93 protein-coding genes, 6 tRNA genes and 2 pseudogenes (2 of these 101 cut by a window edge) are annotated in these 114,184 nt (G+C 60.5%); 50 read left to right on the forward strand and 51 right to left on the reverse strand.

Annotated elements, in window-relative coordinates; all coding sequences use genetic code 11:
* The 4 genes from ACIQYU_RS04005 to rfbA form a co-directional block, all read left to right on the forward strand.
* On the forward strand, positions 1-722 hold the 3' portion of the coding sequence (locus ACIQYU_RS04005) for a nucleoside-diphosphate sugar epimerase/dehydratase (RefSeq protein WP_207829008.1). It extends 1,276 nt beyond the left edge of the window; only the last 722 of its 1,998 coding nucleotides appear in the window; its start codon lies beyond the left edge, outside the window; its stop codon occupies positions 720-722.
* Between the two features lie 99 nt (positions 723-821).
* Positions 822-1,892 carry a dTDP-glucose 4,6-dehydratase gene (gene rfbB, locus ACIQYU_RS04010; RefSeq protein WP_207829006.1) on the forward strand — a complete coding sequence of 357 codons (1,071 nt, stop codon included), beginning with the start codon at positions 822-824 and terminating at the stop codon, positions 1,890-1,892.
* Positions 1,889-2,785 carry a dTDP-4-dehydrorhamnose reductase gene (rfbD, locus tag ACIQYU_RS04015; protein ID WP_207828996.1) on the forward strand — a complete coding sequence of 299 codons (897 nt, stop codon included), beginning with the start codon at positions 1,889-1,891 and terminating at the stop codon, positions 2,783-2,785. The genes rfbB and rfbD overlap by 4 nt, the downstream gene beginning before the upstream one ends.
* 5 nt (positions 2,786-2,790) lie before the next feature.
* A complete protein-coding gene (gene rfbA / locus ACIQYU_RS04020; protein WP_207829540.1) occupies positions 2,791-3,672 on the forward strand; it encodes a glucose-1-phosphate thymidylyltransferase RfbA in 882 nt (293 codons plus the stop codon).
* Between the two features lie 297 nt (positions 3,673-3,969).
* Here rfbA and ACIQYU_RS04025 read toward each other — a convergent pair whose 3' ends face one another.
* On the reverse strand, positions 3,970-5,883 hold the full coding sequence (locus ACIQYU_RS04025) for an acyltransferase family protein (RefSeq protein WP_402798329.1): 1,914 nt from the start codon (positions 5,881-5,883) through the stop codon (positions 3,970-3,972).
* Positions 5,884-6,221: 338 nt separating this feature from the next.
* Between ACIQYU_RS04025 and tnpB the strand changes: the two genes are divergently transcribed.
* From tnpB to ACIQYU_RS04040, 3 genes are all read left to right on the forward strand, one after another.
* Positions 6,222-6,530, forward strand: coding sequence for an IS66 family insertion sequence element accessory protein TnpB (tnpB, locus tag ACIQYU_RS04030; protein ID WP_233687201.1), 309 nt, complete (start codon positions 6,222-6,224; stop codon positions 6,528-6,530).
* Between the two features lie 101 nt (positions 6,531-6,631).
* Positions 6,632-8,101 carry an IS66 family transposase gene (gene tnpC / locus ACIQYU_RS04035; protein ID WP_402798531.1) on the forward strand — a complete coding sequence of 490 codons (1,470 nt, stop codon included), beginning with the start codon at positions 6,632-6,634 and terminating at the stop codon, positions 8,099-8,101.
* Between the two features lie 58 nt (positions 8,102-8,159).
* Positions 8,160-8,420 carry a DUF6429 family protein gene (locus tag ACIQYU_RS04040; protein ID WP_233687200.1) on the forward strand — a complete coding sequence of 87 codons (261 nt, stop codon included), beginning with the start codon at positions 8,160-8,162 and terminating at the stop codon, positions 8,418-8,420.
* Between the two features lie 222 nt (positions 8,421-8,642).
* On the opposite strand, the gene ACIQYU_RS04045 is transcribed toward ACIQYU_RS04040, so the two are convergent.
* The 11 genes from ACIQYU_RS04045 to wecB form a co-directional block, all read right to left on the reverse strand.
* Complete coding sequence (locus ACIQYU_RS04045) at positions 8,643-9,713, reverse strand: DUF6270 domain-containing protein (protein WP_233687199.1); 1,071 nt, start codon at positions 9,711-9,713, stop codon at positions 8,643-8,645.
* 491 nt (positions 9,714-10,204) lie between these two features.
* On the reverse strand, positions 10,205-11,182 hold the full coding sequence (locus ACIQYU_RS04050; RefSeq protein WP_233687198.1) for a D-glucuronyl C5-epimerase family protein: 978 nt from the start codon (positions 11,180-11,182) through the stop codon (positions 10,205-10,207).
* A gap of 200 nt (positions 11,183-11,382) precedes the next feature.
* Positions 11,383-11,766, reverse strand: coding sequence for a hypothetical protein (locus ACIQYU_RS04055; RefSeq protein WP_402798333.1), 384 nt, complete (start codon positions 11,764-11,766; stop codon positions 11,383-11,385).
* 72 nt (positions 11,767-11,838) lie between these two features.
* Complete coding sequence (locus tag ACIQYU_RS04060) at positions 11,839-13,056, reverse strand: glycosyltransferase family 4 protein (RefSeq protein ID WP_402798335.1); 1,218 nt, start codon at positions 13,054-13,056, stop codon at positions 11,839-11,841.
* Between the two features lie 6 nt (positions 13,057-13,062).
* Positions 13,063-14,298, reverse strand: a complete 1,236-nt coding sequence (locus ACIQYU_RS04065) for a glycosyltransferase family 4 protein (RefSeq protein WP_233687195.1) — start codon at positions 14,296-14,298, stop codon at positions 13,063-13,065.
* Positions 14,295-16,034, reverse strand: coding sequence for a hypothetical protein (locus ACIQYU_RS04070; RefSeq protein WP_233687194.1), 1,740 nt, complete (start codon positions 16,032-16,034; stop codon positions 14,295-14,297). Before ACIQYU_RS04070 ends, ACIQYU_RS04065 begins: the two co-directional genes overlap by 4 nt.
* 42 nt (positions 16,035-16,076) lie before the next feature.
* Complete coding sequence (locus tag ACIQYU_RS04075; RefSeq protein WP_233687193.1) at positions 16,077-16,490, reverse strand: hypothetical protein; 414 nt, start codon at positions 16,488-16,490, stop codon at positions 16,077-16,079.
* A 12-nt stretch (positions 16,491-16,502) separates the two neighbouring features.
* Positions 16,503-18,305, reverse strand: coding sequence for a DUF6270 domain-containing protein (locus tag ACIQYU_RS04080; RefSeq protein WP_233687192.1), 1,803 nt, complete (start codon positions 18,303-18,305; stop codon positions 16,503-16,505).
* Positions 18,306-18,309: 4 nt separating this feature from the next.
* Entirely contained in the window at positions 18,310-24,234 is a 5,925-nt protein-coding gene (locus ACIQYU_RS04085) for a glycosyltransferase (RefSeq protein ID WP_233687191.1), read from the reverse strand.
* Positions 24,235-24,247: 13 nt separating this feature from the next.
* Entirely contained in the window at positions 24,248-25,510 is a 1,263-nt protein-coding gene (wecC, locus tag ACIQYU_RS04090) for a UDP-N-acetyl-D-mannosamine dehydrogenase (RefSeq protein ID WP_233687190.1), read from the reverse strand.
* On the reverse strand, positions 25,507-26,649 hold the full coding sequence (gene wecB / locus ACIQYU_RS04095; RefSeq protein WP_325176030.1) for a non-hydrolyzing UDP-N-acetylglucosamine 2-epimerase: 1,143 nt from the start codon (positions 26,647-26,649) through the stop codon (positions 25,507-25,509). The genes wecC and wecB overlap by 4 nt, the downstream gene beginning before the upstream one ends.
* A gap of 689 nt (positions 26,650-27,338) precedes the next feature.
* Here wecB and ACIQYU_RS04100 point away from each other — a divergent pair.
* Positions 27,339-27,674, forward strand: a complete 336-nt coding sequence (locus ACIQYU_RS04100; protein WP_085590160.1) for a ComEA family DNA-binding protein — start codon at positions 27,339-27,341, stop codon at positions 27,672-27,674.
* 188 nt (positions 27,675-27,862) lie between these two features.
* Here the strand turns inward: ACIQYU_RS04100 and ACIQYU_RS04105 are convergent, their stop codons facing one another.
* The gene (locus ACIQYU_RS04105; protein WP_010952850.1) at positions 27,863-28,030 is read right to left on the reverse strand and encodes a DUF2897 family protein; all 168 of its coding nucleotides are present in this window, start codon (positions 28,028-28,030) and stop codon (positions 27,863-27,865) included.
* A gap of 181 nt (positions 28,031-28,211) precedes the next feature.
* Between ACIQYU_RS04105 and pyrF the strand changes: the two genes are divergently transcribed.
* On the forward strand, positions 28,212-28,913 hold the full coding sequence (gene pyrF, locus ACIQYU_RS04110) for an orotidine-5'-phosphate decarboxylase (RefSeq protein ID WP_233687188.1): 702 nt from the start codon (positions 28,212-28,214) through the stop codon (positions 28,911-28,913).
* A 312-nt stretch (positions 28,914-29,225) separates the two neighbouring features.
* Here pyrF and ACIQYU_RS04115 read toward each other — a convergent pair whose 3' ends face one another.
* Together ACIQYU_RS04115 and ACIQYU_RS04120 are read right to left on the reverse strand one after the other, a co-directional pair.
* Entirely contained in the window at positions 29,226-30,251 is a 1,026-nt protein-coding gene (locus tag ACIQYU_RS04115; protein ID WP_233687187.1) for an acyltransferase, read from the reverse strand.
* 142 nt (positions 30,252-30,393) lie between these two features.
* Positions 30,394-31,395, reverse strand: coding sequence for an NADP-dependent oxidoreductase (locus tag ACIQYU_RS04120; protein WP_402798339.1), 1,002 nt, complete (start codon positions 31,393-31,395; stop codon positions 30,394-30,396).
* A 174-nt stretch (positions 31,396-31,569) separates the two neighbouring features.
* On the opposite strand from ACIQYU_RS04120, the gene ACIQYU_RS04125 reads away from it, so the two are divergent.
* The gene (locus ACIQYU_RS04125) at positions 31,570-32,331 is read left to right on the forward strand and encodes an SDR family oxidoreductase (RefSeq protein ID WP_207832329.1); all 762 of its coding nucleotides are present in this window, start codon (positions 31,570-31,572) and stop codon (positions 32,329-32,331) included.
* Between the two features lie 60 nt (positions 32,332-32,391).
* Here ACIQYU_RS04125 and ACIQYU_RS04130 read toward each other — a convergent pair whose 3' ends face one another.
* Positions 32,392-33,567 (reverse strand): MFS transporter, encoded by a 1,176-nt coding sequence (locus ACIQYU_RS04130; RefSeq protein ID WP_402798341.1) that lies wholly within the window; start codon positions 33,565-33,567, stop codon positions 32,392-32,394.
* 208 nt (positions 33,568-33,775) lie between these two features.
* Between ACIQYU_RS04130 and ACIQYU_RS04135 the strand changes: the two genes are divergently transcribed.
* From ACIQYU_RS04135 to ACIQYU_RS04145, 3 genes and pseudogenes are all read left to right on the forward strand, one after another.
* Positions 33,776-35,173 (forward strand): PLP-dependent aminotransferase family protein, encoded by a 1,398-nt coding sequence (locus ACIQYU_RS04135; RefSeq protein WP_402798343.1) that lies wholly within the window; start codon positions 33,776-33,778, stop codon positions 35,171-35,173.
* 668 nt (positions 35,174-35,841) lie between these two features.
* Positions 35,842-36,369: pseudogene (locus tag ACIQYU_RS04140) on the forward strand (HAMP domain-containing protein); the annotation flags it as partial.
* The gene (locus tag ACIQYU_RS04145) at positions 36,367-37,230 is read left to right on the forward strand and encodes a methyl-accepting chemotaxis protein (RefSeq protein ID WP_402798533.1); all 864 of its coding nucleotides are present in this window, start codon (positions 36,367-36,369) and stop codon (positions 37,228-37,230) included. The pseudogene ACIQYU_RS04140 and the gene ACIQYU_RS04145, both read left to right, overlap by 3 nt.
* A gap of 143 nt (positions 37,231-37,373) precedes the next feature.
* Here ACIQYU_RS04145 and ACIQYU_RS04150 read toward each other — a convergent pair whose 3' ends face one another.
* On the reverse strand, positions 37,374-38,564 hold the full coding sequence (locus ACIQYU_RS04150) for a benzoate/H(+) symporter BenE family transporter (RefSeq protein WP_207832321.1): 1,191 nt from the start codon (positions 38,562-38,564) through the stop codon (positions 37,374-37,376).
* Between the two features lie 145 nt (positions 38,565-38,709).
* Between ACIQYU_RS04150 and ACIQYU_RS04155 the strand changes: the two genes are divergently transcribed.
* On the forward strand, positions 38,710-39,312 hold the full coding sequence (locus ACIQYU_RS04155) for a glutathione S-transferase family protein (protein ID WP_207832319.1): 603 nt from the start codon (positions 38,710-38,712) through the stop codon (positions 39,310-39,312).
* Between the two features lie 130 nt (positions 39,313-39,442).
* Here the strand turns inward: ACIQYU_RS04155 and ACIQYU_RS04160 are convergent, their stop codons facing one another.
* From ACIQYU_RS04160 to ACIQYU_RS04180, 5 genes are all read right to left on the reverse strand, one after another.
* The gene (locus ACIQYU_RS04160) at positions 39,443-39,814 is read right to left on the reverse strand and encodes a glutaredoxin (RefSeq protein ID WP_063911660.1); all 372 of its coding nucleotides are present in this window, start codon (positions 39,812-39,814) and stop codon (positions 39,443-39,445) included.
* A gap of 59 nt (positions 39,815-39,873) precedes the next feature.
* Positions 39,874-40,419, reverse strand: coding sequence for a GTP cyclohydrolase I FolE (gene folE / locus ACIQYU_RS04165; protein WP_013971502.1), 546 nt, complete (start codon positions 40,417-40,419; stop codon positions 39,874-39,876).
* 70 nt (positions 40,420-40,489) lie between these two features.
* On the reverse strand, positions 40,490-41,050 hold the full coding sequence (locus ACIQYU_RS04170; RefSeq protein ID WP_063911661.1) for a Smr/MutS family protein: 561 nt from the start codon (positions 41,048-41,050) through the stop codon (positions 40,490-40,492).
* 109 nt (positions 41,051-41,159) lie between these two features.
* Positions 41,160-41,480, reverse strand: coding sequence for a hypothetical protein (locus tag ACIQYU_RS04175; protein ID WP_207832317.1), 321 nt, complete (start codon positions 41,478-41,480; stop codon positions 41,160-41,162).
* 86 nt (positions 41,481-41,566) lie between these two features.
* The gene (locus ACIQYU_RS04180) at positions 41,567-42,157 is read right to left on the reverse strand and encodes a cysteine hydrolase family protein (RefSeq protein WP_063911663.1); all 591 of its coding nucleotides are present in this window, start codon (positions 42,155-42,157) and stop codon (positions 41,567-41,569) included.
* 180 nt (positions 42,158-42,337) lie between these two features.
* On the opposite strand from ACIQYU_RS04180, the gene prmB reads away from it, so the two are divergent.
* A complete protein-coding gene (gene prmB, locus ACIQYU_RS04185; protein ID WP_015269350.1) occupies positions 42,338-43,246 on the forward strand; it encodes a 50S ribosomal protein L3 N(5)-glutamine methyltransferase in 909 nt (302 codons plus the stop codon).
* 109 nt (positions 43,247-43,355) lie between these two features.
* Here prmB and ACIQYU_RS04190 read toward each other — a convergent pair whose 3' ends face one another.
* Both ACIQYU_RS04190 and ACIQYU_RS04195 read right to left on the reverse strand, forming a co-directional pair.
* Positions 43,356-44,138, reverse strand: a complete 783-nt coding sequence (locus ACIQYU_RS04190) for a hypothetical protein (protein WP_207832313.1) — start codon at positions 44,136-44,138, stop codon at positions 43,356-43,358.
* A 65-nt stretch (positions 44,139-44,203) separates the two neighbouring features.
* Positions 44,204-45,166: an alpha/beta hydrolase gene (locus ACIQYU_RS04195; RefSeq protein ID WP_233694389.1), complete on the reverse strand. Its 963-nt coding sequence runs from the start codon at positions 45,164-45,166 to the stop codon at positions 44,204-44,206.
* Between the two features lie 130 nt (positions 45,167-45,296).
* On the opposite strand from ACIQYU_RS04195, the gene aroC reads away from it, so the two are divergent.
* From aroC to ACIQYU_RS04210, 3 genes are all read left to right on the forward strand, one after another.
* Complete coding sequence (gene aroC, locus ACIQYU_RS04200; protein ID WP_063911667.1) at positions 45,297-46,388, forward strand: chorismate synthase; 1,092 nt, start codon at positions 45,297-45,299, stop codon at positions 46,386-46,388.
* Between the two features lie 132 nt (positions 46,389-46,520).
* On the forward strand, positions 46,521-47,675 hold the full coding sequence (locus ACIQYU_RS04205; RefSeq protein ID WP_063911668.1) for an MFS transporter: 1,155 nt from the start codon (positions 46,521-46,523) through the stop codon (positions 47,673-47,675).
* The gene (locus ACIQYU_RS04210; RefSeq protein WP_233687181.1) at positions 47,675-48,211 is read left to right on the forward strand and encodes an oxidase; all 537 of its coding nucleotides are present in this window, start codon (positions 47,675-47,677) and stop codon (positions 48,209-48,211) included. The genes ACIQYU_RS04205 and ACIQYU_RS04210 overlap by 1 nt, the downstream gene beginning before the upstream one ends.
* Before the next feature lie 61 nt (positions 48,212-48,272).
* Here ACIQYU_RS04210 and ACIQYU_RS04215 read toward each other — a convergent pair whose 3' ends face one another.
* On the reverse strand, positions 48,273-48,545 hold the full coding sequence (locus ACIQYU_RS04215; protein WP_013971511.1) for a DUF3509 domain-containing protein: 273 nt from the start codon (positions 48,543-48,545) through the stop codon (positions 48,273-48,275).
* 265 nt (positions 48,546-48,810) lie between these two features.
* On the opposite strand from ACIQYU_RS04215, the gene ACIQYU_RS04220 reads away from it, so the two are divergent.
* Positions 48,811-49,335 carry an ankyrin repeat domain-containing protein gene (locus ACIQYU_RS04220; protein ID WP_402798352.1) on the forward strand — a complete coding sequence of 175 codons (525 nt, stop codon included), beginning with the start codon at positions 48,811-48,813 and terminating at the stop codon, positions 49,333-49,335.
* A 60-nt stretch (positions 49,336-49,395) separates the two neighbouring features.
* Positions 49,396-49,926, forward strand: coding sequence for a hypothetical protein (locus tag ACIQYU_RS04225; protein WP_207832303.1), 531 nt, complete (start codon positions 49,396-49,398; stop codon positions 49,924-49,926).
* Positions 49,927-50,050: 124 nt separating this feature from the next.
* Here the strand turns inward: ACIQYU_RS04225 and ACIQYU_RS04230 are convergent, their stop codons facing one another.
* Complete coding sequence (locus ACIQYU_RS04230; RefSeq protein ID WP_063911672.1) at positions 50,051-50,989, reverse strand: ZIP family metal transporter; 939 nt, start codon at positions 50,987-50,989, stop codon at positions 50,051-50,053.
* A 124-nt stretch (positions 50,990-51,113) separates the two neighbouring features.
* Here ACIQYU_RS04230 and ACIQYU_RS04235 point away from each other — a divergent pair, with 124 nt between their 5' ends.
* The 4 genes from ACIQYU_RS04235 (at position 51,114) to ACIQYU_RS04250 (ending at position 54,512) form a co-directional block, all read left to right on the forward strand.
* Positions 51,114-51,305, forward strand: coding sequence for a PLDc N-terminal domain-containing protein (locus ACIQYU_RS04235; protein WP_012271091.1), 192 nt, complete (start codon positions 51,114-51,116; stop codon positions 51,303-51,305).
* Positions 51,306-51,484: 179 nt separating this feature from the next.
* Positions 51,485-53,560: an LTA synthase family protein gene (locus ACIQYU_RS04240; RefSeq protein ID WP_207832301.1), complete on the forward strand. Its 2,076-nt coding sequence runs from the start codon at positions 51,485-51,487 to the stop codon at positions 53,558-53,560.
* 206 nt (positions 53,561-53,766) lie between these two features.
* The gene (locus ACIQYU_RS04245; protein ID WP_207832299.1) at positions 53,767-54,003 is read left to right on the forward strand and encodes a hypothetical protein; all 237 of its coding nucleotides are present in this window, start codon (positions 53,767-53,769) and stop codon (positions 54,001-54,003) included.
* A gap of 176 nt (positions 54,004-54,179) precedes the next feature.
* Positions 54,180-54,512 (forward strand): ribonuclease E inhibitor RraB, encoded by a 333-nt coding sequence (locus ACIQYU_RS04250; protein ID WP_063911675.1) that lies wholly within the window; start codon positions 54,180-54,182, stop codon positions 54,510-54,512.
* A gap of 54 nt (positions 54,513-54,566) precedes the next feature.
* On the opposite strand, the gene ACIQYU_RS04255 is transcribed toward ACIQYU_RS04250, so the two are convergent.
* Together ACIQYU_RS04255 and ACIQYU_RS04260 are read right to left on the reverse strand one after the other, a co-directional pair.
* Entirely contained in the window at positions 54,567-55,367 is an 801-nt protein-coding gene (locus ACIQYU_RS04255; protein ID WP_402798355.1) for a c-type cytochrome, read from the reverse strand.
* A 66-nt stretch (positions 55,368-55,433) separates the two neighbouring features.
* Complete coding sequence (locus ACIQYU_RS04260) at positions 55,434-55,676, reverse strand: hypothetical protein (protein WP_128637193.1); 243 nt, start codon at positions 55,674-55,676, stop codon at positions 55,434-55,436.
* Between the two features lie 219 nt (positions 55,677-55,895).
* Here ACIQYU_RS04260 and ACIQYU_RS04265 point away from each other — a divergent pair, with 219 nt between their 5' ends.
* Entirely contained in the window at positions 55,896-56,627 is a 732-nt protein-coding gene (locus ACIQYU_RS04265; protein WP_063911677.1) for an amidotransferase, read from the forward strand.
* A gap of 32 nt (positions 56,628-56,659) precedes the next feature.
* On the opposite strand, the gene ACIQYU_RS04270 is transcribed toward ACIQYU_RS04265, so the two are convergent.
* From ACIQYU_RS04270 to ACIQYU_RS04280, 3 genes are all read right to left on the reverse strand, one after another.
* On the reverse strand, positions 56,660-57,631 hold the full coding sequence (locus tag ACIQYU_RS04270; protein WP_207832295.1) for a magnesium and cobalt transport protein CorA: 972 nt from the start codon (positions 57,629-57,631) through the stop codon (positions 56,660-56,662).
* Between the two features lie 64 nt (positions 57,632-57,695).
* Positions 57,696-58,415 carry a 1-acyl-sn-glycerol-3-phosphate acyltransferase gene (locus ACIQYU_RS04275; protein WP_207832293.1) on the reverse strand — a complete coding sequence of 240 codons (720 nt, stop codon included), beginning with the start codon at positions 58,413-58,415 and terminating at the stop codon, positions 57,696-57,698.
* Positions 58,416-58,578: 163 nt separating this feature from the next.
* The gene (locus ACIQYU_RS04280; RefSeq protein WP_015269365.1) at positions 58,579-59,268 is read right to left on the reverse strand and encodes a crotonase/enoyl-CoA hydratase family protein; all 690 of its coding nucleotides are present in this window, start codon (positions 59,266-59,268) and stop codon (positions 58,579-58,581) included.
* Positions 59,269-59,466: 198 nt separating this feature from the next.
* Between ACIQYU_RS04280 and ACIQYU_RS04285 the strand changes: the two genes are divergently transcribed.
* Positions 59,467-59,556, forward strand: a tRNA-Ser gene (locus ACIQYU_RS04285).
* A gap of 204 nt (positions 59,557-59,760) precedes the next feature.
* Here ACIQYU_RS04285 and ACIQYU_RS04290 read toward each other — a convergent pair.
* From ACIQYU_RS04290 to ACIQYU_RS04305, 4 genes are all read right to left on the reverse strand, one after another.
* The gene (locus ACIQYU_RS04290) at positions 59,761-61,893 is read right to left on the reverse strand and encodes a TonB-dependent siderophore receptor (protein WP_402798358.1); all 2,133 of its coding nucleotides are present in this window, start codon (positions 61,891-61,893) and stop codon (positions 59,761-59,763) included.
* A gap of 197 nt (positions 61,894-62,090) precedes the next feature.
* A complete protein-coding gene (locus tag ACIQYU_RS04295) occupies positions 62,091-62,471 on the reverse strand; it encodes a hypothetical protein (protein WP_207832289.1) in 381 nt (126 codons plus the stop codon).
* A gap of 158 nt (positions 62,472-62,629) precedes the next feature.
* Positions 62,630-63,817 (reverse strand): MFS transporter, encoded by a 1,188-nt coding sequence (locus ACIQYU_RS04300; RefSeq protein WP_207832287.1) that lies wholly within the window; start codon positions 63,815-63,817, stop codon positions 62,630-62,632.
* Between the two features lie 139 nt (positions 63,818-63,956).
* Complete coding sequence (locus tag ACIQYU_RS04305; protein ID WP_233694394.1) at positions 63,957-64,706, reverse strand: 3-oxoacyl-ACP reductase family protein; 750 nt, start codon at positions 64,704-64,706, stop codon at positions 63,957-63,959.
* 118 nt (positions 64,707-64,824) lie between these two features.
* Here ACIQYU_RS04305 and ACIQYU_RS04310 point away from each other — a divergent pair, with 118 nt between their 5' ends.
* A complete protein-coding gene (locus ACIQYU_RS04310; protein WP_241106394.1) occupies positions 64,825-65,763 on the forward strand; it encodes a LysR family transcriptional regulator in 939 nt (312 codons plus the stop codon).
* A 27-nt stretch (positions 65,764-65,790) separates the two neighbouring features.
* On the opposite strand, the gene ACIQYU_RS04315 is transcribed toward ACIQYU_RS04310, so the two are convergent.
* Positions 65,791-66,261, reverse strand: coding sequence for a GreA/GreB family elongation factor (locus tag ACIQYU_RS04315; protein WP_207832284.1), 471 nt, complete (start codon positions 66,259-66,261; stop codon positions 65,791-65,793).
* 2 nt (positions 66,262-66,263) lie between these two features.
* Positions 66,264-66,662, reverse strand: coding sequence for a hypothetical protein (locus ACIQYU_RS04320; RefSeq protein ID WP_233687172.1), 399 nt, complete (start codon positions 66,660-66,662; stop codon positions 66,264-66,266).
* 130 nt (positions 66,663-66,792) lie between these two features.
* Here ACIQYU_RS04320 and earP point away from each other — a divergent pair, with 130 nt between their 5' ends.
* Together earP and efp are read left to right on the forward strand one after the other, a co-directional pair.
* Positions 66,793-67,920: an elongation factor P maturation arginine rhamnosyltransferase EarP gene (gene earP / locus ACIQYU_RS04325; protein ID WP_233687171.1), complete on the forward strand. Its 1,128-nt coding sequence runs from the start codon at positions 66,793-66,795 to the stop codon at positions 67,918-67,920.
* A gap of 48 nt (positions 67,921-67,968) precedes the next feature.
* Positions 67,969-68,538, forward strand: coding sequence for an elongation factor P (gene efp, locus ACIQYU_RS04330; RefSeq protein ID WP_013971530.1), 570 nt, complete (start codon positions 67,969-67,971; stop codon positions 68,536-68,538).
* A 151-nt stretch (positions 68,539-68,689) separates the two neighbouring features.
* Here efp and ACIQYU_RS04335 read toward each other — a convergent pair whose 3' ends face one another.
* The 3 genes from ACIQYU_RS04335 to ACIQYU_RS04345 all read right to left on the reverse strand — a co-directional run bounded on the left by ACIQYU_RS04335 (position 68,690) and on the right by ACIQYU_RS04345 (position 70,730).
* Positions 68,690-69,118: an organic hydroperoxide resistance protein gene (locus ACIQYU_RS04335; protein WP_063911688.1), complete on the reverse strand. Its 429-nt coding sequence runs from the start codon at positions 69,116-69,118 to the stop codon at positions 68,690-68,692.
* A 141-nt stretch (positions 69,119-69,259) separates the two neighbouring features.
* A complete protein-coding gene (locus ACIQYU_RS04340; protein WP_063911689.1) occupies positions 69,260-69,718 on the reverse strand; it encodes a MarR family winged helix-turn-helix transcriptional regulator in 459 nt (152 codons plus the stop codon).
* Between the two features lie 58 nt (positions 69,719-69,776).
* Entirely contained in the window at positions 69,777-70,730 is a 954-nt protein-coding gene (locus ACIQYU_RS04345; protein ID WP_207832277.1) for a LysR family transcriptional regulator, read from the reverse strand.
* A gap of 113 nt (positions 70,731-70,843) precedes the next feature.
* On the opposite strand from ACIQYU_RS04345, the gene ACIQYU_RS04350 reads away from it, so the two are divergent.
* Complete coding sequence (locus tag ACIQYU_RS04350) at positions 70,844-71,593, forward strand: sulfite exporter TauE/SafE family protein (protein WP_402798365.1); 750 nt, start codon at positions 70,844-70,846, stop codon at positions 71,591-71,593.
* A 43-nt stretch (positions 71,594-71,636) separates the two neighbouring features.
* Here the strand turns inward: ACIQYU_RS04350 and ACIQYU_RS04355 are convergent, their stop codons facing one another.
* Positions 71,637-72,488: a LysR substrate-binding domain-containing protein gene (locus tag ACIQYU_RS04355; RefSeq protein ID WP_233687170.1), complete on the reverse strand. Its 852-nt coding sequence runs from the start codon at positions 72,486-72,488 to the stop codon at positions 71,637-71,639.
* Positions 72,489-72,584: 96 nt separating this feature from the next.
* On the opposite strand from ACIQYU_RS04355, the gene ACIQYU_RS04360 reads away from it, so the two are divergent.
* Together ACIQYU_RS04360 and ACIQYU_RS04365 are read left to right on the forward strand one after the other, a co-directional pair.
* On the forward strand, positions 72,585-72,803 hold the full coding sequence (locus ACIQYU_RS04360) for a DUF1127 domain-containing protein (protein ID WP_063911691.1): 219 nt from the start codon (positions 72,585-72,587) through the stop codon (positions 72,801-72,803).
* A gap of 145 nt (positions 72,804-72,948) precedes the next feature.
* On the forward strand, positions 72,949-74,169 hold the full coding sequence (locus ACIQYU_RS04365; RefSeq protein WP_333957503.1) for a DNA glycosylase AlkZ-like family protein: 1,221 nt from the start codon (positions 72,949-72,951) through the stop codon (positions 74,167-74,169).
* Here ACIQYU_RS04365 and ACIQYU_RS04370 read toward each other — a convergent pair.
* Positions 74,150-75,496 (reverse strand): class II 3-deoxy-7-phosphoheptulonate synthase, encoded by a 1,347-nt coding sequence (locus ACIQYU_RS04370; RefSeq protein WP_207832273.1) that lies wholly within the window; start codon positions 75,494-75,496, stop codon positions 74,150-74,152. The two genes, ACIQYU_RS04365 and ACIQYU_RS04370, sit on opposite strands and share 20 nt — an antisense overlap.
* 116 nt (positions 75,497-75,612) lie before the next feature.
* On the opposite strand from ACIQYU_RS04370, the gene ACIQYU_RS04375 reads away from it, so the two are divergent.
* Both ACIQYU_RS04375 and ACIQYU_RS04380 read left to right on the forward strand, forming a co-directional pair.
* On the forward strand, positions 75,613-76,368 hold the full coding sequence (locus tag ACIQYU_RS04375; protein ID WP_233694396.1) for a spermidine synthase: 756 nt from the start codon (positions 75,613-75,615) through the stop codon (positions 76,366-76,368).
* Between the two features lie 389 nt (positions 76,369-76,757).
* Positions 76,758-78,471: pseudogene (locus ACIQYU_RS04380) on the forward strand (DEAD/DEAH box helicase).
* 152 nt (positions 78,472-78,623) lie between these two features.
* Here ACIQYU_RS04380 and ACIQYU_RS04385 read toward each other — a convergent pair.
* Positions 78,624-79,391: a class III extradiol ring-cleavage dioxygenase gene (locus tag ACIQYU_RS04385; RefSeq protein ID WP_233694397.1), complete on the reverse strand. Its 768-nt coding sequence runs from the start codon at positions 79,389-79,391 to the stop codon at positions 78,624-78,626.
* Between the two features lie 101 nt (positions 79,392-79,492).
* Here ACIQYU_RS04385 and ACIQYU_RS04390 point away from each other — a divergent pair, with 101 nt between their 5' ends.
* Positions 79,493-80,143: a thiopurine S-methyltransferase gene (locus ACIQYU_RS04390; protein WP_207832266.1), complete on the forward strand. Its 651-nt coding sequence runs from the start codon at positions 79,493-79,495 to the stop codon at positions 80,141-80,143.
* Between the two features lie 168 nt (positions 80,144-80,311).
* Here the strand turns inward: ACIQYU_RS04390 and htpX are convergent, their stop codons facing one another.
* Together htpX and ACIQYU_RS04400 are read right to left on the reverse strand one after the other, a co-directional pair.
* Positions 80,312-81,199 carry a protease HtpX gene (htpX, locus tag ACIQYU_RS04395; protein ID WP_003259721.1) on the reverse strand — a complete coding sequence of 296 codons (888 nt, stop codon included), beginning with the start codon at positions 81,197-81,199 and terminating at the stop codon, positions 80,312-80,314.
* Between the two features lie 291 nt (positions 81,200-81,490).
* Positions 81,491-82,702 carry a pyridoxal phosphate-dependent aminotransferase gene (locus ACIQYU_RS04400; RefSeq protein ID WP_207832264.1) on the reverse strand — a complete coding sequence of 404 codons (1,212 nt, stop codon included), beginning with the start codon at positions 82,700-82,702 and terminating at the stop codon, positions 81,491-81,493.
* A 167-nt stretch (positions 82,703-82,869) separates the two neighbouring features.
* On the opposite strand from ACIQYU_RS04400, the gene msrB reads away from it, so the two are divergent.
* Both msrB and ACIQYU_RS04410 read left to right on the forward strand, forming a co-directional pair.
* Positions 82,870-83,265, forward strand: a complete 396-nt coding sequence (msrB, locus tag ACIQYU_RS04405) for a peptide-methionine (R)-S-oxide reductase MsrB (protein WP_015269381.1) — start codon at positions 82,870-82,872, stop codon at positions 83,263-83,265.
* Between the two features lie 13 nt (positions 83,266-83,278).
* On the forward strand, positions 83,279-83,767 hold the full coding sequence (locus ACIQYU_RS04410; RefSeq protein ID WP_207832262.1) for a glutathione peroxidase: 489 nt from the start codon (positions 83,279-83,281) through the stop codon (positions 83,765-83,767).
* Here the strand turns inward: ACIQYU_RS04410 and ACIQYU_RS04415 are convergent.
* Positions 83,757-86,114: a response regulator gene (locus ACIQYU_RS04415; RefSeq protein ID WP_207832260.1), complete on the reverse strand. Its 2,358-nt coding sequence runs from the start codon at positions 86,112-86,114 to the stop codon at positions 83,757-83,759. The two genes, ACIQYU_RS04410 and ACIQYU_RS04415, sit on opposite strands and share 11 nt — an antisense overlap.
* Before the next feature lie 198 nt (positions 86,115-86,312).
* Between ACIQYU_RS04415 and ACIQYU_RS04420 the strand changes: the two genes are divergently transcribed.
* Together ACIQYU_RS04420 and ACIQYU_RS04425 are read left to right on the forward strand one after the other, a co-directional pair.
* The gene (locus ACIQYU_RS04420; RefSeq protein ID WP_207832258.1) at positions 86,313-87,203 is read left to right on the forward strand and encodes an ATP-binding protein; all 891 of its coding nucleotides are present in this window, start codon (positions 86,313-86,315) and stop codon (positions 87,201-87,203) included.
* On the forward strand, positions 87,200-87,682 hold the full coding sequence (locus tag ACIQYU_RS04425) for a GAF domain-containing protein (RefSeq protein WP_207832256.1): 483 nt from the start codon (positions 87,200-87,202) through the stop codon (positions 87,680-87,682). The genes ACIQYU_RS04420 and ACIQYU_RS04425 overlap by 4 nt, the downstream gene beginning before the upstream one ends.
* 128 nt (positions 87,683-87,810) lie before the next feature.
* On the opposite strand, the gene ACIQYU_RS04430 is transcribed toward ACIQYU_RS04425, so the two are convergent.
* Entirely contained in the window at positions 87,811-88,578 is a 768-nt protein-coding gene (locus ACIQYU_RS04430; RefSeq protein ID WP_207832254.1) for a hypothetical protein, read from the reverse strand.
* A 377-nt stretch (positions 88,579-88,955) separates the two neighbouring features.
* Here ACIQYU_RS04430 and ACIQYU_RS04435 point away from each other — a divergent pair.
* The 5 genes from ACIQYU_RS04435 (at position 88,956) to ACIQYU_RS04455 (ending at position 89,520) form a co-directional block, all read left to right on the forward strand.
* Positions 88,956-89,031, forward strand: a tRNA-Glu gene (locus ACIQYU_RS04435).
* A gap of 4 nt (positions 89,032-89,035) precedes the next feature.
* Positions 89,036-89,111 (forward strand) — tRNA-Gly (locus ACIQYU_RS04440).
* A gap of 92 nt (positions 89,112-89,203) precedes the next feature.
* A tRNA-Glu gene (locus ACIQYU_RS04445) sits at positions 89,204-89,279 on the forward strand.
* Between the two features lie 3 nt (positions 89,280-89,282).
* Positions 89,283-89,358 (forward strand) — tRNA-Gly (locus ACIQYU_RS04450).
* Positions 89,359-89,444: 86 nt separating this feature from the next.
* Positions 89,445-89,520 (forward strand) — tRNA-Gly (locus tag ACIQYU_RS04455).
* Positions 89,521-89,624: 104 nt separating this feature from the next.
* Here ACIQYU_RS04455 and ACIQYU_RS04460 read toward each other — a convergent pair.
* From ACIQYU_RS04460 to ACIQYU_RS04475, 4 genes are all read right to left on the reverse strand, one after another.
* Positions 89,625-90,710 carry a fimbrial protein gene (locus ACIQYU_RS04460; protein WP_207832252.1) on the reverse strand — a complete coding sequence of 362 codons (1,086 nt, stop codon included), beginning with the start codon at positions 90,708-90,710 and terminating at the stop codon, positions 89,625-89,627.
* A complete protein-coding gene (locus tag ACIQYU_RS04465; protein ID WP_207832251.1) occupies positions 90,707-93,232 on the reverse strand; it encodes a fimbria/pilus outer membrane usher protein in 2,526 nt (841 codons plus the stop codon). Before ACIQYU_RS04465 ends, ACIQYU_RS04460 begins: the two co-directional genes overlap by 4 nt.
* Positions 93,233-93,476: 244 nt before the next feature.
* Positions 93,477-98,585 (reverse strand): RHS repeat-associated core domain-containing protein, encoded by a 5,109-nt coding sequence (locus ACIQYU_RS04470; RefSeq protein WP_233687165.1) that lies wholly within the window; start codon positions 98,583-98,585, stop codon positions 93,477-93,479.
* Complete coding sequence (locus ACIQYU_RS04475) at positions 98,582-99,793, reverse strand: hypothetical protein (protein WP_207832247.1); 1,212 nt, start codon at positions 99,791-99,793, stop codon at positions 98,582-98,584. Before ACIQYU_RS04475 ends, ACIQYU_RS04470 begins: the two co-directional genes overlap by 4 nt.
* A 244-nt stretch (positions 99,794-100,037) precedes the next feature.
* On the opposite strand from ACIQYU_RS04475, the gene ACIQYU_RS04480 reads away from it, so the two are divergent.
* The 6 genes from ACIQYU_RS04480 to ACIQYU_RS04505 form a co-directional block, all read left to right on the forward strand.
* Positions 100,038-101,852, forward strand: coding sequence for a hypothetical protein (locus ACIQYU_RS04480; RefSeq protein WP_402798376.1), 1,815 nt, complete (start codon positions 100,038-100,040; stop codon positions 101,850-101,852).
* Between the two features lie 141 nt (positions 101,853-101,993).
* Positions 101,994-104,990 carry a hypothetical protein gene (locus ACIQYU_RS04485; RefSeq protein WP_207832243.1) on the forward strand — a complete coding sequence of 999 codons (2,997 nt, stop codon included), beginning with the start codon at positions 101,994-101,996 and terminating at the stop codon, positions 104,988-104,990.
* Positions 104,991-105,015: 25 nt separating this feature from the next.
* A complete protein-coding gene (locus ACIQYU_RS04490) occupies positions 105,016-108,945 on the forward strand; it encodes an RHS repeat domain-containing protein (RefSeq protein ID WP_207832241.1) in 3,930 nt (1,309 codons plus the stop codon).
* A 192-nt stretch (positions 108,946-109,137) separates the two neighbouring features.
* Positions 109,138-111,096, forward strand: a complete 1,959-nt coding sequence (locus tag ACIQYU_RS04495; protein ID WP_207832239.1) for a hypothetical protein — start codon at positions 109,138-109,140, stop codon at positions 111,094-111,096.
* A gap of 148 nt (positions 111,097-111,244) precedes the next feature.
* Positions 111,245-113,446 (forward strand): autotransporter outer membrane beta-barrel domain-containing protein, encoded by a 2,202-nt coding sequence (locus tag ACIQYU_RS04500; RefSeq protein ID WP_233687161.1) that lies wholly within the window; start codon positions 111,245-111,247, stop codon positions 113,444-113,446.
* Positions 113,447-113,497: 51 nt separating this feature from the next.
* Positions 113,498-114,184: the 5' portion of a hypothetical protein gene (locus ACIQYU_RS04505; RefSeq protein ID WP_207832235.1), read on the forward strand. It continues 780 nt past the right edge of the window; only the first 687 of its 1,467 coding nucleotides appear in the window; its start codon is at positions 113,498-113,500; the stop codon falls past the right edge of the window.

A 114,184-nucleotide genomic window follows, 5' to 3' on the forward strand; every position in this document is an offset into this window, starting at 1 on the left:
TTTCCACCGACAAGGCCGTGCGCCCGACCAACGTGATGGGCAGTACCAAGCGCCTGGCCGAAATGGTGCTGCAGGCCCTTAGCCGCGAGGTGGCGCCGGTACTGATGGGCGATACCGGCAATGTCTCGCAGGTGAACAAGACCCGCTTCACCATGGTGCGCTTCGGCAACGTGCTGGGCTCGTCGGGCTCGGTCATTCCGCTGTTCCACAAGCAGATCAAGGCCGGTGGGCCGCTGACCGTGACCCACCCGAAAATCACCCGCTACTTCATGACCATCCCCGAGGCCGCGCAGCTGGTGATCCAGGCCGGCTCCATGGGGCAGGGCGGTGATGTGTTCGTGCTGGACATGGGCGAGCCGGTGAAAATTGTGGAACTGGCGGAAAAGATGATTCACCTGTCCGGCTTCAGCATCCGCTCCGAGCGCAACCCGCTGGGTGACATCGCCATCAACTTCACCGGCCTGCGCCCGGGCGAGAAGTTGTACGAAGAACTGCTGATCGGCGACAACGTGATTGCCACCCGCCACCCCATGATCATGAGCGCTCACGAGGACTACCTGCCCTGGGATGTGCTTAAGCAGCGCCTTGACGCCCTGCGCGCGGCGACTGCGGAGGATGACTTTGCCACCGTGCGCCAGCTGCTGCGTGACACCGTAAGCGGTTATGTACCAGGTGGGGATATTGTGGATTGGCTGTACCAGCGCCGGCGCATGGAGCCCTGAGCGCTGCACCCATAACAACAGGCGTTGCCGGCGGTGCAACGCCCACATGAACTTCAAGCGTTGTGAAGTTTGAACGCGGGAATTGGGAAGAACTGAACGATGACTATTCTGGTAACTGGTGGTGCGGGCTTCATTGGCGCGAACTTCGTGCTGGATTGGCTGGCCGGCAATGACGAGCCCGTGGTCAACCTCGACAAACTCACCTACGCAGGCAACCTGCAAACCCTGAGCAGCCTGCAGGGCGACAAGCGCCATATCTTCGTACATGGCGATATTGGCGACTCCGAACTGGTTGCCCGCCTGCTCGCGGAGCACCAGCCGCGCGCGATCGTCAACTTTGCTGCCGAGTCCCACGTGGACCGCTCGATCCACGGCCCGGAAGACTTCATTGAAACCAACATCGTCGGCACCTTCCGCCTGCTGGAAGCCGTGCGCGCCTACTGGGGCGGCCTGGACGAACAGGCGCGCCAGGCGTTCCGCTTCCTGCATGTGTCCACCGACGAAGTGTATGGCTCGCTGGCCGCCGACGAACCGGCCTTCACCGAAACCCACCAGTACCAGCCCAACAGCCCGTACTCGGCCAGCAAGGCCGCCAGCGACCATCTGGTGCGCTCGTATCACCATACCTACGGCCTGCCGGTGCTGACCACCAACTGCTCGAACAACTACGGCCCGTACCACTTCCCGGAAAAGCTCATCCCGCTGATGATCGTCAACGCGCTGGCCGGCAAGCCGCTGCCGGTGTATGGCGACGGCCAGCAGATCCGTGACTGGCTGTACGTCAAGGACCACTGCAGCGCCATCCGCCGCGTGCTGGAAGCCGGTAAAACCGGCGAGGTGTACAACGTGGGCGGCTGGAACGAAAAGCCCAACCTGGAGATCGTCAACCGCGTGTGTGCCCTGCTGGACGAACTGCGCCCCCGCGCCGACGGCAAGCCCTACGCCGAACAGATCACCTACGTGACCGACCGCCCCGGCCATGACCGCCGCTACGCCATCGACGCCCGCAAGCTCGAGCGCGAACTGGGCTGGAAGCCTGCCGAAACCTTCGAAACCGGCATTCGCAAGACCGTGGCCTGGTACCTCGACAACCAGGAATGGGTGCAGAACGTACAGTCCGGCAGCTACCGCGACTGGGTCGAGAAAAACTACGCAGGGCGCTCGGCATGAAGATTCTGCTACTGGGCAAGGACGGCCAGGTAGGCTGGGAACTGCAACGCAGCCTGGCCCCGTTGGGCCAGGTGCTGGCGCTGAATTCCCGCAGCCAGGCACACTGCGGCGACCTGGCCAACCTGCCGGCCCTGGCTGAAACCGTGCGTGCCTACACCCCCGATGTAATCGTCAACGCCGCCGCCTACACCGCCGTGGACAAGGCGGAAAGCGACCGCGAGCAAGCCTTCAAGGTAAACGCCGACGCTGTCGGCGTGCTGGCCCGTGCTGCTGCCGATTGCGGGGCACTGCTGGTGCATTACTCCACCGACTACGTGTTCCCGGGGCAGGGCACCCAGGCCTGGCGCGAAGACGACGCCGTCGGCCCGCTGAATGCCTATGGCGAAAGCAAGCTGGCCGGCGAACAGGCCATCCAGGCTGCCGGTTGCCGGCACCTGATCTTCCGCACCTGCTGGGTGTATGCCGCACGCGGCAACAACTTCGCCAAGACCATGCTGCGCCTGGCTGCGGAGCGCGAAAGCCTGGGTGTGATCGACGACCAGCACGGCGCCCCGACCGGTGCCGAACTGATCGCCGACATCACCGCCCACGCCATCACCGCTACCCGCCGCGACCCGGCCTTGGCCGGGCTGTACCACCTGGCGGCGGCCGGCGAAACCACCTGGTGCGGCTACGCCCGTTACGTGCTGGAGCAGGCAGAGGCCCTGGGTATGCCCTTGAAAGCCCATGCCGAACAGGTCAACCCGTTGACCACCGATGCCTACCCGACCCCGGCCAAGCGGCCGGCCAATTCGCGTCTGGACACCCATAAACTGCAGAAAGCCTTTGCCCTGACCCTGCCAGACTGGCGCCTGGGTGTGGCTCGCATGCTTACGGAAATACACGAGAAATGACCACTATGAAGCGTAAAGGCATCATTCTGGCGGGCGGGTCGGGTACCCGTCTGCATCCGGCGACCCTGGCAATTTCCAAGCAACTGCTGCCGGTGTACGACAAACCGATGATCTATTACCCGCTGACTACCCTGATGCTGGCGGGTATCCAGGACATCCTGATCATTTCCACCCCGCAAGATACCCCCCGTTTCGAGCAACTGCTGGGCGACGGCCACCAGTGGGGCATCAACATCAGCTACGCCGTGCAGGCCTCGCCAGACGGTCTGGCACAGGCCTTCCTGATTGGTGAAGACTTCATCGGCAACGACCTGTCGGCGCTGGTTCTGGGCGACAACATCTATTATGGCCACGACTTCCAGCAACTGCTGCGCAACGCCATGGACCGCGGCGAAGGTGCCAGCGTGTTCGCCTACCACGTGCACGACCCCGAGCGTTACGGTGTGGTGGAGTTCGATGACCAGGGCAAGGCGATCAGCCTGGAAGAAAAACCGGCCAAGCCGAAGTCCAGCTATGCCGTGACCGGGCTGTACTTCTACGACAAGGACGTGGTCGAGATTGCCAAAGGCATCAAGCCGTCTGCGCGGGGCGAGTTGGAGATTACCGATCTGAACCGGGTGTACCTGGAGCAGAACCGCTTGTCGGTGGAGATCATGGGGCGCGGGTATGCCTGGCTGGATACCGGGACGCATGATTCGTTGCTGGAGGCTAGCGGGTATATTGCGACCATCGAACGCCGGCAGGGGTTGAAGGTGGCTTGCCCGGAAGAGGTGGCGTACAGGCAGGGGTGGATTGGGGCGGAGCAGTTGCTGAAGCTGGCTGAGCCGTTGGCCAAGAATGGGTATGGGCAGTATTTGAAGCGGTTGGTGCAGGATAGGGTTTATTGAGTCTTATGCAGACGCCTTGAGTAGAGAAGCACTCCGTTAATCTCTGCAAGTTAGTGATTGATGGAACGCTTAATATGTAACGGAGTGTGCACCCTTACCGTGCCAGGCCTTCGTAACCTTGCACTTGGAACGTCAATGGTAATTGCCTTTTGCATGGCCCAGCCATGCAAAAGGCTACGTATCGTTAATTCTGGCTGTCCAGGCTGGGTTTTAGAGTTGTGAACTGGAAGGCCTTGAACTATTGGGGCATTGCGTCAGTCAGGAATAAAGCCCCCTCTTGCGAGGGGGCACTTAGCTTTATGACTGGTGTGCACTAACTACAGTGCTCAAAATATTTGGCATTTTCTCGTACAACTTAAGCGATCCTGTTGTGCTCAGGTGCCCAGGGTCTCGATAGATCGGGACGCCATCGATGATCGTCTTGCACGAATTGGCATCGCAGAGCACGTCGGACAGGTAGATCACTTTGGCACCCAAAGTGGTCTCTGCGTACTTCATGAGGTTGAGCACGTTCTTATGGGATCGCTCGAACAGCTTTCTGTCGAGCAGACATTTGTTGGACTGATTGAGCGATGGGTTGGCCATCTCGCCCTGAATGCAGCTCACAATGGTGTTGTTGAGTGGCGGAGGCGGAGCAATGATTACCACCTGCTTACCCAGTGCTTTCAGCTTCTCAACGACCACTTGCATATCCTTCATGGCGCGCTCTGGGGTCGACTTCGCAATTTGCATTGCTCCATTGGTGTCGAAGGAAATCGACTCATAGGAGTCCTGCATGTACTGTCCATACGAGCCCGCCAGGATAACGGTGTTGATCGTCGGGGTTTCGCTGATGAATTTGAAGGCGCTGTCGTTAAAACCGACACATTGGCGTGCCTGCTCTTCGAAGTTGCTCCGTTTGGTGTTCGGCGCTGTGTTCAGGAAGGGTGCGCATGAACTGCGGGTGGCCTGGCGGATGTCGATTTTCTGTGATTGAGCCATCCCTGGGATGTTGTGCATCGCGTAGGAGTCCCCCCACACGATGATTTTTGGGTCTTGCGAGGTCCGGCACTTCTCAGTGTCTTTATAGATGTTAGTGCCACAGGAACGGTCAAGGCCGTAGTTCGGAGCGAATAACTTCTCGATCTTCTCAGCCGATTGGACCTTCAGGAACGCGTGCGAGAGGCCGAACAGTGCCAGGGTCAGGGCAGGGAACACGACCAACGAAGGCTTGAAGCCGTACTGCATCTTCCGGAACGGCTCTTCCACCAGGTGGTACAGCGCGAGGGCCGACACCAACGATGCGGCCAGTAGGGTCGCTTTCACCGTCATGCTTTCAGTACTGATTGTGGCGTTTGCGATCGCGATAATTGGCCAGTGGACCAGGTACAGCGAGTAGGAAATATCGCCGGCCTTCTTGATGGGAAGTGCCCACGTTTGGCCGTTGAGTTGTCGGTGGTTCGCCAGCAGGACGATGGCCGTTGCAAAGCACACCACCACGGCGTCTAGGCCAGGATGCGACAGGCCAGAGTTGACGAACGGTGAAACCAGTAGTACGGCGAAGGCAGGAATAGCCAGCGTTGATGTGACGCTCTTGACGACGGTGCTGTGCACGAGCATCGATGCGATGCTACCAATCAGAAGTTCCCAGGCCCGGGTGGGGAGAAGATAAAATGCAGCCGACTGATTGCTTGCTGACAGGTACAAGCAGCCAACGAAGCTGACAATGGCAAGCGCTATCAGAAGCTTGCGCCAGTGCTTGGCTGGGGTGAAGGCCAAGAGCGCAGGGACGAAGAAGTAGAACTGCTCTTCAACCGCGAGCGACCACATATGCAGTAATGGTTTGGTCGCCGACTCAAGGTCGAAGTAGCCGGCTTGGCTCATCAGTACAAAGTTAGTGGAAAAGGTAAGTGCGCCGATAATCTGCTGTTTTAGAGATTCTATCTGCATGGGTGGCAGTAAGAATTTTGCGGCGATGATGGTCGCAAAAATTGTTACGAAAGAAGCGGGCAGCAAACGCTTTACTCGCCGAAGATAGAACTGCTTGAAGGAAAAGCTGTCGCGTTCAAGTCCCTTTGAAACGATCGATGTAATCAAGAATCCAGAGATTACAAAGAATATGTCGACCCCTAGATATCCATATTGGAAGCCAGGAATAGCCAAGTGTTCAAGAACGACGAATAAGACAGCAAGCCCGCGTAAGACCTGAATATCAACCCTGATTGTAGACATCTCATTCCCGGTTTGGATTTTTGCGAAAGGTGCAAATTATATCCATAACCCATGCCATTACCAAGCCGGATGCGGGGCATTTTTAAAGTGCTAGCTAAGGCGGAGTCGCCGTAAATCTAAATAGTAGGCTGAATCTGCTTGCCCTCTTCGATGGTTTGGCTGTGCTTCTTGACCTATGCACCATAGCGCAGAGCACGGGCTATGCCCCCCAGCCATTACAACCGTAAGCGCTCCATGAACCCCACATTCAAAGCGCTTACCTGAGCCCCGATGCTGTGCTCCCGATTTCTTTCTGGAGCTCGCCGGCCATGATGTGACCCGACGGCAAAGTCGAAAAAGTGTACCTCTACCCCAAGTCCGTCGACTTTCGAAAATCCATCGATGGCCTGGCCGCACTGGCCGAACTCGATATCAAGGTGGCGGTGTTCGACCCGGTGCTTTTCGTCTTCCTCAACAAGCCGCGCAACCGCGTGAAGATCCTGTATCGGGAGCGTAACGGCTTCTGCCTCTGGCTCAAGCGCCCGGACTCCGAACGGTTCAAAACCTCACCCGATCCAACTGACGTCGCCATTGTCCTGACCGTTCAGGAACTGAACTGGCTACTCGACGGCTTCGACCTCTGGCGCACCGTCCCCATCAGGTTTTGACGCCTCGATACGTTGCCTGATTCGGTATAATCCGCGGCAAGATTTCCATGCCCGAAGACCTCCCTGACGATCCTGTTCTGCTCAAGCAACTGCTTGAGCAGATGATCAACGAGCGCGCGTCCGACAAGGGCAAGATCGTTCATCTCGAAGAGGAAGTTGCGCTGTTGCGCCAGCGCCTGTTCGGGCGCAAGACCGAGCAGACAGGCGATGCGGCGACGCCACAGTTGCCGCTCTTCGACGAAGCGGAAAGCCTGGCCGAACCCTTGGATGAGGCCGGCGACGAAGAAGTCGTTGCACCGACCAGGCGCCGTGGCAATCGCAAACCGCTGCCGGCCGATTTGCCGCGTATCGAAGTTGTCCACGAACTGCCCGAGCATGAACTGATTTGCGCTTGCGGCTGCCGCAAACATGCCATCGGTGAAGAAGTCAGCGAACAGCTTGAAATCGTCCCGATGCAGATTCGTGTCATCAAGCATGTTCGCAAGGTGTACGGTTGCCGCGATTGCGAATCAGCGCCCGTCACGGCGGACAAACCCGCCCAGGTGATCGAGAAAAGCATGGCCAGTCCGAGTGTGCTGGCCATGCTGCTGACCACCAAATACGTAGACGGCCTACCGCTTCATCGCTTCGAAAAAGTGCTGGGGCGCCACGGTATCGATATCTCGCGCCAAACGTTGGCACGCTGGGTGATTCAGTGCAGCGAGCACTTTCAGCCGTTGCTGAATCTGATTCGCGAAAGCCTGTTGAGCAGTCGAATCATCCACTGTGATGAAACACGTGTACAGGTGTTGAAAGAGCCGGGTAGTGAGCCCAGCAACCAATCTTGGATGTGGGTACAAACCGGTGGCCCACCTGATCGGCCGGTGATCCTTTTCGACTACGCCACCAGCCGAGCGCAGGAGGTGCCGATGCGCCTGCTGGACGGCTATCGCGGCTATGTCATGACCGACGACCACGCCGGTTACAACACGCTGGCCGCACAGGACGGAGTGGAGCGATTGGGCTGCTGGGCGCACATGCGCCGCAAGTTCGTCGAGGCGCAGAAAGTGCAGCCCAAGGGTAAAACCGGGCGCTTAGATATCGCTCTGAATTTGATCAACAAGCTGTATGGCATCGAGCGCGACCTTAAGGACAGCAGCGATGAAGATCGCAAGCTGGCCCGCCAAGCGCGAAGCCAACCGGTGTTGGCCCAGTTGAGAACCTGGACAGAGAAAACGCAGCCCCAGGTCACGAGCCAGAATGCATTGGGTAAAGCCATCGGCTATCTGGCCAGCAACTGGAGCAAGTTAGAACGCTACATCGAGCATGGTGACTTGCCGATCGACAATAACGCCGCCGAGCATGCGATCCGCCCGTTTGTCATCGGCAGAAAGAACTGGTTGTTCAGTGACACGCCCAGAGGCACGACGGCCAGTGCGCAACTTTACAGCGTGGTTGAGACGGTCAAAGTCAACGGCAAAGAGCCTTATGCGTGGCTGCGCCACGCACTGGAACGGTTGCCGCTGGCGTCCTCAGTGGAAGACTATGAAGCGCTGCTGCCGTGGAATTGCACGCCTAAAATACATAGCTGAGTGCTCTGCCTATCGCGGGTCAGGTGGAGCCTTGAAGAACAAGAGCGGAGTAACGACCATGGAATACGACGATAGGCTGATTGAAGACGCAGTGCTTGCCCTGTTGGCAGCCTATTGCGCCGACAAAGGTAACGCGTGGAAAGGATTCGACTTCGAGATCATGAATCGACTGCATGAGCAGGGTTTCATCAGTGATCCTGTTAACAGAAACAAATCCATTTGGTTGACGGCGGAGGGACTGGAGCGAGGCCGTCAGCTAGCTGACCAGTTGTTCGGGTTAAGGACTCAAGCGGGGCAGGCGCCCAACTCGAATACCTGATTTCCCCGCGCCTCATGTAACAGGTGGGGTTTATGGATCGCTTACTTTTGAACACCATACCGAGGCTTGTGCCTCCGCGTCCCTTGGGAGATCGCGGTTGCGGTGCTGCTCGCCTGAAAATCCTGTTAGGCAGAATTCTTGGCGAATTGATCGGGGGCGGTTGCCTATGTCAAGGCTTAAGCCGACCAAATACCGTGATATGATCGGCCTGACTCTTGGCTATTATTCAGCGCGTTCTAGATCTTTTGCGATGCATTGAGCGGAGACTTTTTCTTCTTTTGGGTCTTGATAGAAAGCCACAACGGTTATTTCCCCTGTAGTCTCGGGGATCGGGAAGCGCGCGGACTGTGAGGTTTCATACCAGCGTGCAGCATGACGATTGCCGTCAATGAGTAGGTAAAATGCAAATTTGCCACTTTCGTGTATTTTTCCATCCACAACAAGTGAGCAGTGCGCGAAGACATCGCTCTTGGTTTTGTAAGCGGCAACAGTGACCTTGGCACCGTCGGAAACGAGTGGCGAAGCGTTTGCCAATGATTCTTTGCTTATCGGTTTTGTGTGCTTATCGGAGGCTGTTTCTGTGCTCAGTAAAGCCAAAGCTTCTTTATAATAGCGCTCGCTATAATGGAAGGGGGATATACCCCAGCGGTGCGTTTCGTCCGCAGTCAAAATATCGGGTGAGAACTGCAGGAACTGGTCTTTTCCGAGCTTTTTCTCGAGCTCATTGTACATCCAATCTAGTTCTTGGTTGGCTTTCTCGGTGGCTGCAAGGGTTACCGGGAATTCTGTATCACTCGAGTGTTCAAACTGGCTAGCCCAGTAGACTTTATTGATGACTACGGAGTTTAGCTTGCCATGCGATTCCAACAGGTTCAGGAATTTTTGCATTCCTTGAAGCCACAGTTCACGACGCTCTTTCGAAGCGTGCTTGATCAGTCGGTATCCACTGACGGAACTGTCCGCCAGCAAACCACTCTCAGCAAGTTCGCTTGAGTTAGTGATAATATGCCCAGTTGGTAGGGCGACCAAATCGAATCTTTCATCGATCAGATCTATCAATATCACATCGGCACTGCTTAGGATTTCCGTCTCAGTGAGTATTTGCTTGGAAAAATCGTACGCAACCATGCGTCGCCGAAACGCTGAAGGTATGCGATTGAGCGCTTCTTCATTTTCGTAAGGGCCGCTACACAGCGAGGCCATTGAGGAGCGTGCGAAGTAAGCCGTTAACTTAAAGTTCCGGTTTTCCTCTAGGTTGAATATATCTCTAGATACACAGCTACCGTAAATCATTAAGTTCTTGAGCACAGTTTACTTCAGCCTTCTATACTTTTGATTTATATAAGTGGGTACGCATCCCGCTCCGCCAGGCCGCTCCTTGGATCCAGTCACCAAGCGTCCCGGCTGCAAAGGAAGCCTTGGGTGCTAGGTGTAACTGAAGAATCATTATCCATAGACGGATTCAGGAATGCAACGTGCGGATTTCTTGGCCCCTTCGTTCAGGGATTACCATGAATATGCGCCGAAATGGATCCAATAAGAATCGCTAGATATATGAACTTTTTTGGCTTGAAGGTGTCGCTCAGCGATCATGTGCGCAGGACCATTGCAAGACAGGGTGTGCTCAAAATGAGGAATTTTGTGATCTTCGTCACATAAATGGAGCTTGGGCAAGCTCCGCGTCTGCACACCTTGCTTAGGCGGAATGAAAGGGCTTAAGCGGAAGTTTCAGCATTGCAGCTATCGAGAGACTCATGGCAGGCGCTAATGTGCTACAGCCAATGCTAGGCTTTCTTTAACGGGCTATAGAAATCGAGGGCAGCCTTTCTTCCCGTCAGGTAGGTATCCCCCTCGCAGTCTTTGATGGATGTTATATAGAACTCCTCAAAAATTTTGGCGGTTGCCTTCAGTGCTTCGTCGTCGGTCGCCTCGGCAATCTGTTTTGCCAAGTGCACAGCTCTCGTTTGGCCATAATCTGGAAGTGCTACGGCTTCAATGGAATAGGAGAAATACTTATTCTCAAATATCTGCTTTCTCAAGTTCTTCGACATCGTAAGTAAAGATTGCTCGATGGTTTTGTCGACAAAGCTCAGGCCTGTAAGCTTACGGTATTTCATGAGTGTAATGATTGCGCCTATGTGGCCATTGTAGACACGAAAACGCATGTTTCCATTTTCCTGCATTTCGGTGCCAAGTTTTTTCAGGTACTCAATTTCGTTTTTTTGAGGCGTGAAAACATATTCATAAAGCCAAAGATCGCCTTGCGAGTCCTCTTCCGATAGTTTAATTGTTATGTCTTTGGATGTGATGGTGCGGATTAGTCTGAAGGCCTTGCTCAGGTACTTTTCATCTTTGGTTGTCTCGTAAAGTCGCATGTACCCATATGCTGTATAGGCGTTCATGAAGGCGCCATAGAAAGGTTTCTGCATTGTTGCCCAGTACATAGGGAATGCAAAATCATTTCTTATGTAGGCGTGATCCTCTATTGTTTCGGTATAGATGCTAGCCGCCAGATCAAGATAATCGATTTGATCGCGCATGGCTTTTGATAAGCCGTGTTTCCTGGATGAAGCATCTAGCGCGCATGCATTGATGGCGAAAGCGAATGGATTGAATGGCTGGTGGTAGTCGGTGACGTATTTTTCCGGCCATGACCTGAATAGATCAAGATGATGCTTGGGCTGCCAGTCGGTTCTGTTTGGGCCGGTGCTCATCGCCCTGTCGAACCAGTCGTTTGTCAATGCTTCGTAATGAATCTTCATGGGTCTCTATCCTGCGCCCAATGTCTAACGGCCAGTGAAATTCTGGTGTTCTTACATATCCGCGATGTAGGTTCGGGTCGTAGTATTAACTGGTCTGTGGAAGCGTCAGGTGGCTGGAAAAATATACCCCCACAACGAAACTATTCGTAGTGGGAGTATCAAGATTGCAAGCTGGTCCAGAATCGCTCAGAGGATGCTGGTTATTGCTGTTTTTCTTGCCAGTAAATGCTGACTACGGCTGGACTCTTGTCATTAATCAGAACGCCAATGGTTGGCGAGTTTTTCTTGACGTAATGAACCTTCAGCGTTGTCGACGCTACGTTTGTCTGTTCGGAAACAGCATAACCCAAGGTGCGGAAGTGCTCGTCAAATTTTGCTTTTGTAGCATCTTGTGCGAGCGTGTACTGAACCTCATAGCTCTTGAATGTACCGTTTTCAATAGGTTTGCTGGTGTTCTTGGTGATGCTGCCCTCAAGGGTCAGTTTCTCGCCCGAGGGGAGTTGAATATCAACGCCTTTTTCCTCATTGCAGCCGCCCAAAGCGAGCAGGCAGGACAAAACGGCAACGCAGGTGATTTTTTTCATTTTGAACTATAAACCTAGGGTTGTTAGTGTTGAGACGTAATTTCGGATTTTACCAAGCTTGGCAGCGGGTTGCTATTCCGTTTGCTTGAACTCCGCATGCTTGGGTGAGGTTTTGAGCAAGTCGAAGGCCATCCTCCTTTTGATAGCTTTTCGTGAATACTTTTGTATGAATTCATTTCGGGTAGTCTGGCGAAACTCCAGGCTTCTGAAGGATCTTATTGCGTCCTCGATATCGCATGGATTGAAAACGGCTGCATTCTGAATTCGGGTGCTGGCAAAGCGGCCTGGGTAGCCCGACAGACCGGCCAATATTGGTTTTTCAGTCGCTGCGTACTCGAACAGTTTGGATGGTAGCACGCGACGGAACGCCTTCATGTCATTCAGGTGCAAAAACAGAACATCAGCTTCACGATAGAGTTTAAGTAGGGCATCGCGCTTCATTGGCTGAGCCAGGTAAACATTGCTCACCTTTTCGTTTTCAAGCGCTTTTTTAAGCCGCTCAGCAGCACCGCCAGATCCAATGATGTGGAAATCCACTTCCTTTTCCAGGCGTTTGGCCAGTTGCGGCACGATCAGATGTAAACCTTGGCCTGCACCTATGTTCCCTGCATATACAATTTTTAGTTTGCGTGGTGTTGCGGGAAGGCTTTGCGTTGCAAATGTCGCTGGGAGCGGTGTCAGGAACAGTTCATCGATTCCGTTCGTGTAGAAGGTGAAGGCTTTTTCCGGGTAGCGTTTTTTGAAATAGGGTGTGAATCCGGGTGAAATAAGATTCACTTTGGCGGCTTGCCGGATGGTGGTAGCTTCTACCGATGAAAAGATTGCAGACGCTATTCTTCCAAGTGCCGGAGGCAGCACCCCTTGCAAGGTGTCGACAAAAATGTCTCTGATGTCCAGGTATAGCTTGGTCCCTGTTCTTTTGGAGATATAGGCTCCTAGCGAAGCGGTCATCAGACGTGACGAGGTGGCGAAGATCAAGTCATATTGCTTGTTTCTGGCTACCTTGCGCACTTGCATGGCAAAACTGCCGAAAGAAAAAGCCTGGTCAACGAAACCACTTTTGTGTGAAGGTACTGCAAGACGCTGAACAGTGAGATTGGAAAACCGTTCATAGCTGGGTGCGGTGGCCTTGAAGGTGTGATATCGATTGGGCTGAGTGGTGATGACATCGATTTCCACGTGGTCGCTAACATTATCCAGAAGCGCGTTTACCAGAGCTTCCGCACGGAAAGATCCTGCCGACAAGTCCGGTGGATAGTAAAAGCTTAAAAAGAGAATGCGAGTTTTCACGGCCGGTTACCTTGCTTGAATCGGGGCAAACAACACCCGTTCATAAAGATCGATTAGGCTCTTTTCCTGTGTTTCCCAATTCAAATTCCGTGCGGTATTTTTTGCATTGTGTGCAAAGCGTTCACGAAGCTCGCAATCGCCAAGCAACTTGATTAGGGTGTCGCTTAACGCCCGCTCGTCATTCCCAGGTACCAGCAAACCGATTTCATTGGCTCTGACAATTTTACGGATTTCTGGAAAGTCAGTGGCCACCACCGGCAACCCGGCGATCACATATTCGAAGAGCTTGTTTGAATCCGTCGTGTAATGATTTAGGCAGGTGTTCTCGATTGGCTGTACACCAATGTCGGCGGATGCTGTATAGGCCGGCAATTCTGCCAATGCCACTGTCGGTATGAAGTGAACTTTATGTTGAATATTCAGTTCATGTGCCAATGCCATGAGCGGCTGAGCCAGCCTGCCACCGCCTATCAACACGAAGAAGCAATCAGGCACATGCTGTGCGCAGCGGATCAGCTTTTCCAGACCACGCCCTTGTTGCAAGCCACCCTGGTACACCACGATCGGCCATGGTTCAAGCAGTCCCAGTTCATCCCTGATCTTGTTGGAGCGCGGGCTCTCGACAAGTCTTGGGCGGTTTTGCAGTACCAGTGGCCGCTCCACGCCGTAGGCTCTGGCGAAGTATTTGGCGCGTGCGTCGGTGGTGGTGATGGTGCCATTGGCAGACGGCATCAGCCATTTTTCGACGAACCCCACCACTTTTCTCAAGCTCTTGTAACCTTCGCGGCTGGTACTTATTTCATGTGCGTCATATACCAGCTTGGCTCGCGACAGTTTTGCAGCCAGCCAGGCGGTCGGCAGGGTATTTACATCATGTGAATGAACCACCGGAGCACGGTACTCAAGCATCTTGAGTAGCAGGGCAAAGTGGGTCCAGCCGCGCGCGATGGCTCTGAATACCAGCATCTTGAGGCTGGGTTTGATCGAGGCAGGTTTGGCTGCCTCGACAGTGGCCTTGGCGGTAACCGGTATATTTTTCTTTCGCAGTTTCCACAGGGGGGACCGGGCTACGCGCACAACTTCAATGCCGTCCTGCAGTACAGTGTGCTCCTGGGTAACGCCTGGCGTATGTAGCGCAAACACCCTCACCTTGTAGCCTGCACGTTGCAGCGTTTGCGCTTCCTTCATTACGCGCGCGTCATTCAGGAACTCATTCCAGACGATCATTGAGACTTTTGTCATTGCGTCGCCACCTCTGCAGCTGCAGGTGTATCAAAAATTTCAATGCAATTAACGATGTCGGGTGTCAATGCAAGGGCCGCCGAATAGTCTTTTCGCACGATATGTCTTTCCAGCATGTACATCAGTGCGGCCAACCACACTTTATGAGGGTCGATCGACGCCAGCGCCTGGCGTTGATCTGCGCTGCGCAGTGTTTCAAACAGTGCATCCTTCTGGGCAACAGGCCAGCTGCAGCCAATTGCTTCGATTCGCCAATTGCTCCAGTGGCTGAGCACAAAGCCGGTAGCAGGTGAAGCCAGAAGCGTGTTGTTGGTGATGTCCAGCGGTACGATCTGGCGGGGAAGCGTGGCGAGATAGCCGTTGATGGCAGGCAAGTTGTCGATGATATTATCGACATTACTTGTGTCCTCCTCGTTGATGCAGGCCAGGCGCAACGCGTTGATTGTGGTTTCATCCAGGCGCTGCTCAAGGTACAGGCGTGTACGCGTAAACTGCGTGATCAGCTCTGCAGAGGGCTCGAGCAGCAGCAGTTTTCGTGCGATCGCAAGAATGCCTTCGCCAATTTTCCGGCCGCCGATCAGCTTTTCAGCGCCGTCAAACTTGTAGACATGGCAGTCAATGTCGTTCACTCGATAGTGACCAACGAATGGCAGGTCTGGAAGGCCATGTTGCGTAGTCAGCAGCGTGCGCTCCTGCAAGGCGGAAGACGAAATGTTGCTGCCAAATACTTTGACCAGCAGTGTACCGGTGTCGTCCTGCTGTTCCAGTTGCAGGGTGAACGCGTAAATATCGGCAAAGCCGACCTGGTGCCAATGCATCTTGTAGCCGTCGGCTGCTTCTAGGCCCAGTTTATCAAGCAGTGCCTTGACCCACTTTTCCCTGTTCTCGGCATCCAGAATGTATTCCAGGCCGTTACTCTGAGGTCGAAGCTCGATAAGAGGCTGGGATTGATAGAACAATGCGTTGACTTGTCGATGCTGAATACGCAGGCCGATCACGTCCAGGATCATGCTGGACAGCCTCTGCAGCCCTTGGCGCATAATCAGCACGGCAATCACTGCATTGAAAATCTTGCTGTGCTGGTAATATAGGAAGTCGGTAACCAGGAAGAAAAAGCTCAGGAGAAAGCCGGTTGCGGCCAGGGCGTTGAGAATCGGGCCGTAATGATGATGAAAGCTTTCGCGGACTCTTCTGATGTGGTTGTAGGCCAGGACGCTAACGCTGCTGGCAATGACCAGGTAAACAAGAATCGCGAGCAGCAAGCTTGGGTACACATACAATAATGCGAGCGCGCTCAGGCTGAAGAAAGCTGCGCCGGCCATGGCACGATTGAAGCGCGAGTAAGCATTGGTGGCAATCTTTTCCTGATTCTCGAACAGGTTCAGCTTCGAAGTGCGTGCCAGAAGCTTTTGCGTGCCGTTGCGACAAAGCAGCGCGCTGGCCAGTTCTGATAACAGGTAGGCGATGTAGCAAAGCGCTGCCGCTGCGGTCAGTGAATAGATCAGATGATCCTTTTCAAGCGTATGCAAAACGGACGGGAAATAGGCAGGTATTCTTTCCGAGCCCAGCAGAATGATGACTTTGAGTGGCAGGAAGAACGCCAAGAGAAGAAATATCTGGCTCGCTAAAGTGCTGATTTGGACCAAAAGCGTAATAATGGGTACAACCCGGACGAATTTTACGCCCAGGGAAATGCACCAACCGGTAGTCGCTTTGATCTGCTGTTGAAGTTTCATATCAAACCGCAAGCGTATGTGCAAATTTCGTGCTTGTTTCCATCACTTTTCCTGCCAATAAATACTGGCGAGAGTTTCGTAACCGTCATCCTTGTTTTGTGTGGTGAAAATTGCGCCAATCGGAGGTACAGACTTTTTGTAATACTGTACCTTGAACTGATTGGCGTCATTGACGATGATCTTGCGGGTGTAGCCATTGGCTTTCAGTACCGCGTATACGTCATTTTCGGCTATTTTATCCACACCGGAGTAAACGAATTCATGCATGCTCAGGAAGCCCGCATTGTTGGGTTTCCTGTGCGATTTCTGATGCGTCCCTCTGAGTAGCACGTAAGTGGAGTCACTCAGATGCAGGGCATTGGCAGGCTTTACATCTGTAATTACATCGGCTGCAGGTGGCTGTTCGCAACCGGTCAGCATTGCCAGCAGCGCGATAATGAAAACGTATGGCTTCATGGTGTGGTCACTTCAATTGATGATCCGTGCCAGCAACTGCCTGGCAACGGTGCTGTAGTAGGTGCCATGGTAGTAATAGGGGCAGAATGCCCACTTGTGCTCGTTTTTCGAGACGTATTGCACCATCTTCGCTAAGGCTTGTTTGGCAATGGTTCTGTAATACGAACTGTCATAGTGATAGGGGCAATAGGCCCAACGCGGGGCGCCACCGGCTATCAGCCCGGCATCCTTGCCACCAATTCGCTCTACCGGGACTGTCGAGTCTTCCAGACTGTCCAGCATCGGGTCGATGATTGCATTGTTCAGATCGATCAGGCCCTGGAATGTGCTGCCAGCGAAGCTGGCAACGACCTCTTTGCTCTTGTACTGGCTCGCCCAGTTGGCCTGATGCACAAAAATGTTCGGGCACAGGCTGGCCACGCGATCCAGGAACATGGGCAGGGCCCAGGCGCGCAGCTGCTTTGCCTGTTCACTCCAAGGGGCCTGCACGGTGTATTCGATACCGCATTTAGCCAACGTCTTGAGCATCATCGGGCTGGCCGTCACGATCGAGGTCCCAAATGTGGCAATGCCAATGCTCTCGTCAAAGAAGTCCACAATGACGATGTCGGGGCGAGATAGTTCGAGCTGTTGCCAATGCTCTTTCGAAGCATCCCACTTAACGCGCTTGGCCTCTGCGCCTTCTGTTTCAACGCTGAACCGTGCATCGAGACATGGCGGCGCCATGTAGGAAATCACCGACGATTGAGACATGTAGAAACACACCTCAAAGCGCTCCAGCGTCTTTTTCTGGAACTTGAACAGATTATGGGAAGCGCTTGAGCCAAGAATTGCGACGCGTATCTTGCCTGACCCCGTTTTGACGGGGTTCGGCCGCGATGCCTTTATTTCAAGCCTGGCCTTCTGTGACAAGAGGCTGTTCACCACCTCTGTATCGGGGCCGTCAATGTTCTTCTGCTCAGCCTTGAGTTGTTGGCGTACGTTGTTGAGTTTCTCTAGGTACTTGTGAGGCATGCCCAGCGGCGATTGCCTGAGTAGTTGGCTCAGGTAGTCGAGCCGTGGTTGTTGCAGGCCAAACCGTGCAAACAGGGCTGGGTCGAAACCTTTGACGCTTTCGGGGGTGCCAAGTATGCGCGCCCGAGCGCCAAAGAAATAGGAATCGCTAAGTGGATGCTTGGTATAGAGGTACAGTGGCTCTTCACGTTTGAGGTGAATGTGCTCGGCAGGGATCTGCTGCTGCTCCAGGGTGGTGACGACAAGATGATGCGCATACTGGGTAATCGCATGTGTCTTGGGGCCACTGGTTTTGTCGACCATCGTCAGCGCCAGAGCCAGCGTGTCGTAATCCACTGGGCGATAGCATTGGTCCGAAGGCAGAAATTCCAGGCCATTCTTCAGCGAGATCAATAACACCTCCGAGATATTGTGCTCGGAGGTGGCCTCGGACTGAATCAGGTCGATGACGCTTTCATGGATACAGTCATCGTCGTCAATGCGTGACGTGACCAGTGTCGCCGCATTGACCCCCTTGAGCAGAAGCATGACTTCGCGGCTGACCATGCTGTAGTCGCTGACCTGAAGCGTGCGAGCATTCAGGTCGGTGTCGCGCAGCAACTGCTCAAGGCGCGTGCGGTGCAGGACCGGTAATGCTTCATCAATGAAGATGATCCACTCGAAGCCTTGATTACTTTGGTTGGCCAAGGATGGGAGAACGGTGTTGGCAAAGATCTCCAGCCTGTAGGACAGCCACAGTTCATCCTTGATGCCGATACCAAAATTGGTGAAAACAAAGTGCTTCAAAGCGGATTTCAACATATCTTCAATGGTTCTGAATCACTGCGATTTCCCGCTCTGCCATCTTGTAGCTGGCGCTTTGCCCGCGAACTCGATTGGCCGCAGCCTTGGATTTTTCCACGAAGGTATTGCCATTGAGGTACATCTCCTCAATCGCTTGAGCCAGTTGCTCGTAGTTTTCTGGTTCGACCACGTAGCCGGAGGTGTTGTCGACAAACTCGGGAACGGCGGCTACAGCCGTAGTGACCGGCACCAGGCCTGACGACATGGCTTCGTCGCGGGATACCCCCTGGGTGTCCATGCGGCTCGGGCAAAGGAAGATGCCGTAGTCCTTGTGCGTATCGGCAATTTCCGTGTGGTTGAGGAAGCCCTGCTGGATCTTGACGTTGCTGAACTTGCGCAGCGGTTCCAGGGTTTCCTCAAACAGTGGGCCGTCACCGATCAGGCAGAACTCCATGTCGTTGAACCAGGATTTGCCCGCGAGGCTTTGTATCGCTTTCACGGTCAGGTCGTTGGCATAGGTCTTCGAGGTATATGGACGAATGGACAGCACTTTCTTGCGTTGCTCGACCGACTTCTCGCGATGGTCGAACAAGTCGGTGTTGATCGGGTTATGAATGATCTCGAACTGGTCTTCCGGTAGGCGGAATCCAAGGTCTTCCATCACTTCTTCCGCGAAGTAGCGCGATACGAACACCAGTTTCAGGTTCGAGTGCATCGGTTGTAGCAGTTCGCGCCAGAACGTCATGCGTTTTTCGCTGGCGAGCTTGCCCAGGCGCAATTGCTCCTCGGTGGTGAAGTTGAACTCACGACGCCACCAAGGCTGGATATCTGCACCATGTACCCAGACAGTGATGCGCGTGCTATTCAGGAACGGACGAAGTGCGCTCCACATCTGCTCATCAAGGAAGTGCACGAGGATCGACTTGTAGCGATTTTTCTCGAGCATCTTTGTCAAGGTCGAAGTGCAGCCGGTAACCACGTCGACGTTCTGGAACTCGTGGTAGCTGACCGTTTCGTTCGGTCGAAGCCGGAATACGTCTACGTTGACCCCACGTTCCTGATAGGCCGTGACCCGAGTGTGCACGAACTTGTTGCGGTACAGGTCGGCGTAGGTCGGGTAATGGTTGGTCAGTAGCAAGTGCTCGCCGCGGCCCATCATTTCAGATGGCTGCAGGTTGCGGTGCCCCAAGACCAGTGCCTTCAGTTCTGTGCTGCCGGCAGCATAGGCGCGCAGACCGAAGCGAATGTAGACGGCCTCCGGTGGAATGTCGGCAGTCTGGTTGCGATTGGCATACTGCATTACATGACTGATACGTTGCTTGTCGGCATCCAGGAACAGCACGACCAGCTGCAGGTTCAGGCCAGGGGTGCAGTCAACGAACAGCTTAAGACGGCCATCTTCGCAGCCCAACTCATCCACACGGACTTCCTGCTGGGCATAGATATATTCATGCTTGCCATCGGCGAGCTTTGAGTGCACGCGCCAGGTATCGCCGTCGACGGCCAGGTCAACGAACTTGTTGCGGATGACGCCAAACATATCGGCCAAACCGCGCCCGGTGATCTCCGGTGCGTCGTGGCTGATCTGCAGCGGGGCAATGGACTCCGCGCGTGCTTGCAACTGGTCGATGGTCATGCCGAGGTTCAGCTCGAGGTCGTCGACCTTGGCGCTAATGTTTTCATGCTGTGCAGCGCCGTTCTCGCAATAGTTGAACGGGTCGATGGCCAGGCCTTGAGCATGGGTGTACTGCAGCGACGGCAGGTTCTTAAGCCAATTGCGCAGCGGCTGTCCGGAAACGATTTCGGTAGCAACCAATGAACGACGGGCGCTCAGCGTCTGGGTCGGACGATAGGCCTGTTCGTTCCACTGCAGTTCGGCATTGTGGCCCTTGCAGGTGAAGTGGGCCGCTTTACCGACTACCTGGGCGCGGCTGTAGCGGGTAGCCAGCGCCAGGTCGAGCAGATAGTTCGGGCCATAGTAGTCGCCAGGCACAAAGGCCGCGACCCATGGTGTATTGCCAACCAGCTCGCCCAGCGAGGTCTTTTTCAACTGCGCTGGCTTGAGCACCAAGATGCGTGGATCATCGCTGACGATACTGCTCTGGTAGGCATCGCTGATGATGACCATACGCACCTGGCTATAGGTCTGGCGGTTCAGGTGGGCGCGCAACGTGTCGAACTGTTCGCGGTCCTGGGCTTCACCGATCACTACGATTTCCGGGAGGCGCTGGGCCCTCGGGGTGCCGGTGACCTTGCTCATTACATATTCCAGGCGCTGGGTGTAGGTGTGCTCCTGCATCACTTTGCGCAGGGCTGCCAGCCGCAGCTTGTCACTGTTCAGCGGGTCTTCGGCCAACAATTGCAGGCGGCGCAGCATTTCCTCGCCGTTGTCGGTGGTAACGACCAGGTCGCCGAACAGCAGGCGTACACCGCGCGAGAAGTTGCTCACGGTCAGGGTGTTGCAGCCGAGCAATTCGAAGACGCGCCGGGCAAACATCGATTGCGATTGCTTGATTGAGTTCAGGTTGATCGCATAGCGGTAGCCCTTGTAGGCCGTGTCAATCTTCTCGAAGGGCAGGGTACCGACGATATAGGGCTGGTATTCCTCTGGGAACTGGTAGTTCGAATCGTTCTTGCCGAAGTTGCGGTCGAAGATTTCCAGCGGGCGGAATTTCGGCAGCTCGCAGACGAAGTTGCCCAAGTCGCGGGTACGCTCGGGGTAACGAACGTAGTAGGCCCCGGCAAAGCAGAAGGCGTCCTTGCGTTCGTACAGCTCGACCGGGTTGTGCAGTGCAGGCTGGCAGGCGAACGGCAGCAGGTAGACGCGGTCGTGACCGAGTGCTCCTTTATAGCGGTGAATACAGTCGATATCGGTGGTGAACACGTGGTCGAACTGTTTGGCGGTGGTCAGGAAGGTCTCGAAGTGAACCGGGTCTTCCTTGTTCCAGAATACGGTCGGAACTTTGTGCTGACGGCACCAGGCAAGAATGTCCTGCAACTCCTGGCCGTTGTGGCCGACTTTGCTGCCCCATAGGTCATCCTTGCCGCGCCAGGCGGACTCGATGAACAGCAATTCCGGGCCAAAGCCTTCGATTTCCGCTTTCCAGTTGGTTGGGGTGAGCGGCATCAGGTCACATTCATAGCGATAGGAGCCGAAGGTGAACTCATCCATCACGCACGCCACTTTCAGGCGGCTGACAGGCTGGTCCGCCTGACGCAGCAGGGTGGTGCGGCTCTGCTCGCTGGTTGGCAGGGCTGCCGGCAGCTTCAGGTAGTTTTCATCTTGTACCGGGGCCGGCGGCAGTAGCGCCTTGCGCGGTTCGTTGGCCAGCAGCTTCTGCTCGTTTTGCTGGCGTTGCTGGCTGGCTTTGCGGTACAGGCGCAGCAGGCGCACTGGCAGCTTGACCAGGCCGCCCAGCGAAGTGGCGCTGTTCTTGATCTGGTAGCCAAGCTGATAGGTCATGCTCGCACGGGTTTTGACCAGGCGCTGCTCTGCCAGGTGGCGCTGTGTATTGGCGCGCCCGAGGTTTTCATTGAGCTCGTCGATCTTGCGCTGCTGAGCGGCACTGCGTTCAAGCAACTGATTGAGGCTGGCCTTTAGCTGTGGGATTTGTTCGCCGGTCAGGGCGCGGTACTTCATGTTTGCCGCACCCAACCCTGCCTTGGACGAGTTGAGCTCGGTTTCAAGTTGCTGGCGTAAACCTTGCCATTCTTGATTAGTAGCAGCGAGGCTGGCTTCGGCTGCCTGACGGCTGGCGCTTTCAAGCATCAATTGCTCTTCCAGCATCTCTTTGGCCTGGTTGAGCGACGCAATGGTCTCTGTAAGGGCCGCCCGCGCTTCTGCAGCTTCAGTATTGGCAAAGGTTAGCTTTTGCAGCTGGTCTTCCAACTGGGTACGTTGTTCAACCAAGGCATTGATGGAGTTTGCCTGGGCGGCATGCTCACGCTGGCTTTGTGCCTGAACGTCATTCATAAGCTGCAACTGAACTTCCAGTTCAGCTTGCCGGCTTTGCAGCAGTGCGACCGTGTCAGCCTGAGTTGCATTGGCCAGCTGGCTTTGAAGCTGCAGCTCGTTCATGGCTTGCCGCTGCTTGGTCAGCTCAGCCTCCAGTTCAGCTTGACGTGCCTTCAACAGGGCAATGGTCTCTGCCTGAGCAGCGTCGGCCCGTTGGGTTTGGGCCTGCAATTCGTTCATATACTCCAACTCGCTTTCAAGTTCGGCTTCCAGTTCCGCTTGGCGCATGCGCAGCGTGGTAATCGTGTTGTCTTTCTCAGCAATATCCTGCTTGCTTTGGGATTGCAGGCGGGTCGTTGCCTCAATCTGGTCTTGCAACTCGATACCCATCGTCGCCAACTGTTCGTGCAATCCTGCGATGGTTTCGAGGTGGGCAGCGTTGGCTTGGTCAGCCTGGGCCTGAAGCTCGCTTGTCGCCTGCAAGTGGCGTTCGAGGTCGGATTCCAGTGCCGTTTTCTGTGCCTGCAACTCTGCGATGTTCTGCAGATGGGCCGCCTCTGCGCGTTGAGCCTGAGCTTGATAGTCGCTCATTGCCTGCACCTGGCTTGCCAGTTCGGCTTGCAATGCAGCCTGTTGTGCTCGCAACGCGGTGATCGCGTCGATATGCTCTGCGTTGTTCTGTTGGGCATCGAGCAGTAGGTCGGCCGTTTGTTGCAGCTGGCTTTCGTGTTCGGCTGTCAATGCTGCCTGATAGGCGCGCAGATCGGTGATGGTGGCGATATGGCCATCATTGGTTTCCCGTGTCTGAGACAGTTGCTTGGTAACTGCCTTGAGCTGCTCATCCTGAACCTGTTGCTTTTCTGCCGAGCTACGTATTTCGTCAATTGCCTCAGTCAATTGCTTTTGCGTTTTGGCGTGCTGATTCTGCAGGTCATCGAGTTGCCGCTGCGCATCAACCAGGTCTTTTGCGCGAGCCTCTTCAACCGCCGCTAACTTCTGCTCCAGTTGACCATACTGCTCAGTCGCTACACGGTACTTTTTGTTGGCTTCCACCAGCCGCTGCGTGGTCTCCTCAATCTCCTGGACACGCTGTGCCTTGGCCTCGAGGATTTCTCGGTTGGTTTTTTGCAGCGTTGCGATATCCGCTTCGCGCGTTTGCAACTGCCTGGAAAGCGCTTCAACTTTTTGCGCTTCTGGCCTGAGCAGCGTGATTTGCTCAGTAGCAGTGCGGTATTTCTTGTTCGCCTCTTCCAGGCGCTTGTTCATCGCAGCGATATTTTCACGCAAGCTGCGTTCGACCGATTCGAACGCCCTTTCCAGCTCGCGAACCCGTTCAATGGACAGCGAGTCGATAGCACCCGGCTTGTGCGTTTCGCTCTTCACGGCAACGATGCCCAGCCACTTGCCGAGCATCTTCACGTCGATGATCTGCAAGTGCTCGGCCAGCAGCCGGAACGGTTCCATCAGGTAGAACGTGTGCTTGTGGTCAATGAAGTCATTGACCCCGAACGGCACGGTAATCACCACTCGGCCACCCTGCTTGAGCAGGTCGTAGGCCTTTTCGATGAACAGCTCCGGGCGTACCAGGTGCTCGAGCACTTCGCTGATGACAACGGTGTCCGGTTCGACCTCGAGCGTATCCAGCGCGAGGAAGTCTGAATTGATATACGTGACGTTCTGCTGGATGTGGACCGGTTCGGCAGACAGGTAGCCCTTGGCCTCTTCGATGGCTTGCGGGCTGGTGTCCACGCCGGTGACCAGGCAGCCTTCACGTGCCAGCAGCAGGGGCACGATGCCCTGCGAGCAGCCAACATCCAGGATCCGGCGCCCTTTGACCTGGGCGCAGATCCAGTGGATGCGGGACTGCGTTTCCCGCATGAACTGATCCCCCAGCTTGCCGTAATAGGCTTCCATCACGCGGTCATGAATATCGGCCAAAGGTGAGGGCTGCTCTGTGTTCACGGTAGGTTTCTCAAGCGTGGGGTTGTTCATGCGGTTGGGTTCATCAAGCCTGGGTAACGCCAGCGGCGTCGATCACGAATGCTGCTTCACGTACCTTGAAGGTGCCGCGGAATTCGCGGTGTTTCACCAGCAGTACGTGGATGTCGGCGCTATCCTGCGCGTAGTCGAAGTCCACGTGCTCGTGGCGCGCCAAGCGCTGCGGCAAGGTTTCGATGTTCGGTTCGACCAGTTGCAGGGTGGCTTCCAGCTCATTGCCCAGGCGCTCGGCGATGCTCAGGGCCGGGCTTTCGCGCAGGTCGTCGATATCGGCCTTGAAGGCCAGGCCGTAGCAGGCAATTTTCACTTGTTGGGCCGACTTGCCCGGGTTCTTGATCAGGAAGTTGGCCAGGGCCATCTTGACCTTGTCGATCACCCACTCGGGCTTGCTGTCGTTGACCACCCGGGCGGTGCGGATCAGGCGCGCCTGCTCTGGGGTCTGGCTGACGATGAACCATGGGTCGACGGCGATGCAGTGGCCGCCGACGCCTGGGCCTGGTTGCAGGATGTTGACGCGCGGGTGGTGGTTGGCCAGGCGAATCAGCTCCCACACATCGATGTCGAGCTTGTCGCAGATGATCGACAGTTCGTTGGCGAAGGCAATGTTTACGTCACGGAAGCTGTTTTCGGTCAGCTTGCACATTTCTGCGGTGCGGGCGTTGGTGACGATGCACTCGCCTTCAACGAAGGTGCGGTACAGGCGTACGGCTGCTTCGGAGCACTTGTTGGTCATGCCGCCGATGATGCGGTCGTTTTCCACCAGCTCGCGCAGCACGTGGCCTGGCAGTACACGCTCAGGGCAGTGGGCAACGCGGATGTCGGAGTCTTCGCCGTGGGTTTGCGGGAAGCTCAGGTCCGGGCGGGCCTGGGCCAGCCAGAAGGCCATCTGCTCGGTAGCGCCGACCGGGGAGGTGGATTCCAGGATGACCAGGTCACCCTTCTTCAGAACGGGCGCGATGGCCTTGCTGGCAGACTCGATGTAGCTCAGGTCCGGCTGGTGGTCATCCATGAACGGGGTTGGTACGGCGATCAGGAAGGCGTCGGCAGCTTCCGGAACAGTGGAGGCACGCAGGAAGCCTTCGGTTACGGCAGCGTGTACCACCATGTCCAGCTCAGGCTCGACAATGTGGATTTCACCACGGTTGATGGTGTCGACTGCATGCTTGTTTACGTCGATGCCGATGACATGCTTCTTGCGGGCGGCGAAAACGGCGGCGGTTGGCAGGCCGATATAGCCCAGGCCTACGACGGAAATTTTATTGAAGCTCATGCTGCGTCCTTGGAGTTAGAGAAGGCTGAGAGTGCGTCGAGGATTCGCGCGCACGCTTTTCCATCGCCGTAAGGATTGTGGGCAAAGCTCATCTCGCGATAGGTCGCATCGTCGGTGAGCAGTTTCGCCAGGTGTTCGGTGATCGATTCCACATCGGTACCCACCAGTTTGACGGTGCCGGCGGCCACGGCTTCCGGGCGCTCGGTGGTGTCACGCATGACCAGTACCGGTTTGCCCAGGGCAGGGGCTTCTTCCTGGATGCCGCCGGAGTCGGTCAGGATCAGGTAGGAACGGGTCATCAGGTAGACGAACGGCAGGTAGTCCAGCGGCTCGATCAGGTGAATGTTGTTGACGTCGGCCAGCAGACGGTTGACCGGTTCGCGCACGTTCGGGTTGAGGTGTACCGGGTACACGATGTCCACGTCAGGAAATTGGCGCGCGGTTTGTACCAGTGCCTGGCAGATGCGTTCGAAGCCGCCACCAAAGTTTTCGCGGCGATGGCCGGTGACCAGCACCATGCGGCGCTCCGGGTTCAGGAAGCTGAACTGTTCTTCGAACTGGCTCTTCAGCGCGGGGCTTTCCAGCTTGCGGACCACTTCCAGCAGCGCGTCGATCACGGTGTTGCCGGTGGTATGGATGGTCGCGGCGTCGATGCCTTCACGCAGCAGGTTGTCCTGCGAGGTGGAGGTGGGCGCGAAGTGCAGGGCGGCCAGTGCGCCGGTCAGGCGGCGGTTGCCTTCTTCCGGCCATGGCGAATACAGGTTGCCAGTGCGCAGGCCGGCTTCCACGTGGGCGATTGGAATCTGCTGGTAGTAGGCGGCCAGGCTGGTAGCCAGGGTTGTCGCGGTGTCCCCGTGCACCAGCACCACGTCGGGCTTGAACTCGGCCAGCACAGGCTTCAGACCCTGCAGGATGGCAGTGGTCACGTCGGTCAGGTCCTGGCCGGGCTTCATGATGTTCAAGTCGTAGTCGGGCGTGATCTCGAACAGCTCCAGTACCTGGTCGAGCATCTGGCGGTGCTGGCCAGTTACGCAGACGCGCGACTCGAAACGGTCGTCCTGGGCAAGGTTGAGGGCCAGGGGGGCCATTTTGATGGCCTCTGGGCGGGTGCCAAATACAGTGAGGGTCTTGAGGGACACGGCGACGGTCTTCTGTGTGTGAGTGAAGGCGGTTGGATCGGGTGCTACGGGTGCGAAACGCGGGTGTTACGCAAGTCGGCCGGGGGGGTGGCGTGGGTAGCGCTACGCACGCAAAAGCGAGCGAGGAGGGGGGAGGGCGGTGAAGAAAAATTCATTTTGGCTCGGATCCTTCAAGCGTAGCGGTTGTCCAACGACCGCAAATTTATCACTTCGTCATCAATATGACATCCCGTCTGGCACGTTTTTTTCCCCTGATCGTCAGAATTTGCCCATATTCATCGATCAATTGGATCCTATTTTCGGAAGTTGCATCAGAAAAAACGATTGTTTGATGTTATTCAGGCATCATGCCAAGAAAGTCAATTCGACTGAGGCATACGACGAACGGGTGGGAGCCTTGTCCGGCAAGGCTTGTAGGAAAAACAACTGCGATTGGTCTGAATGAAACCTAGATTAAACGGGAATTTACCTGGCGGCGAATTGCCATCTCCTTTGTTTCATGAAGTTAACCTGAAATATGGCGTAACGCCATCATTTTTGGGTGGGCGAAGTTGCTTTTTTTAATGTCGGATCCGGTAACGATTAACTGGGCCAAGTGCCTGTTTGCAAAATGGCAGAACCGCTAGGGTTGATTGCGCAGTCGAAGGAAAACGGCTGCTGGAAAATGACCAACCCAAGGAGTGTTCACCATGCGTAACAACGTTCTGTCGTACCTGCTGCTGCCGCTGTTCGCCAGCCTGTCCTTTTCCCTCAGCGCCGCCCCGGCCAGCGCCACGGCGGTGCCCGAGCCGGTGCCGGTGGTAAGCCAGCAGCAGGCCCAGCAGCCGCAGCGGCTGGACCTGAACACCGCCGATGCGCTGACGTTGCAGAAGGAATTGAACGGCATAGGGAAGGCCAAGGCCGAGGCCATCGTGGCTTACCGGGAGGCCAATGGGCCGTTTGCTTCGGTGGATGAACTGCTGGAGATCAAGGGCATTGGCAATGCGTTGCTGGAGCGTAACCGGGACAAGGTGATGGTGGAGTAAATGGGCGAGGAGGGTGAGCCTGTCGGTTTGGGGTTGCCTTCTGGAACCTGGGGCTGCTTTGCAGCCCTTCGACAAGGGGCGCAAAGCACCCCAATAAATACCTAATAAAACAATAAGTTATTTTTTACTTTGCGGTGCGTCAAAATATTGCCTTAAAAGGTGGCTCTTAAACCCTTTACTTTGACCTTTTAGCGGTCTTGCGCATCCTTGGCATCCGCCTCGGCATTGCGTTCGTGCACCTTGCGCAGCTGTTCTTCGGTCAGTGGCAGTTTTTTTGCCGTGTCGCGCAGCAGCATCAGCCCGCCGACGATTGAGCCGAGGGCTATGATGAGTATCAGCCAGGCATACCAGGGCATTTTCGTTCTCCTTTGCTGGTGATGGGCAGCGCTTGTACAAGTGTTGAGCAATTGCCCGTTCCGTAGGTTCAATTATAGGAGCCAGCCACTGTTGGGCCAATTCCGTGACCCGCGGGCCCCAAAGCCTGCGCCACTTCGTTTACAATGCGCGCCGTTTTCGACTTGCCAAGAGACCCTGCCCATGTCCGCCTGCCAGACGCCCCTGATCGTCGCCCTGGATTTCCCTACCCGTGAGGCCGCCCTGAAGCTGGCTGACCAGCTTGACCCTGCGCTGTGCCGGGTGAAGGTTGGCAAGGAGCTGTTCACCAGCAGCGCTTCGGGCATTGTCGAAACCCTGTGCGACAAGGGCTTCGAAGTGTTCCTGGACCTCAAGTTCCACGACATCCCCAACACCACTGCCATGGCGGTGAGGGCTGCGGCCGAAATGGGTGTGTGGATGGTGAACGTGCACTGCTCCGGTGGCCTGCGCATGATGGCGGCTTGCCGCGAGGAGCTGGCCAAGCGCAGCGGCCCGCAGCCGTTGCTGATTGGTGTGACCGTGCTGACCAGCATGGAGCGTGAAGACCTGGCCGGTATCGGCCTGGATGTCGCCCCCCAAGAGCAGGTGCTGCGCCTGGCGGCGCTGGCCCAGAAGGCTGGCATGGACGGTTTGGTGTGCTCGGCGCTGGAGGCCCCGGCACTGAAGGCGGCGCACCCGTCGCTGCAACTGGTGACCCCGGGCATTCGCCCGGCGGGCAGTGCGCAGGATGACCAGCGCCGTATCCTCACCCCGCGCCAGGCACTGGATGCGGGTTCGGATTACCTGGTGATCGGCCGCCCGATCAGCCAGGCCGCCGACCCGGCGCAGGCGCTGGCTGCGGTGGTGGCGGAAATTCGTGGGTAAGTAGCCTGCGTTATCGAAAAGGCCAGCATGAGAGTGCTGGCCTTTTTTGTTTGGCTGCTCCGCGAATGGCACCGCCTTCGGCGGTGATTGCCGGCAAGCCGGCTCCCACAAAAGAGCCCAACCTCATGGGCCAGCGCAGGACCTGTGGGAGCGGGCGCGCCCGCGAAGCAGACGCTGCGGTGGATGGCACGGGCTTCGCCCGTGTTCGCGGGCACGCCCGCTCCCACAGGGACTGTGTTGGCCTGTAAGTGTTCAGCTGCAACTGAAGCCATCGCTCAGCTTCGGAAAATACCTACAGCGTGGCTTCGCTGGTCAGATCACGGCGCGCACGGGCTTGATCAGCCTGATCAGGTAAATCGGTATCAGCGTCAACATGAACACCCCCACCGCCAGCAGCGGTATCAGCCACGCCAGTGAATGCCCTTCGATCAGCGGGCCATAGACGATGCTGGCCCTGTTCATGATGAACACGTGCAAACAGTACAGCCCCAGCGTGCAGCCAGATAACTCGGCTAGCAGCTTGCTGTGCCGTACCAGCTGGCCGCCCAGCGCAAGCAGCAAGCGGAACGCGCAGATGGCGGCCAGCACCACCAGCGGCGACACGTAGGAATAGAAGACCTGGTTGGGCACGTCCTGCTGCACCGACATGGCGTGGGTGGCGGCGGCGGTCAGGGCGCCGCTGATAAAGAACCCGCCAAGGTTTACCCAGGCGTTGCCAGGGCCATGCAGCCGAATGTGTTCGAATACATAAGCCCCCAGAAATGCGTAACCCGCATACCCCATGAACGAAAACAATTCATAGGTATTGGTCAGGTTGGCCAACGCTGGAGCGAACTGCGCGACGGTGGGGAGCAGGCAACTGACTGCTAGCCACATGCCCAGGAAAACACGCTTTTCCTGTGGCCCGGAATGCTGGTAGACCTTGGCCATGAACGGCATGATCAAGTAGACGCCGATGATCGCGTACAAGTACCAGAGGTGGTAGTAGACGGGGCCTTGGAGCATGGCCAGTGCGGCTTGCCACACACTGCCATGCCCGACGCCCATTGTGGCCCGCCACAGCGCGTAGAACACAGACCAGAACAGCAGCGGCGGCAGTATGCGCACGAATCGCTTCTGATAGAACCTGATGGCACCCTCCGAGCGATTCAACAGCAGGGCGCCGGACAACATCAGGAATAGCGGCACGCAAGACCGGACCAGCGAGTTGTAGATATTGGACGACATCCAGTTGTCATCCAGTTGTATCGCCCCTGCCGACGCGATGTGAAGAACTACCACCATGAAGCAGGCGGCGATCCTGCAAAAGTCCAGCCCGGCATTCAAACGTTGCTGCATCGGTTGCCCACCTTTTCGCTGCCTTGCGCAATGGGTGCTTGTGGATGCCTGAATTTAAGTCCGGCGGGCAAAACTGCAAGCGGCGAAAGTGCCACAACAAGGGTTTGCGACGCGATTTCATGGCCTGTAGAGGGGCTGCGTTCTAGACCTTCAACACCAACTTGCCAAAATTCTCCCCCCTGAACAGCTTCAGCAAGGACTCAGGGAAGGTCTCCAGCCCTTCCACCACATCCTCCTTGCTCTTCACCTGCCCGCTGGCCAGCCACCCGGCAATTTCCAGCGCGGCCTTGCCATAGTCCTTGGCGTAATCCATCACCACAAAGCCTTCCATGCGCGCACGGTTCACCAGCAGCGACAGGTAGTTGGCCGGGCCTTTCACCGCTTCCTTGTTGTTGTACTGGCTGATTGCGCCGCAAATCACGATGCGTGCCTTGAAGTTGATGCGGGTCAGCACGGCATCGAGGATGTCGCCGCCGACGTTGTCGAAGTACACGTCCACGCCTTTGGGGCATTCGCGCTTCAGGCCGGCCAGCACGTCTTCGGCCTTGTAGTCGATCACCCCGTCAAAGCCCAGTTCGTCCTTCAGGTAGTGGCACTTCTCGGCACCGCCGGCGATACCGACCACGCGGCAGCCTTTGATCTTGGCAATTTGCCCGACAATGCTGCCCACCGCGCCGGCCGCGCCGGAAATGACCACTGTATCACCGGCCTTGGGCTGGCCGACGTCCAGCAGGGCGAAGTAGGCGGTCATGCCGGTCATGCCCAGCGCCGACAGGTAGCGGGGCAGGGGCGCAAGGCTGGGGTCGATCTTGTGCAGGCCCTGGGCTTCGCCCGTGAAGTAGTCCTGCACGCCAAGGGCGCCGCTAACATGGTCGCCCGGCTTGTAGGAGGGGTGGTTGGAGGCAATCACTTCGCCGACGCCCAGCGCGCGCATCACCTGGCCCAGGGCCACGGGTGGGATGTAGGACTTGCCTTCGTTCATCCAGCCGCGCATGGCCGGGTCCAGCGACAGGTACAGGTTGCGCACCAGCACCTGGCCTTCGCCGGGTTGTTCGGCGGGCACGGTCTCGAAGCTGAAGTCGTCACGGCGTACGGCGCCGACCGGGCGTTTGGCGAGCAGGAAGCGACGGTTGGTGTGGGTCATGGCGGGTCCTTGTGGGCAGTGGAGGGGGATGCGTTAAATCTACCCTGTTGATGTAGGCAGGTCCTTAACATCACTGACAAGCATGGTAGCCCAACCGGTGGGGTGATGATGCTGCCTGGCCGCTTGGTGGCTGACTATGCTCTGAACCCCACCAATCACGCTTTGGAGCACGCGATGAGCATGACCTTTTCCGGCCAGGTAGCCCTGGTCACCGGCGGTGCCGCCGGCATCGGCCGGGCAACCGCCCTGGCTTTCGCCCAGGAGGGCCTGAGGGTGGTGGTGGCCGACCTCGACCCGACCGGTGGCGAGGCCACTGTGGCCTTGATCCATGCGGCGGGCGGCGAGGCGCTGTTCATTGCCTGTGACGTCACCCGCGACGCTGATGTGCGCCAGCTGCACGAGCGCCTGATTGCCGCCTATGGCCGGTTGGACTATGCCTACAACAACGCGGGTATCGAGATAGAGCAAGGCCGCCTGGCCGAGGGTAGCGAGGCGGAGTTCGATGCCATCATGGGCGTTAACGTGAAGGGGGTGTGGCTGTGCATGAAGTACCAGCTGCCGTTGCTGCTGGCCCAGGGCGGAGGGGCCATCGTCAATACCGCTTCGGTGGCGGGCTTGGGGGCGGCGCCGAAGATGAGCATCTACAGCGCCTCCAAGCACGCGGTGATCGGCCTGACCAAGTCGGCGGCCATCGAGTACGCCAAGAAGGGCATTCGTGTGAATGCGGTGTGCCCGGCGGTGATCGACACCGACATGTTCCGCCGCGCCTACCAGGCTGACCCGCGCAAGGCCGAGTTTGCCGCCGCCATGCACCCGGTGGGGCGCATTGGCAAGGTCGAGGAGATTGCCAGCGCCGTGCTGTACCTGTGCAGCGACGGTGCGGCGTTTACCACCGGGCATTGCCTGACGGTGGATGGTGGGGCTACGGCGATCTGAGCCGATATCGGTGTGGCCTTCTTCGCGGGTAAACCCGCTCCCACAGGTAGCCCGCTGGCCTCAGGGCTGGTGATACCCCTGTAGGAGCGGGTTTACCCGCGAAGGGGCCCTGGCAGACCACCACAATGCCAGCCCAACCACCACACACCCCAGCACCAGCACCCCACCAAACACCAGCAAGGCCAACTGCGACCCCAGCCGGTCACTCAGCAACCCGGTAAAGATCACCGGCAGGCTGAACCCCAGGTACGCCAGCAAAAAGAACCCGGCACTGGCCCGTGTCTTCTCGTTGCCAGCCAACTGGTTCACCGCCGCCAGCCCGCCCAGGTAGATAAACCCGTAGCACGCACTGCTGGCCGCCACGGCACCCAGCAATACCGCGCCCAGCTGGCCGCTGTCCGCCCCCCAGGCCAGCACGGCATAGCTGCACGGCAGTATTACCAGCCCCAGCAGCGTGGCCGTACGGCTGCTGAGGCGCCGCGCCATCGGCTGGAACAACAAGCCGCAGCTGATCACGCAAAAGGTCGAGAACCCTGACCAGGCGCTAAGTCCATGCTGGCGCAGGATGCCGGGCAGCAGGGCGATCACCAGCCCCACGCAGGCCCACGCCAGCAAAATGGCCATGCCATAGGCCACACTGCCACGCGGGTAGCAGGGCAGGCGCAGCATGGGGGTGCGTTGTGCCGGGCGTGGGTCGGGCAGGCGCCATACCACCAGCATGGCCAGCGCTGCCAGCAGCAGTTGCAGGTGGAAGCTGCCTGGGGTCAGGCTGGCGCCGCGCAGCAGGAACAGGCTGGTCAGTGCCGCGCCCAGGCCAAAGCCCAGGGAGGTACTGGCGGTAACCCAGTTGGCGGCGCGGGTGTTGTCCGCGCCGCCCATCAGTTCACCCATGTAGGCGGTGGCTGTGGCCGAGGCCAGGCCGGTACCCAGGCCGAGGAACAGGCGCGCCAGGCCGAGGGTTTGCAGGCTGGGGGCCAGCAGCATCAGTACGGTGGCAACCATCGACAAGGCCAGTGCGGCCAGCACCAATGGCCGGCGCCCAACCCGGTCGGCCAGCCCGCCCAGAGCCAGCAGCACGGGTAGTACGCCGAGCACGTAGCCGGAGAAGGCCACTGCGGTGGCAGCGGCGCCCTGGCCGGAGAGGTCGGCGTAGGTGATGTACAGCGGGGCCTGCAGGTTGACGGCCAGGGTGATCAGGCAGAGGGCGAAGGCCAGGCGGGCTGGGGCGGAGGGCATGGGTAGGGATCCTGGTTTACTGGTGGCTGTTCCGGCCTCTTCGCGGGCACGCCCGCTCCCACAGGGATTGCGCAAAACCTGTAGGAGCGGGCGTGCCCGCGAAAGGGCCGGCCCTGCCAACTCTGATGCCAGCCCATTCCCCTCACCAGACACACCGCCAACCCTTTTATGCTTAACTGTTCGCTCAAAACCAGCGAACACTTACCCCATGCACTTGCCCCTCGACCGCACCAGCACCACCCCGCTGGTGCAGCAACTCACCGACCACCTGCAAACCTGGATCGACCAGCAACGCCTGCGCCCCGGCGCGCGCCTGCCGTCGATCCGGGCTTTGGCCCGCAGCCAGGCGGTCAGTGCGTCATGTGTGATCGAAGCCTACGACCGCCTGGTCGCCAGCGGCTGGCTGGAGGCCCGCCACGGCACCGGCTTTTTCGTCGCCGAGCGCAAACCCGGCCTGGCCGTGGAAGACGCCCAACCCTGGGGCGAGGCCGGCGACGGCAGCTGGCGGCAGTTTCGCGAGGGCCACGACGAATTGCTCAAGCTGGGCTGCGGCTGGTTGCCCAGCAGTTGGCGCGCCGCCACCGAACTGGCCCAGGCAGTGCGCCAGGTCAGTCGCGGCAACCCGCAGGACCTGTTCGACTATTGCCCACCCCTGGGCCTGGCCAGCCTGCGCCAGCAGCTGCACAAGCGCCTGGCGCAGCTGGGCATCGCCGCCGGCCCCGAACGAATCCTCACCACCCACGGCGCCAGCCACGGCCTCGACCTGCTGGTGCGCACCCTGCTGCGCCCGGGCGACACGGTGCTGGTGGAAAACCCCGGCTACTACAACCTGTACAACCTGCTGCGCCAGCACCAGGTGCACATGCTGCCGGTGCCGCGTACCGCCGAAGGCCCGGACCTGGCCACCCTCGAAGCCCTGCTGGCCGCGCACAGGCCGCGCTGCCTGTTCATCAACAGCCTGTACCACAACCCCACCGGCACCAGCCTGACGCCCAAGGTGGCCTACCGCCTGCTGGAGCTGGCCCGCGAGCACGACCTGCGCATCATCGAGGACGATATCTACGCCGACTTCCAGGAGGGCCCGGCCACCCGCCTGGCAACTCTCGACAGTGAACAGCGGGTGATCTACATGGGCAGCTTCTCGAAAACCCTCAGCAGCTCGCTGCGGGTCGGCTACCTGGTTGCCGACCCGGCGTTGCTGGCGCGCCTGGCCGAGTTGAAGATGGTCAGCGGCATTGGCACCTCGCGCTTTGCCGAGCAGGTGGTGGGGCAGATGCTGGCCAACGGCAGCTACCGCAAGAGCGTGCAGCGCCTGCGCGTACGCCTGGGGCAGCATATGGCCAAGCTGCTCGGCCAGCTGGAACAGGCGGGCTGGCAGGTGTTCTGCGAGCCTTACGGTGGCATGTTCGTCTGGGCCCGCGTGCCGGGCCGGGATTTCGCCAGCCTGGAGTGCTTGGCCCTGCAGCACGAGGTGCTGCTCACCCCCGGCAGCGCCTTCGATTACCAGGGCGCGGCCAGTGCCTGGCTGCGTATCAATGTCGCCTACGGGCAGGACTCCCGCGCCCAGGCCTTCCTTCAGCACGCAGGGCGACCTCTGCCAAGCTGATAACGACACGCTCATAGCTATTTGACACTATTCTGACGTCAGGCCCTTGTTCATCGGCTGGCAACGTTGCCACCCTTGGCCTTCGGGATAACCTCGCACGCAGAAGGGGAATCGGCATGGGCGCGAGCAAGCACGGTGTGCTGGCCAACCTGGGCATGGCCCGCAAACTCGGCCTGGGCTTTGCCCTGGTGCTGGTGCTGACCCTGGCGGTGGCGGCCATTGGCATTGCTGCGTTGCACAGCGTTGGCCAGCGCTTCGACAGCCTGCGCCAGCTGGCCCAGTTCAATACCGACCTGCTGCGCTTGCGCCAGCACGAGCAGGCCTTTGCCCTGCGCTCCGACATGCAGCAGGCCGAGGCCTTGCGCAGCGGACTGCAGGGTCTGGCCGAGCGCGCCCGTGGTCTGCCGGCGCTGGCGGCAGCGGAAGCCGACCTGGCAGCCTATGGCCAGGCGTTCGAGGCCTTTGTCGAGGCGGTGCAGGCCAAGGAGCTGGCGCTGGACATGGCCAGCTGGTCGGTGTCCAGCGTGGCCAACAACCTCGATGTGTTGCAGGCCGGCCTGGCCGATGATGGCGTGTACACCCTCAAGCAGTCCCAGGGCCAGCAGGGCGGCGCGTTTCTCGAGCAGGCCGCGCAGGTGGCGCAGGTGTCGCGGCTGATGTTGCAGGCCATGGATGAAGCGCGGGTACGCCTGGAAAAAAGCCGCAAGGGCGAAGAGGGCGTCAGCCAGGAACGCATTGCCCAGACCATCGAGGCCGCTAGCCTGGTCAGCCAGTTGCAGGGCGCCGTCAGCGATGCCGGCTACCAGAGTGTGCTGGGCGAGGTAGCGGGGCACATTGGCAGTTTCTCGGAAAAACTTAACGAATACACTGACCAACTGGCCCGCGAGCAGGGGCTGAAGGCGCAGTTGCAGGCCAGTGCCGAGCAAGTCACCGGGCGGGTCGACCAGGCTTACCTGGGGCAGGAGCAGGCCCTGCAGGGTGAACTGAAACGCAATGCCGTGGCCATCGGCCTGGCCACGACATTGGCGCTGCTGGTGGGCGTGCTGGCCGCCTGGCTGATCACCCGCGCCGTGGTCGGGCCGCTCAAGCATGTGATTGCCCGCGCCCAGCGCATTGCCGCTGGCGAGCTGAGCTTTGACGCCCAGGCGCCACGCCGTGACGAAGTAGGGCAGCTGATGCAGGCCATGCAGCAGATGGCTGCGGGCTTGTCGGGCATTGTCAGCGGTTTGCAGCAGGGCATCGAGCAACTGGCCGGTAATGCACAGGCGCTATCGGCGGTGACCGAGCAGACCAACCGCGAGGTGGGCAGCCAGAAGGAAGAGACCGAACAGGTGGCGACTGCCATGCAACAGATGACCGCCACCGTGCACGATGTGGCGCGCAATGCCGAAGAGGCGGCGCTGGCGGCCCAGGCTGCGGATGAGAAGGTGGATTCCGGGCAGCAGGTGGTGCGCCAGAGCATGCAGCGCATCGAGCAACTGGCGGCTGCGGCGGAGACGGCCAGCGCCGGTATCGACAGCCTCAGTGCCGAGATCCACACCATTGGCGACGTGCTGGAAGTGATCAAGAGTGTGGCCGAACAGACCAACCTGCTGGCGCTGAATGCCGCTATCGAAGCGGCCCGGGCCGGTGAGCAAGGGCGTGGCTTTGCCGTGGTAGCTGATGAGGTGCGCGCGTTGGCGCGGCGCACCCGGCAGTCTACCGAGCAGATCGAGACCTTGGTGGCCAGCCTGCGCGGTAATGCCCAGCAGTCGGTGGCGCAGATTCGCGGCAGTACCGAGCTGGTGCGCCTGGCGGTAGCCGATGCACTGCAGACCGAAAGCGCGCTGGGCAGCATTGCGGCGGCGGTGTCATTGATCCAGCAGATGAACCAGCAGATTGCCGCGGCGGCCGAGCAGCAGAGCTCGGTGGCGGAAGAGATCAGCCGCAGCGTGACGCACATCCGCGGCAGTGCCGATCAGGCGGCGTTGGCGATGCAGGACAATGCCCGGTCGAGTATCGAGTTGGCGCAGTTGGGGACTGACCTGAAGGGAATGGTGGGGCATTTCAGGTTGTGATCTGGGCCTGGGCGTTGTGTTGCCTGTACCGGCCTCTTCGCGGGTAAACCCGCTCCCACAGGAATACCACAAGGCTGAATATTGTGTGATCCCTGTGGGAGCGGGTTTACCCGCGAAGAGGCCGGTACAGGCAACAAATACCTTCAAGCTCTGCGCGGATTTAGGATCATCAAGGTCAACACCCCCGCCACAATCCCCCAGAACGCCGAGCCGATCGAGAACAAGGTCAGCCCCGACGCCGTGACCATGAAGGTGATCAACGCCGCCTCCCGCTCACGCGCTTCGCTCATGGCCACGGTCAGCCCGTTCATGATCGAGCCGAACAGCGCCAGCGCCGCAATCGACAGCACCAGCTCTTTCGGCAATGCCGCAAACAGCGCCGCCAAGGTCGCGCCGAACACCCCGGCAATGCCGTAGAAAATCCCGCACCACACTGCCGCGGTATAACGCTTGGCCGGGTCTTCATGGGCATGCGGCCCGGTGCAGATCGCCGCGCTGATCGCTGCCAGGTTGACCCCGTGCGAGCCAAACGGTGCCAGCAGCAGCGAGGCAAAGCCGGTGGCCGAGATCAGTGGTGAGGCCGGCACCTGGTAGCCGTCCGCGCGCAGCACGGCCACACCCGGCATGTTCTGCGAGGTCATCGCCACCACGAACAGCGGAATGCCAATGCTGATGGTCGCCGCCAGCGAGAAGCTTGGCGTGGTCCACACTGGCGTGGCCACTTCCAGGCGGAAGCTGCTGAAGTCCAGCAGGCCCAAGGCACCGGACAGCGCCGTGCCCACCAGCAGCGCGGCCAGCACGCAGTAACGCGGCGACAGGCGCTTGACCAGCAGGTAGCTGAAGAACATGCCCAGTACCAGCAAGGTGCGGTGCTGGGCGGCGACGAAGATTTCACTGCCGATCTTGAACAGGATGCCCGCCAGCAGCGCCGAGGCCAGCGAGGCCGGGATGCGCTTGACCAGGCGCTCGAAGCTGCCGGTCAGGCCACAGATCAGCACCAGCACGGCGCAGGTAATGTAGGCGCCGATCGCCTCGCCATAGCTGACCCCGCCCAGGCTGGTGATCAGCAAGGCGGCACCGGGGGTGGACCAGGCTACGGTGATCGGCGTGCGGTAACGTAGCGACAGACCGATGCTGCATACCGCCATGCCGATCGACAACGCCCAGATCCATGACGAAATCTGCGCGCTGGTCAGCCCGGCTGCCTGGCCGGCCTGGAACATCAGCACCAGCGAGCTGGTATAGCCGGTGAGCATGGCGATAAAGCCGGCGACCACCGCCGATGGGGAGCTGTCTGCCAGGGGCCGCAGGCGTATGGAAGTGGCATTGGTCATGAACAAAATCCTTGTAAAGGTGTAAGCAGTTTTTTCAGACTACAGCGAGCAAGGTTGATCCTTGCCATACAGCGGCCATTGCTTTTAGCCGTACAGTCGCCAACTATTGGGCGAAAATGCAGAACTGCTTGGGAGTGGAAGGGCGATGTACAAGGTCTATGGCGACTACCAGTCGGGCAACTGCTACAAGGTCAAGCTGATGTTGAACCTGCTGGACCGGCCGTATGAATGGCACCCGGTGGACATCCTCAAGGGCGAGACCGAAACAGCCGAGTTCCTGGCGATGAACCCCAACGGCAAGGTGCCGGTGCTGGAGCTGGAGGACGGCAGCTACCTGTGGGAGTCCAATGCCATTCTCAACTTCCTGGCCGATGGCAGCGAGTTCCTGCCTACCGAGCCGCGCCTGCGTACCCAGGTGTTGCAGTGGCAGTTCTTCGAGCAGTACAGCCATGAGCCATACATTGCCGTGGCGCGCTTCATCCAGTTCTACCTGGGGTTGCCGGACGAGCGCCTGGACGAGTACCGCAAGCTGCACAAGGGCGGGTACAAGGCGCTGAAGGTGATGGAGCGGCAGCTGCAGATGACGCCGTACCTGGTAGGTGACCAGTACTCGATTGCCGACGTGGCGTTGTATGCCTATACCCACGTGGCGCACCAGGGTGGGTTCGACCTGGCCGATTACCCGGCAGTGAGGGCCTGGCTGGAGCGGGTCAGCAGCCACCCGAGGCATGTGCCGATGGTGGGGTAGTTTCTAGCCTTTGCCGGCCTCTTCGCGGGCATGCCCGCTCCCACAGGTATTCCACAATATTCAGCCCTGTGGTGAGCCTGTGGGAGCGGGCGTGCCCGCGAAAGGGCCAGAGCAGGCTGCCCGCAAACCGTCAGGCCGAAGCGAACCGCTCATCCAGGTAGGCAATGATGGCCTTGGACTCATACATCCAGGTCACCTTGCCCGCTTCTTCAATGCGCAGACACGGCACTTTCACCCGGCCGCCACCTTCCTGCAGGGCCTGGCGGTGCGCAGGGTCGTTCTTGGCATCGCGCAGCGCCACCGGCACGTTCAAACGGTGCAGGGTGCGGCGTGTCTTGACGCAGAACGGGCAGGCGTGGAACTGGTACAGCGCCAGGCCCTTGGCCGCTTGCTCGACGCGGGCCTGGGCGGCGGCGTCGCGCTTGCGCTTGGCCGGGCGGCTGATCCAGTCGCCGAACACGATGAGCTGGCCGAGGCCAACCCGCAGGGCTTTGACGATCATGGGCAACTCCTGAAATGAAAAAGCCGACCCGGGAGGGTCGGCTTGGGGTCAGCAGCCAATCACTTGATCAGGCTGAGGAACTCGCTGCGGGTGGCGGCGTTTTCGCGGAACTCACCCAGCATCACCGAGGTGATCATGGTCGAGTTCTGCTTCTCGACACCGCGCATCATCATGCACATGTGCTTGGCTTCGATGACCACGGCCACACCGGCGGCACCGGTTACCTGCTGCACGGCCTCGGCAACCTGGCGGCTGAGGTTTTCCTGGATCTGCAGGCGGCGGGCGTACATGTCGACGATGCGCGCCACCTTCGACAGGCCCAGTACCTTGCCCTTGGGCAGGTAGGCCACGTGCGCCTTGCCGATGAACGGCAGCATGTGGTGTTCGCACATCGAATACAGCTCGATGTCCCGGACCAGCACCATTTCGCTGTTGTCAGAGCTGAACAGCGCGTTGTTGGTGACTTCTTCCAGTGTTTGCTCATAACCGCGGCAAAGGTACTTCATCGCCTTTGCAGCCCGCTTGGGCGTGTCGAGCAGGCCCTCACGGGAGACGTCCTCGCCAATCTGGCTGAGGATCTCGGTGTAGTTCTGTTCCAGGGACATGGATCTACCTGTGGGAAAAAATCGCAAAAACGAAGGGTACGGCGGTGAGGGCGGCGCTGCAAGCGCGGCGTTACTCGTCGCGGCCTTCGAGCATGGTTCGCTTGAGCATCACATAGACCGCGCCGGTGCCGCCGTGGCGGGCGTTGCACGAGGCAAAACCGAGCACCTGCGGGTGCTGGCGCAGCCAGGTGTTGACGTGGCTCTTGATCATCGGACGCTTGCCGTCCAGGCGCGCGGCCTTGCCGTGGGTAACCCGCACGCAGCGCACTTCCAGCCTGGTGGCTTCGGCGATGAAGTCCCACAGGGTTTCGCGGGCCTTTTCCACGGTCATGCCGTGCAGGTCGAGGCTGCCCTCGAACGGGATCTGCCCCAGCTTCAGCTTGCGCAGCTGGCCTTCCTGCACGCCATCGCGGCGCCACAGCAGCTCGTCTTCGGCGCCAACGTCGATGACGAACTGGTCGGACATGCCGTCGATCACCAGCGCCTTGTCACTGCGCACGGTCGCCGCCTGGCGCAGGCCGGCCAGCTGCTGGCGGTCGGCCTTGGGCTTGCCGACTTCGGCGCGGTCGTGCCTGATCGGTTTGACACCGCGCACTTCGGCCTTGAACAGGGAAAAATCGTCGTCTTGCATGATGCCTCCACGTGGGCGGCGTAGTTTACGCGACTGTGGGGCGGTGTGCAGCCTGTACGGGCCCTTTCGCGGGTAAACCCGCTCCCACAAGGACCGCGTAAGCAGCGCCTCAATCGTGTTTCTTCATCAGGTGCGGCGACAGGTTCAGCTCGCGCCCACGGCGCAGGCGAATGCGGCTGCGCCGCCAGAAGCGCACGCCTAGCCACAGCAGCAGCAAGCCGGCCCCGGTGAGGATACCGGCCAGCGGTTTGTTGGCATTGAGTTCCGCCAGGGCAGGGTAGTTGCCCAGCAGGCCGGCGACGCCGGCCATTGCCAGCAGCACGCCCAGGGTTGCCAGCAGGGCCGACAGGCCGGCCGCCAGGCGGGCGCCCCAGTTACGCGGTTCGCGTGGGCGAAGGCGCTTGGCGTCGAAACTGCCTTTGAGCTTCATTCCGCTCTCCTCTGTGGATATCCGGAATTCGACCTGGGGCCGCCCATCGGGTTCCGCCCGGCTGCCGGGCGGTTGTACCCAGCCGGTCAGATCAGGCTGGCGGTGGGGGCCACGCAAGCGAAGTTGTCGGCCATCACGGCCATTTCGCACTGGTGAATCTGCGCGGCCGGGATTACCCCATCCTTGAATGCCAGGTCGCGGGTCGCCGAAGCGTCTTCCACCAGGGTGCAGCGGTAACCATAGTCCTTGGCACGACGCACGGTGGTGCTGACGCTGGAATGGCTCATGAAGCCGCACACGATCAGATCCAGGTGGCCCAGTTCCTGGAGGGTCTCGTGCAGCTTGGTGTTCTTGAATGCGTTGGGCATGCGTTTTTCGATGACGATTTCGCCTTCCAGCGGCTCCAGCCCCGGAATGAACTGGCCGGCCGGACCTTGCGGGTCGAAGCGGCCACCGACAGTGCCCAGGTGGCGAACATGGATGATCGGACGGCCGCTCTTGCGCGCGGCGTCGAGCAACCTGGCGATGTTGGCCACGGCCTCGTCCATGCCCGACAGCGCCAGGGGCCCGCTGAGGTACTCCTTTTGCGCATCGATGATGATCAGGCTGGCGTGGCTCAGCTTGGCCGGCGGATAGTCGCGGCCAGTGAGGCGGAACATCGTGGTTGGAACGGACATCAAGGGCTCCTTGGATAGGGCTTTTGTATACCTATTGTCCCCTGCCTTGGCGCCAATGGGAATGGTTGACAACGTAAGCGGCATGGTTACTGGCTTGTGGCTAGCCATTGGGTAATGCAAAGGAACAAATGTGCGAGTGGGACTGTTAGACTTTTGTCCGGTCTGAATTAGGAGTACCCCGTGATCACATCCCGCCTGCGCACGCTGCGCGACTACATCCGCTGGGCGGTCAGCCGCTTCCACGAGCACGACCTGTTCTTCGGCCACGGTGCCGACAACGCCTGGGACGAGGCCCGCCTGCTGGTGCTGGGTGCGGTGCACCTGCCGTGGGAAGTGGCCGACAGCTACCTGGACTGCATGCTCGAGGACGACGAGCGGGTACGCCTGCAGCACTTGCTCAAGCGCCGTATCGAAGAGCGCGTTCCGGCCGCCTACCTGCTGGGCGAGGCCTGGTTCTGCGGCATGTCGTTCATCGTCGACGAGCGCGTGCTGGTGCCACGTTCGCCGATTGGCGAACTGATCGAGAAACGCTTCGAACCGTGGCTGGCGAGCGAGCCGGCGCGCATTCTCGACCTGTGCACCGGTTCCGGCTGCATCGGCATCGTTGCCGCCGACGTGTTCCCCGAGGCCGAGGTGGTGCTGGCCGACCTGTCGTTCGAGGCGCTCGAAGTGGCCAACCAGAACATTGAACGCCACGGCCTGGACGGGCGCGTGTACACCGTGCAAGGCGATGGTTTTGGCGGATTGCCGGGGCAGCGTTTCGACCTGATCCTGTCCAACCCGCCGTATGTCGATGCCGAGGACTTCGACGACATGCCGGCCGAGTACCACCACGAGCCCGAGTTGGGCCTGGCCTGCGGCAACGATGGCCTGGACCTGGTGCGGCGCATGCTGGCCGAAGCGGCGGACCACCTGACCGACAAGGGCTTGCTGATTGTCGAGGTGGGTAACAGCCAGGTGCATGTCGAGGCGCTGTACCCCGAGGTGGACTTTGCCTGGCTGGAGTTCGAGCGCGGCGGGCATGGGGTGTTCATGCTGACCGCCGAGCAGTGCCGCCAGCATCAGGAACTGTTCAAGGCCCGCGTCTGATTCCAGGGCATCTTCGCGGGTAAACCCGCTCCTACAGGTATGGCGTTGCCCTCAGGTACGACGCGGTCCCTGTGGGAGCGGGTTTACCCGCGAAGCAGGCAACGCGGTGTCAGCGCGTGGCAATCCAGATCAGCAACCCCGCCTGGAACACTGCAAACGCCACCAGGCAGGTAATGGTAAAACGCAATCCGCTGTCTTCACGCTGGTACTTGGCCACCCGCTCATCGCGCTCACGCAGTTGCCCTTCCTTCTCCTGCAACTGCTGGTCGGCCTGCTGCAGCAGGCTGGCAGCATCCAGTATCTCCACCCGCTGCAAGCGCTCGCTGTTCCACGCGCCCTTGAGCTGGCCCACCGTCATTTCCACGGTACGGCCTTTCAGGTGCTGGCTGTCCTCGTACTCCACCTCGATACCCACCCCGCGCAGGCAGTGGTCACGGCGCAGACGTGAGTCTTCGTTCAGCGCATCCTTGCTCGGCAGCGCCATGCCCTCGACCCGGTAGTGCGACCACTTGCGCTGCAGCCACTGCGCAGCCTGGGCCAGCAGGAAGCGGCCGATGCCACGGTTCGGCGGCTCCAGTTGCAGGCCATGTTCACCGCCGATGCGTACCAGGCGTTCGGCATGGTCGACGCGGATGTCCAGGCGGTTCTGTTCCTTGTGTACCTTCTGGCCCGGCAGTTTGATTTCCATGCGCAGCAGGCTGTGAGCCTTGTCGTGGCGCTCGGCATAGCCGAACTGCACAAAGCGCAGCGGCCGTGCGCCGGTGCTGCGGTCAGTGGGCAGGGCGGCCAGGCGCAGCAACTGGAAATGTTCGGCGGTCAGCTCGGCCCAGGGAAGGGCAGGGCTTTCCTGAGGTTCTTCGGCCGGCTCTGCGGCGACGGGGGTGGTTGTCATCAGGGCTTGTCCTCGGCAATGCCTGCTGTATCGGCAGGCGTGTCCGAGACCTGAGCCCGTTTACCTCACGCTGAAGGCAAATGCTGGATGAACGTCACAATCCGTTCACCCAGCTCCCGCGCCAGCGGCAGTTCGGGGTTGAGGTAGCTGTCGCGCTGCTGGCTCATCGCCTTGGGGCTGATGCGCAGCATGTGGTTCATGCCATCGATCAGCACCAGCTGCGCATCCGGCTTGGCCGCTTTCAGTCGTTGGGCGTCGACCACGCCCACCTGCACATCGTTGCGCCCCTGCACGATCAGTGCGGGCATTGGCAGGCGGGCGAAGGCCGCCGCCGGGTTCTGCTGGAACAGCGAAATCAGGTAGGGCTGCACGCTGGGGCGGAACACCTGGCGCAGCGGCGCCGGCACCTCCAGGCTGGTCTGCCCGGCCTGCAGTCGGTCGAGCAGGGCGCTGCCACCGGCCAGTTGTGCCGGTGGCAGGCGTTGGGCCAGTTGTTCGCGCAGCACTTCGGCCAGCGGCCGGCCGCTGCCGGCCAGGGTGATCACCGCGCTGGCACCGGCCTGCTCGGCGGCCAGGCTGGCGATCAGCGCGCCCTCGCTGTGGCCTATCAGGATCAGTGGGCCAAAGCGCGGGTCGGCCTTGAGTTTGTGGCTCCAGGCGACCACGTCGGCCACGTAGCGCTCCACGCTGAGGTCACGCTCGTCGGGCGTTGCCGGCTGGCTGGCGGCCACCCCGCGCTTGTCGTAGCGCACGCTGGCGATGTGCTCGTTGGCCAGCAGCAGGGCCAGGCGCTTGAGGTTGTCGACCCGGCCTGACGCCGGGTTGTTGCCGTCACGGTCGGTGGGGCCGGAGCCGGCGATGATCAGCACCACCGGTGGCGGGGTAGCCTGTTCAGGCAGCAGCAGGCTGCCGTGCAGCACGCCCTGGCCGGTGTCGAGGTCGATCGGGCGTTGCAGCACGGTGGGGGCGGCGGCCTGGGCCAGGCCGGTGCACAGCAGGAAGAAGAGGGCGACGAGGCGCGACATCATGCGGTACTACATGGGGAGATAACGGTTTGACCCAGTGTTCGTGGGAAGGTTCGAAGAGGCCAGCACAGGCGATCAATCCATCTGTATACTGCCGCTTTCGTTCACTTCAGGCAGATCTCGCGGAGCGTCCATGTCCGGCAATACCTACGGCAAGCTGTTCACTGTCACCACCGCTGGCGAGAGCCATGGCCCGGCGTTGGTCGCCATTGTCGATGGATGCCCACCAGGCCTGGAAATTTCCCTCGCCGACCTGCAGCACGACCTCGACCGGCGCAAGCCCGGCACCAGCCGTCACACTACCCAGCGCCAGGAAGCCGATGAGGTGGAAATCCTCTCCGGTGTGTTCGAAGGCCGCACCACCGGCTGCTCGATCGGCCTTCTGATCCGCAACACCGACCAGAAGTCCAAGGACTACTCGGCGATCAAGGACCTGTTCCGCCCGGCCCACGCCGACTACACCTACCACCACAAGTACGGCATCCGCGACTACCGCGGCGGTGGCCGTAGCTCGGCCCGCGAAACCGCCATGCGCGTAGCTGCCGGTGCCATCGCCAAGAAGTACCTGGCCACCCAGGGCATCACCGTGCGCGGCTACATGAGCCAGCTGGGCCCGATCGAAATCCCGTTCCAGACCTGGGAGTCGGTGGAGCAGAACGCTTTCTTCAGCCCTGACCCGAGCAAGGTGCCGGAGCTGGAGGCCTACATGGACCAGCTGCGCCGTGACCAGGACTCGGTGGGCGCCAAGATCACCGTGGTCGCCGAAGGCGTGATGCCGGGCCTGGGCGAGCCGATCTTCGACCGCCTCGACGCCGAACTGGCCCACGCGCTGATGAGCATCAACGCGGTCAAGGGCGTGGAAATCGGCGCCGGCTTCGCCAGCGTGGCCCAGCGCGGCACCGAGCACCGTGACGAGCTGACCCCGGAAGGCTTCCTCAGCAACAACGCTGGCGGCATCCTCGGCGGTATTTCTTCGGGCCAGCCGATCGTTGCCCACCTGGCGCTGAAGCCGACCTCCAGCATCACCACCCCGGGCCGCTCCATCGACATCGACGGCAACCCGGTGGACGTCGTCACCAAAGGCCGCCACGACCCGTGCGTGGGCATCCGCGCCACGCCGATCGCCGAGGCGATGATGGCCATCGTGCTGATGGACCACCTGCTGCGCCATCGTGCGCAGAATGCCGATGTGAAAGTGAATACCCCGGTGCTGGGCCAGCTCTGATTCGCCAGTAGCGGCCTCTTCGCGGGTAAACCCGCTCCCACAGGAATATCACTGGGCCTGAGGGCAGTGAGGTACCTGTGGGAGCGGGTTTACCCGCGAAGAGGCCGCCACAGGTTCCCACAAGGCCATCCCATGCAACCAATCCCCTACTGGCGCCTGTCCAGCTTCTACCTGTTCTACTTCGCCCTGCTTGGTTCCACCGCCCCCTTCCTGGCGCTGTACTTCGACCACCTGGGCTTCTCCCCGGCGCGCATCGGCGAGCTGGTGGCCATCCCCATGCTCATGCGTTGCATTGCCCCCAACCTGTGGGGCTGGCTGGGTGACCGCACCGGCCAGCGCCTGCTGATCGTGCGCCTGGGCGCGTTGTCGACGCTGGCCACTTTCGCCCTGATCTTCCTTGGCAAAAGCTACGCCTGGCTGGCGCTGGTCATGGCCCTGCATGCATTCTTCTGGCATGCGGTGCTGCCGCAGTTCGAGGTCATCACCCTGGCCCACCTGCACGGGCAAACCGCGCGCTACAGCCAGGTGCGCCTGTGGGGCTCGATCGGTTTCATCCTCACCGTGGTCGGCCTGGGCCGACTGTTCGAGTGGCTGAGCCTGGATATCTACCCGGTGGCGCTGGTCACGATCATGGCCGGCATCGTCGCCGCCAGCCTGTGGGTACCCAATGCCCAGCCGGTGGAGCAGGGCGAGCGCAGCGGCGCCGGCGGCTTCCTGCAGCAGCTGCGGGCGCCGGGGGTGATCGCGTTCTATGCCTGCGTGGCGCTGATGCAGCTCAGCCACGGGCCGTACTACACCTTCCTGACCCTGCACCTTGAACACCTGGGCTATGCCCGTGGTGCCATCGGCTTGCTGTGGGCACTGGGGGTGGTGGCCGAAGTACTGGTGTTCATGGCCATGAGCCGCATCTTCGCGCGCTTTTCCGTGCAGCGGGTGCTGCTGGCCAGCTTCGTGCTGGCGGCGCTGCGCTGGCTGTTGCTGGGTAACCTGGCCGGCGAGCCGGCGGTGCTGGTGTTCGCCCAGGTGCTGCACGCGGCCACCTTCGGCTGCTTCCATGCCGCCAGCATCGCTTTTGTCCAGGGCAGCTTCGGCGCCCGCCAGCAGGGCCAGGGCCAGGCGCTGTATGCGGCGCTGTCGGGCACCGGCGGTGCGTTGGGGGCGTTGTATTCAGGCTACAGCTGGAAACTGCTGGGGCCCACCTTCACCTTTGGTATGGCCAGTGCCGCAGCCTTGGCTGCAGCCGTTATCATTGCCCTTTGTTCGCAACCGACCAGGACCCGCCCCTGATGAGCATTCTCAGCGTTTTCCACCCCTCCAGCCCGGAACTGCCGAACAAGGTGCTGACCCATCACGACGACATCGCCGCCACCCTGGCCGAGCAGGGCGTGCACTTTACCCATGCCGAGCATGGCCTGCGGGTGCGCCCGGGCACGGCCCAGGACGAGGTGCTGGAGGCCTGCCGCGGGCACCTGGACCAGTTGATGACGGCGCATGGCAGCAAGGCTTTCGTGTTGCTCAACCGTGACGGAGAGGCCCCGGCGCAGGTGGACGTGCGCGATGAGCACGTGCATGACGCCGACGAGGTGTTTGCCGTGGTCAGCGGGCGGGCGCAGGTTGGCCTGCGGGTGGGGGAGTGGGTGTATTCGGTGCTGTGCGAGAAGGGTGACCAGCTCGTGGTGCCGGCGGGGACCCGGCGCTGGGTTGAGCTGGGCGATGCGCCGTTTTGCCTGGCGTTGCGGCTGTATGGCAGCGAACAGGGTATGCAACCGCGTTTTACCGGGGATGTGACGGCGCGGGCGTTCCTGGGCATCGACGAACTGTAATGGCTTTACCGGCCTCTTCGCGGGCAAGCCCGCGAAGAGGCCAGATCAGCCAACACAAAACTCAGCGATAAGTCGGCAGGGCAAACCGCTGCTGGCTCTGCAGCATCGAGATCACCGGCAATTCACTGGCCTGCTCGGCCAAATCCCGGCGAATCGCACTGATCGCCCAGGACAGCTGCTCGGCACTGTGCAGTTGCGCATAGGTCAGCACCCGGCGGGTAACCTTGCCATCAGCAGCGCGCAGGGTCAGTAGCACACCGCCGTCGGGGCGGGCCTGGGTATTTACCTGGTAGGCCGAAAATACCGAAACGAACTTTTCCTGGATGAGGTCCATATCAACTCCTGGCTGTTGCGTGGCAGACATGAGTTGATGGTTGCAGTGACCGTGCCAGTATGTTTTTTCTGGAAAAAATCTTTAAATTCAGTCGGTTACGTCAATCTTCCCGGAACGCTGTCGTGCAACCTGCACGGTCGTGCATTTTGCACAGTGCATATTGCATGACCCGCGGCCAGCTATCGGTCCGATAGAATCTGAACCTTTGACCCGGCAGCCTTGCCTGACAAAGACTTGGGCAACGATTTCTGCCAGGAGGTTCCAAATGTCCAGCCAACCCACGCCCGTCGCCATGACCGACGATGAAACCGCTGCCTTCGCCGAGCAAGTGTTCGAACGTGCCCGCCAAGGCGATGCCCAGATGCTTGGGCTCCTGCTTGCCAGCGGCCTGCCGGCCAACCTGCGCAACCACAAGGGTGACACCCTGCTGATGCTGGCCAGCTACCACGGCCACCACGACGCGGTGCGCGTGCTGCTGGCGCACGGCGCCGACCCGCTGATTGCCAACGACAACGGCCAGTTGCCTATCGCCGGTGCCGCGTTCAAGGGGGACCTGGCCATGATCCGCCTGTTGCTGGAGCACGGCGTGCCGGTGGACGCCGCCGCGCAGGATGGCCGCACCGCACTGATGCTGGCGGCCATGTTCAACCGTAGCGAAATCCTCGACTACCTGCTGGCCCAGGGCGCCGACCCGGCTCGCCAGGATGCCCGCGGTGCCACCGCACTGATGGCGGCGCAAACCATGGGGGCCGTGGACACCGCGGCACGCCTGCAAGCGCTGGCCGGCTAACCGCAAGGGGGCATTTGCGGCTATCCTTGGCGACTTTTCACCCGTCGCAGGCCCCCTTTCATGAAAACTCAGTTGCTCGAATTCATCAGCCTCATTGGCGCCGGCTGCATGCGCGAGGAAGACATCGAGCGCATCGCCGACGAGGCCGCCCAGGCCTACGCCGACCCCGCCGCTTTCCTGGCTGCCAACCCCGACATCAACTACGACGACAGCTTCCCCATCCCGCTGGGCGAATGGGTGGTGCTGGGCAGCCTGCCGGACACCGTGGTGTTCCAGGCCGACAGCTACCAGGACCTGTTCCAGCAGATCAGCGATTCGTTCGACCAGAGTGTGCCGTTCACCCTCAAGCCCAAGCAGCTGGCCCGCACCGAGCCGCTGACCGCGCTCAATCGCATCCAGGTGCAGATGGGCGCACTGAATAAAGAGGCTGGTGGTTATGTGCTGCTCAACTTCAGCCAGTTGCTGGATGACGAGCTGCAGATGGTGATGGTGGGGCAGAACGACCTGGCGCGTGTGCTGGAGCTGGGGGCAGAGTTGGGGATCAGGGTCGAGCCGGCCCTGGAGGCCCTGAAGGTCGCCGTACACATCTGATTTCAGCGTTTGCTTCTTCGCGGGTAAACCCGCTCCCACAGGATAATCACTGGGCCTGAGGGCAGTGGAGTACCTGTGGGAGCGGGCGAGCCCGCGAAGAGGCCGGCTCAGGCAACCTGAAACTTCAGCCCAGCGCGGTATCGAGGAACATCATCACCGCAAACCCACCCATCAACCCCAGGGTCGCGGCCGTCTGGTGGCCATTGCGGTGGGTTTCGGGAATCACTTCGTGGCTCACCACAAAGATCATCGCCCCCGCCGCCAGCCCCATGCTCACCGGGTAGGCCAAGGCAAAACCGGTCGAAATCCCCAGGCCGATCACCGCGCCCAGCGGCTCCATCAGCCCCGACCCGATCGCCACCAGCGCGGCCTTCAGGCTCGACAACCCGGTTGCGCGCAAGGCCAGCGCCACAGCCAGCCCCTCAGGGATGTCCTGGATGGCGATGGCGCTGGTCAGCGGCAGGCCGATGTTCATGTCGCCATTGGCAAAGCTCACGCCAATGGCCATGCCCTCAGGCAGGTTGTGCAGGGTAATCGCCAGCACGAACAACCACACCCGGCTGATGCGCTCGGCCTCTGGGCCGCACGGGCCGGTGCTCTCGTGTTCATGCGGGGTGAAGCGGTCCAGGCCCAGCATCAGCAACACACCCAGGCCCATGCCCAGCACCACGGTAAAGGCCGCGGCCGGGCCGTTGCCGGTAATTTCGCGGGCGGCATCCAGGCCCGGCAGAATCAGCGAGAACGAACTGGCCGCCAGCATCATGCCGGCGGCAAAACCCAGCATCACGTCCTGGGTGCGCGCCCGCACATCGCGCAGCACCACCGCCAGCACCGCGCCCAGCGCCGTGGCGCCAAAGCCGGACAACCCGCCCAGCATGGCCAGGTGCAGGTTGTCGGCATGGTCGCCGTTCACCGCGTTCCACAGGCTGGCGGCCAGCAGCAGCACCACCGCCAGCAGGCTCAACCCCAGACCGGCGCTGAGCCAGGGGGTGTTCATGGCCTGTTGGCGCCAGGCGTTCAGCAGCGAGGGTGGGGTGGCGCTTTGGGTGTGGGCGGGGGGCATGTGAACCTCGAATCTGTGGATACCGGCAGTCTACTCAGGGACCTGCGCCAATCGCCAAGGATTCCCTTCTATTGCCTTGATAGCTGGCTATGCTGTGGCAAAGCCTCTGGACAGGAGTTTAGGCATGGGTTCGACGTTCAACAGCCTGGTCGGGCTGATCATCCTGGCGCTGGATATCTGGGCCATCCTCAATGTGATCAAGAGCGGCAGCGAAGTGGGCATCAAGGTGTTGTGGATCTTGCTGATCGCCTTGCTGCCGGTGGTGGGCCTGGTGATCTGGGCGATTGCCGGGCCGCGGGGGAATGTGCGGATCTGAATGTCTGTTACGGCCTCTTCGCAGGCGTGCCCGCGAAGAGGCCGTAACAGACAAAACCGGCAATACCCCCGTGACAAAATTTTCACATTGGTTTAAACAGAATCCGCACCCGCACAATGCTGCGTTGGTATACACCTGCGCCATCTCCGCAAACCCGCAATCCTAGGACCTTCCCATTCATGGCTAACCCGGACGCCTTGAAGCAACGGGGCGCGCGAGCGTCGTTCTCGCCCACCCTGAAATCCCACCTGGCCTACACGCTGCTCAGCGGCCTGGTGATCATGCTGATGCTCAGCCTCGTGCGCCTGGCGCTGCTGGTCTACAACAGCGACATGGTCGGCGATACCCCCAGCGCGACAGTCGCCGAAGGCTTTCTCAACGGCTTGCGCTTCGACCTGCGGGTGGTGGTGTACATCAGCATTCCGCTGCTGCTGGCCATCCTCAGTCCCTGGGCCATGGCCCGGCGTGGCCTGTTCCGTTTCTGGCTGACCATCACCTCGAGCGTGGTGATGTTCCTCGGCCTGATGGAAATGGACTTCTATCGCGAGTTCCACCAGCGCCTCAACGGCCTGGTGTTCCAGTACATCAAGGAAGACCCGAAAACCGTACTGAGCATGCTCTGGTACGGCTTCCCGGTGGTGCGCTACCTGCTGGCCTGGCTGTTCGGTACCTGGCTGCTGAGCCTGCTGTTCAAGGGCATCGACCGCATGACCCGTGGCAATCGCCCCGGCGAGGTCACCCTGCAGCACCGCGCGGCGCCGTGGTACAACCGCCTGGCGGTGTTCATGGTGATCCTGCTGGTGGCCGTGGTCGCCGCCCGTGGCACCCTGCGCCAGGGCCCGCCGATGCGTTGGGGTGATGCCTTCACCACCGATTCCAACTTCGTCAACCAGCTGGGCCTGAACGGCACCCTGACCCTGATCGATGCCGCCAAGAGCCGCTTCGGCGAGGACCGCGCCAACATCTGGAAGCCGGTGCTGGAGCAGGACGTGGCGACGCAGAGCGTGCGCGAGCAGCTGCTGACCGCCAACGACACCCTGGTCGATGCCGACGAGGCTGCCATCCGCCGCGACTTCGTGCCGCCGGCCGAGCGCACCCTGCCGATCAAGAACGTGGTGGTGATCCTGATGGAAAGCTTCGCCGGCCACTCGGTGGGCGCGCTGGGCAGCCCCAACAACATCACCCCGTACTTCGACAAGCTGGCCAAAGAGGGCCTGCTGTTCGACCGCTTCTTCTCCAACGGCACCCATACCCACCAGGGCATGTTTGCCACCATGGCCTGCTTCCCCAACCTGCCAGGCTTCGAATACCTGATGCAGACCCCGGAAGGCGGCCACAAGCTGTCCGGCCTGCCGGCCTTGCTCAGCGCCCGCGACTACGACGACGTGTACGTCTATAACGGCGACTTTGCCTGGGACAACCAGTCCGGGTTCTTCGGCAACCAGGGCATGACCACCTTCATTGGCCGTAACGACTTCGTCAACCCGGTGTTCTCCGACCCGACCTGGGGCGTGTCCGACCAGGACATGTTCGACCGTGGCGCCGAAGAGCTGGCCAAGCACGACGGCAAGAAGCCGATCTACGCGCTGCTGCAGACCCTGTCCAACCACACCCCGTACGCGCTGCCCAAGGACCTGCCGGTAGAACCGGTAACCGGCCAGGGCCGCCTGGACGAGCACCTGACTGCCATGCGCTACTCGGACTGGGCGCTGGGGCAATTCTTCGAGAAGGCGCGCAAGGAGCCGTACTTCAAGGAAACCCTGTTCGTCATCGTTGGCGACCATGGCTTTGGCAACCACCAGCAGGTCACCGAGCTGGACCTGGGCCGCTTCAACGTGCCGCTGCTGCTGATTGGCCCTGGCATCCAGGAGAAGTTCGGTGCGGTCAACCACACCGTGGGTACCCAGGTCGACATCGTGCCGACCATCATGGGCCGCCTGGGTGGCCAGGCCCGTCACCAGTGCTGGGGCCGCGACCTGCTCAACCTGCCTGAGGGCGACCAGGGCGTGGGCATGATCAAGCCATCGGGCAGCGAGCAGATCGTTGGCCTGGTACAGGGCGACCGCATCCTGATCGAGTCCAAGGACATGACCCCGCGCATGTACCGCTACCAGCTGGGCAGCGAGTTCAAGGCCGAGCTGATCGAAAGCCCGGACCAGCCGGAGATGCTGAAGAAGCTGGAAGCGTATATCCAGACGGCGACCAAGAGCCTGCTGGATAACACGGCCGGTGTTGTGCACGGCACTCCAAAGTAAATCGGGGCCGTTTCACGGCCCATTCGCGGGCACGCCCGCTCCCACAGGTACAGCACAGGTTTCGAACCTTGTGGTGACCCTGTGGGAGCGGGCGTGCCCGCGAATGGGCCCGACACAAATCCCCAGACTGAACATTCTCCCTACCCCAAGGTCACTTGTTTCAGGCATCACACACCCGGTGTTCGTTGACTGAGAGGGTTCGTTCAATGAAAGAGTGGGAAGTCATCTTTGCCGACCAGAAAGGCGTCCTCACCACCTTGACGCTGCGTGGCGACCAGTGCCCCAGCGAGGAGGATGCCGCGCGGGCCATCCGTTCGCACCTGTTCCCGGTGATGGACGAGCTGGACCTCAACGACTTTCAGGACCGCGCCGTTTCCCCCACCGCTCGCTGGCTCAAGGAACAGAGCGGCGTGACCATCACCAGCATCCACGAAACACCCTGAACCACACGTTTGCGTGGCGCCCTGGCAGGCACTACGCTGCATGAAGGTACCAGCCTATTCTGCGGGTTGGCACTGCATCCCTTCGCGTCTTGCATCAGCTCGAACTGCCCGGCCGCTGCCGGCAGGTGCGTAGTGCACGGAAAGTCTATCCATCGCATTATTCAGGAGGACGTTTCATGAGCAGCCAGAACGACGATATCAGCAGCAACGTCCTGCGCCAGATGAAAGCAGGCGGTTTCGACTTCACCCAGATCCACCCCATCGAGTTCTACGCCATATTCCCCGACGAAGCAGGGGCCCGCCGCGCGGCCGGGCAGTTTCGCGGTGAATCGCTGAATGCCCAGGTGAAGGAACTGGGCGACGGTGCCTGGCATCTGGAGCTGAGCAAGGTCATGTATGCCACCCATGGCGGGATTGGTGACTTCGAAGAGACCTTCGAGCAGCTGGTGACACCTTATGGTGGTGAGGTGGAAGGGTGGGGGGTCAAGCAGGAGCGGCCCATAGCCTGAGAGTCTTGTGTTGCCTTCTTCGCGGGCAAGCCCGCGAAGAAGCAAGCACAGCCCTCAAGGCCTACGCCCAGCCATATGTCTCAGATAAGCCAGCAATTCATCCAGCTCCGGGTCACTCAAAACACTCTCTGCAAACCCTGGCATCTTCGCCTGCGGCCACTGCCGCAGGCTCTGCGGGTCACGAATCAGCTGGCGTAGATATTCAGGCTGGAAGTACTCGGTCGGGCTATGCGGCACATTCAAGTCCGGCCCCAGCTGCGCATCCCCCGCGCCGTTCAACCGGTGGCACGCCAGGCAGTTCTGCTGGAACAGGGCAAAACCCCGGCGCACCGCGCTGTCGGCCGGCAGTTTCGGGTTGGGTAGCAGTGCCGGAAAACGCGCTTCGACTGAAGCCAGCTTGCGAATCGTGGAAATCTGGAACGGCCACTGCTCCGGGCGGATGCCGCTGGCCTGCGGCGCAGTCCACACCAGGTAGAACGGCCCTGCACTCGGTTTGCCCTGGCCCAGTGCCGGCCATGGTCTGCCCGGGTCCTCCACCGCCAGCCAGGCCTGTGCCGGCCCGTGCTGCAACAGTGGCGCGGCGGGCATTTCGGCGGCAAAACCGTCCAGCGCCACCGCCTGCAGGTGGTCGCTGGCGCTCACGCCTTCCAGCAGCACGGCCAACGGCATCGCCCGATAGTGCATGGGCCGCTTGTAGGAAACGTCCTGGTCGATGCTGATGTCCCGGGCCTGCGGGTGGTCGAGCAGTTCGGCACTGCTCCACTGGCGCGTCGTGGCGCCCAGTTCAAGGTGCAGTTGCGCCGCCGACAGCGGCAGGCTCAGGAGCAACACTAACAGTGCAAGGCAGTGGCGCATGGGTAATCTCCGACCATCAAGGCCAGCAGGTTACCTGTGCGTTGCCTGTTGGCGCCACAGCGGCAGTCAGCCGAACAAACGTGTCAGGTTCGGCAGGATCAGCAGCAAAGTCGTGGCGAAGAGAATGAGCCCAGCTTGGCGAATTTTCGATTGTCTGAACATGGCGGACCGCCTTCTTGTTGTTATTCCTGAATACCCGTTGGCTTCCCTGTCGCGCTTCGGGTCGATCGCAGTGGCGTTGCGTGACGCCTGAACTGCTTGCCTCTTGAAAGTGGATATACAACCAACAGTAGGGTGTGCGTCATCCATGTTTGAGAACCCTTTCTTCTAATGCTGTGGTCCGTTGATTTCGTTTGGCTATGAGGCCAAGTGCCAGCTGGCTGGCATGCTCTCGCTAGACGGTGGCGCAAGTGCCAGCAGGGCACCGACGAAATGTGACCGTTCGTCAGTGCGGCCTACTTGCTTGTACGTGCCTTTCGCGTCAGTCTCTACAGCAGATTCCCACCCATGTCGTTCAGGACTATCCCTATGTCGTTACGCATCTGCATCCTTGAAACCGATGTCCTGCGACCGGAGTTGACGGCGCAGTACCAGGGCTACGGCAGGATGTTCGAGCAGCTCTTCTCGCGTCAGCCGATCGCCGCCGAATTTCGTGTGTACAACGTGATGAACGGCGATTACCCCGCCGACGACGAAGTGTTCGATGCCTACCTGGTGACGGGCAGCAAGGCCGATTCGTTCGGTACCGACCCATGGATCCAGACCCTCAAGGCCTATCTGCTGAAGCTATACGAGCGTGGCGAGAAGCTGCTGGGGGTATGTTTCGGTCATCAGTTGCTGGCGTTGACCCTCGGTGGCAAGGCCGAACGTGCCGAGCAGGGTTGGGGCGTGGGTATCCACCGCTATTCGCTGGCGGCCCATGCGCCGTGGATGGACCCGGAGGTTTCGGAGCTGACCTTGCTGATCAGTCACCAGGACCAGGTGACCGAGCTGCCGGAAGGCGCCACGGTGATTGCCTCCAGCGATTTCTGCCCGAACGCGGCGTACCACATTCGTGACCAGGTGCTGTGCTTCCAGGGGCACCCGGAGTTCGTGCATGACTACTCCCGCGCGTTGCTCGATGCGCGCCAGGAGCATCTGGGTGATGAGGTGTACCACAAGGCCGTGGCCAGCCTGGCCACCGAGCACCAGGGCGACCTGGTGGGGGAGTGGATGTTGCGGTTTATCCAGCAGCCGGTGAGCAAGCACGACGCGGCGTGAGAGCGCGGGGCCGCAGAGCGGCCCCGGCAATCTCAAAGCCAGCCAGACTTCTTGAAGCTGGCATACAACCCCGAACACCCCATCGCAATCAACCCCAGCACCCCGAAATACCCATAGTGCCACCCCAGCTCCGGCATGTTCTGGAAGTTCATCCCGTAAATCCCGGCAATTGCCGTGGGGAACGCCAGGATCGCTGCCCAGGCCGCGAACTTGCGCTGCACGATGCTCTGCCGTGACGACTCCAGCAGCATGCCGATCTCGATGGTCTGGCTGGCGATGTCACGGATGCCGGCCAGGTCTTCCATCTGCCGCGTCACGTGGATCTGCACATCACGGAAGTACGGGCGCATGTTCTTGTCGATGAACGGGAAGCTCAGGCGCTGCAGTTCCTCGCTCACCTCGACCATCGGCGCCACGTAGCGCCGCAGGCGCAGGATGTCGCGGCGCAAGCTGTGCAGGCGGCGGATATCGTCTTCCTGCAGCGAGCCGCCAAGCACGCTTTGCTCCAGCTCTTCGATCTCGCCATGAATGGCCTCGCTGACCGGCTGGTAGTTCTCGGTGACGAAGTCGAGCAGGGCGTACAACACGAAGTCTTCGCCGTGCTCCAGCAGCAACGGCCGCGCCTCGCAGCGCTGGCGCACCAGGGCGTAGGACTTGGAGTGGCCGTTGCGGCAGGTGATGATGTAGCCGTTGCCGGCGAAGATGTGGGTTTCGATGAACTCCAGCTTGCCTTCGTGGCGCACCGGCGAGTAGGTGACGATGAACAGGGCGTCGCCGAAGGTTTCCAGCTTGGGCCGGCTGTGCTTCTCCAGGGCATCTTCGATGGCCAGTTCGTGCAGGTTGAACTGGCACTGCAGGTTGGCCAGTTCCTCGGCGTTGGGCTCTTCCAGGCCGATCCACACGAAGTGCCCCGGCTTGCGCGCCCACTCGCTGCCTTCATCGATGCTGATGTTGGTGACCTTTCTGCCGGCGCTGTAAACCGCCGATGCCACGACTCGACCCATGGTTGTTCGCTTATTCCGGTTGGACACGGGTTACAGCTTGGGCCGTAGTGGGCTCAAGAGCAACCTAGCACTTGGCCAGTTCCCCTTCCATGCGGTCGATGCATTGCTGCATCTGCCCCCGGCACTGTTCGATCAGCGCCGGCAGGTCCTGCAGGGTCATGCCCGCCGTTGCGATCGGTGGCAGCGAGCGCACGATCACCGTGCGCTGGCGCCAGCTGTTCAGGCTCAGGCGCCCTGCATAGCGGCTGACGCACACCGGCACGATTGGCACGCCAGCCTCGATGGCCATGTGAAAGGCGCCTTTCTTGAATGCCATCAGATGCTCGCCGGCATTGCGTGTGCCTTCGGGGAAAATCCAGATCGAGGTGTCGTCCTGCAGTACCCGGGTGGTCTTCTGCATGGCCTTGCGTGCCTGGTAGGCGTTCTTGCGGTCGACCAGTACATTGCCGCCCAGCCAGAACAACTGGCCGAACAGCGGGATCCAGCCCAGGCTCTTCTTGCCGATGGCCACGGTGCGTTGCGGTACCACCTGGCCCAGCACGAACAGGTCGAAGTTGGACTGGTGGTTGGCGACGATCACGCAGCCGGGCGGCTGGTCCCACAGCGGGCCGACTTCGGCCTTGACCCTGATTCGCATCAGCCAGGTGGCCGGCAAGCTGTAGAGGCGGGCGAACACGCGGCTGTTGTCGGGGTTGAAGGGGCGGCACAGGCCAATGACCAGGCCCAGGGCACCAACCACAAGGAAATGCAGCGCCAGCAGGAACATGCGCAGTGAATAAAGCATGGTACGACTCACACCAGACAGTCGCCGGGCAGTGTACGGATGTGCACTGGTCGGGGCAAACCCTGGTGTAAGCCTGTTCCGGCCTCTGCGCGGGTAAACCCGCTCCCACAGGTGAAGCGAGACTTCTGAGGGAGCGGGTTTACCCGCGAAGAGGCCGGTCCGGCTAGCCCATATGCTGCTGGTCCAGCTCGATCGCCTTGTCCAGCGCTTCCAGCAACCCTTTGCGCACCTTCAGCTTGGTGTTCTTGTGCGCCAGCATGTTCAGCTTCTTCAGCTCTCGCGCCGCCGCCAGTGCCGCATCCTGCAACTGCTCGGCCGGCACCACCTTGTCGAGGAAGCCGGCATCCACCGCACCCTGCGGGTCAAACACCTCGGCATTGATCACCGAGCGGTGGAAGGCCGAGCGGCGCAGGCGGTCGCGGGCCAGCTCGATGCCGGCATGGTGCATGGTCATGCCGATCTGCACTTCGTTCAGGCACACCTTGTATGGCCCTTCGACGCCAATGCGGTAGTCGCCAGACAGCAGCAGGAAGGCACCCTTGGCCACGGCGTTGCCCGGGCAGGCGACCACCACCGGGAACGGGTGCGACAGCAGGCGGCGGGCGAGGGTGGAGCCGGCGGTGACCAGGCTGATCGCCTCCTTGGGGCCGCTGGTCATCACCTTGAGGTCGTAGCCGCCTGACAAGATGCCTGGCTGCCCGGTGATGATCACCACTGCGCGCTCTTCGGTGGCGCGGTCGAGCGCGGCGTTGAAGGCAGCGATGACGTCTGGCGAGATGGCGTTGACCTTGCCGTTGTTCAGGGTCAGGGTAACGATGCCGTCTTCGGCGTGGTAGGTAATCAGCTCGCTCATGGCAGAGTCCTTTTGTTGGCGTGGCGACGACGTTACCCAGCGCCGGGGGCGAGGTAAAGCAGTAAGGCTGACCGGTCGGTCAGCGTACGCCGGGGCTCAAATGCAAATGCATGAAAAAATTGAAAAAAATGCTTGCCAAAGGGAATGTCTTTCACTAAATTAGCGCACCTCGACAGGCTGCAAGGCTTGAAGAGAAACGGTGAAGTGTCCGAGTGGTCGAAGGAGCACGCCTGGAAAGTGTGTATACGAGAAATCGTATCAAGGGTTCAAATCCCTTCTTCACCGCCACATTCTACGAAGAGCCCCCGAGCTGAAAAGCCGGGGGCTTTTTGTTTTAAGGGCCTTTTGGTCTCATTTTTCTGGGCTGGCGCGATCCCTGTGGGAGCGGGCACGCCCGCGAAGAAAGCGACGCGATGTATGGCACCGGCTGCGCCGGTGTTCGCGGCGGTTCGACGCCTCGACGCGCCCGCTCCCACAGGCGCCCCAAAAAATCTAGAAGCTGACCGAAGCCGACAGCCGAGCCGTCCGCGGCGCTCCCTGGAACAGGTAGTTATCCCCCAGGTAATCCCCCACATCGCGCCAGTAACGCTTGTCGAACACGTTATCCACAGTCAGCCGCAGCACCGTGTCATACCCCCCGATGCGCGTGCGGTAGCGGCTCCCCACATCGAACACCGTATACCCGCCAACCTCCACGCTCCCCGCCTGGCTCGCATACTTGCTGGCGCTGTAGCGCGCCCCGCCCAGCAGTGCCAACCCCGGCACCGGCAGGGTGTATTCCGCCTGCAGCGCCGCCCGGAACCTGGGCACGTTGATCGCCTGGTGGCCTTCATAGGCATCGGTACCGCTGTTCTGCACCCGCGCCCGAATCGCCGCAGCGCTGGCTTGCACCTGCAGGTTCGAGGTTACCCAGCCGCTGGCGCCCAGCTCCAGGCCGGTGTTCTTCTGCTGGCCTTGCTGCACGTAGGTGAATTTGTCGGCGCCGTCCGGGCGGGCGTACTGGTATGCCTGGCGGATCTGGAACAGTGCGGCGCTGAAGCTCAGCCCTTGCCAGTCGTGCTTGAGGCCCAGTTCCACTTGGTGCGAGGTCGTCGGTGCGAGGATTTCGGCTGCGTTGCTGGCAAACCAGGGGGCCGTGCCGCCGGCTGAAAGGCCTTTGGCGTAGCTGGCGTACAAGGTGGTATCCGGTTGCGGCTTGTAGATGAGCGCGGCATTGGGCAGCAATTCGTATTGCCGGGTATGGCGGCCGGCCACCCCGTTTTCGTCCCAGGTGCTTTCATCCAGGCGCACTTCACGAGCGCCCAGTACGGTCTGCCATTGCTCGTTGAAGCTGATACGGTCGCTGACGAACAGGCCGTACTGGCGGCTGTCCAGGCGACGTTCGCTAGACCTGATGGGCTTGTCGGATGGATCAAAGGCCGGCGCGCCGGTGTAGATGTTGCCTGTGCCTATCCATTCCATATAGCTGGGGCGCTGATCCAGCGTGCGCCGCTGTGCACTGGTGCCCACGGTCAGCTCATGCCCTACCCCCAGCGCATCGAAACGCCCATTGAGCATGGCCTGAGCCTCGTCGGTGCGGCGGGTGTCGTCGGGGCTGCGGAAGTCGTAAATGTCGTAGTCGCCATTGCTGCCGAAGAACGCGCCTTCGCTCGAGCCCCAGGCAAACGAGCTGTAGTCATCGATAACCACCTTGCTGCGCGAGGCACTCAAGGTCCCGGTCCAGGCCTCGTTGAAACGGTACTCGAAGCGCCCGCCCAGGTTCAGCGAATCGTTCTGCACCGGCTTGGCCCAGTGCTGGTAGGCCAGGCGGTCGTCCGGGTCGATGCCGTGGGGCACTTCGCTGCCACCGAGCAACTGGTAACCGGGTACCGAGCGCTGTTCGCGGTGCTGGTATTCGGCATCCAGTTGCAGGGTGGCATCCGGGTTGATCTGCCAGTCGAAGGCCAGCGAGGCGAAGTCGCGCTTGCCATCGGCATGGTCGACATAGGAGCGGATGTCTTCATGGGCCAGGTTGGCGCGCAGGCCGAACTGCCGCTCGCTGCCGAACCAGCCGCCCAGGTCGGTGGCCAGGTAGCGTTCGCCCTGTTCGTTGGTCGAAACCGTGATACTGCGCACGTCTTCGGCGCGCTTGGTCACGTAGTTGACCAAACCGCCCGGCTCCGACACGCCGCTCTGCAGCCCGGACAGGCCCTTGAGCAGCTCCACCTGCTGCTTGTTCTCCAGAGCTACGTTCTGCTCGCCGGCGATGGTCTGGCCATTGATGCGGTAGCTGCTGGCGGCATTCAGCTCGAAGCCGCGCACGTTGAAGTTTTCGTAGTAACCGATGGGGGCGTAGCTTTCGCCCACCGAGGCGTCGCTTTGCAGCACTTCGCTGAGCTTGCGCACCTGGCGGTCTTCCAGCAGTTGCTGGCTGAACACGCTGACCGAAGCAGGGGTGTCGAGCAGGGGCGCGGGCTGGAAGCCACCTACTGCTGCCTGGCGTGCCTGGTAGCCGTCGTTGGCGTAGGTGTCGGACACCTGCAGCGGGGCCAGTAACACGCTGTCTTCGGCAAGCACATGAGGGCAATGCAGGGCCAGGCCCAGGCTGAGCAGGCTCAGGGGCAGGCGAGGGTGACGCGGGGGCATGCGGTGGGGCTCCTGGATGCGCACACCTGTGCCGGTCTCTTCGCGGGTAAACCCGCTCCCGCAGGGATATCACTGCACCTGAGGATAGTGATTTTCCTGTGGGAGCGGGTTTACCCGCGAAGAGGCCGGCACAGGCCATGAAAAAGGCGGCATCTTACAGCCGCCTTCAACATAAAACGATCCAGGCCCGGTGATATTCAGTCTTGGTTGGCCGGCCGCTTGTGCTGCCGCCAGTTGTCATCGATCTTCGACCAGGTCTTGCCATCGGTAATGGCCATGAGCTTGCGCCCATCCTTGAAGGTAGCCAGGAAGGTAGCTTGTTCTTCCTTGCCACCCAGCCACAGCCCGGCCAGCAACCCCACCGGCCCGGCTACCAGGGCCCCGGCCATGCCCCAGCCCAGGGCACTGCCCAGGCTACGGCTGGATTCCAGGCTGGCCAGCCGGAGGTCGCTGATGCGTGCCAGAGAAATCCGCTCGCCCGGGGAGGGGCTGCGCGGGGTCTTGAGTGTGAGCGATCCGTTGCGATACTCGCCTTCACCTTGCAAGAAATCGCCGGATTGCACCGTGAGTCTTGTCATAACGTCGTCCTGTCAGGGAAAGGGCATTGACCAGCGCCTACTGAGCGCTGCCCAGGCGGGCAAGTCAACGGCCATGCGACGGAGGGTCGTGCGGTGCATTGTCGCCATGGCTAAGGGCCTCTTCGCGGGCACGCCCGCGAAGAATCCAATAAAAAATTTCAGGCCGCTTGCAAAGCGTTCTTGCGCTTACGCTCCGCCAACCCCCAGGCCAGTAACGCCAGCCCGCCAATCACCAACCCGGCCACCACAATTCCCATCCAGCCCTGGCGCTGGAACAACTGCGTGCCCAGCAATGACCCCAATGCCCCGCCAATGAAGTAGCAGGTGATATACCCGGCATTCAGCCGCGTGCGCGCCTCGGGCCGCAGGGCAATCACTGCATTCTGGTTGCTCACGTGCACCAGCTGCACCGCCAGGTCGAGCATCAGCACGCCCAGCAGCAAGGCCGGCAAGGACTGCTCGGCATAGCCCAGCGGGACCCATGACAGCAGCAACACCACCAGCCCCACGGTGGTACCCAGCGAGCCCTTGCCACGGTCGGCCAGGCGCCCGGCCCAGTTGGCCGACAGCGCACCCGCTGCACCGGCCAGGCCGAACAGGCCTATCACTGCGTCCGAATAGTGGTACGGGCCTTTCGCCAGCAGGAACGCCAGTGGCGTCCAGAACAGGGCGAACAGGCTGAACGCCAGCAGGCCGAGTAGCGAGCGCAGGCGCAGCACCGGTTCTTCGAAGAACAGGCGGAACACCGAGCCGATCAGCGCCGGGTATTTCAGCCCGGCATGGCTGTGGTGTTGCGGCAGGCTGCGGTGCAGCGCCACGGCGGTGATGGCCATCAGCACTGCGGCCAGCACGTAGATGCTGCGCCAGCCACCGAGCTCGGCCATGAAGCCGGCGGCGGTACGCGCCAGCAGGATGCCCAGCAGCAGGCCGCTCATCAGCGTGCCGACCGCGCGCCCGCGCTGGTGTGGCTCGCTGAGGCTCGCGGCCATGGGCACGAGGATTTGCGCCACTACCGAGAACAGCCCGGTCAGCGCCGTGCCAAGGATCAGCCAGGGCAGGCTCGGTGCGCAGGCACTGATGACCAGGCCCAGGGTGGAAATGGCGGTCATTACGGTGATCAGCCGGCGCTGCTCGAACAGGTCGCCCAGCGGCGCCAGCAGCAACAGGCCGGCGCCATAGCTGAGCTGCGCGGCAATGACGATGCTGCCGGCGCTGGCGGTGCTCAGGCCGAACTGCTGGGCAATGCTGTGCAGCAGCGGTTGCGCGTAATAGTTACTGGCTACGGCCAGGCCGGTGGCGGTGGCCATCAGCAGGATCAGGGCACGGCTGAGCGTGGGGGTGTTCATGCAGTTCTCGTGGCGGGCAGGAGTAAAGGGGGGATTATCGGAAAGTGTCGGGCACTACATCAATGCATTGTGTGGCAGAGCCTGTGCCGGCCTATTCGCGGGCATGCCCGCGAAGAGGCCGGAACACGCAACCCTTCAATCAGGCAGCAAACCCGCCATCGACCGTCAGGCTGGCCCCAGTGACATACCCCGCCTCAGGCCCCGCCAGGTAAGCCACGAAGCTGGCAATCTCATCCGCCTCGCCATACCGCCCGATCGCCATCAGCGGGATCAGGCTGTCAGCGAACTCGCCGCTGGCCGGGTTCATGTCGGTGTCCACCGGCCCTGGCTGAACGTTGTTCACGGTAATGCCCTTCGGCCCCAGGTCACGGGCCATGCCGCGGGTCAGGCCGACCAGCGCCGACTTGCTCATGGCATAGGGGGCGCCACCGGCAAACGGCATGCGCTCGGCGTTGGTGCTGCCAATGTTGATGATGCGCCCGCCTTGGCCCATGTAGCGGGCCGCGGCCTGGCTGGCGACGAATACGCTGCGCACGTTCACCGCCAGCATGTGGTCGAAGTCGGCCAGGTCGAATTCGGTCACCGGCGCTACCGCCAGTACACCGGCGTTGTTGATCAGGATATCCAGTCGGCCGAAGGCCTTCACGGTGTCATCCACAGCCAGTTGCACGGCTGCCGCGTCGGCACTGTCGGCCCGCAGGGCCAGGGCTTTGCCGCCGTTGTCGGTAATTTCCTGAACCAGCGCCTGCGCCGGGCCGGCGGAGCTGACATAGGTGAAGGCCACCTGTGCGCCTTCGCGGGCCAGGCGTCGCACGATGGCTGCACCGATGCCGCGGGAACCGCCCTGTACCAGGGCGACTTTGCCTTCGAGGGTGTGTTGTTTGGACATGCTGATCTCCTGCTGGAAGCCAGGCCGGAATGCCTTGGATGGGCGCAGTATCGGCGCTTGATTACCTGCTGATAAGATGGCAATCACTATTAGCAGAGTAAACCTTTGGTTGCTAATCATGGCCATGGAATCGTTCAACGCGTTGGAATGCTTCATCCGCAGTGCCGAGGTCGGCAGTTTTGCCGAGGCCGCCAGGCGCCTCAGCATTACCCCGGCTGCCGTGGGCAAGCATGTTGCCCAGCTGGAAGCACGCCTGGGGGTGCGGTTGTTCCAGCGTAGTACCCGCAAGCTGACCCTGACCGAAGCGGGGCAGCGATTTCTGGGGGAGGTCAGTGACAGCTTCCGCACCATCCAGTACGCCGTGGCTAACCTGGCCAGCAGCGAAGGCCAGCCGGCCGGGTTGTTGCGGGTGAGCATGGGCACGGTATTCGGGCGCTTGTATGTTTTGCCCTTGCTGGGTGAGTTCCTGCGTCGCTACCCGGCCATTACCCCGGACTGGCATTTCGACAACCGTCAGGTCGACCTGATCGGCCAGGGCTTCGATGCGGCGATTGGCGGTGGCTTCGAACTGCCGCCAGGGGTGGTGGCGCGCAAGCTGACCCCGGCGCACCGGGTGCTGGTGGCGGCGCCGGCGTACCTGGGGCGACACGCGCCGATTGACGACCCGCAGGTATTGCAACGGCATGACGGTATCCTGATCCGTTCGCCGCAGACCGGGCGGGTGCGCTCATGGCCGTTGACCAGCCGCTGGCAGGTGCAGCAGCCTTTGCAGTTGCGCCAGGCGATGACCATGAGCGATTCGGATGCGGCTTGCGCGGTGGCCGAGCAGGGCTTGGGGATTGCCCTGGTGAGCCTGCCGTTTGCCGTGCCGTACCTGGAGGGCGGGCGGCTGCGGCGGGTGCTGCCGGACTGGTATGTGGACGATGGGTATATCAGCCTGTATTTCGCCGAGCACAAGCTGCTGCCGGGCAAGACCCGGGCGTTTATCGACTTTGTGGTGGAGCAGTTTGCCGAGCAGGGGTTGGCGCGGCGGTTCGATGCCTTGCAAACCCTTTAGATGTGTATTGCCGGCGATTGGGCCCGGTCAGGCAACATCGACTATGAATAGTGCCTGTGCCCCCAGGCTCACCTCATCATCAACCTTCTTGCCGAGCAACTGCTGCCCCAGCGGCGAGCGCGGGGTAATCACCGTCACCAGCCCGGCCCCCTCGCCAATCTTCAGCCCCGCCGCCTCAGGCCCAAGGAACAACCGGCGCTGGCTGCCATCCTCGTCTTCCAGGGTTACCAGGTTGCTGATCTGCACCCCACGCGCCGGGTCATAATCGCGCAGCAGCAGTTGCTGGTAAGTCTGCAGTGCCATGCGAATCTCGGCGCTGCGGCGGGCCTGGCCGGTGGCCAGGTACGAGGCTTCCAGGCCAAGGGTGTCATACTTGTTCTCGGCGATGTTCTCTTCAGCAGTGGCGGCTTCGTACGCGGTTTGCGCCGCGCGGGTTAGCACATCCAGGTCATGCTCGAGGGTGGCGACGATCTGCGCCAGCAGGTGGGGCTTGTTCATGGTCAGTAACAGAACTCCAGCACGTTGGCCTGGCTTTTGTCGGTAGGCGCAGTGCGGTTCTGCTGCAGCCAGAACTGGCACTTGGGGCTGTTGAGGTTGCGCGGGTTGCCCTGGGCGGCCTCGGCGGCCTGTTGCAGTTCCTGCTTGTGCAGGATGTCCTTGTAGCGTTCGAACATCTCCGCCTGGGCATCCGCCACAGGGGCTGGCGCTGGCGGCGTGGCAGGCCGGTACGCGCTGGGGGCCACGGCCTGGGCCAGTGGCTGTACCTGCTGTGGCCACAGTTGCAGGGCCAGCCACAGGCTGGCGGCGATGGCCACGGCGCCCAGCCACAGGCCAAAGGCAACGCACAGGATCAACGGCAACGGCTTGAGGGCGATCTTCAGTTCACGGTGGCGCGGCATGGCAGCTTCCTGGCAGGTGGATCGGGGTGCATTGTCGCATGCGTCTGGGCATTTTTCCGCGCAGGTGCTTTTGTCAGCGACAATTTATGCGCAAAATGCGCGGTTTTTCCGCCGGGCGAGGGCAGGGCACATGAAAGCCACCTGGGACATCTTCTGCAGCGTCGTCGACAACTACGGCGATATAGGCGTGACCTGGCGCCTGGCCCGGCAGCTGGTGGCCGAGCACGGGCTGGCAGTGCGCCTGTGGGTGGATGACCTCAATGCGTTCACGCCCATGTGCCCAGGGGCCGATGCCACCGCCCAGCAGCAGTGGCAGCACGGTGTGGACGTGCGCCAGTGGCCGGTGACCTGGTTGCCGGTGGCGCCGGCTGATGTGGTAATTGGTGCCTTCGCCTGCCAGTTGCCAGCACCTTATGTAGAGGCAATGCGTGCTCGCGCCACGCCGCCGCTGTGGCTGAACCTTGAGTACCTCAGTGCCGAGGACTGGGTGGAGGGTTGCCATGGCTTGCCTTCGCCGCAGCCCAATGGCTTGCGCAAGGTGTTTTTTTTTCCCGGCTTTACCGAAAAAACCGGTGGCCTGCTGCGCGAGGGCTCGCTGCTGGCACGGCGTGATGCGTTCCAGCAGGGCGCACGGCAGGCCTTCTTGCAGGGGCTTGGCGTAAACCCTGAAGCGGGGGCGTTGCTGATGTCGCTGTTCGCCTACGAAAACCCGCAACTGGGCAACTGGCTCGATGCCATGGCCTCAGGTGAGCAACCTTGTCACTTGCTGGTGCCGCAAGGGCGCGTTGTCGCGGGGCTCAGCCAGTGGCTTGGCGAGGCGCCGCTGCAAGTGGGCAGCGTGCGCAAGCGAGGGGCGCTGACCGTGCAGGTATTACCTTTCGTCAGCCAGGACGACTACGACCGGTTGCTGTGGAGCTGTGATTTCAACGCCGTGCGTGGCGAAGACTCGTTCGTGCGCGCGCAGTGGGCCGGGCAGCCGATGCTGTGGCACATCTACGTGCAGGACGAGAATGCCCATTGGGAAAAGCTCGAAGCGTTTCTCGCGCATTATCGACACGGGTTGTCAGGCGATGCCGATGCAGCCCTGCTTGGCCTGTGGCGTGCCTGGAACATGGACAGCGACATGGGCCAGGCCTGGCAGGCGGCCCGCCAGCACTGGCCAGAACTGCGGCAGCATGCCCGGCGTTGGGCGGCGCGACAGGCCGCTCAGCCGGACCTTGCCACAGCGCTAGTACACTTTTACCGAAATTCGCTATGATACGCGGCCTCGATTTTTATAAATCCATCCAGATTCGGATACTTCGTAATGAAAACTGGTAAAGAACTGAAACCCGGTACCGTCCTGCGGATCGACAACGACCCATGGCTGGTTCAAAAAGCTGAGTTCACCAAGTCGGGCCGTAACAGCGCGATCATGAAGACCAAGCTGAAGAACCTGTTGACCGGCTACAAGACCGAAACCGTCTACGGTGCGGACGACAAGCTGGACGACGTGATCCTGGATCGCAAAGAAGCGACCCTGTCGTTCATCAACGGTGACGAATACACCTTCATGGACACCACCGACTACACCATGTACGAACTGAACGCCGAGGACATCGAAGCCGTTCTGCCGTACATCGAAGAAGGCATGGAAGACGTCTGCGAAGCCGTGTTCTTCGAAGGCCGCCTGGTATCGGTTGAACTGCCGACCACCATCAGCCGCCAGGTTGTCTACACCGAGAACGCTGCACGCGGCGACACCTCGGGCAAGGTCATGAAGCCTGCCAAGCTGAAGAACGGTACCGAGATCTCGGTTGCCGACTTCATCCAGATCGACGAGTGGATCGATATCGACACTCGCGACAACAGCTTCAAAGGCCGTTCCAAGAAGTAATACTTCTTGTGAAACGCAAAAAACCCGGCCTTGGCCGGGTTTTTTCATGCCTGCGTTTTTGCAGTTCTCGATGCTTGCTCTTGTTTTTGTGGGAGCGGCCTTGTGTCGCGATGGGGCGCAAGGCCGCGCCCACAAGGGGATCGCGCCAGCCTTAAACGGTTACGTGCAGGCGCACATCCACATTGCCGCGGGTGGCGTTGGAGTACGGGCACACCTTGTGCGCCTTTTCCACCAGCCCTTCGGCATCGGCCTGGGCCAGGCCCGGCAGGTTGATGTGCAGGTCGATGTCCAGGCCGAAACCACCCGGAATCTGGCCGATGCCCACCTTCGCGGTGATCGAGGCATCCGCTGGCAGGGCTTTTTTCTCTTGCCCGGCCACGAACTTCAAGGCGCCGATGAAGCATGCCGAGTAACCGGCGGCGAACATCTGCTCGGGGTTGGTGCCGTCACCGCCTGCGCCGCCCAGTTCCTTGGGGGTGCTCAGGTTGACAACCAGTTTGCCGTCACTGGAGCGGGATTTGCCATCGCGCCCACCGGTGGAGGTTGCTTCTGCGATGTACAGCGGAGTGACCTTTTGCATCTTGAGCCTCGCTAATGTGCTGTGCGCTCCCCGTCTGGAGGAGGGCGCGGGTTGGTGTGGGATTTAAATTAGCGCGCAATTAGTTAGCGCGCAAGATAAATCTTCACCGCTCGTCCGAACGGCCATCGCACAGCATAGCTGTCAGAGGTTTTTCTGCAGGTTCTCGCGCAGCGCCAGCAAGTCGGCCTGCAGCTGTTGCAGCTGTTCAAGGCTGCGTCCACTGGCCTTGAGGATGCACTGTGGCACTTCCCTGGCCTGCTGCTGAAGGGCGCGGCCCTTGTCGGTCAGTTGCACCAGCACCACCCGTTCGTCCTCGCGGCTGCGGTTGCGCTGCAGCAGGCCCTCGCTTTCCAGGCGCTTGAGCAGCGGCGTCAACGAGCCGGGGTCGGTCAGCAGGTGCTGGCTGATCTCGCCTACGGTCAGGCCGTCGCGCTCCCACAGCACGAGCATGGCCAGGTACTGCGGGTAGGTCAGGCCCAGGGCCTGCAGCAGCGGTTTGTAGACCTTGGTCATCAGCAACGAGGTGGAATGCAGGGCGAAACAGACCTGGTTGTCCAGCAGCAGCTCGTCACAGGAGGAGGCTTGGGTGTCGGCGTTCATGCAGGTCCTTGAAGGTAATCAATGGAAAAGTCTGGCGCGCTGATCATTAGTGCGCGCACTACTCGTGCAGTTCACTGCGCAAGGCCAGGTCCCAGGGCGGAATCGGGCTGAAGCGGCTCTTGAGGAATTCGAGCAGCAAACGGCTGCGAGAGTTCGTTTCATGTTCCAGGCGTAGCGCGTAGATACCGCTGGTTTCCGCTTCGGGCAAGCCCCCGTCGCAAAACAACGGTATCAGTTCGCCGCGCAGCAGGTATTCGCTGATCAGCCAGGTGGGCAGGTGGGCGATGCCTAAGCCGGCGAGGGCGCCGAACAGCAGGGTTTCGGCGTTGTTGGCGGCCATGCGCATGCGTGAGGGGCGGTACAGGCGGGTTTGCCCGGCCACGTTGAAGCGCCAGGCGAATGGCGGCGCCAGGCCGTCCCAGTCCAGGCCATCGTGCCCGGGCAGTTCGCTGGGGCAGGTGGGTATGCCGCGGCTGGCCAGGTAGGCCGGGCTGGCGCAGGCGATGCGCACCATGTAGGCCAGTGGCGTGGCGACCAGCCGGGTGTCGGCCAGGGGGCCGGCGCGCAACACCAGGTCGACCTCGCCCAGGTGGCTGCCCTGCAGGTCGACGAAGCTGTCGATCAGGCGCAGTTGCACATCCAGGCCCGGGTAGGCCACCAGGAAATCGGCGATGGCCGGAGCCAGGTGGCGGCGGCCGAATGCGGCAGGGGCGTCGATGCGGATCAGGCCTTCTGGGGCATTGCTCAGCGACACCGCTTCGGCGCGGGCCAGGCGCAGTTCCTCGATGATGCGCCTGGCCCGTTCGGCAAAGGCATTGCCCGCGGGGGTGGCGCGCACGGCATGGGTGCTGCGGGTGAACAGGCGGCTGCCCACGGCGTTTTCCAGGTTGTCGATGCGCCGGGCCACGGCGGACGGGGTCAGCGGGTGGCGGCGGGCGGCGGCAGAAAAGCTGCCGGTTTCCAGCACGTCGAGGAACAGGCTTAGCTGGTCGGTCAGGGTATCGGGGCTCATGGCTGCCTTGCTTTTGCGAGAAACGCACAGCCATTGTGCGCTGCTATGCGTTTCCCCGCCAGCCCGCAATCGTTAGCATGCTCGCATTATGTGTACAGGCGGATGAGGCTCTGATGATCGAGTGGTTGTTGTATATCGTGCTGGGCGCAGCCCTGGGGACCATGGGCGGCTTGTTCGGCATTGGCGGCGGGCTGATCGCCATCCCGGCGTTGGGCGTGCTGTTTGGCCTGGACCAGCAGTTGGCGCAGGGCACGGCGCTGGTGATGGTAGTGCCCAATGTGCTGCTGGCGCTGTGGCGTTATCACCAGCGTAACCGCATCGAGCTGCGCCATGCCGTGCCGCTGTCGCTGTGCAGCTTCGTGTTCGCCTGGCTGGGGTCGATCTGGGCGGTGGGGCTGGATGCGCACTCCATGCGCCTGGGCTTTGTCGGCTTCCTGGTGGCCCTGGCGGTGTGGAACGTGGCGCGGATGTTCATGAAGGTGACGCCTCCCAGCGCCGAGTTGCGCTATGCCTGGCCGTGGCTGGGTGTGCTGGGCAGCTTTGCCGGGACCATGGGCGGCTTGTTCGGGGTGGGTGGGGCTGTGGTGGCCACACCGATCCTGACCAGTGTGTTCGGTACCACCCAGGTGGTGGCGCAGGGGCTGTCGCTGGCGCTGGCGGCGCCGAGTACCTTGGTGACCCTGGTGACCTATGGGGTGCACCACAGTGTTGACTGGGGGGTGGGAATTCCGTTGGCGGTGGGGGGCTTGCTCAGCATCAGCTGGGGGGTGAGGTTGGCCCATGCGTTGCCGGAGAAGGTGTTGCGGGCGATGTTCTGTGTGTTTTTGGTGGGGTGTGCGGTGATGCTCGGGTTTGAGCTTTGAGATTTTGGGGCCGCCTTGCGGCCCGTCGCCGGCAAGCTCCAGGTTACTTGAACCCTTCGACAATGTAGTCGGCCATGCAATCGGTAATTGGCGAAGGGGGCTGGGTACTGCGCACCAGCATCACATTGGCCACCGGCAACTGCGGCAACCCTTCGCTCTCGCCCAGAATGCGGATATTCCCGCCAATCAGGCTCTGCAGCTGCGCAGTCACCGCCAACCCTGCGGTGACAATGGCAAAGATCGCCGCCAGGCTCGGGCTGGTATAGGCGATGCGGTAGTCGATGCCCTGGGCTTCCAGGGCATTGCAGGTCCAGGCCCGGCAGAAGCAGTCGGTGTTGAACAGGGCCACCGGCATGGGGCGCTGTTCCTGCGGGCAGAAGCCTTCGGCGGCGGCCCACACCAGGCGTTCCTGGCGCAGTAGCTGGCCAATCTCGTTGCCCGGCTCACGGGTGACGATGGTCAGGTCCAGGTCCTGGCGCAGCATCAGTTGCTTGGACGAGTCGCAATGCACCTCAACCTGCACCAGCGGGTAAGCCTGGGCAAAGCTCGACAGGATATTCGGCAGAAAGCGCATGGCGTAGTCGTCCGGCGTGCCGATGCGTACTACGCCGACCATGTGCGGCATGCGCAGGGTGTTGAACACTTCCCCGTGCAGCTTGAGGATGCGCCGGGCATAGCCCAGCAGCACTTGGCCTTCGGCAGTCAGCCGCACCTGGCGGCCGTCGCGCTCGAACAGCTGGCGCTGCAGGATGTCTTCTTCCAGGCGTTTCATCTGCATGCTCACCGCCGACTGGGTGCGGTTGACCACCTCGCCGGCGCGGGTGAAGCCGCCTTGTTCGGCGATGGCAACGAAGGTGCGCAGCACGTCCGCGTCGAGGCTCTGGTACTGGGACATTGCATCAATCTCCGAGATGCATGGCATCAGAAACATTCGTTGGATTGATCTTATGCCTGGCAGGAGACTGGAGCCATCAACACGGAGGGCTTCACGATGAAAGGTCATGTCAGCAGCATCCAGCAACCTGCCTTTTCCCTGAACCACCTGTGGCATGCAGTCCTGCAGCGTCCTGTTCGCTGGCTGCAGCTGTACCGCCAGCGTCAGGAACTGGCCAGCCTCAGTGACGCAACCTTGCACGACCTGGGGTTGAGCCGGGCGGATATCCAGCAAGAGGCCGAGCGGCATTTCTGGGATGACCCGCTGCGTAAATAGGCTAAGTTTGTCGGTGGAATCACTGGCCTCTTCGCGGGTGAACCCGCTCCCACAGGAACGCCACATTGCCCGAGACCAGTGGTATCCCTGTGGGAGCGGGTTCACCCGCGAAAGGGCCAGTGCAGACACTACAAGGAGTTCAGGCTTGCCCCTCAAGCTATCCATCAACCAGGCCCGCCGCCTGGCCCTTTCTGCCCAAGGTTTCGGCAAGCAGCCGGAAATGGCCCCGACCCTGCCAGCACTCAAGCGCATGCTGCAACGCCTGGGCGTGTTGCAGATCGATTCGGTCAACGCCCTGATCCGCTCCCACTACCTGCCGCTGTTCTCCCGCCTGGGCAACTACTCGCCTGCCACCCTCGACCAGCTCGCCTGGGGGCGTGGCCGCCAGCGCCTGATGTTCGAATACTGGGGCCACGAAGCCTCGTTGCTGCCGCTGAGCCTGTACCCACTGCTGCGCTGGCGCATGGCCCATGCCGCCGATGGCCGTGGCATCTATCGCCAGCTCGCGCAGTTTGGCCGCGAACGCCAGGACGTGATTGCCCGGGTACTGGCCGCCGTCCGCGAACAGGGCGCCCTTGGCGCGGGCAGCCTGTCCACTCGTGAAGAACGGGCCGGCCCCTGGTGGGACTGGAGCGAGGAAAAGCACGCGCTGGAGTGGCTGTTTGCCGCAGGTGAGGTGACGGTCGCTGGCCGGCGTGGCTTCGAGCGACTCTACGATGTACCGGAAAGGGTCCTGCCGAGGACCATCCTCGATCAGCCATTGCCCAGCGAGGCGGAGGCGCATCAGGGCTTGATGCTGCACGCCGCCACCGCCCTGGGCGTAGCCACCGAGCGCGACCTGCGCGACTACTTCCGCCTGGACCCGGGGCAGGGCAGGTCGGCACTGGCGAAACTGGTGGCTGATGGCCGCCTGCAAGCGGTCGAGGTGCAAGGCTGGAAGCAGCTCGCCTACTGCGCCGGCGCACCGCGTATCCCTCGGCGCATCGAGGCCAGCGCGCTGTTGTCGCCGTTCGATTCACTGGTCTGGGAACGCAACCGTACCGAGCGCTTGTTCGACTTCCGCTACCGCCTGGAAATCTACACCCCGGCGCACAAACGGGTGTACGGCTACTACGTGCTGCCGTTCCTGTACCGCGAACGCATCGGCGCGCGGGTGGACCTGCGCGCCGAGCGCGCACAGGGGCAACTGGCAGTACATGCCGTGCATGTGGAGGCCGCAGGCCTGGACGAGGAGGGTTACCAGGCCCTGGCCGGCAACCTGCTGCGCCTGGCCAGTTGGCTGGGCCTGGAGAAGGTGCAACTGAACTGCCCGCGCCCGGAGGGCAGCCAGTTGCGCCAGGCGTTGCTCAGCGCCGCACCTGCTTGAGGGTTTCGGCAATCAGGAACGCCAGCTCCAGCGACTGGTCGGCGTTCATGCGCGGGTCGCAGTGGGTGTGATAGCGGTCGGACAGCGCATCCTCGGTGATCGGCCGGGCGCCGCCGATGCATTCGGTGACGTTCTGTCCGGTCATCTCGATGTGGATGCCGCCGGCATGGCTGCCCTCGGCCTGGTGCACCTGGAAGAACTGCTTCACCTCATCCAGGATCTGTGCAAAGTCGCGGGTCTTGTAGCCGCTGCTGGCCTTGATGGTGTTGCCATGCATCGGGTCGGAGCTCCACAGCACCTTGCGCCCTTCGCGCTCGACAGTGCGGATCAGCCCCGGCAGGTGGTCGCCGACCTTGCCGGCGCCCATGCGCACGATCAGGTTCAGGCGCCCGGGGTCGTTGGTCGGGTTCAGCGTGTCGATCAGACGGATCAGCTCCTCGGGGTTCATGCTCGGGCCAACCTTGACCCCGATCGGGTTGTGCACGCCGCGCAGGAACTCCACATGGGCACCGTCCAGCTGGCGGGTGCGGTCGCCGATCCACAGCATGTGCGCCGAGCAGTCGTAGTAGTCGCCGGTCAGGCTGTCCTGGCGCACGAAGGCTTCTTCATAATTCAGCAGCAGCGCTTCGTGGGCGGTGAAGAAGCTGGTTTCGCGCAGCTGCGGCGCGCTGTCCAGGCCGCAGGCGCGCATGAATGCCAGGGTTTCGTCGATGCGGTTGGCCAGCTGGTGGTACTTGTCGGCCAGCGCCGAGTTGGCGATGAAGTCCAGGTTCCACTTGTGTACCTGGTGCAGGTCGGCAAACCCGCCCTGGGCGAAGGCGCGCAGCAGGTTGAGGCTGGCAGTGGCCTGGTGGTACGCCTGCAGCAGGCGTTCCGGGTCGGGGATGCGGCTTTTCGCGTCGAAGCCGATACCGTTGACGATGTCGCCACGGTAGGCAGGCAGGGTGATGTCGCCGATGGTTTCATCGCCCGATGAGCGCGGCTTGGCGAACTGCCCGGCCATGCGTCCGACCTTGACCACCGGGCAGCCGGCGGCGAAGGTCATGACGATGGCCATCTGCAGTAGCACCTTGAAGGTGTCGCGGATTTTCGCCGCCGAGAACTCGGCGAAGCTCTCGGCGCAGTCGCCACCCTGCAGCAGGAAGGCGCGGCCTTCGGTAACCTCGGCGAACTGCCGGCGCAGCTCGCGTGCCTCGCCCGCGAATACCAGTGGCGGGTAGCTGGCCAGGGTCTGTTCGACCTTCAGCAGGTGCGCGGCATCGGGGTAGGTCGGTTGCTGCTGGATCGGCAGGGCGCGCCAGCTGTCGGGGCTCCACGGTTGGTTCATCTCGGGCTCGGTCTTGTCGGTTGTAGGCTATGGGCCATGGTAACAGTTGGCGCTGCGCTTGTTGCATCGAGGGTGTTGACGGACAATGCGCGTTTTTGCGCGGGTGGGTGGTGAGCATGGCGGCGGAACGGGAAGAGCGGCTACTGGCACGGGTGGAAGATGCCTTTGGCGTCATCAGCGTGTATGAAGTCGACGACTACCGCTTTCTGGAATTCGGCGATGCGATCGAGCAGAGCTGCGTGTTCACGGCCGACCCCAGCTGGCTGGAGTACGACTATACCCGCGCCATGCTGGTGGGGGCGCTGTGCCACGAACAGCCGGAGAGCGCGCTGTTTCTCGGCCTGGGGGCCGGCACACTGACCCAGGCCTGCATGAAGTTCCTGCCGCTGGACGACATCGAGGCCATAGAGCTGCGCCCGGAGGTACCGCGCCTGGCCATGGAATACCTGGGCCTGGACGACGACCCGCGGCTGTATGTACGCATCGGCGACGCCCTGGAGATGTTGCCCTCGGCGGAGAAGGCCGACCTGCTGTTCGTCGACCTGTACACCGACCATGGACCGGGGGTGGGCCACCTGGCCTGGAACTTCCTGGAGAACTGCCAGCAGAAGTTGAACCCGGGTGGTTGGCTGGTGATCAACCAGTGGGCCACCGACGACGGCAAGCCCCTGGGCGCGGCGTTGTTGCGCGGGTTGTATCACCGGCATTACTGGGAGCTGCCGGTGAAGGAGGGCAATGTGATCCTGCTGGTGCCAGCGGACCTGGAGCAGACGCTGGACCTGGATGGGTTGCGGGCCCGGGCCGAGGCGCTGGCACCGCGCCTGGGGTATAGCCTTGAGGGGCTGATCCGTGAGATTCGGCCGGCTACCTGAGTTGGCTTCTTCGCGGGCACGCCCGCTCCCACAGGGATATCACAGTGCCCAAGGGCGGTGAGTATCCTGCTGGAGCGGGCATGCCCGCGAAACAGGCGACGCGGTATCGCAGGCAGGAATCGTTTCAGCTGCGCATGGCTGATGGCCCGATACTGGCCCTGCACCCTGAAAATATTCCTCACGTCTGCGCACTATTTCGGGTATAGTACGCGCCGGTCTTTTAGCGGACCGCAAAATCAGGTGGTGCAAACCCTCCGAGTCCAGCTTCGGCTGCACGTCCGCTAGGCGGACCTTCCCACGTTTTCTTTTTCAATCGTTTTCGCAAATCCCCGCCGCCAAAGCTGCCTGGGTGACCTGTCGGTCTTTCATGGCTTGTGCAGCTTTGGAGCATGGGTCTTTGCGGATGCACCTAGAGGCAGACCCATGACCCAGGAAACCGGCGGCTTCGCCGCTCTCGATCTCAATCCGAACATTGTTGCTGCCGTTCTGGCGACCGGCTACGAAGAGCCGTCCGCCATTCAGCAACAATCGATCCCGATCATCCTCGCCGGTCACGACATGATCGGCCAGGCGCAGACTGGCACCGGCAAGACCGCTGCCTTCGCCCTGCCGATCCTCAACAAGATCGATGTGAGCAAGCGCGAACCGCAAGCCCTGATCCTGGCGCCAACCCGTGAGTTGGCGCTGCAAGTTGCTACCGCTTTCGAAACCTACGCCAAGCAGATGCCGGGCGTGAACGTGGTCGCCGTCTACGGTGGTGCCCCGATGGGCCCACAGTTGCGTGCGATCCGCAACGGCGCGCAAATCGTCGTGGCCACCCCGGGCCGCCTGTGCGACCACCTGCGTCGTGACGAAAAAGTCCTGTCGACCGTGCAGTACCTGGTCCTGGACGAAGCCGACGAGATGCTCAAGCTGGGCTTCATGGACGACCTCGAAGTGATCTTCGACGCAATCCCGGCCAGCCGCCAGACCGTGCTGTTCTCCGCCACCCTGCCGTCGTCGATCCGCTCGATCGCCGAACGCCACCTGCGCGAGCCCAAGCACGTCAAGATCCAGAGCAAGACCCAGACCGTCACTGCGATCGAGCAGGCCCACCTGATGGTCCACGCCGACCAGAAGATCCCGGCTGTGCTGCGTCTGCTGGAAGTGGAAGAGTTCGACGCGCTGATCGCCTTCGTGCGTACCAAGCAAGCTACCCTGGACCTGGCCGCCGCGCTGGAAGCCAAGGGCTACAAGGCTGCCGCGCTGAACGGTGACATCGCCCAGAACCAGCGTGAGCGCGTGATCGACTCGCTCAAGGATGGCCGCCTGGACATCGTTGTCGCTACCGACGTCGCTGCCCGTGGCCTGGACGTACCGCGCATCACTCACGTGTTCAACGTCGACATGCCGTACGACCCGGAGTCCTACGTACACCGTATCGGCCGTACCGGCCGTGCCGGTCGCGATGGCCGTGCACTGCTGCTGGTCACCCCGCGTGAGCGCCGCATGTTGCAGGTGATCGAGCGTGTAACCGGGCAAAAAGTTGCCGAAGCCCGTCTGCCGAATGCCCAGGCCGTGCTGGATGCCCGCATCAAGAAGCTGACCTCGAGCCTGGCACCGCTGGTCGCCGAAGCAGAAGCCAGCCACGGCGAGCTGTTCGACCGCCTGACCAACGACCTGGGTTGCAGCGCGCGTGCCCTGGCTGCCGCCCTGCTGCGCAAGGCCACCAATGGCCAGGCGCTGGACCTGGCCGCGGTAGAGCGTGAGCAGCCGCTGGTGCCGAGCTTCGCCCCGCGTGGCGAGCGTACCGAGCGTGGTGAGCGTGGCGAGCGCCCAGAGCGTGGTGACCGCGAGCGTCGTGCCCCGCTGCCGCTGGCCGAAGGCCGCGTGCGTTGCCGTACTGCCCTGGGTGCCCGTGACGGCATCGCTGCCAAGAACCTGCTGGGCGCGATCCTCAACGAGGGTGGCCTGGCCCGTGACGCCATCGGCCGCATCCAGGTGCGCGACAGCTTCAGCCTGGTCGAGTTGCCGGAAGACGGCCTGGAGAAGCTGCTGTCCAAGCTCAAGGACACCCGCGTGGCTGGCAAGCAGCTGAAGCTGCGTCGCTACCGCGAGGATTGATCCTGGCGCAATGAAAAAATCCCCGGCCTCGGCTGGGGATTTTTTTTGCCTGTGCCGGCCCTTTCGCGGGTAAACCCGCTCCCACAGGTACAGCACAAGCCTTGAAATCTGTGGAGACCCTGTGGGAGCGGGTTCACCCGCGAAGAGGCCTTTCAGCCGAACCGATAAATGTCCATCCCCAACGCCCCCAGGGTAAACCCTTGGTGCACCACCCCGAACTTGCCCCCAGCCCCCAGGGCAAAGAACAGCGGCAGGAAATGCTCGTCACTGGGATGGTTGCGCACCGCAAACGGCGCCTGCTGCCGATAATTCAGCAACGCTTGCTGATCATCCGCCCGAAGCTTTTCCACCACCCAATCCCTGAACGCCAGTGCCCATGGCTCGATCACATCCGGCCCGGCATGCCAGTCCAGTTCGCCCAGGTTGTGGGTAATGCTGCCCGAGCCGATCAACAGCACGCCCTGACCGCGCAAACCCGCCAGCGCCTGGCCTACCTTGACCTGCAGCGCCGGCCCCATGTGGCTGGGCAGTGAAACCTGCACCACCGGAATACTCGCATCCGGGTACATCAGCGACAGCGGTACCCAGGCGCCGTGGTCGAACGGCCGCTGCGGGTCCAGCCGGGCTGGTAGCCCGGCTGCCTGCAACAGTTCACTGACCTGGACGGCAAGGGCGGGTTCGCCCGGCGCCGGGTACTGCACCGCGTACAGAGCAGGAGGGAAGCCATGGAAGTCATGCCAGGTCTCTGGCTGGGCGTTGCCGGTGACCAGTAACTCGCGGCTTTCCCAGTGCGCCGACACCACCACGATCGCTTTTGGCCGGGGCAGGGTGCTGGCCAGCCCGGCCAGCGCCGGTCCGCTGGCGCCGGGTTGCAGGGCAAGCATGGGAGAACCATGGGAAATGAACAGGCTGGGCAGCATGGCGGGGTCCTGACGGTTAAGATGCAGTCATCTTCGATCAACTACAGATCGAAATCCAAACCAGTTTTTACCGACAAACCATCTAAAAATCGGGAGTGATCATGGAGCCAGCGTTCTGGCAGCAGCGGTGGGCCGACAACCAGATCGGCTTTCACCAGGCGCAGGTGAACCCCTATCTGCAGAAGTATTGGCCAACGCTTGGCCTGGCGCCGGGCAGCCGCGTGCTGGTGCCACTGTGTGGCAAGAGCCTGGACCTGGCCTGGTTGGCTGGGCAGGGGTACCGCGTGTTGGGTGTAGAGCTGTCGCGGCGGGCGGTGGAGGACTTCTTCCGCGAGCATGGGCTTGAAGCTGAAGTGCAACAGCGCGGGGCTTTCGAGGTTTGGCGCAGTGGTGACGTGGAGCTTTGGTGTGGCGATTTCTTTGCGTTGCAGGCAGGGGATATTGGTGACTGCGCGGGGCTTTATGACCGGGCGGCGGTGATTGCCTTGCCGACGCAGATGCGTGCGGCGTACATGCAGCTGTTGTCGGGTTTGCTGCCGACGGGTTGCCAGGGGCTGGTGGTGACCCTGGATTATGACCAGGCTTTGCTGGGCGGGCCGCCGTTTTCGGTAGGGGATGAAGAGCTGCGGCAGGGGTTTGCCGGGTGGCAGGTGGATGAGCTGGAGGTTGTGGAAGTGATTGAGGAAAGCCCGAAGTTTTCGCAGGCCGGGGTATCGAGCTTGTTGGAGCGGGTTTACCGGGTCAGCCGCTGACAGGTGTGTAGCCTGTCCGGCCCTTTCGCGGGTGAACCCGCTCCCACAGGCACTGCACAATCCTCAAGGTGTGTGGTGAACCTGTGGGAGCGGGTTTACCCGCGAAGAGGTCGGCACAGGTGTACAAAAAAGGGCGACCGAAGTCGCCCTTTGTTTTTACCGGTCGGATCAACCGCGACGGCGCAGGGCCTCGATACGGTCTTCCAGCGGCGGGTGGCTCATCAGCAGCCCGGCCAGGCCGTGCTTCAGGCCGCCATTGATGCCGAATGCCTTCATGGTGTCGGGCATGTGCACCGGCAGGCCCTGCTCCACGCGCAGGCGCTGCAGGGCGCCGATCATCGCTGCGGTACCGGCCAGCTGTGCACCGGCTTCGTCGGCGCGGTATTCGCGGCGGCGCGAGAACCACATCACGATCATGCTGGCCAGAATGCCAAGGATCAACTCGGCAACGATGGTCGCCACGTAGTAGGCAATGCCCTGGCCTTCTTCGTTCTTGAAGATCACCTTGTCGACGAAGTTGCCGATGATGCGCGCGAAGAACATCACGAAGGTGTTCACCACGCCTTGCACCAGCGCCAGGGTGACCATGTCGCCGTTGGCTACGTGGCCGATCTCGTGGGCCAGCACTGCGCGCACTTCATCAGGCGAGAAGCGCTCCAGCAGGCCTTGGGAAACGGCCACCAGCGCATCATTGCGGTTCCAGCCGGTGGCGAAGGCGTTGGCCTCGTACGCCGGGAAGATACCCACCTCGGGCATCTTGATGCCCGCTTCACGGGACAGTTCTTCGACCGTTTGCAACAGCCACTGCTCGTGGCGGGTGCGCGGCTGGCTGATGATCTGGGTGCCGGTGGTCATCTTCGCCATCCACTTGGAGATGAACAGCGAGACGAGGGAGCCGGCAAAGCCGAACACGGCGCAGAACACCAGCAGGCTGCTGAGGTTCAGGTCGACCCCGTTGGCGGCCATGAACCCGTTGAAACCGAACAGGCTCAGGGTAATGCTTGCAACCAGCACCACCGCGAGGTTGGTGGCTACAAACAACAGAATGCGCATCATGGTTGTTACGTTCTCCTGACGGATGAGTTGTCGCTTACTGCGGGGTATATAAGGGGCCGGCCGTGCCGATTCAATCGGGCGACTATTTCAAACTGTGTACGGCGGAGTATGGCAGAGGATGGCGCGGGGGCTGTGGGATAGAGCGTTGCAGGATGTAAGAAACATCCTGTGAGATTGCAGGGGGCTGCTTTGCAGCCCATTCGCGGTAAACCCGCTCCCACAGGGTTTGCGCAAAGCTCAAGGGCTGCGCTGTACCTGTGGGAGCGGCTTTAGCCGCGAAGAGGCCATCACTTACTGCGAATAGGTCCGCAGGAAACTGCCGATCCGGCCAATCGCCGCCTCCAGGTCATCCACCCGCGGCAAGGTCACCACGCGGAAGTGGTCCGGCCACGGCCAGTTGAACGCCGTGCCCTGAACGATCAGCAGCTTCTCCGACAGCAGCAGGTCGAGCACGAACTTCTCGTCGTTGTGAATCGGGCAAACCTTCGGGTCGATCTTCGGGAACGCATACAGCGCACCCATTGGTTTCACGCAGCTTACGCCCGGGATGTCGTTCAGCAGCTCGTAGGTGCGGTTGCGCTGCTCCAGCAGGCGGCCCGGTGGCAGCACCAGGTCGTTGATGCTCTGGTAGCCGCCCAGCGCGGTCTGGATGGCATGCTGGGCCGGCACGTTGGCGCACAGGCGCATGTTGGCCAGCATGTCGATGCCTTCGATGTAGCTTTGCGCGTGGTGCTTGGGCCCGGAGATGATCAGCCAGCCGGAACGGAAGCCCGCCACCCGGTACGACTTGGACAGGCCGTTGAAGGTCAGGCACAGCAGGTCGGGGGCCAGCGAGGCGGTGCTGATGTGTACGGCTTCGTCGTACAGGATCTTGTCGTAGATCTCGTCGGAGAACACCACCAGGTTGTGCTGGCGGGCCAGTTCCAGCATGCCCAGCAGCAGCTCTTTGGAGTACACCGCGCCGGTCGGGTTGTTCGGGTTGATGATCACCAGGGCCTTGGTGTTCGGGGTGATCTTGGCCTTGATGTCCTCAAGGTCGGGGAACCAGTCGGCCTGCTCGTCGCACAGGTAATGCACCGGCTTGCCGCCAGCCAGGCTCACGGCGGCGGTCCACAGCGGGTAGTCGGGGGCCGGGATCAGCACTTCGTCGCCGTTGTTGAGCAGCGCCTGCATCGACATGACGATCAGCTCGGACACGCCGTTACCCAGGTAGATGTCCTCGATGCCGACACCTTCGATCTGCTTCTGCTGGCAGTACTGCATCACCGCCTTGCGCGCGCTGAACAGGCCCTTGGAGTCGCTGTAGCCCTGGGCGGTGGGCAGGTTGCGGATCACATCCTGGAGGATTTCGTCAGGCGCCTCGAAGCCAAACGGCGCCGGGTTGCCGATGTTCAGCTTGAGGATACGGTGACCTTCCTCTTCCAGGCGTTTGGCGTGCTTGAGCACTGGGCCGCGAATGTCGTAGCAGACATTGGCGAGCTTGTTCGATTTGCTGAACTGCATGATGGGATCCCGATATGAGAAAACGCGCAACCCACGCCGAAAGGTTTGAAAGGGCAGGAAGCGGGTGCCAGACTGAACGCCTGGCACACGAAGCCACCTAATATACGTGCCACCCGCGCCCCGGAAAAGACGGTGCGCAGTGAAATTCAGCCTGCCGAGGTCCCTACATGCAAAAGATCGAGAAAACCCTGGAACAATGGCGGTCGATGCTCGACCCCGAGCAGTACCAGGTATGCCGCCTCAAGGGCACCGAGCGGCCATTCAGCGGCAAGTACAACAGCGAGCGCCGCGACGGCATCTACCACTGCATCTGCTGCGGCCTGCCATTGTTCGATGCGCAGACCAAGTTCGACTCCGGCTGTGGCTGGCCGAGCTTCTACGCCCCCATCGAGGAAAGCGCGATGATCGAAATCCGCGACACCTCCCACGGCATGATCCGCACCGAAGTCACCTGTGCCCGCTGTGATGCGCACCTGGGCCACGTGTTCCCCGACGGCCCGCCACCGACCGGCCTGCGCTACTGCATCAACTCGGTGTGCATCGACCTGCGCCCGCGCGACTGACCGGAGCCCGACCATGGCTGGATCGATACTGGACATCCCCTGCGTGACCCTGGGCGGCGAGCACAAGAAGCTCGGCGACTTCCCCGGCAAGGCGCTGCTGGTGGTCAATACCGCCAGCCAGTGCGGCTTTACCCCGCAGTACAAGGGCCTGGAGCAACTGTGGCAGGCCTACCGCGCGCGCGGCCTGGTGGTGCTGGGCTTCCCCTGCAACCAGTTCGGCAAGCAGGAGCCTGGCGATGCACGGGAAATCGCCCAGTTCTGCGAGCGCAATTTTGGCGTGAGCTTCCCGCTGTTCCGCAAGATCGAGGTCAATGGCCCTGGCAGCCACCCGCTGTTCGTCGAACTCAAGCAGCGCGCCCCCGGCATTCTGGGCAGCCAGAAGATCAAGTGGAACTTCACCAAGTTCCTGGTCGACCCGGCCTCTGGCCAGGTAACGCGCTACGCCCCCACCACCAAGCCGCAGGCCCTGGAGGCGGACATCGAGCGCCTGCTCAGCCGTTGACGGGCACCCAGTGGTCCACCAGCGCCAGCAGCTCTTCGCGGCGGAACGGCTTGGCCAGGTAGTCGTTCATGCCCGCTGCCCGGCAGCGCTCGCGCTCCTCGGGCATGGCGTTGGCGGTGAGGGCGACGATCGGCAGGTCGGGCCAGCGGCCGCTCTGGCGGATGCGCCGGCTGGCCTCGTAGCCGTCCATCACCGGCATGTTGCAGTCCATCAGCACCAGGTCGAATTCGTCCTGTTCCAGTAGCTCCAGGGCTTCGGCGCCCTGGGTGGCCAGTTGCACCTGGCAGCCGAGCTTGGCCAGCATGCCTTTGGCAACCAGTTGGTTCACCGGGTTGTCCTCCACCAGCAGGATGCGCGCACGGCCCTGCTCCAGGGTAATGGCCGGGGTGGCCAGCGGGTGCTCGGGCTCATGGCCTTGCAAAGTGCGTCGAAGGGTCTGGTACAGGGCGTTACGCGCCAGTGGCCGGGCCAGCTGATGCAACGGCGCCAGGGCCAGTGACTGCTCGTTGGGCAGGAAGTTGCCGTAGGCGGTCACCAGCAGGATCGGTGTTTTCAGTGCCGGGCGCAGTTCGAACAGCTGGTCCAGGCGGTCGGTGATCAGCAGGTCGATGGCAGCGGCTTCCAGCCCCGCGCTGCTGTCTTGCTGCTGGTAGGTCAGGCCCCAGGCGGGCAGCTGGTCCTGCAACAGTTCGTCGAGCCCGCTGCCGGCTGCGCACACTGCAGCCACGCGCCCGTGCAACGGTGCCGGCGGGATCGCCTCGGTGTGCACCGCCAGTGGCAGCTCGGCGCTGAAGCGGCTGCCAAAGCCCGGTTCGGAATTGATATGCAGGCGGCCCTGCATGGCTTTGCACAGGTTGTGCGTCAGCGCCAGGCCCAGGCCGGTGCCGCCGTACTGGCGGGTGATGCCGGCGCCGGCCTGAGTGAACGGCTGGAAGATCCGTGCCTGGGCTTCTTCGGGGATGCCGATGCCGGTATCGCGCACCTCCAGGCGCACACCGCCGACCATGGTCGTCAGGCGCACATCCACGCGGCCGAAACGGGTGAACTTGAGGGCGTTGGACAGCAGGTTGCTGACGATCTGCCGCACCCGTGTGGGGTCGCCGAGTACGCTGCTGGGGAAGTCGCGGGCGATCAGGCAGGTCAGCTCCACGCTTTGCGCGGTGTTTTGCGACAGCAGGTTGGCGGTGTCCTCGACCATCGAGCCCATGTCGAACGGAATGCGTTCCAGCTCCAGCTGGCCGGCATCGAACTTGGACAGGTCGAGAATATCGTTGAGCAACTCCACCAGCACCTTGCCCGAGTCGTGGGCAATCGCCAGCTGCTGGCGTTGCTCGCTGGGCAGCGGGCTGTCCAGGGCAAGGGCGATCATGCCGAGCATGCCGTTGAGCGGGGTGCGGATTTCGTGGCTCATGTTGGCGAGGAAGGCGGCGCGCGCCTGGGCCATGTCCAGCGCCCGGCGGCGGGCTTCTTCCAGCTCCTGGTTGGACAGGCTCAGGCTGCTGTTGCTGGCCTTGAGCTCGTTGGTGCGCGCCGAGACGATGTCTTCCAGCTCGTTGAGGTACTGGGTCAGGCGGTTTTCCGCGGTGCGCCGTTGCTCGATCTCGGTGGCCATGCTGACGAACTGCTGGTTGGCGACCTTCACCAGCACGCCGATCTCGTCGTGTTCGTGGCCGTGCGGGCAGGCCAGGCGGGTTTGCCGGGGCTTGCGCGGGTCGCTGCCGCTGAGCGCGCCGATCACCGTCACCAGCGGCTTGGTCAGCATCATGTAGAACAGCGCCAGGAGGATGCCGGTCAGCACCAGGCTACGGGCGAAGCCGTTGAGCAGGGTGATGCCGGCGCGGTCGAGGAAGCGGCTGCCGAAGGCGAAGGTATCCACCTCCAGGTACAGGGTGCCGAGGTCTTCTTCGGGCATGTGGGTGAGGTACAGGCGCTCCTTGAACTGGCGCTGCTCGCCGAACAGGAAGTCGCTCAGTGGTCGGTAGCGGTCCTGCAGGCGCGGCCGTTCGACGTCGGCCAATACCGTTTCGTTGTTGTCGATCAGCCGCGCACGGATGACCGCTGGCGACTCCAGCAGGCCGCGAGTCAGCTCCAGGGCCAGCTCGGAGTCGATGTTGTAGGCGATGCGCGAGGCCGGGTTGTGGCTGATTTGCAGCAAGGCGCGCACTTCGCGGTTGATGGATGCGTCTTCGCTGGCATAATCGATGCCGATCTGGATGAGACTGAGCAATGTTCCCAGGATGAAGCCGACCAGGACTGTCAACCGGGCTTGCTTGTATGACAGGCGATTGGTGAACTTGATATCCATGAGTCCCGAGCCGGTTTCACGTTCCTTGCGCTGCGCAAGCATAGCCGATCAACCCCGGCTGCTGGTGGGTCTGTCACACATTCAGCCTTGATTGCCTATTGGCTGTGCCGGCCTCTTCGCGGCTAAAGCCGCTCCCACAGGTACACCAGAGGTCTCAAGGGTGGTGATAAACCAGTGGGAGCGGCTTTAGCCGCGAAGAGGCCGGCACAGCAGCCCGAATCTGAATTTGCAGGAGCCCTGATGGACGCTCGCTTGATTGCTTTCCTGGACCGCGCCGAATCGGTACTGGCGCGCCTCGAACCCCTGTTGCCGGCAACACGTCCGAACATCGACTGGGCCACCACCCTGGCCGCGCGCTGGCAGCGCGATGGCCGCAGCGGCTACCTGCTGCCGCTGGAAGTGAGCCTGGACATCCGCCTCAGCGACCTGATCGGCGTCGACCAGCAGCGTGACCAGTTGGGCCGCAACACCCACCAGTTCATCAACGGCATGCCGGCCAACCATGCACTGCTGTGGGGCTCGCGCGGTACCGGCAAGTCGTCGCTGGTACGTGCCCTGTTGGCCGAGCACGCGGGCGCCGGCCTGCGCCTGATCGAAATCGAACGCGACCACCTGGCCGACCTGCCACGTGTAGTCGAGCAGCTGCAGAAGCTGCCGCAGCGCTTCATCCTGTTCTGCGACGATCTGTCGTTCGAAGCCGGGGAGGGCGACTACCGGGTGCTCAAGAGCGTGCTCGACGGCTCGCTGGAGCAGGCCCCGGACAATGTGCTGCTGTACGCCACCTCCAACCGCCGCCACCTGGTGCCGGAGAAGGAGAGCGACAACGAGAACTGGAAGCGGGTGGACGGCGAACTGCACCCCAGCGAAGCGGTGGAAGACAAGATTGCCCTGTCCGATCGTTTTGGCCTGTGGCTGTCGTTCTACCCCTTTACCCAGGAGCACTTCCTGAATGTGGTCGAGCACTGGATCGGCCAGCTTGCGCAATCTGCCGGGTTGGCCTGGCAGCGCAGTGAAGCACTCGACATCCTCGCCGTGCGCTGGGCCACCGGCCGCGGTAACCGTAATGGCCGTTGTGCCTATCAGTTCGCCCGCTACTGGGTCGGGCTGCAATTGCTGGAGCAAAATAAATGATCGACCTCAATGCCAGTGGCGCCGGCCTCGACGGCTACAACCTGCTGGCGGCGCAAGTGCAGGCGCTGTTTGCCGACGAGCGTGACTTCATCGCCAATGCCGCGCAGTTTTCGGCATTCCTCTATAACCACGTGGACGACCTGAACTGGGCGGGGTTCTACCTCAACCGCAACGAAGAACTGGTGCTGGGCCCGTTCCAGGGCCAGGTGGCGTGCGTGCGCATCCCGTTCAGCAAGGGCGTGTGCGGGGCGGCAGCGGCCACCCGGCAGACCCAGCGGGTAGAGGACGTGCATGCGTTTCCGGGGCATATTGCCTGTGACAGTGCGTCGAACAGCGAGCTGGTGATCCCGCTGGTGAAGGAGGGCAGGCTGATTGGCGTGCTGGACCTGGACAGCCCGAAGCCTGGGCGCTTCAGCGAGGCGGATCAGGTGGGGCTGGAGCGGTTGGCAGCGATTTTCCTGGCGCTGACCGACTGCTGATATTGGTTGCCTGTACCGGCCTCTTCGCGGCTAAAGCCGCTCCCACAAGGATTGCACCAGGCCTGAAGGCGATGCGGTCCCTGTGGGAGCGGCTTTAGCCGCGAAAGAGGCCGGTACAGGTTAAAGCATCAGTCGTACATCACCTTCTTCTTCCAGGTCTCTTCCTCATCGGTCTTGAGCCCCTGGGTCAGTTCATTCTGCTCGTCCTCCGCCGGAGCCATGCGGTCCAGCACCTGGGCGTTGGCGCGGGCCAGCAGTTTTTCCAGGTACGTCAGCTGCTCTTCATACACCTTTGGCTCCGGCTGTTTGCGCAGGTACTGCACGCCGCGCTCGAAGGCCAGGCGTGCCTGGCCCGGCTGGTTCTTCTGCAGGGCCTGCTGGCCGAGGTTGTTGAAGAACTCGATATGCAGCAACACCAGGACATGGCGGATTTCCTTGACCCAGTGCTTGGCCTCGGGCGTGGGCAGGAAGCCTTCCTGGGCGGCGCGAGTCACCTGGTTGTGCAGCGCCTCCAGCAGGAAGCGCACATCCTTGGCTTTGATCTCGGTCTGGATCGGATTGGGCGGGTTGTTTACCGGGATCTGCCCGCCCAGGGCAATCAGCCGTTCCAGTTCGGCGATGCGCGCCTTGAGTTCGGCGCTGTGCTTGTCCATTGCCAGTTGGCGCTGGTTGAGGTTGAGCTCCAGGCGAGTCAGCAGCAGCTTCAGCGCCGGGGTCATGAACTGGCCGGGGAAGGTCTCGGTGATTTCGCCACAGCGGCGCAGGCGGTCGGCCAGTTCGACCTTCATCCGGGCGCGCTCGAGCTTGCCGTTCTCGACCACGTTGTTGAGGTAGCCGATCACGATCAGCAACGCGATACCCGCCACGATGAGCAGGGTGATCAGAAGTGGTGTCACCGTTAATGCCTCATTGAAGAAGAATTACACCCTTGAGTGTAGTGAGTTCGTCTGGGGACGAACAGCGGCTATATACCTGTACTGGCCTCTTCGCGGCTAAAGCCGCTCCCACAGGGATCGCACCGCCCTCAGGCTTCGTGCGGTCCTTGTGGGAGCGGCTTTAGCCGCGAAGAGGGCGGTGCAGGTACCCCTCTCTCTATATCGACAACCCGGCCCGCAACTGCACCCCCACCTACCCGGAAGTCATTGATTTAAATAAATTTCTACAAAGGGGTTGACGCCTGTACGAACCATCCATAGAATGCGCGCCACTTGCAGCGTAAAGCACACAGCGAAACGCGGCAGGGAGTGAAAGCAGGCAGTAATGCCAGCAGCGTGTCCCCTTCGTCTAGTGGCCTAGGACACCGCCCTTTCACGGCGGTAACAGGGGTTCGAGTCCCCTAGGGGACGCCAAATTGCGGGAATAGCTCAGTTGGTAGAGCACGACCTTGCCAAGGTCGGGGTCGCGAGTTCGAGTCTCGTTTCCCGCTCCAGTTTCTCCGGCAACGCCTAGCGGCGGGGCAGGAAAAGAAAATCCAGGCTGAATCGTGAGGTTCATGTTCTGGTGCACTGAAAAGTGTCGTGTGTCCCCTTCGTCTAGTGGCCTAGGACACCGCCCTTTCACGGCGGTAACAGGGGTTCGAGTCCCCTAGGGGACGCCAAATGCGGGAATAGCTCAGTTGGTAGAGCACGACCTTGCCAAGGTCGGGGTCGCGAGTTCGAGTCTCGTTTCCCGCTCCAGTTTAAATACTGTGGCGTCTATGCGGTGCAGTGGTGGTGAAGGTCTTCATGGCGCTTCACGCCGATAGTGGTAAATGCTTCAAAATGCGGGAATAGCTCAGTTGGTAGAGCACGACCTTGCCAAGGTCGGGGTCGCGAGTTCGAGTCTCGTTTCCCGCTCCAAACATGTAACGCAGAAAGGAACCTTCGGGTTCCTTTCTGCGTTTTTGCATGCCTGATTTTCCGGCGATGCCTGCGCGAACGCCGCTGCGCAGGCATCGTAGTGCTCAGCGATAGCTGATGGTGAAGTCGAGCGCGCCTCTGGCCGAGCCAGGCGTAACTCGGTCGTCGGTCTGGTAGAAATGCGCACGATAGGGCAGGCGGGTGAGAGGGAGCTCGAGTTTTTTGTTGCTCGACACGTGTTCCTGCAGGGGGACGGGAACCCCCAGGTCATCGGTTATCTGGATGCCGATGCCTTTCGCCGTCGAGCCATTGCCCAGGCTGAACAGGCCAAGCTTCGGGTCAATTGCCACCGAGCCGTCGGTACCTGTCAAGTAGATGTAGGCGGTGGCGGTGCTCGCGGCAGGGTCGTCCTCGCAGTCACTCAAAGTGATGTGGAACGGTATGCTGGTTGTGGTGGTGCCCTTTCCCGGGAAGTCCGCCACTGTGTGGCTGCCCAAATCCACGGGGTCGGCACTGACGGCATCGCTTTTCAGCGTGCACTGTGCCTGGTGCAGGGTGGCGCTTGCCCGCAGGCGAAAGGCGTCGGGCACATCCGTGGTGCTGCCATGGGCCAGTTCTTCATCCAGGAGGATCGGCCCAGAGGCTATGGGCCCGGTCTTGACCAGCGTCACATCCATGTAGAGCGGGCCGATAAACAGAGGGGGCGCGCCTATCAGGCGGTTGTTGGTGCCGTAGTAAGGTACGGTATTGTCGCTGCCTGCCGAATAAAAGTTGTTGAAGGCTTGACCGGCAAACGGCCAGCGCATCTCGATCACTGCGCCAATCCCGGCGATCCGTGTTCTGACAACCCTGTTGGCGAAGCGCCCATTGCCCAGTCGCATGGGCAGGTTGTGGGCGAATGGAGCGGTGTAATCGATGCGCGCCTCCAGCAGGCCTGAGCCGTCGTTGTCGCATTGGATGCGAGTGGCTGATGGGTCCAGCAGCCCGGCAAAGGTTTTGGTGACGATTGGCTCACCGACTGGCAGATCCCTGGGTACCCATACATTTGTGAAATCTGCTGTGAATACCGCGGGGCCAGGACCGTTTTGGGTGGCGCAACCTGATGCGGCATAGGCGGCTTGCAGGGTAATGAAAGGCAGGCTGGCAAACAGCAGGGCCGTTCGCAGGCGCTGGCGAGTGAAAGTGGTCATTGGATTTTCCTGTCGGAGGGGGCTTGGCAGCGCAAAGTCTGCAGGCGATAGCCTTGTTCAAGCGGCAAGGTGGCGGGCGTGATGTCGAAGCTGCATTGCTGCTCTGTACCTGCGGTCCACCTGGCCAGCAGTTGCTGGTTCTCAAGGTGGGTGGCCACCAGTGCCTGGCCACCTTGGCCGACTATCGCCAGTTCCTGGCCGTGCTCATCGCTGACCTGTGCGCCGAAGGGCAAGGGGCGGCCGTCTGCTTGCAACAGGGTCAGCACCAGGCGGTTGACCCGGCGCGCCGCGAATTGCGCCAGTACTACAGCGCCGCGGCGTGGCACCACCTGCGTGGCGCCGTTGTCGATTTCGATTTCCGGGTCGAGCTGGTCCAGTTCCAGCACAACGGGGTTGGCCCGGTAAGGGCGCATATAGGGTGCCAAGGCATAGCCGTCGCCGTTGGTTTTGCCCTGCTGCCCCTGGCTGACACCGATCCCGGCGATATCCGGCACATGCACCACGGCGTTGGTTTCGCCTATGAACGGTGCCAACAGCATGCCGCCGCCGTGCGCCAGCAGGGCGCCGCTGGTGCTCAGTGACAGGCTGCGATAGTCGGAGGCCTCGCTGTAGCCCATGCCGTAGTTGGCATGGCTTCCCTGGTAGCCCAGCGACAGGCTGCCACTTTGCCGGGTGTCGTTGGCCAGCGTAGCCCGGTAGTTCAGGCGCCGCTCGTCGAAGTGGCCGCTGAGGCTGGCGCGTTCGTTGGACTTGCCTGCGCTGTGTTGCAGGTCGAACGTGGCGCTGGAGGCATGCGCCAAGTCCAGCGGCAGGGTAATGCCCAGGCCGATGAGGCGGTCGTTGCTGCGTGACGAAGTGAGCGACTGCGAGGCAAACAGGTTGAGGCTGACGTTGTGCGGCAATTGCGCATTGTATTGCAGCTGATATTGGCGCCGTTGCAGGCTGCTGTGCCAGTAGTCGTCCTGTGACAGTGTGAGGCTGAGCGTGCCGGCATTGCCGAAATGCTGGTACACCGAGGCCTCCACCCGACTGCGGCGGTTGCCCAGGTACAGGCTGGAGGCGTTGCGCTGCAGGACGGCTTCGTCGTAGTCGCGGTAGCCGACGGTGGAATAGCGGTAGCCGGCAAAGTTCAGGCTGGTACCGATGTCGAAGGCCTTGCCGTAGCGGGCCGAGAGGCTGTTGCCCTTCACTTCGCCCAGTGCGGGGCCAAGGTCGGTAGTGGCTTGCGTGACGTCCAGCGACAATGCGCCGAGTGCCCCGAAGTCCCGCGCCAGGCCCAGGGTGGCGGCGCGGTAGTAGTCGCCACCGAGTATGCCGGTGTACAGCGTGCTGTCCCAGCCGATGCCCCGGGCCAGCGCACCCTGCCACAGCGCTGGTGTGTCGGCCTGGCCAGCGCCGTGATAGCGGCCAAGGGCCAGGTCGTAGCGCCACACGCCGGCACGCATCAGGTTGCTGAGGGTCGAGTACGGCTGGATGAAGCGGCGCACCTGGCCATCCGCTTCGGTCAGCACCACTTCCAGTTCGCCACTGCTGGCGCCAACGGCCAGGTCGTCGATTTCGTATGGGCCGGGGGCGACGAAGGTGGAGTAGAGCGGGTAGCCGTTCTGCAGTACCTCCAGCTTGGCGTAGGTTTGTGCCACACCACGCAACACAGGGGCGTAGTTTTGCAGGGTGTCGGGCAGCATCCCGGTGTCGGAGGCCAGCTTGACGCCCTTGAACGGCAAGCTTCGGAAAACCTCCCCCTGGGTGAAGGTTTCGCCGAGGGTGAGAGTGCCCCAGCGCGCCGGCAGGTCGCGCTGGACGTAGGTATTGCTGCGCGTCCAGCGCAGGTCGCCCTGCTGGTTCTCGCGCAGGGCCTGCTGGCTGCGCAGGCGCCAGCCGTACAGGTTGACACCACTGTTCAGGTACAGGTCCTGGCTGTTGCGGCTGCCGCTGCCACGCCGGTTGCTGTGCTGGGCCGAGGCCTGGTAGTTGACGAACGCGGCATTGATGCCGTCGTCCCAGTGGCTTTCGGCGATGGCGCCGCTGGTGTCGCGGCGCAGGTAGGACTGCGGTATCGACAGGTTCAGGCGCAGCTTGCCGGTATCCAGATCGGCACTGGCGCCGTCCAGCTGGGTGGCAAGGTCGAAGCAGTTGCCTTCGTTGCCGGGTTGCCTGACGGCCAGGTTCTGTTCGCGCACACCGATTTCACCCAGCAGTTCGGCGTTCAGGCAGGGCAACAGGGTCTGGCCGTCGCTGCTCTCGTTGATCGTGATCTCCCGTTTGCCCAGTGGGCTGAGGTTGACATACAGCTCCAGGGTATAGCGGCCAGCTGCGAGGGGCCGATGTTCGGCCAGGGCACGCAGGGCAAGAGCGCCCGCGTTGGCGGGTTGACCCGGGCTTTGGCGGATGAAGCCGGGTTCGAACTGCAGATCGGGCGGGGCGGCTACAGCTTGCAGGCTCAGCAGGCTTGCGCCGAGCGCGGGGAAGGGCAAAAAGCGCAGGCGTGACAGCGCCTGCCGGCGTTTGAGGGGCTTGAGCATGACGGATGCCTGGTCTGGACGTTGAAGCGCGGCGGTTAGGCGGTGCCGGCGGTGGCAAGCGAGGCGTGTTTGGCTAGGCGAGGCGATCGCTTGGTGGGGCGAGGATAAGGAGAAAGGTGGGGGAGGTCTGTAGGGCTAGTCTGGGGGCGGTAGGGATAAATGAGAGGTTGCGACATCACCTGAAATGGACGGTGCGGATGAATGATGGCAATGCAGGGTGAGCCTGCATTGCCATACAGTGATGTTAAGGGTCAAATCGGAAGTTTTTAGCTAAGAGCTCTTGATATCTTTGCACCTTGTTGTTGATTTCTGCTGGTGTGAATACGCCACGGTGCAGTCCATTGCTTGACATGACTTCAACTATATGGCCTGTAACGTTAAATTTGAAATCAGGAGGTGGCGGTGCAAGCGAGGTACTTTGAACCTCAGGGGCTCCCTCACTAGCTTGGTTAGTTGTGCTACTGCGCCTGCTGCTTGTTGAACCAGCCACATCCGATAACGGTGCATCGTATGTTCCAGAGCTGCTGGATGGTCTACGCGCTTCATGCGTATTGAGTTCTCGGAGCTCTGGATTTTCCATTGAGATTTCAGCATCCGGTGTCCTGGAGTTTCCGGGGGTAGAACTTGAGCGCTTTGAGAGGCTGCTGTCGCTATCCCCATCACTTCCTGCAGCATCAAGTGCTGCTTTTTTCTTGGCCTGCCTCTTATCCCAGGCTCCTTTCAAATTCGCTGTAGACAACGCCAGCGTACCGGCGATCGACAATGACAGGTATGCGATTGCGAGCTTCTTTTTCTTTTTCGGGTCTTTCGTGAACTCTGCAGCAACCTGCGTAGCCGCCGATGCCACCGTCGCGGCTGCACCTAGAGCCACCACTCCAATGGCCAGCGGGGTAAAGGCTCCCATTGAGACCACGGTAAATGTGATGGTCAGCGCCACGTTCACCACCATAACGCCAATATTCAGCCAGAATTCAACCCCGCGCTTTTCTTTCTCCTGCACCGGGTCATCCTTCGAGCCCCAGTCGCCCCGGCTGTAATGCCCGGTGGGGTCCTGCCACATCACCGGGTTGTTCAGGCAGTACACGTAAGGGTTGATGCCCGCCACTTCGGGGGCCATGTTGTCCGGGCTCTGGAAGCGCATAAGGCCTGGGTTGAAGGCGCGGAAACCACGCCCCAGCATGTACCAGCCCAATGTCTGCTCGCGCGCTTCGGCATTGAACCCCAGCAGGCCTAGCAGCTTGCCTTCCGGCAGTTCGCCATAGGCGCTGTAGGTTGCTTCATGCACCTCGTCATTGGCCGCGCATTCGGCGATTACACTGTTGTTGCTGCTGGCCATGTACAGGCGCGTTTCGTTGCCTTTGCCCGATTGTTGCATCCCCAGCGGTACCTCGCCGCCAAACAGGTACTCTGTCAGCAGGCCATCGCGCAGGGTGCTGCCGACGCGATAACCCTCGTAACGCCGTTGCTCCTCGGCCTGCGCGCCGTAGCGTACGCCCACCAGTTGCCCGTGGCCGTCATAGCGGAAGCTGGCCAAGGGCTTGCCATCGGGGGCCGTTGCGCTGGTGAGCTGGCCGGTATCCTCGTCGTATACCAGGCTGTTGCCTTGTTCGTCCTTCAGCATGTTGCCGTCGGCGTCGTAATCGTCCTTGTCGAACGTCACGAGTGCCGGGTAATCCTCTGTCAGCGAATGGCTTACGCTTTTCAGCTGGAAGGGCGAATCTTCGAAGAAATCGTAGAAGGCTTCATCGCTTTTACCATCTGCAAACTCGGTCAGGCAGAAGTAGATGTTGTCGTAGTCATCAAACTCAAAGGCCTGGTTGATGATCGCCCGGCCCTTGCTATTGGTCGGCAGTACGCTGCCTTCACACCTGTGGTTGTACAAGCGATCACGGTCATCGTAATCAAAGGTTTCCGTCAGCACCGGCTCACCCGCCTTGATCAGCGTGCGACTGTGCAGCATGTTGTCGTCACGCCACACCTGCTTTAATGTGCGTTCATCCAGGGTTACCTCGGCGGGCGGATCAACGTCCTGCCGAATACGGCTCAGTTTCAGGGTGCGCGAAGTCTCCCGGCCTCGATGGTCATAGTTTTGTGTGCACAGCAATTGCTGCGTACTGCTGGCATCGGAGGTGCTGGTTGTCCGTGTTGTGTGCAGCAGCCCGGCGCTGTTGTAACAGAACACGGCCTCCAGCGAGCCTTGGGTTATCTTGTGCAACCTGCCAAGGTCATCGTAGTCGTAGACCTTTCGGCTGTTGTCGCCGTCGTTGTTTTCCAGCATGCGCCCTTGCAACGACGTGAGGAAATTGCGCGTGTAGGATTTGCCCGATTGATTGTCTGTCCAGCTTTCACTGAGCAGGTAACCCTGGTCGGTGTAGTTGTATTCGCGTTTACCTTGCTCGTTCTCGGCTTCGGTAATGTCTGCCGAGGCCATGCTGTACTTGAAGCGGGAAAGCTTCTGGTTTTTCCCCGCTGTGATACGTGTTGGCGAGGCGCCTACCGCCAGGTCGTATTCGTAATTGAAGGTTCGGCCAGACTTTGTGATCCGTTTGTCTGGCAGAGTCCGCGAGCCGACGTACTCCCGCGTTTCCTGGTGTGGGCCAACGGTCATCGAGACCATGCGGTCGATGTCGTCGAACTCGCGCTTGCATACCGTAAGCCCTTCAGTGTTTCGCTGCGGGTGCAACAGAATGCTGGTAGCCAGTTCTTCGGTGCTGTGGCGGGCGAACTCCCGGCTCAGCGCGGAACCATCCGGGCGGTCAGTGCGCGTCATCCGGCCCCAGACGTCGTACTTGTAACCGGTGGTGCGTTTGTGTTCGGCGCGCGCTGTTCGCTTGTCGGTTGCCGGTACGCCGAAGGTAAAGGTTTCTTCGACGCTGCGTCCAAAACCGTCATAGCGGTATGTGCGTGTCGATGCCGTGTCGCCTTTCTCGTCCAGTGTTTGCACGCGTTCTGGCTTGTTGAAGCGGTTGAAGGTGGTGACGCTCTGGTTTTTTCGCACACCGGGTTGATCCGGGTATTCCTCCCAGGAGGTGACGATATCCCCCTCGCTGCCGAATGGGGAGCGCTCGGTGAACACGGTCACCTCGTCCGGGCGAACGGTGGCGTACCGGTTACCCCAGTTGTCGTATCGATGCTTGCTGGTCGAGGTCAGTATGCGGTCGGGCAGGTGGTCGTAGGTGGTTTCTTCTTCCAGCTGGCCGAAGGCGTTGTACGAGGCCGAGTAGACGTCATACGTTTTCTTTTGCCCGGGGTGCAAGGGCAGTGCATCGCATATCCGCTCTTCCTTGATAACGCGGTTGAGGCCATCGAACAGCACGCGGCTGATCACGCCTTGGTTGTTTTCGGTTTCCTGGCAATTCTTCTCGGGCGATACCACGTAGCGATATTCGACTTTGGCGCGCCGATCGACATCGTCCGGTGCGGAGGTCTCGCTGGTCAGCCGATCGCTTGTGTCATAGGTGAAGCGCGTTACCGTGTCATGAATATCGACGTTCTCCAGCACCTGACCTGTCAGCGAATGCTGGCTTTGTTTCGACACCTTCGTGCTCTGTTTGTGCCCGATGGCCGTCTGTGTGGTCTGCAAGACATTGCCCAGCGTCTTGTGAAGGCCGCGGCTGAACTTCCACACAAGAGTGGTGGTGGTATCGGCCAGCACTTTGCCCAGGTCTGTCCCATCATGCTCGCCATGCAACGTGGTTGTGCGTTTTCTCATGCGCCCATGTAAAACTGCATCTCCGGGGATGGTGAGGTAGCTACGCCTGACCGTGCTGAGGGGGCGCAGGTTGTCTGGATCGGAGGCGTCCGACAGCTCTTCCTGCTCGATGGCCAGCCAGGTCGAGGCAATTTTGCCGTTTTCGGGCAGGTCGTCACGGCCTTTCAGGGTATCCAGCGCTTTGTAGGTGAAATCCGTGCATTGCGGGATCGCCCCTTCTACAACTCTGTCATGCTTACTTGGGTAGACCGTCTGGCGTTTCACATGTTTCTTGAAGCCGTTAGGCTCGGCTGGGCATCTACCGGGTTCGCCGTTGGCGTCGAAGTACTCCAGTTCGGTGTACGAGCCATCCGCTCTGATTTCCTTGGTGAGGTTGCCCTCAGGGTTGTATTCGGTGGTGATGACTTCGGAGCGCGTTTTATTGCTGTCACCCTCTATTTGCCAGGTGGTCGTGACTGTCTTGGCCGTCAGGAAGTTGGGGGGCTGCTTGGCGAAGGGCTCGCCCAGCTCACCGTGATAGGCGATTTCGGTCAGGGTGACCTCCTTGCCCTGAGCGCGGGTTTTCGTGGCGGTGCGGTGGAAACGGTCATAGCGGGTCGTGATGACAAGGTCGGCCTCGCCTGCACAACTCCGGGTAGTCTTGCACCAATAGCTGTAGCCTGGGTCGACGATGTCGTACAAATTGTCGCGGCCGTTGTTGCGCCAGGTAATGTTGCCGCCGTTACCCATGTAGTTTTCAGCGGAGTAGTCGTAAACCGTGCGTATCTCAGGCTGGCCATACCCCGGCAGAACGCGATGGCGCTTGACGCGTGGCAGTTTCTTGGCAACACCCGGCAGTGAATGGCCGGGGTCACCGTCAACGCCATATTCCACGTGTTCTTCCGCTTTTGTTGGCCAGGTCACTTTGGATACACAGGTTTGCCCATGCACAGGCTGGTAGTCGAATTCCCACCGGGTCTGGTCGGGCATGATTGCATACTGCAGTTGCCGCCCCTTGAATTCGAGCCTATGGCTGGCCCGTACATCCTCGTCGTCAGGATAGCGGGTGAACACGGTAGCGCCGCTGTATGTCACCTCCAGCAGACGGCGGCCTTTGTCGGGGCCGTCGGGATGGCCGTCGCGTACTTCGGTCAAACAGAACCAGCCAGGTGCAATTGGGTTATTGGCATACTTCAGCTCGATCCATTGCCCGGTCGGGGCGTAGATTCGGGTCGGCAATGCCACACGCTGTTTGCCTTCGCCCATGTTTTCCAGCACTTCGACCACGCCGCTACGGTGCACGACACGGAAGCGCCCTTCACCGTCCTTGTGGAAATGAAAGGTATCGAGCTTCTTCTCGCTGATGCTGTCGATGCCATCCACGGTGAAATGCTCACCGGTAGACAGTGACAGGGCGCCGCCGCCTTCAGGGTAGGCGTGCTCGACAAAGCGGGAAAAGTTCAAGTCCCAGCCTTCGCCGTAACCGACATCGCCCCCGCCCATCGAGTTGTAATCGAGGACCGGCTCGAGATTGGGCCCTGTACCGCTATTGGCAACCAGTTTAGGGATTGCGATGCTTAGCCCGTATTGCCCTGTGCGTTCATCGACGCGGTTCTTGACTGCGAAGTTGTTGGCGTTGGAGTACGCGGCCATGTTACTCATGGGGTCACCTGTGATTTGTAGCCGATCGGGTAGTACAGCGTGCCGCAACGGTATTCGGTTGGGCCGTTTTCATCAGACTTGTGAGCGCGGCCGATCATGACGGTGGGCGGTTCGCATTTGAAATCGGATTGATATTCATAATCCCAGCCATCCCACTCACCGGGTTCTACGATCATCTTGTTCTTTTCGTCTACTTCACCTACATAAATCTCGGCGCAGGTGTAGCGGGTATAGCCCTTCTCATCGCCATCATGTTTTCGTCCAATCATGACGGTGTCGGTTGGGCATGTGAAATAAATCGGGTCTACCTTGTCTTTGTGGTACAGGGCCTCTGCGCAACTTTCCTCCTCCGGTTTGTCATGCTCACCTTTTGGTTTGCGTCTGCCGCATTCAGGGAATTTTGCGGAGGTGAAGCTTGCCTTTGTCACGAATTCTTCTTGGTCGTCGTCTACCATGGCGCATTCGTATTCCGTCTTTCCGTTTTCGTCACCCGTATGTTTACGGGCAATCATGAATGCGTTTTCCCTGCAAGTAACATCGGAGTGCCTTTCACCTGTTTCGATGCGTTCCACGAATGTTCTCTCCGCGGACTTTAATTCTGGTATTACTTCACCCTCCGAAATTTTTATTTCAAGGCAGCTGAGCTTGCGAGTAATCCGGCTTTCGCCGGTGTGGCTTTTATCGACCAGTTTGAACCCGATCGGCTTTTCCTGGTTTGCATTGACGTAGTCCAGGTATTTGCCCTTTTCAAATTCTACCAGTCGGTCAATGCCGATTTCTGGAAGCTGTGACAGATTGCGTGTGGTTTCGAGCCTGATGACAAAACTCTTGTTATCTTGCGGGTCATCTTTCGTATAGAACTTACTGCCCGGTTCCGTGTTGCACAACCAGTCGTCGGTCAGCAGAATTTCTGCTGCAGAGGGGATGTCCTGCATGATGATTTCACTGGGTTGCATATCATAGCAGTTCCCGATGCCGATACCGCCTATATCGGCCAGGGAAAGTTTCAATGTCTTGCCGGCGCCGGCAGCGGGGATGTCTACGGTGCACCGACGTTCCCCATGATCATCCATGGGCGCTGAGATCAGCGTAATAGTTCCGGCGTTGGCATTGGATGCCGGTAAGCCAAAAAGCATAATTATGAAAACAGGGAATAGTACTGTCATTGAGGCGAGGCGGAGCAGGCTTCGCTTTACCGTATTGGTCATGGTCGAGTTCCTTCGTTTTTGAAGAAGTTGTTGACGCGGGCCGCAGCGTTTGCAGGGCTGGCAGTGCTCAGGCTAAAACACCAGGCTCAGGTTGGCACCTGGCAGAAATGACAGGTAAGGTTGCTGGCAGCAGCGTGGCTGCGTATCCGCTGAGAATGTCCATACCTAGTATTTTTACCAGTAGTGGAAATGACCCGGGGGGCGTAGAACTTCATTCCGGAACGGTTGATACGGAGTGACTGTAATGAATTCGACGGCTGATAACAGCCCCATCGCCCGCCCGGGAAACAGCCCGCGCTCGAGAAATCCAATGCCAGTTATCGAGGGGTTGACCCAAGACCTTGAGGTCGATCTGGACGCATTGGGCGAGGTAAATCTCAAATTTTTTATCCGAGGGGCAAATTTGCAACTTGGCGATGTGGTGTTTACCAACTGGCGAGGCGTGGATGCAGAGGGGGTTGCATTTGACCTGGTAGGGAATGGCACTCCGGTAAATGACCCGGATAACGTGATTGTCGAAATAGACAATAAACTGGTGACCGCTGCCCGCGGCGGGTATGCGTTTTTGTCTTATCAGGTCAACAGTACTGCAGGCGACGAGTCGCTGCGGCAGTTCTGCTATATAGGTTTGCGTTCCGCCAGCCGACTGCCAGTGGTGCAGGTGTTGCAATCACATGGTCTGGAAATCGTCAAGGCTGAGGTACAGCAGCATGTCAATGTAGTGGCGGCAGCTTATCAAGCCATACAAGAAGGTGACAGCGCTGAGCTGACTGTACGTCGCATCCGAAGCAATGGCACCGAATTATCGCCGTTCGTAACGCAATTGATCAGCCAGCAAAAGTTTGACGGGGCCCCCCTCGAATGGCAGATACCCAAGGCCCAATTGAATTCCCTCGATACAGGGGGGCATCTGCAAGTTAGTTATAAGATAAAACTCAGGGACGGTATGCAGCTTGAGGCCTCGCGTACCCAGAAGTTCATCATCCGTGATGTTATCGACACCGGTACACTCCTGCCGGTCCCCCGTGTGGAAAATGGTGGCAGTGACGAGATTGACCCTGGTAATTACACCAACGGTCTACCTGTTGCCATTGACGCCTATTCGCAGCGAGCTGTTGGCGATCACATGGTGTTGGCCTGGATGGTGCCGTCAGGTGAAGCGCACGTGCAAGTTTTCCGTCTGGATCAAAGTAGTCTGATGGCAAAGCAGTTCGTCCTGCGCATCGAACATAAATGGTTAGTTGCCAGTTTGGGGGCGGTGCAGGTGTTTTACCAATATGGCCGTGAAGGGCGCTCGCTGACATCAGAAGTATTGTCGCTGAACGTTACGACGCCCCGCGTAACCCCTCCAATGCCCACAATCAGGCGAAGTACTCAGAAGGGGGAAGAGCCAAATGAATTCGGTATCGATGCCTACGATATCAGGAACAGTGGTGCATACGTCATCATCCCCGACGAAGCCGACCTTCGCGAGGGTGAGGAATTTGAAGTGCATTGGCAGGGCGAGCCGAACGCTGGTCGGGTGGTCATTACAACCCCGAGTGCTGAAGGTCCACGGGTATTCAACGTGCCAGCAAAATATATCCCGGCCAATATGGGAACAACACCATCGAAGCGATTTGACGTGCTTTACCGAATCGTTGACAAGCACACAGGCCATTTCCTGGACAGCAAGCCGGTGAAGTTACTGGTGTCACCGCTGGAAGAAGGCAGATATATGCGAATTGACTGCCCGGATGCCTCGAGTGACGGACACTTGGTGTTGGTGCCAGGTGGGGCAAGGCTTACGTTGGCTCGTTGGATTTTCATCAATGAGAACCAGTGGCTGAGTATTCACTTTTCCGGTGTGGCGCAGGATGGCACGCAGCTGGTGGGCGTTCTGCGGGATAGCGTAGCGGTTAGCGAGTCGGAGGTTAAAGAAGGTGTAAGAGATGTACTTCCGTACGAGGAACTGGACAAGCTGAAATCGGATTCGCCGCTCTCTGTCTGGGCCAGCGTCAGTTTTGACGGCACTCAATGGTGGCGCTTTCCAACGTTGTATCTGACGTTCAAAAGGTAAAAACAGCGCCATTCCGCGGCGAGCTCGGGATGTTTGAAATATATCAAAGCCTGGCATGTTCTGTTGCCAGGTAGTCAGAAGATTCGTGCAGTAACATTTGATTCATGAAACTAATTGGACCAATCGATTGAGGTTTTGATCATGGCTGACCTTACAAAAGAACAAATTCTGACGCGTTTGGCCTCCGGTACTGTCATGAGGGGTTGGGGCGCTATTGGCGCGATTGCGCGAAGCCACATTAACCTGTTGTTTCGCGACCAGTTCCTGTTGCGATATACCGACCAATCGTTCATTGCGCCCATGCGTAGCCAGTTCGACCTGGACGAGGGTGGCGAATTGCGTGGTGAATTCCGCAACCTGGTATTTGGGCCGCCACAACTTTCATTCGAAGATGCAACGTTGCTCTCGGCGGTGACGACGGTGCGGATGAATATCCTTTCAGGCGATTATGTCCAGCATGCCCACCTGCCAGGCAGCCCGCCGATCATGCTGCGGGCCCATAGTCTGGACGAGGCCATGGGGTATGCGGTCAGTGCGCAAGTCGAGCTGAAGTTGCAGCAGAGCGAGAGCGGTCAGTACACCCAGTTGATGCTTTCGCTTTCCGACGCCAAGCCAAATACGCTGGAGTGTGAGCTTGGCACCACCCGCTACGCTTCGAGACAGATTGGCAAGGCGGCATTCAGCCATTGGCTTGAGCAACCCGGCTATCGTCAGGTTTATATACTGGCCCAGTTCGATCGTGAAGACTATGCGTCGATGTCGCCCATGGGGATCAAGGTATTGACCCAGACGGCGCCTTGGGGGGGCAAGACCAACAAGGCGTTCAAGGACAAGGCCGCCAGCGAAGGCGATGGTGCCGTGCTCCTGCTGATGCAGCCACGCTCGCATCTGCTGGCTGGCACGCTTCCACAACCTGGTCACGATTTCCCTTTCCTGCTTCCTGGCACGGCCGCAGCAGGAACCCAGTACTCATGCACCTTGTTGCTTGACCCTGTCAACGAGGGGAAGCGCGCCGAGCCATTGACCCAAGTGTTGAGGCCGGTGCGTATGCCCAATGCACATCGGTACACCTGCAAGGCTGGTGACAAGTTCGTGCCGAGCGATGTGGTCGGTTTTGGTCATGTCTCGCCCACTGTTGGTACCTATCGGGTCGAGCCAGGCATCACCAGAACCGTTGCGAAAGGGGGGGTGTCGTTCAGCCTTCAAGGCAGCACTCCCGCCAGGGCGTGGACAACTACAAACATCAGGAACGCTGCTGCCAGCGGCCAAGTCACCTCTGCGGGTGTGTATTCGTCTCCCGATGCGGACGCGTTCACGGCGGATAGCCAGGTCTCATTGGTGACGGGGCACTATGCCGATGGCGGTAACGGCGACCAGCAACGTGCCGGGTTGGTGATCGAGCATGTGAGGCCTGTGCAGATTTCCCCGCGGGTGGCAACCACTGGCGCCAATGGTGTGCCGATCAGCCTTTCCGCCATAAGCGTGGACGGCGGTACCCTTCGCTGGGAAAAGGTCGAAACGCCGCAAACGCTTCGTGCTTCACGAGGGCCGCAGCGGGCTGCTAACCCAGAGAAACGCGATCTTGCAGGTACTTACGTGGGGGATCTGGGCAAACTCGAGGATCTGGGCAATGGGCAGGCCAGGTTTACCCCGGCCATTATCGAGGAGGGCAAGCCTGAAATCCTGTTCCAGGTCATTCGGGCTACGGACACCCGTTCAGGCGCATATGCAGATGCGACAGTCGTGATCGTGACCTGGCCGCAACGTTTTGGTGTCGAACCCCATTACGTTTCGGACTACAAACCTAACAGCACCTTGCCGTTCAGCGTCAAGGGCACACCGCCTGGCCTGACATGGCATGTGTTCGGCGAGGGCGATATAGGTCAGGACGGTCTGTATACACCACCCCAGGCAGCCAAGTGGCCCGTTACTGTGGTCATGGCTGATTACAATAACCTCAGTAGCGGCTACGCAATCATCGAGCACCGCCCGGTCGTTCAGTCCCGCCCGACGAGCAGTGGCTGGGAGGATCTTAGCGTTTTCAGCATCGAACTGCTTAGCCAAGGCGTGTGTTTCGCCAACGGTATGCAGCAAATCGAAGTGTTGATAACCATCAAGACGAAAGGTAGTCAGGGGACAGGGGTTTCGCCGCCGATCAGTGACACAGAACTGGGCAGCCTCCAGTTGTTCAACACTGAAGGCGGCAAGGTGATCGAGTTTTTGCCTGCCGGTGAAGAAGGGTTGGAGCCTAATGACCCATTGAAGCCCGGAACTTGGGCGGTGCATGAAGACCGTAATCGGGTAGGAACACGGCCAGGAACAAAGGCGGAAGAACCCTCGGTCCTCGACGCCAGTACTCGAACCAAGCATTTGTTCTTGCTGACCAACAGTGTCGGAAGCCTGTCTGTAGGCGCTCAGTTCACCGGTGACGATAATGTTTCTTACAAGTCCACTGACATCAACACAGGTATTGATAAAGTAAAGGTAACCGGTGAGGCGCCGCCAGAAAAATACACTGAGGATGCCTATACATTCAAACGTATCCCAGTCAAGGGTTGGGAAGGCAATGAAACCGAAGCCTTCGACAAAACAGATGACACTACCGACTATTGGGTACTGGCAGGGGCGAAGAGCGATGAATTCAAAACGCTGAGTTTCCTCAGGCTGAAGTTTGAAGACGACAGCAGGGTTTCGATGATCCGCTGGGAGTCCAATCAGCGCAAAGAGAAGTATTGCAGTTTTACCAGCTATTCGTTTACCCCATTGAAGCCCAAGCCGGAGGATCCGGAAAGCCCGGAGAATCCGGAAAATCCGGAAAAGTACCTGGTACATGACGGCCTGTTGCAATCTTTGGTGAACGCTCAAGTCGCCGATCCAGCGTTTCTGGATACTGAACTGCTTGAGAGCGCCAAGCCAGGGCGGGGCGATGTATGTTTTGCTATCCACCGAGTATCGAACCTGCCGATTTTCTATGACAGTGAACAAGACGTGAGCAAAAAATGGCGGGCGCCACTGGAAAAACCATTATTGTTCCGTGTGATGGATCAATTTGGTAATTGGCATCGGCTCCGGGTTGATTTTCAACACCCCAACGGTGTGCAGGGCAGCCGCGACAAGCTGACTTTCTCGGTTCGTTAATATTGGTTTTTGGAGGAGTATCACTATGTCCGGCAAAACTGCGCTGCATTCAGGTGCTTTTAGCTTTGACAGCTTCATCAGTAATAGTGTTGATCCACGTACAGGCCAGTATGGCCTGAGTATTGTCTTGCCCGTATTGCGTGGGGATTATCTGGGCGGGGCAGAGTTTCCGTTAAGTCTTATGTACAGTTCGATGGGCGCAGGTGACTTCGGCTATGGGCAAGGCTGGGATATCAACCTCAGCAGCTTCATCGAGCATGCCTACCCCGAGGGGGGAGGAGCGCTATCGTTGTACACCGGTGAGCGTTTCACGGTGGATGGTGTCGAAAGTATCAGTGAGAAAAAACTGGATTCTTTCCATTTTCACAAGGATGGCGAGGGTAAGTTCCGAATCGAGCATAAAGATACTCAGCTGACAGAAATACTGGAGCTTACAAAAATCGGCCAGAAGAAACTGGCGCTGCCCACAAAGGTTTACTCCGATTCGAAGCGTTGGCTGGAATTTTTCTACCGTGACAACCCGCAACTGCCAGGCAACCCTTGCTTGCATGAAGTGCGTGAGTCCGGTCTGGGTGGGCAACTGCCGCGGCGTCTGTTGTTGATCGAGTACCCGGGCAACATGGTCATCACCTTGTACCCCGATCAACCTGGGGCGCGGGCCAGTTATACCCTCGCGTTCAGCGGGCGGGAGCTAAAGAGTGTAAAACTGCCCACCGGTGAACAGTGGGAGTTCAAGTATCAACCGGTGCACGGGCAAACATGTGTGAGCTGGGTGCGCAGTCCTGGTGGTGCGGAGGAGCATATCGAATACGGCACAGGCGGTGATCCTGGCCACAAACTACCAGGGGTCGAGCAGTACTTGCCGAGGGTCAAGCGCCACCGCCTCATTCCGGGGGCGGGGCAGGCCGAACAGGTCACCGATTACGATTACTCCTCGACCAACTTCGTGGGTAATGGCAGCTCTGTTGTCTGGAACAATAATGGCCGCGATAACCTCTACGATGTGACCGACGCCAGCTATCACTACTGGAGCAAAACCACCGAGCGTTGCCCAGGGCAAGCAGACCGCACCCTGCTGAGCACCTACGACCGTTTCCATCGTCTGGTCGAGGAAAAACGGGTTCAGGGCAGTAGCGTCACAACCACGGTTACCAAGTACCACGGCAAATCGGAGGAGCCGTTCGCCAAGCAACCTGCGAACTACAAGTCCAAGGAGCTATCGACCCAGACCTGGCAGAACGGGAACGGTGGGATGGCCAAGGCTGTACATGCCACCACGTATGACCTGTTCGGCAACCTGACCCGCGAAATTGCCGCCACGGGCGTCGAGACGGAGTACGAGTACTATCCCGTTGGCGGGGAGCCTGGCAAGTGCCCGGCCGACCCACAGAATTTTGTGCGCTGGCGCAAGAGCCAGACCATCAAACCGTCGCCAAACGGTGAGGGCTCAGCTGCGACCGAGCATACCGAGTTCGTGTACAAGGCCCTTGATCCGGTTCCCCTGCCTGCAGACACGCCCGAACCTGTTATCAAGCCGTGGATCGTGTTGAGCGAGGAACATGCCTTCAGGCTGGCAGGTGAAGTGAAGGTGCCGCTGAGTCAGACGATTACCCATTACCATGAGTCCCAGGAAGACTTGTTGAGCTATGGGCGGCCGGCCAAGACGATCAAGGCCATGGACGACAAGCCTACGACCACCTCATACAGCTACACGACGGAAGTGGTGGAGAACCATCCAGCCCTGGTCGTCAATCAGGTAGTGACGGGTTTCGATCATGGGCAGGTGTTGGAAGACGGCACCATTCGCCATGTGCAGAAAACCTTCGACCTGAAGCACTCGGCATTGACCGGAAAGCCGTTGCTCAATCGCGACGACAACGATGTGGAAATTGCCTACGCCTATGACCCTGTGGAGCGTGTGATTCTCGAGACGGCTGCGCCCAACGACCCACTTTACAAGGCTTCCCGCAAGTACAGCTACGTGCTGGCTCAGGGTAACAACCCGGCTGTGCAGACTTCGACCGATGTCAAGGGCGTGACAGTCCGCACCGTGATCGACGGCCTCGGCCGGGTGATCGAAGAGTATCGTATGGAGGCCGACAGTGAGGAAATCTGGCGGCGTGAGCAGTATCGCAAGACCTACTCGGCCAGCTACGACGCTTATGGCCAGCTTGTCGAAGAAACCGAGTATGACTGGTTGGCCGATATGGTTACCGGGCCGGGTATCCATCAGGCGGTGGACCTGACGCTGCAGACAACATACGGCTACGACGACTGGGGCCAGCAAGCTTGGCAAAGGGGGGCGGACGGCATCTGCCATTTCGAGGTGACGGACCCGGTTGGCACCGAAGCATCGGCCAATATGCCCATCAAGCGCAGCTGGCGGGAGTCGGCGGATGGCACTGTTGCAAGCGGCGTGACCGAGACCTGGCTCAACCGCTTCGAGCAGGCCACCCACGTCAGGCGCTTCAAGAAAAAGGACGATACCGTTGCGTATAGCCAGCACACCTATCATTACGATGGCCTGGGCCGTGTGGCCCGGGAAGTGGCTGCCGACAAGGCCACCACGCTGAGTACGTACGACATCTTTGGCCGGTTGCTGACACAGACGCTCCCCGACAGGTCGGTGGTTACCCGCCACTATGCCACGTTCGACAGTGATGACCTTCCGGAGTACATCGGTGTCAATGGCATTGAGCTGGGCACGCAAAGGTTCGATGGCTTGAAGCGGCTTTACCGGTCTGTCACCGGCGGTCGAGAGCGCACCTTGTACTACAAGCCTGGGCATAGCCGACCAGAGAAGGTGTTCACGCCTTCCAGGCAATGGGTCGAGTATGAATATAACCCGGTGTTGGGTGAGGAGCCGCTCAAGCGGGCATCCAGCCGGTTCACGGCTGACTACGAGTATGACCCGCAGAATGCCCGGTTGCTACGCTGCGAAGAGGATGGGCAAACCCTGCAGCGGGATTATTTCAGTACCGGACAGATGAAATCGGAGAAGCGCACTGAGGGCAACGAAACGTTCGAAATGACGTATGGCTACAGCTATCGCGCACGTATGTTGAGCTATACCGATGTACTGGGCCAGGTGCAGAGCTATCAGTATGACGATGCGGGGCGCCTGCAGAAGACTACCTTGGGCTCCACAGTGGCGATGTTCGAGTACGACAAGCTGGGCAGGACGTCGAAAATCGAGACCCGTGATGGTGATAACTACCTGATTACCCAGTTGGAGTATGACGAGTTCGATCGTGAACGGCGTCGTCGCTTCGATATGAAAGGTGAAATTCAGACCTTGACCCAGGAGTATGATGAGTGCGACCGCATTGAGCTTAAAACGCTGTGGTCTGGTGAGCCGGACGACAAGATGCTGCGCCAGGCCGAAGCCTATGCCAATCATGTGCGAGGTAATCTGCACGAGCCTGCGGTGACTGAAAAAGCCGATCAGCTGTTGAGGGCGATTTATGCCAGGCACACGCCCTATCGGTCGAATGTTAAAGCAGACCCGGCCCAGGAAAACTGGTTGCGGCACGAGGTGTATGCCTACGATAGCCGCGGTCGCCTGTATGACTATAAATGCAACGGAACACTGGCCCCGGTCGACCCGCAAGGTCATGTGATTCGTACCCAGGCGTTTGAGTTCGATGCCATCGACAACATTGTTCTGGTTATTACCGAACTGACAGATAAAGATACTGATAAACCGGGTGAAAACGTGGCTGAGTACTTCTTCGAACATGAAGACCCTGCGCAGCTCAGCGGAATAACCAATAGCTACGAAGGGTATGCGCCCGAGGTGAAGTTGAGCTATGACGATGACGGTAACCTCGAGGACGATGGTGAGGGCATGAAAATGGATTATGACGCTACTGGTCGGCTGAGGTCAGTGGTCAAGAGTGGCGTGACCTCGAACTATTACTATGATGGTGTTGATCGTTTGAGCGGGCAGAGTTGATCTTCTGCTTGTAGCGTTATTACCCGCTGAAAGCCCGCGCTAGCGCGGGCTTTTTATTGTCTGGCTGGCGTGCGGATGATACAGCGGCCTTGCTGGCAACTGACAAATTTGCCAGTTGTGCGGGGGTTGGATCGTGGATTTCAATAAGTATGTATTTTTCCCCTGCAGCCCCTGTATCGTTGAGAGGTCAAAATGAAAGACGACGAATACACACCCGCAAACGATAATGTTGTACTTGCACCCGTCGCACCCAAAATCGACCCGGCGCTGTTGGCCGACACTACTGACAATACGATGTTGAGCACGGCCTTGACCGACGATACCGTCGAGATGGACTTGACCATCGAAGACTGGAATGCCGCAGGCGATCCCAGCGTGGGGGAGTTTGACCAGATGTGGCTGTATCACCTGCCAGAGGGGGGCGTGGAGGAGGAGCTGCACAGTGGTCAATATGACAGGGACAGTACCTTTCCCTTCCCGGTAAAGCTGGATAAGGCGAAGGTAAAATCATGGGGTGAAGGCAAACATGATTTTTTCATCAGGGTGATCCCTTACAATAGTCCCTTGCCTGTGGATTTCCCTCCGTTGAGCCTGATTTTCGATCGTGTGGCTCCTTATCCAAATCGACTTCCGACAGCATTCCCGGCTATTGCCGCTGTGCTGGATGCCAATATTGGTGCGGTCAAGCTTAGTTTGCCCGCCTATCCGGATTGGGATGCCAGAGACATCGTGGCGTGGATCTGGCGCAGGGAAGTGCCCAGCGACCCGGGCGACCTGGTGCCTGACGGCTTCACGCCTGTCACTGCAGTGCCATTGTCGATACCGGTGCCTGAGAAGGTCATTCGGGATGCAGGGGATGGCGGCATCCATATTGCCTACCTTTTAAAGGACATTGCCGGCAATGTGAGTGCCGTGTCAGTGCCCACGCGCGTTACGGTGGCGACTGGCAATTTGCCTACCCCGGCGGACTTCAAAAAGCCCCTGGTCTTGGGCATGAACGGCGGAGTGGTGGACCAGGATGCCGTGTTCAACGGTATTACGGTGGAAATTGGTGCCTTCCTGCATTTCAAGGCGACTGACCTGATCACGATCAAGTGGGGTACGCATACTTTCGAAACGCGGACTGTCGGCACGTTCCCGGTCAAGCTGGCCATCCCTGCCAGCGTTGTCCTGGCTATTTATGGAAAAGGCTCTACCGGCGTGAAACCGGTCGAAGTCACGTATGAGGTGCACCGCGGTGACTACCTGTTAGGTGGCGAAAAGGATTCCTTCAACGTCAACCTCGAGCGCATTGGCCCAGTTGTACCTGATCCGGATCCGGAATGGCCGGGGCCTGTGAACCCGAGCATGGCCTTGCCGGATGTTTATGGCGGTAATGACAACCAGAAAAATCGGCTGACCGAGAAAGACGAGCTGGCCGATGCCGTGTTGAAAGTAACGATCGATGCTGCATTCAAGGAAGGTGACCTGGCCGAGTTCTACTACACCGATGAGCATGTCGTGGAGGCGGATCATGTACTTGGGAAGGATGAGCCCGGTACTGAAATCGAAGTGACGATTCCATGGTCGTACATTCTTCGGCACGACAATGGTAGCCGTTTTGCCCACTACGAGGTCAGCCGCAAAGACGTGCCGAACAAGGCTGTTTCCAAACCTCAGCCAATTGTGGTGGAGGCTATTGTTCTACACCCCGAAGCGGCGGAGATCCGCGGCGGGTTCACCAGCGGAGGGCGCCTGTGGCTGAACTGCAGTTCGTTGTTTGACCCGGATGATTCAGCTGATGTTACTCCTGATGTACGTATCCAGATCCCTGACCTGAGCAAATGGTTGGCAGAAGGTGACGAATTGACACTGACCTGGACAGCGACGCAGGGAACGGCTCCCGGTGGGGCCGAGATACCCGATGCCAAGTATGAGAAAATCATCGAGCTGGACAAAGACAACCCGCCGATCGGTTTCGTTTGGCCAATTCCTTACGCCGATGGCCTGAAGCCGATCTACGAGTTCGATAAAGCAAACAATAAATATGATGGGTTGGCGACCTTTACTTATGCATTCATGCGTAATGGCAAAGTTGTCAAATCCGATCCCGCCGTGGCGGTGGTATCAATGCACAGTTTTGGTACTGAGTGCCCTCTCGTTCGCCCTTGAGTGTCGGCGATACAGCATGTTGGGTGAGGCCTGTTGAAAAGTCGCATCAATCCTCGGACTTTTCCTACACGTTTTTAGGTGAATTCTTAATAGCCTTGCCCACGTTTCTGTTGCCCGTTCTTGGGTAAATCGATGAGGCCAAAGTGCAATGATCAAACAACGCAGTTCCACCCTGTCCCCCTTGGCATCGGCCATCGGGCAACTGTTAATGGGCGCTTCGGCCGTGCTTTTCGTTGGGCCGGCAAATGCCTTGACGTTGGTGGACCATGAGAAAACTATCGGTGCCGGCACCCCTGTTGATAGCTACAGGGTCACTGACGGCGGGCGCCTGGTAGCCGAGGGCGCCACCACACAGCAGATCGACGTGCGTACAGGCGGTGGTTTGCACCTTGAGAGCACCACGGTGTCAGCCACGGGGGTCGCTGCGGTGATGGTCAATGGCGGTGCGTCGGCAACCATCGCCAGTGGCTCGCGCCTGACCAGCAACCTGTTCGGCCTCGATGTGCTGCGCAGTGCTACGGCTGGTGCCAGCGTGTCGGTAAATGGCAGCCATATCGAAGGGGGTATAGGCGGCGCCAGGGTGGCCGGCAGTTCTCATCTGTCCCTGACTGACAGTACCTTGGTGAGTACAGGGGCGGCCGGTGCTGCTTTGCTGTTCGGCGATGCCCGGCTGGATGCGATCAACAGCCGGCTGACCGGCGCCACGGATGGCATCCGGGTGGTTGGCGATAGCCTTTCGACCGAAGCTGCATCGATCAATCTGCAGGGCACGCACGTGGAAGGCCAGAATGGCGCCGCCATCCGTGTGGGGAGCGCAAACCAGGCGCCCGGCGATGCGACGATCACCGTCACTGGCGGTACTACGCTGCTTGGCAGCAATGGCAACCTGCTGGAGGTGGCGAACAACTCCAACGCCACCATGCGGGTCGAGGGCAGCGATCTGGTGGGGGATGTGTGGGTGGAGTCCGGCTCCAGTGCCAACCTGGCCTTGGGCAACCAGGCCAGCCTGACCGGGCGCCTGACCAATGTCGAACGTCTGGCGCTGAATGATGGCGGGCGCTGGAACATGGTGGAGGACAGTGAAGTCGGGCAACTGGCCATGGCGGGTGGCTCGGTGCGGTTCGGTGAGGCCACGCAGTACCAGCGCCTTACCTTGGGCAGCCTGTCGGGCAGCGGCACGTTCTTCATGGATGCCAGGTTCAGCACCGGCGAAAGCGATTTTCTCGACATAACTGGCACGGCCACCGGCAACCACAGCCTGGTGGTGGGCAGCAGCGGCAGTGAACCCACCCAGGCAAACAGCCTGCATCTGATTCACGCTGCGGCGGGTGATGCGCAGTTCTCCCTGCTCAACGGGCCGGTGGACCTGGGGGCTTTCTCGTATGACCTGGTGCAGCGTGGCAATGACTGGTACCTGGATGGCGCGACCAAGGTGATCAGCCCAAGCACCGAGGCGGCGATGGCTTTGTTCAACACCGCGCCGACCGTGTGGTATGGCGAGCTGTCATCCTTGCGCAGCCGCATGGGCGAGCTGCGGCTCGACGAGCGTAAAGCGGGCCTGTGGGCGCGCAGCTATGGCAACAAGTACAACGTCTCTTCCTCGACCGGTACACCGTACAGTCAGGTTCAACAGGGTTTCTCGCTGGGTGCCGACACCCCCTTGCCCCTGGGCGACGGCCAATGGCTGGCCGGGGTGATGGCGGGTTACAGCAGCTCTGATCTGAACTTGACCCGGGGGGCTTCGGGTGAGGTGAAAAGCTACTACCTGGGGTTGTATGCGACCTGGCTGGACGCCCAGAGTGGCTATTACCTCGACAGCGTGGTCAAGCTGAACCGCTTCGATAACCAGGCCAAGGTAAGCCTCAGTGATGGCCAGCGCACCGAAGGCGATTATGACAACGTCGGCTTGGGGGCGTCGGTGGAGTTTGGGCGCCACCTGACGCTGGATGACGACTATTTCGTCGAGCCTTTCGGGCAACTGTCGGTGGTCGGCATCCAGGGCCAGGACTACCACCTGGACAATGGCCTGAAGGCTGACGGTGATACGACGCGCTCGGTGCTGGGCAAGGTTGGCGCCACGGCGGGCCGTACCTTGAAGCTTGAGGGGGGGCAGTGGCTGCAACCTTATGTGCGCCTGGCTTATGTGCACGAGTTTGCCAACAACAACCAGGTCAAGGTCAACGATCACCGTTTCGACAATGACCTGTCAGGTTCGCGTGGTGAATTGGGCATGGGGGTGGCGGTGTCGTTGATGGACCGCCTGCAGTTGCATGCCGACTTCGACTACAGCAACGGCAAGGCACTGGAGCAGCCGTGGGGCGTCAACCTGGGAGTGCATTACAGCTGGTAAGGCATGGCGAGCCGCTCATTGCGCCGGACTGGACACGTTGGAGGTTAGGTTATGCGAAACGGGAAGTCGGAAACGCTTTTTCCTCCACCCTGGGTGGACGGCTCGCTTGAAAACCTGGAGGGTGGCGCGCAAAACGTCATCCCTCTGGATCTGCTGGAAAAGCCTCTACGTGTGGATGTCACGCCGTGGCCGGGCTCCAACCCCGCCCCAGGCACGCCGGAGACACTGGTGTTGTTGTGCGATGGTGTACAGATAGGTGAACCCAGGCAATGGGAGGCTCCCATTGATCCTGATGACTATTATGTCGAAATCCCTCTGCTTTACCTCAGGGAGGACAGCACCCCTGAATTGATCTACAGGGTCACGGGTTACAACGGTGCTGAAGGGTATTCGGAGCCGCTGATCATAACCCTGGACTTGACCGGGCCCAGGTTGGGCGGTGATCGCGGTGGCCTGATATTCGAAGCAGAGGTGCTCACCGATGGCGTAACGGCGGATTACCTGGAGCGTCACGATGATGTGCTGGTCGCACGGGTGCCGGACTATCAGGTCTTTGTGCCTGGAGACCACATTCGCTGGTTTTGGGATACGACGCTGTACGAAGACAATCTTGTCGGTGAGAAGGTTCTCAAGCAGGGGGACTTTCCCGTTACGCTGGAAATCTCCGGCGATATCATCCGGGCGCGAGGGGACGGGGTGCGTTTCGTGCATTACCGGCTAAACGATTATGCCGGTAAC

The organism is Pseudomonas sp. NPDC096925 (assembly GCF_044762545.1).
Lineage (GTDB): Bacteria > Pseudomonadota > Gammaproteobacteria > Pseudomonadales > Pseudomonadaceae > Aquipseudomonas.

Bases quoted from the DNA above. Each gene is read 5' to 3' on its own strand.
- folE (WP_013971502.1), bottom strand. From the start codon at position 40,419: ATGTCCCTGGAACAGAACTACACCGAGATCCTCAGCCAGATTGGCGAG.
- ACIQYU_RS04050 (WP_233687198.1), bottom strand. From the start codon at position 11,182: ATGAAGATTCATTACGAAGCATTGACAAACGACTGGTTCGACAGGGCG.
- ACIQYU_RS04195 (WP_233694389.1), bottom strand. From the start codon at position 45,166: ATGATGTCGCGCCTCGTCGCCCTCTTCTTCCTGCTGTGCACCGGCCTG.
- ACIQYU_RS04170 (WP_063911661.1), bottom strand. From the start codon at position 41,050: ATGCAAGACGACGATTTTTCCCTGTTCAAGGCCGAAGTGCGCGGTGTC.
- ACIQYU_RS04360 (WP_063911691.1), top strand. From the start codon at position 72,585: ATGAAAGGTCATGTCAGCAGCATCCAGCAACCTGCCTTTTCCCTGAAC.
- ACIQYU_RS04040 (WP_233687200.1), top strand. From the start codon at position 8,160: ATGGAATACGACGATAGGCTGATTGAAGACGCAGTGCTTGCCCTGTTG.
- ACIQYU_RS04465 (WP_207832251.1), bottom strand. From the start codon at position 93,232: ATGCTCAAGCCCCTCAAACGCCGGCAGGCGCTGTCACGCCTGCGCTTT.
- ACIQYU_RS04370 (WP_207832273.1), bottom strand. From the start codon at position 75,496: ATGAACCAACCGTGGAGCCCCGACAGCTGGCGCGCCCTGCCGATCCAG.
- ACIQYU_RS04295 (WP_207832289.1), bottom strand. From the start codon at position 62,471: ATGACAAGACTCACGGTGCAATCCGGCGATTTCTTGCAAGGTGAAGGC.
- msrB (WP_015269381.1), top strand. From the start codon at position 82,870: ATGCAAAAGATCGAGAAAACCCTGGAACAATGGCGGTCGATGCTCGAC.
- ACIQYU_RS04265 (WP_063911677.1), top strand. From the start codon at position 55,896: ATGTCGTTACGCATCTGCATCCTTGAAACCGATGTCCTGCGACCGGAG.
- ACIQYU_RS04415 (WP_207832260.1), bottom strand. From the start codon at position 86,114: ATGCTTGCGCAGCGCAAGGAACGTGAAACCGGCTCGGGACTCATGGAT.
- ACIQYU_RS04245 (WP_207832299.1), top strand. From the start codon at position 53,767: ATGAAAGAGTGGGAAGTCATCTTTGCCGACCAGAAAGGCGTCCTCACC.
- ACIQYU_RS04420 (WP_207832258.1), top strand. From the start codon at position 86,313: ATGGACGCTCGCTTGATTGCTTTCCTGGACCGCGCCGAATCGGTACTG.
- ACIQYU_RS04475 (WP_207832247.1), bottom strand. From the start codon at position 99,793: ATGACCAATACGGTAAAGCGAAGCCTGCTCCGCCTCGCCTCAATGACA.
- ACIQYU_RS04260 (WP_128637193.1), bottom strand. From the start codon at position 55,676: ATGGATGACGCACACCCTACTGTTGGTTGTATATCCACTTTCAAGAGG.
- ACIQYU_RS04190 (WP_207832313.1), bottom strand. From the start codon at position 44,138: ATGACAACCACCCCCGTCGCCGCAGAGCCGGCCGAAGAACCTCAGGAA.
- ACIQYU_RS04290 (WP_402798358.1), bottom strand. From the start codon at position 61,893: ATGCCCCCGCGTCACCCTCGCCTGCCCCTGAGCCTGCTCAGCCTGGGC.
- rfbA (WP_207829540.1), top strand. From the start codon at position 2,791: ATGAAGCGTAAAGGCATCATTCTGGCGGGCGGGTCGGGTACCCGTCTG.
- rfbD (WP_207828996.1), top strand. From the start codon at position 1,889: ATGAAGATTCTGCTACTGGGCAAGGACGGCCAGGTAGGCTGGGAACTG.
- aroC (WP_063911667.1), top strand. From the start codon at position 45,297: ATGTCCGGCAATACCTACGGCAAGCTGTTCACTGTCACCACCGCTGGC.
- ACIQYU_RS04180 (WP_063911663.1), bottom strand. From the start codon at position 42,157: ATGTCCGTTCCAACCACGATGTTCCGCCTCACTGGCCGCGACTATCCG.
- ACIQYU_RS04345 (WP_207832277.1), bottom strand. From the start codon at position 70,730: ATGAGCCCCGATACCCTGACCGACCAGCTAAGCCTGTTCCTCGACGTG.
- ACIQYU_RS04255 (WP_402798355.1), bottom strand. From the start codon at position 55,367: ATGCGCCACTGCCTTGCACTGTTAGTGTTGCTCCTGAGCCTGCCGCTG.
- ACIQYU_RS04065 (WP_233687195.1), bottom strand. From the start codon at position 14,298: ATGACAAAAGTCTCAATGATCGTCTGGAATGAGTTCCTGAATGACGCG.
- ACIQYU_RS04320 (WP_233687172.1), bottom strand. From the start codon at position 66,662: ATGCCGCGCCACCGTGAACTGAAGATCGCCCTCAAGCCGTTGCCGTTG.
- ACIQYU_RS04230 (WP_063911672.1), bottom strand. From the start codon at position 50,989: ATGCCCCCCGCCCACACCCAAAGCGCCACCCCACCCTCGCTGCTGAAC.
- ACIQYU_RS04350 (WP_402798365.1), top strand. From the start codon at position 70,844: ATGATCGAGTGGTTGTTGTATATCGTGCTGGGCGCAGCCCTGGGGACC.
- ACIQYU_RS04480 (WP_402798376.1), top strand. From the start codon at position 100,038: ATGAATTCGACGGCTGATAACAGCCCCATCGCCCGCCCGGGAAACAGC.
- ACIQYU_RS04400 (WP_207832264.1), bottom strand. From the start codon at position 82,702: ATGCAGTTCAGCAAATCGAACAAGCTCGCCAATGTCTGCTACGACATT.
- pyrF (WP_233687188.1), top strand. From the start codon at position 28,212: ATGTCCGCCTGCCAGACGCCCCTGATCGTCGCCCTGGATTTCCCTACC.
- ACIQYU_RS04310 (WP_241106394.1), top strand. From the start codon at position 64,825: ATGGCCATGGAATCGTTCAACGCGTTGGAATGCTTCATCCGCAGTGCC.
- ACIQYU_RS04105 (WP_010952850.1), bottom strand. From the start codon at position 28,030: ATGCCCTGGTATGCCTGGCTGATACTCATCATAGCCCTCGGCTCAATC.
- ACIQYU_RS04280 (WP_015269365.1), bottom strand. From the start codon at position 59,268: ATGAGCGAGCTGATTACCTACCACGCCGAAGACGGCATCGTTACCCTG.
- ACIQYU_RS04135 (WP_402798343.1), top strand. From the start codon at position 33,776: ATGCACTTGCCCCTCGACCGCACCAGCACCACCCCGCTGGTGCAGCAA.
- efp (WP_013971530.1), top strand. From the start codon at position 67,969: ATGAAAACTGGTAAAGAACTGAAACCCGGTACCGTCCTGCGGATCGAC.
- ACIQYU_RS04500 (WP_233687161.1), top strand. From the start codon at position 111,245: ATGATCAAACAACGCAGTTCCACCCTGTCCCCCTTGGCATCGGCCATC.
- wecC (WP_233687190.1), bottom strand. From the start codon at position 25,510: ATGAGCTTCAATAAAATTTCCGTCGTAGGCCTGGGCTATATCGGCCTG.
- ACIQYU_RS04460 (WP_207832252.1), bottom strand. From the start codon at position 90,710: ATGACCACTTTCACTCGCCAGCGCCTGCGAACGGCCCTGCTGTTTGCC.
- ACIQYU_RS04225 (WP_207832303.1), top strand. From the start codon at position 49,396: ATGAAAACTCAGTTGCTCGAATTCATCAGCCTCATTGGCGCCGGCTGC.
- ACIQYU_RS04305 (WP_233694394.1), bottom strand. From the start codon at position 64,706: ATGTCCAAACAACACACCCTCGAAGGCAAAGTCGCCCTGGTACAGGGC.
- ACIQYU_RS04300 (WP_207832287.1), bottom strand. From the start codon at position 63,817: ATGAACACCCCCACGCTCAGCCGTGCCCTGATCCTGCTGATGGCCACC.
- ACIQYU_RS04160 (WP_063911660.1), bottom strand. From the start codon at position 39,814: ATGATCGTCAAAGCCCTGCGGGTTGGCCTCGGCCAGCTCATCGTGTTC.
- ACIQYU_RS04070 (WP_233687194.1), bottom strand. From the start codon at position 16,034: ATGAAACTTCAACAGCAGATCAAAGCGACTACCGGTTGGTGCATTTCC.
- htpX (WP_003259721.1), bottom strand. From the start codon at position 81,199: ATGATGCGCATTCTGTTGTTTGTAGCCACCAACCTCGCGGTGGTGCTG.
- ACIQYU_RS04205 (WP_063911668.1), top strand. From the start codon at position 46,521: ATGCAACCAATCCCCTACTGGCGCCTGTCCAGCTTCTACCTGTTCTAC.
- ACIQYU_RS04250 (WP_063911675.1), top strand. From the start codon at position 54,180: ATGAGCAGCCAGAACGACGATATCAGCAGCAACGTCCTGCGCCAGATG.
- rfbB (WP_207829006.1), top strand. From the start codon at position 822: ATGACTATTCTGGTAACTGGTGGTGCGGGCTTCATTGGCGCGAACTTC.
- ACIQYU_RS04055 (WP_402798333.1), bottom strand. From the start codon at position 11,766: ATGAAAAAAATCACCTGCGTTGCCGTTTTGTCCTGCCTGCTCGCTTTG.
- ACIQYU_RS04490 (WP_207832241.1), top strand. From the start codon at position 105,016: ATGTCCGGCAAAACTGCGCTGCATTCAGGTGCTTTTAGCTTTGACAGC.
- ACIQYU_RS04340 (WP_063911689.1), bottom strand. From the start codon at position 69,718: ATGAACGCCGACACCCAAGCCTCCTCCTGTGACGAGCTGCTGCTGGAC.
- ACIQYU_RS04355 (WP_233687170.1), bottom strand. From the start codon at position 72,488: ATGTCCCAGTACCAGAGCCTCGACGCGGACGTGCTGCGCACCTTCGTT.
- ACIQYU_RS04025 (WP_402798329.1), bottom strand. From the start codon at position 5,883: ATGTCTACAATCAGGGTTGATATTCAGGTCTTACGCGGGCTTGCTGTC.
- ACIQYU_RS04485 (WP_207832243.1), top strand. From the start codon at position 101,994: ATGGCTGACCTTACAAAAGAACAAATTCTGACGCGTTTGGCCTCCGGT.
- ACIQYU_RS04240 (WP_207832301.1), top strand. From the start codon at position 51,485: ATGGCTAACCCGGACGCCTTGAAGCAACGGGGCGCGCGAGCGTCGTTC.
- ACIQYU_RS04425 (WP_207832256.1), top strand. From the start codon at position 87,200: ATGATCGACCTCAATGCCAGTGGCGCCGGCCTCGACGGCTACAACCTG.
- ACIQYU_RS04120 (WP_402798339.1), bottom strand. From the start codon at position 31,395: ATGACCCACACCAACCGTCGCTTCCTGCTCGCCAAACGCCCGGTCGGC.
- ACIQYU_RS04155 (WP_207832319.1), top strand. From the start codon at position 38,710: ATGTACAAGGTCTATGGCGACTACCAGTCGGGCAACTGCTACAAGGTC.
- ACIQYU_RS04125 (WP_207832329.1), top strand. From the start codon at position 31,570: ATGAGCATGACCTTTTCCGGCCAGGTAGCCCTGGTCACCGGCGGTGCC.
- ACIQYU_RS04215 (WP_013971511.1), bottom strand. From the start codon at position 48,545: ATGGACCTCATCCAGGAAAAGTTCGTTTCGGTATTTTCGGCCTACCAG.
- ACIQYU_RS04075 (WP_233687193.1), bottom strand. From the start codon at position 16,490: ATGAAGCCATACGTTTTCATTATCGCGCTGCTGGCAATGCTGACCGGT.
- ACIQYU_RS04315 (WP_207832284.1), bottom strand. From the start codon at position 66,261: ATGAACAAGCCCCACCTGCTGGCGCAGATCGTCGCCACCCTCGAGCAT.
- ACIQYU_RS04145 (WP_402798533.1), top strand. From the start codon at position 36,367: ATGGCTGCGGGCTTGTCGGGCATTGTCAGCGGTTTGCAGCAGGGCATC.
- ACIQYU_RS04175 (WP_207832317.1), bottom strand. From the start codon at position 41,480: ATGAAGCTCAAAGGCAGTTTCGACGCCAAGCGCCTTCGCCCACGCGAA.
- ACIQYU_RS04270 (WP_207832295.1), bottom strand. From the start codon at position 57,631: ATGGGTCGAGTCGTGGCATCGGCGGTTTACAGCGCCGGCAGAAAGGTC.
- ACIQYU_RS04210 (WP_233687181.1), top strand. From the start codon at position 47,675: ATGAGCATTCTCAGCGTTTTCCACCCCTCCAGCCCGGAACTGCCGAAC.
- ACIQYU_RS04385 (WP_233694397.1), bottom strand. From the start codon at position 79,391: ATGCTGCCCAGCCTGTTCATTTCCCATGGTTCTCCCATGCTTGCCCTG.
- ACIQYU_RS04080 (WP_233687192.1), bottom strand. From the start codon at position 18,305: ATGTTGAAATCCGCTTTGAAGCACTTTGTTTTCACCAATTTTGGTATC.
- ACIQYU_RS04235 (WP_012271091.1), top strand. From the start codon at position 51,114: ATGGGTTCGACGTTCAACAGCCTGGTCGGGCTGATCATCCTGGCGCTG.
- ACIQYU_RS04470 (WP_233687165.1), bottom strand. From the start codon at position 98,585: ATGAGTAACATGGCCGCGTACTCCAACGCCAACAACTTCGCAGTCAAG.
- ACIQYU_RS04045 (WP_233687199.1), bottom strand. From the start codon at position 9,713: ATGATTTACGGTAGCTGTGTATCTAGAGATATATTCAACCTAGAGGAA.
- ACIQYU_RS04410 (WP_207832262.1), top strand. From the start codon at position 83,279: ATGGCTGGATCGATACTGGACATCCCCTGCGTGACCCTGGGCGGCGAG.
- earP (WP_233687171.1), top strand. From the start codon at position 66,793: ATGAAAGCCACCTGGGACATCTTCTGCAGCGTCGTCGACAACTACGGC.
- ACIQYU_RS04275 (WP_207832293.1), bottom strand. From the start codon at position 58,415: ATGCTTTATTCACTGCGCATGTTCCTGCTGGCGCTGCATTTCCTTGTG.
- ACIQYU_RS04220 (WP_402798352.1), top strand. From the start codon at position 48,811: ATGTCCAGCCAACCCACGCCCGTCGCCATGACCGACGATGAAACCGCT.
- ACIQYU_RS04375 (WP_233694396.1), top strand. From the start codon at position 75,613: ATGGCGGCGGAACGGGAAGAGCGGCTACTGGCACGGGTGGAAGATGCC.
- ACIQYU_RS04150 (WP_207832321.1), bottom strand. From the start codon at position 38,564: ATGACCAATGCCACTTCCATACGCCTGCGGCCCCTGGCAGACAGCTCC.
- ACIQYU_RS04100 (WP_085590160.1), top strand. From the start codon at position 27,339: ATGCGTAACAACGTTCTGTCGTACCTGCTGCTGCCGCTGTTCGCCAGC.
- ACIQYU_RS04390 (WP_207832266.1), top strand. From the start codon at position 79,493: ATGGAGCCAGCGTTCTGGCAGCAGCGGTGGGCCGACAACCAGATCGGC.
- ACIQYU_RS04115 (WP_233687187.1), bottom strand. From the start codon at position 30,251: ATGCAGCAACGTTTGAATGCCGGGCTGGACTTTTGCAGGATCGCCGCC.
- ACIQYU_RS04495 (WP_207832239.1), top strand. From the start codon at position 109,138: ATGAAAGACGACGAATACACACCCGCAAACGATAATGTTGTACTTGCA.
- tnpC (WP_402798531.1), top strand. From the start codon at position 6,632: ATGATCAACGAGCGCGCGTCCGACAAGGGCAAGATCGTTCATCTCGAA.
- ACIQYU_RS04085 (WP_233687191.1), bottom strand. From the start codon at position 24,234: ATGAACAACCCCACGCTTGAGAAACCTACCGTGAACACAGAGCAGCCC.
- ACIQYU_RS04335 (WP_063911688.1), bottom strand. From the start codon at position 69,118: ATGCAAAAGGTCACTCCGCTGTACATCGCAGAAGCAACCTCCACCGGT.
- ACIQYU_RS04130 (WP_402798341.1), bottom strand. From the start codon at position 33,567: ATGCCCTCCGCCCCAGCCCGCCTGGCCTTCGCCCTCTGCCTGATCACC.